This is a genomic window from Enterovibrio baiacu, from assembly GCF_004120195.1.
Classification (GTDB): domain Bacteria; phylum Pseudomonadota; class Gammaproteobacteria; order Enterobacterales; family Vibrionaceae; genus Enterovibrio; species Enterovibrio baiacui.
On record NZ_SCHN01000005.1, the window covers coordinates 57,672 to 173,014 of the forward strand.

Annotated in this window: 115 protein-coding genes (2 of these 115 cut by a window edge); 54 read left to right on the forward strand and 61 right to left on the reverse strand. The window is 47.3% G+C overall.

Annotation, left to right across the window (positions count from 1 at the left end):
• The 5 genes in view from EQP46_RS00520 to EQP46_RS00540 are tightly spaced (at most 12 nt apart) and all read right to left on the reverse strand, a layout consistent with a single transcriptional unit that may run on beyond the window.
• Window positions 1-244 carry the beginning of a FecCD family ABC transporter permease gene (locus EQP46_RS00520; protein ID WP_129491783.1) on the reverse strand. It extends 800 nt beyond the left edge of the window, so only the first 244 of its 1,044 coding nucleotides appear in the window; the start codon lies at window positions 242-244; its stop codon lies off the left edge, out of view.
• A gap of 12 nt (window positions 245-256) precedes the next feature.
• Window positions 257-1,141 carry a heme/hemin ABC transporter substrate-binding protein gene (locus EQP46_RS00525; RefSeq protein ID WP_129491784.1) on the reverse strand — a complete coding sequence of 295 codons (885 nt, stop codon included), beginning with the start codon at window positions 1,139-1,141 and terminating at the stop codon, window positions 257-259.
• A complete protein-coding gene (locus EQP46_RS00530; protein WP_129491785.1) occupies window positions 1,138-1,554 on the reverse strand; it encodes an ExbD/TolR family protein in 417 nt (138 codons plus the stop codon). The genes EQP46_RS00525 and EQP46_RS00530 overlap by 4 nt, the downstream gene beginning before the upstream one ends.
• The gene (locus EQP46_RS00535) at window positions 1,551-2,288 is read right to left on the reverse strand and encodes a MotA/TolQ/ExbB proton channel family protein (protein ID WP_129491786.1); all 738 of its coding nucleotides are present in this window, start codon (window positions 2,286-2,288) and stop codon (window positions 1,551-1,553) included. The genes EQP46_RS00530 and EQP46_RS00535 overlap by 4 nt, the downstream gene beginning before the upstream one ends.
• Window positions 2,289-2,290: 2 nt before the next feature.
• Window positions 2,291-3,061 carry an energy transducer TonB gene (locus EQP46_RS00540; RefSeq protein WP_129491787.1) on the reverse strand — a complete coding sequence of 257 codons (771 nt, stop codon included), beginning with the start codon at window positions 3,059-3,061 and terminating at the stop codon, window positions 2,291-2,293.
• Window positions 3,062-3,227: 166 nt separating this feature from the next.
• Here EQP46_RS00540 and hutW point away from each other — a divergent pair, with 166 nt between their 5' ends.
• From hutW to EQP46_RS24515, 6 genes are all read left to right on the forward strand, one after another.
• Complete coding sequence (gene hutW, locus EQP46_RS00545) at window positions 3,228-4,742, forward strand: heme anaerobic degradation radical SAM methyltransferase ChuW/HutW (RefSeq protein WP_129491788.1); 1,515 nt, start codon at window positions 3,228-3,230, stop codon at window positions 4,740-4,742.
• A 13-nt stretch (window positions 4,743-4,755) separates the two neighbouring features.
• Window positions 4,756-5,280 carry a heme utilization cystosolic carrier protein HutX gene (hutX, locus tag EQP46_RS00550; RefSeq protein WP_017008945.1) on the forward strand — a complete coding sequence of 175 codons (525 nt, stop codon included), beginning with the start codon at window positions 4,756-4,758 and terminating at the stop codon, window positions 5,278-5,280.
• Window positions 5,277-5,807 carry a heme utilization protein HutZ gene (hutZ, locus tag EQP46_RS00555; protein ID WP_017008944.1) on the forward strand — a complete coding sequence of 177 codons (531 nt, stop codon included), beginning with the start codon at window positions 5,277-5,279 and terminating at the stop codon, window positions 5,805-5,807. Before hutX ends, hutZ begins: the two co-directional genes overlap by 4 nt.
• 114 nt (window positions 5,808-5,921) lie before the next feature.
• Complete coding sequence (locus EQP46_RS00560; RefSeq protein WP_129491789.1) at window positions 5,922-8,093, forward strand: TonB-dependent hemoglobin/transferrin/lactoferrin family receptor; 2,172 nt, start codon at window positions 5,922-5,924, stop codon at window positions 8,091-8,093.
• Window positions 8,094-8,299: 206 nt separating this feature from the next.
• Complete coding sequence (locus EQP46_RS00565) at window positions 8,300-10,102, forward strand: ABC transporter ATP-binding protein (RefSeq protein ID WP_129491790.1); 1,803 nt, start codon at window positions 8,300-8,302, stop codon at window positions 10,100-10,102.
• A gap of 293 nt (window positions 10,103-10,395) precedes the next feature.
• The gene (locus EQP46_RS24515; RefSeq protein WP_129491791.1) at window positions 10,396-10,614 is read left to right on the forward strand and encodes a GDCCVxC domain-containing (seleno)protein; all 219 of its coding nucleotides are present in this window, start codon (window positions 10,396-10,398) and stop codon (window positions 10,612-10,614) included.
• 57 nt (window positions 10,615-10,671) lie between these two features.
• On the opposite strand, the gene EQP46_RS00575 is transcribed toward EQP46_RS24515, so the two are convergent.
• Window positions 10,672-11,004 carry a cupin domain-containing protein gene (locus EQP46_RS00575; protein ID WP_129491792.1) on the reverse strand — a complete coding sequence of 111 codons (333 nt, stop codon included), beginning with the start codon at window positions 11,002-11,004 and terminating at the stop codon, window positions 10,672-10,674.
• Window positions 11,005-11,238: 234 nt separating this feature from the next.
• On the opposite strand from EQP46_RS00575, the gene EQP46_RS00580 reads away from it, so the two are divergent.
• The gene (locus EQP46_RS00580) at window positions 11,239-11,457 is read left to right on the forward strand and encodes a hypothetical protein (protein ID WP_129491793.1); all 219 of its coding nucleotides are present in this window, start codon (window positions 11,239-11,241) and stop codon (window positions 11,455-11,457) included.
• A 473-nt stretch (window positions 11,458-11,930) separates the two neighbouring features.
• On the opposite strand, the gene EQP46_RS00585 is transcribed toward EQP46_RS00580, so the two are convergent.
• A complete protein-coding gene (locus EQP46_RS00585; protein ID WP_129491794.1) occupies window positions 11,931-12,815 on the reverse strand; it encodes a ribonuclease T2 family protein in 885 nt (294 codons plus the stop codon).
• 325 nt (window positions 12,816-13,140) lie between these two features.
• Between EQP46_RS00585 and EQP46_RS00590 the strand changes: the two genes are divergently transcribed.
• Window positions 13,141-13,767: a YiaD family glycine zipper/OmpA-like lipoprotein gene (locus EQP46_RS00590; RefSeq protein ID WP_129491795.1), complete on the forward strand. Its 627-nt coding sequence runs from the start codon at window positions 13,141-13,143 to the stop codon at window positions 13,765-13,767.
• A 210-nt stretch (window positions 13,768-13,977) separates the two neighbouring features.
• On the forward strand, window positions 13,978-14,184 hold the full coding sequence (locus tag EQP46_RS00595; RefSeq protein WP_017008937.1) for a hypothetical protein: 207 nt from the start codon (window positions 13,978-13,980) through the stop codon (window positions 14,182-14,184).
• A 139-nt stretch (window positions 14,185-14,323) separates the two neighbouring features.
• On the opposite strand, the gene EQP46_RS00600 is transcribed toward EQP46_RS00595, so the two are convergent.
• On the reverse strand, window positions 14,324-14,599 hold the full coding sequence (locus EQP46_RS00600; protein WP_129491796.1) for a hypothetical protein: 276 nt from the start codon (window positions 14,597-14,599) through the stop codon (window positions 14,324-14,326).
• Window positions 14,600-14,912: 313 nt separating this feature from the next.
• Here EQP46_RS00600 and EQP46_RS00605 point away from each other — a divergent pair, with 313 nt between their 5' ends.
• Together EQP46_RS00605 and EQP46_RS00610 are read left to right on the forward strand one after the other, a co-directional pair.
• A complete protein-coding gene (locus EQP46_RS00605) occupies window positions 14,913-15,389 on the forward strand; it encodes a hypothetical protein (protein WP_129491797.1) in 477 nt (158 codons plus the stop codon).
• A 232-nt stretch (window positions 15,390-15,621) separates the two neighbouring features.
• Complete coding sequence (locus EQP46_RS00610) at window positions 15,622-15,933, forward strand: hypothetical protein (RefSeq protein ID WP_102389965.1); 312 nt, start codon at window positions 15,622-15,624, stop codon at window positions 15,931-15,933.
• Between the two features lie 65 nt (window positions 15,934-15,998).
• Here the strand turns inward: EQP46_RS00610 and EQP46_RS00615 are convergent, their stop codons facing one another.
• From EQP46_RS00615 to EQP46_RS00630, 4 genes are all read right to left on the reverse strand, one after another.
• On the reverse strand, window positions 15,999-16,373 hold the full coding sequence (locus EQP46_RS00615) for a ribbon-helix-helix domain-containing protein (protein WP_129491798.1): 375 nt from the start codon (window positions 16,371-16,373) through the stop codon (window positions 15,999-16,001).
• Between the two features lie 16 nt (window positions 16,374-16,389).
• Entirely contained in the window at window positions 16,390-16,947 is a 558-nt protein-coding gene (locus EQP46_RS00620) for a DJ-1/PfpI family protein (RefSeq protein ID WP_129491799.1), read from the reverse strand.
• A gap of 215 nt (window positions 16,948-17,162) precedes the next feature.
• A complete protein-coding gene (locus EQP46_RS00625; RefSeq protein WP_129491800.1) occupies window positions 17,163-17,654 on the reverse strand; it encodes a P-loop nucleotide/nucleoside kinase family protein in 492 nt (163 codons plus the stop codon).
• Between the two features lie 39 nt (window positions 17,655-17,693).
• Window positions 17,694-18,092, reverse strand: coding sequence for an ACT domain-containing protein (locus tag EQP46_RS00630; protein WP_129492164.1), 399 nt, complete (start codon window positions 18,090-18,092; stop codon window positions 17,694-17,696).
• A 243-nt stretch (window positions 18,093-18,335) separates the two neighbouring features.
• Between EQP46_RS00630 and EQP46_RS00635 the strand changes: the two genes are divergently transcribed.
• Complete coding sequence (locus EQP46_RS00635) at window positions 18,336-18,560, forward strand: DUF6500 family protein (RefSeq protein ID WP_129491801.1); 225 nt, start codon at window positions 18,336-18,338, stop codon at window positions 18,558-18,560.
• A gap of 52 nt (window positions 18,561-18,612) precedes the next feature.
• On the forward strand, window positions 18,613-19,008 hold the full coding sequence (locus EQP46_RS00640) for a VOC family protein (protein ID WP_129491802.1): 396 nt from the start codon (window positions 18,613-18,615) through the stop codon (window positions 19,006-19,008).
• A gap of 46 nt (window positions 19,009-19,054) precedes the next feature.
• Here the strand turns inward: EQP46_RS00640 and EQP46_RS00645 are convergent, their stop codons facing one another.
• The gene (locus EQP46_RS00645) at window positions 19,055-19,567 is read right to left on the reverse strand and encodes a hypothetical protein (protein ID WP_129491803.1); all 513 of its coding nucleotides are present in this window, start codon (window positions 19,565-19,567) and stop codon (window positions 19,055-19,057) included.
• A gap of 339 nt (window positions 19,568-19,906) precedes the next feature.
• Window positions 19,907-20,764, reverse strand: coding sequence for a delta-class carbonic anhydrase (locus tag EQP46_RS00650; protein ID WP_129491804.1), 858 nt, complete (start codon window positions 20,762-20,764; stop codon window positions 19,907-19,909).
• Between the two features lie 388 nt (window positions 20,765-21,152).
• Here EQP46_RS00650 and EQP46_RS00655 point away from each other — a divergent pair, with 388 nt between their 5' ends.
• The 11 genes from EQP46_RS00655 to EQP46_RS00705 all read left to right on the forward strand — a co-directional run bounded on the left by EQP46_RS00655 (window position 21,153) and on the right by EQP46_RS00705 (window position 34,447).
• The gene (locus EQP46_RS00655) at window positions 21,153-22,391 is read left to right on the forward strand and encodes a hypothetical protein (RefSeq protein WP_129491805.1); all 1,239 of its coding nucleotides are present in this window, start codon (window positions 21,153-21,155) and stop codon (window positions 22,389-22,391) included.
• Between the two features lie 15 nt (window positions 22,392-22,406).
• A complete protein-coding gene (locus EQP46_RS00660; RefSeq protein WP_129491806.1) occupies window positions 22,407-23,525 on the forward strand; it encodes a hypothetical protein in 1,119 nt (372 codons plus the stop codon).
• A 647-nt stretch (window positions 23,526-24,172) separates the two neighbouring features.
• Complete coding sequence (locus EQP46_RS00665; protein WP_129491807.1) at window positions 24,173-24,511, forward strand: hypothetical protein; 339 nt, start codon at window positions 24,173-24,175, stop codon at window positions 24,509-24,511.
• Between the two features lie 136 nt (window positions 24,512-24,647).
• A complete protein-coding gene (locus EQP46_RS00670) occupies window positions 24,648-25,538 on the forward strand; it encodes a DUF6414 family protein (RefSeq protein WP_129491808.1) in 891 nt (296 codons plus the stop codon).
• 783 nt (window positions 25,539-26,321) lie between these two features.
• Complete coding sequence (locus EQP46_RS00675; RefSeq protein WP_129491809.1) at window positions 26,322-26,666, forward strand: YajD family HNH nuclease; 345 nt, start codon at window positions 26,322-26,324, stop codon at window positions 26,664-26,666.
• A 258-nt stretch (window positions 26,667-26,924) separates the two neighbouring features.
• Window positions 26,925-27,677, forward strand: a complete 753-nt coding sequence (locus tag EQP46_RS00680; protein WP_240671574.1) for a winged helix-turn-helix domain-containing protein — start codon at window positions 26,925-26,927, stop codon at window positions 27,675-27,677.
• Window positions 27,674-30,256 carry a PAS-domain containing protein gene (locus EQP46_RS00685; RefSeq protein WP_129491810.1) on the forward strand — a complete coding sequence of 861 codons (2,583 nt, stop codon included), beginning with the start codon at window positions 27,674-27,676 and terminating at the stop codon, window positions 30,254-30,256. Before EQP46_RS00680 ends, EQP46_RS00685 begins: the two co-directional genes overlap by 4 nt.
• A gap of 183 nt (window positions 30,257-30,439) precedes the next feature.
• Window positions 30,440-31,462 (forward strand): sugar ABC transporter substrate-binding protein, encoded by a 1,023-nt coding sequence (locus EQP46_RS00690; RefSeq protein ID WP_129491811.1) that lies wholly within the window; start codon window positions 30,440-30,442, stop codon window positions 31,460-31,462.
• 89 nt (window positions 31,463-31,551) lie between these two features.
• Window positions 31,552-32,610 (forward strand): ABC transporter permease, encoded by a 1,059-nt coding sequence (locus EQP46_RS00695; RefSeq protein ID WP_129491812.1) that lies wholly within the window; start codon window positions 31,552-31,554, stop codon window positions 32,608-32,610.
• Window positions 32,607-33,401 (forward strand): ATP-binding cassette domain-containing protein, encoded by a 795-nt coding sequence (locus tag EQP46_RS00700; RefSeq protein ID WP_129491813.1) that lies wholly within the window; start codon window positions 32,607-32,609, stop codon window positions 33,399-33,401. The genes EQP46_RS00695 and EQP46_RS00700 overlap by 4 nt, the downstream gene beginning before the upstream one ends.
• 86 nt (window positions 33,402-33,487) lie before the next feature.
• Entirely contained in the window at window positions 33,488-34,447 is a 960-nt protein-coding gene (locus EQP46_RS00705; RefSeq protein WP_129491814.1) for a substrate-binding domain-containing protein, read from the forward strand.
• 83 nt (window positions 34,448-34,530) lie between these two features.
• Here the strand turns inward: EQP46_RS00705 and EQP46_RS00710 are convergent, their stop codons facing one another.
• From EQP46_RS00710 to EQP46_RS00720, 3 genes are all read right to left on the reverse strand, one after another.
• Entirely contained in the window at window positions 34,531-34,992 is a 462-nt protein-coding gene (locus tag EQP46_RS00710) for an RES family NAD+ phosphorylase (RefSeq protein ID WP_129491815.1), read from the reverse strand.
• Entirely contained in the window at window positions 34,992-35,414 is a 423-nt protein-coding gene (gene parS / locus EQP46_RS00715) for a type II RES/Xre toxin-antitoxin system antitoxin (RefSeq protein ID WP_129491816.1), read from the reverse strand. The genes EQP46_RS00710 and parS overlap by 1 nt, the downstream gene beginning before the upstream one ends.
• 252 nt (window positions 35,415-35,666) lie before the next feature.
• Window positions 35,667-36,209, reverse strand: a complete 543-nt coding sequence (locus EQP46_RS00720) for a hypothetical protein (RefSeq protein WP_240671576.1) — start codon at window positions 36,207-36,209, stop codon at window positions 35,667-35,669.
• A 659-nt stretch (window positions 36,210-36,868) separates the two neighbouring features.
• Here EQP46_RS00720 and EQP46_RS00725 point away from each other — a divergent pair.
• On the forward strand, window positions 36,869-38,377 hold the full coding sequence (locus tag EQP46_RS00725) for an alanine/glycine:cation symporter family protein (RefSeq protein WP_129491818.1): 1,509 nt from the start codon (window positions 36,869-36,871) through the stop codon (window positions 38,375-38,377).
• 126 nt (window positions 38,378-38,503) lie between these two features.
• Here the strand turns inward: EQP46_RS00725 and yciH are convergent, their stop codons facing one another.
• From yciH to EQP46_RS00740, 3 genes are all read right to left on the reverse strand, one after another.
• Entirely contained in the window at window positions 38,504-38,830 is a 327-nt protein-coding gene (yciH, locus tag EQP46_RS00730; protein ID WP_129492166.1) for a stress response translation initiation inhibitor YciH, read from the reverse strand.
• A 140-nt stretch (window positions 38,831-38,970) separates the two neighbouring features.
• Entirely contained in the window at window positions 38,971-39,309 is a 339-nt protein-coding gene (locus EQP46_RS00735) for a DUF3319 domain-containing protein (protein ID WP_129491819.1), read from the reverse strand.
• Between the two features lie 139 nt (window positions 39,310-39,448).
• Window positions 39,449-39,802 (reverse strand): DUF3319 domain-containing protein, encoded by a 354-nt coding sequence (locus EQP46_RS00740; protein ID WP_129491820.1) that lies wholly within the window; start codon window positions 39,800-39,802, stop codon window positions 39,449-39,451.
• Window positions 39,803-40,020: 218 nt separating this feature from the next.
• On the opposite strand from EQP46_RS00740, the gene EQP46_RS00745 reads away from it, so the two are divergent.
• On the forward strand, window positions 40,021-40,983 hold the full coding sequence (locus EQP46_RS00745; protein ID WP_129491821.1) for a tyrosine-type recombinase/integrase: 963 nt from the start codon (window positions 40,021-40,023) through the stop codon (window positions 40,981-40,983).
• On the opposite strand, the gene EQP46_RS00750 is transcribed toward EQP46_RS00745, so the two are convergent.
• Both EQP46_RS00750 and EQP46_RS24375 read right to left on the reverse strand, forming a co-directional pair.
• On the reverse strand, window positions 40,980-41,981 hold the full coding sequence (locus tag EQP46_RS00750) for a D-alanine--D-alanine ligase (RefSeq protein WP_129491822.1): 1,002 nt from the start codon (window positions 41,979-41,981) through the stop codon (window positions 40,980-40,982). The genes EQP46_RS00745 and EQP46_RS00750 overlap by 4 nt on opposite strands.
• 289 nt (window positions 41,982-42,270) lie before the next feature.
• On the reverse strand, window positions 42,271-42,870 hold the full coding sequence (locus tag EQP46_RS24375) for an SPOR domain-containing protein (RefSeq protein WP_240671580.1): 600 nt from the start codon (window positions 42,868-42,870) through the stop codon (window positions 42,271-42,273).
• A gap of 257 nt (window positions 42,871-43,127) precedes the next feature.
• Between EQP46_RS24375 and EQP46_RS00765 the strand changes: the two genes are divergently transcribed.
• Window positions 43,128-45,812, forward strand: a complete 2,685-nt coding sequence (locus EQP46_RS00765; protein WP_129491824.1) for a bifunctional acetate--CoA ligase family protein/GNAT family N-acetyltransferase — start codon at window positions 43,128-43,130, stop codon at window positions 45,810-45,812.
• Between the two features lie 103 nt (window positions 45,813-45,915).
• On the opposite strand, the gene EQP46_RS00770 is transcribed toward EQP46_RS00765, so the two are convergent.
• Both EQP46_RS00770 and EQP46_RS00775 read right to left on the reverse strand, forming a co-directional pair.
• Window positions 45,916-46,212, reverse strand: coding sequence for a Dabb family protein (locus EQP46_RS00770; RefSeq protein WP_017011081.1), 297 nt, complete (start codon window positions 46,210-46,212; stop codon window positions 45,916-45,918).
• Window positions 46,213-46,300: 88 nt separating this feature from the next.
• Window positions 46,301-47,197 carry a LysR family transcriptional regulator gene (locus EQP46_RS00775; RefSeq protein ID WP_129491825.1) on the reverse strand — a complete coding sequence of 299 codons (897 nt, stop codon included), beginning with the start codon at window positions 47,195-47,197 and terminating at the stop codon, window positions 46,301-46,303.
• Between the two features lie 312 nt (window positions 47,198-47,509).
• Here EQP46_RS00775 and EQP46_RS00780 point away from each other — a divergent pair, with 312 nt between their 5' ends.
• Window positions 47,510-49,138, forward strand: a complete 1,629-nt coding sequence (locus tag EQP46_RS00780; protein WP_129491826.1) for a DUF2813 domain-containing protein — start codon at window positions 47,510-47,512, stop codon at window positions 49,136-49,138.
• Between the two features lie 137 nt (window positions 49,139-49,275).
• On the opposite strand, the gene EQP46_RS00785 is transcribed toward EQP46_RS00780, so the two are convergent.
• The 13 genes from EQP46_RS00785 to EQP46_RS00845 form a co-directional block, all read right to left on the reverse strand.
• Window positions 49,276-49,797, reverse strand: coding sequence for a DUF3833 domain-containing protein (locus tag EQP46_RS00785; protein ID WP_129491827.1), 522 nt, complete (start codon window positions 49,795-49,797; stop codon window positions 49,276-49,278).
• 2 nt (window positions 49,798-49,799) lie between these two features.
• A complete protein-coding gene (locus tag EQP46_RS00790; protein WP_129491828.1) occupies window positions 49,800-50,462 on the reverse strand; it encodes a chalcone isomerase family protein in 663 nt (220 codons plus the stop codon).
• Window positions 50,463-50,491: 29 nt separating this feature from the next.
• Window positions 50,492-51,013 (reverse strand): DUF2878 domain-containing protein, encoded by a 522-nt coding sequence (locus tag EQP46_RS00795; protein WP_129491829.1) that lies wholly within the window; start codon window positions 51,011-51,013, stop codon window positions 50,492-50,494.
• Between the two features lie 69 nt (window positions 51,014-51,082).
• Complete coding sequence (locus tag EQP46_RS00800) at window positions 51,083-52,321, reverse strand: SAM-dependent methyltransferase (protein ID WP_129491830.1); 1,239 nt, start codon at window positions 52,319-52,321, stop codon at window positions 51,083-51,085.
• A 2-nt stretch (window positions 52,322-52,323) separates the two neighbouring features.
• Window positions 52,324-53,061 carry a DUF1365 domain-containing protein gene (locus tag EQP46_RS00805; protein WP_129491831.1) on the reverse strand — a complete coding sequence of 246 codons (738 nt, stop codon included), beginning with the start codon at window positions 53,059-53,061 and terminating at the stop codon, window positions 52,324-52,326.
• Window positions 53,058-54,344 carry an NAD(P)/FAD-dependent oxidoreductase gene (locus tag EQP46_RS00810; RefSeq protein WP_129491832.1) on the reverse strand — a complete coding sequence of 429 codons (1,287 nt, stop codon included), beginning with the start codon at window positions 54,342-54,344 and terminating at the stop codon, window positions 53,058-53,060. The genes EQP46_RS00805 and EQP46_RS00810 overlap by 4 nt, the downstream gene beginning before the upstream one ends.
• Complete coding sequence (locus EQP46_RS00815; RefSeq protein WP_129491833.1) at window positions 54,341-55,072, reverse strand: SDR family NAD(P)-dependent oxidoreductase; 732 nt, start codon at window positions 55,070-55,072, stop codon at window positions 54,341-54,343. Before EQP46_RS00815 ends, EQP46_RS00810 begins: the two co-directional genes overlap by 4 nt.
• Complete coding sequence (locus EQP46_RS00820; RefSeq protein WP_129491834.1) at window positions 55,069-55,536, reverse strand: nuclear transport factor 2 family protein; 468 nt, start codon at window positions 55,534-55,536, stop codon at window positions 55,069-55,071. Before EQP46_RS00820 ends, EQP46_RS00815 begins: the two co-directional genes overlap by 4 nt.
• Entirely contained in the window at window positions 55,533-56,984 is a 1,452-nt protein-coding gene (gene phrB / locus EQP46_RS00825) for a deoxyribodipyrimidine photo-lyase (protein ID WP_129491835.1), read from the reverse strand. The genes EQP46_RS00820 and phrB overlap by 4 nt, the downstream gene beginning before the upstream one ends.
• Window positions 56,981-57,901 carry a MerR family transcriptional regulator gene (locus EQP46_RS00830; RefSeq protein ID WP_129491836.1) on the reverse strand — a complete coding sequence of 307 codons (921 nt, stop codon included), beginning with the start codon at window positions 57,899-57,901 and terminating at the stop codon, window positions 56,981-56,983. Before EQP46_RS00830 ends, phrB begins: the two co-directional genes overlap by 4 nt.
• 11 nt (window positions 57,902-57,912) lie before the next feature.
• Window positions 57,913-58,869, reverse strand: coding sequence for a YbgA family protein (locus tag EQP46_RS00835; RefSeq protein WP_129491837.1), 957 nt, complete (start codon window positions 58,867-58,869; stop codon window positions 57,913-57,915).
• Between the two features lie 164 nt (window positions 58,870-59,033).
• Window positions 59,034-60,038 carry a peptide antibiotic transporter SbmA gene (gene sbmA / locus EQP46_RS00840; RefSeq protein WP_129491838.1) on the reverse strand — a complete coding sequence of 335 codons (1,005 nt, stop codon included), beginning with the start codon at window positions 60,036-60,038 and terminating at the stop codon, window positions 59,034-59,036.
• A 285-nt stretch (window positions 60,039-60,323) separates the two neighbouring features.
• Window positions 60,324-61,844: an EAL domain-containing protein gene (locus EQP46_RS00845; RefSeq protein WP_129491839.1), complete on the reverse strand. Its 1,521-nt coding sequence runs from the start codon at window positions 61,842-61,844 to the stop codon at window positions 60,324-60,326.
• Between the two features lie 592 nt (window positions 61,845-62,436).
• On the opposite strand from EQP46_RS00845, the gene EQP46_RS00850 reads away from it, so the two are divergent.
• Window positions 62,437-64,617: an EAL domain-containing protein gene (locus EQP46_RS00850; protein ID WP_129492168.1), complete on the forward strand. Its 2,181-nt coding sequence runs from the start codon at window positions 62,437-62,439 to the stop codon at window positions 64,615-64,617.
• A gap of 48 nt (window positions 64,618-64,665) precedes the next feature.
• Here the strand turns inward: EQP46_RS00850 and EQP46_RS00855 are convergent, their stop codons facing one another.
• The 3 genes from EQP46_RS00855 to EQP46_RS00865 form a co-directional block, all read right to left on the reverse strand.
• On the reverse strand, window positions 64,666-65,217 hold the full coding sequence (locus EQP46_RS00855) for a YaeQ family protein (RefSeq protein WP_129491840.1): 552 nt from the start codon (window positions 65,215-65,217) through the stop codon (window positions 64,666-64,668).
• 12 nt (window positions 65,218-65,229) lie between these two features.
• On the reverse strand, window positions 65,230-65,562 hold the full coding sequence (locus EQP46_RS00860; protein ID WP_129491841.1) for a GIY-YIG nuclease family protein: 333 nt from the start codon (window positions 65,560-65,562) through the stop codon (window positions 65,230-65,232).
• 73 nt (window positions 65,563-65,635) lie between these two features.
• Window positions 65,636-66,277, reverse strand: coding sequence for a YceH family protein (locus EQP46_RS00865; RefSeq protein ID WP_129491842.1), 642 nt, complete (start codon window positions 66,275-66,277; stop codon window positions 65,636-65,638).
• A gap of 303 nt (window positions 66,278-66,580) precedes the next feature.
• Here EQP46_RS00865 and EQP46_RS00870 point away from each other — a divergent pair, with 303 nt between their 5' ends.
• Window positions 66,581-67,003 carry a bactofilin family protein gene (locus EQP46_RS00870; protein WP_129491843.1) on the forward strand — a complete coding sequence of 141 codons (423 nt, stop codon included), beginning with the start codon at window positions 66,581-66,583 and terminating at the stop codon, window positions 67,001-67,003.
• Window positions 67,004-67,134: 131 nt separating this feature from the next.
• On the forward strand, window positions 67,135-67,569 hold the full coding sequence (locus EQP46_RS00875; RefSeq protein WP_129491844.1) for a DUF3069 domain-containing protein: 435 nt from the start codon (window positions 67,135-67,137) through the stop codon (window positions 67,567-67,569).
• An 83-nt stretch (window positions 67,570-67,652) separates the two neighbouring features.
• On the opposite strand, the gene ppiC is transcribed toward EQP46_RS00875, so the two are convergent.
• The 3 genes from ppiC to nhaD all read right to left on the reverse strand — a co-directional run bounded on the left by ppiC (window position 67,653) and on the right by nhaD (window position 70,045).
• The gene (ppiC, locus tag EQP46_RS00880; RefSeq protein ID WP_129491845.1) at window positions 67,653-67,934 is read right to left on the reverse strand and encodes a peptidylprolyl isomerase PpiC; all 282 of its coding nucleotides are present in this window, start codon (window positions 67,932-67,934) and stop codon (window positions 67,653-67,655) included.
• A gap of 83 nt (window positions 67,935-68,017) precedes the next feature.
• The gene (locus EQP46_RS00885) at window positions 68,018-68,470 is read right to left on the reverse strand and encodes a dCMP deaminase family protein (RefSeq protein WP_017011106.1); all 453 of its coding nucleotides are present in this window, start codon (window positions 68,468-68,470) and stop codon (window positions 68,018-68,020) included.
• Between the two features lie 147 nt (window positions 68,471-68,617).
• Window positions 68,618-70,045, reverse strand: a complete 1,428-nt coding sequence (gene nhaD / locus EQP46_RS00890) for a sodium:proton antiporter NhaD (protein WP_129491846.1) — start codon at window positions 70,043-70,045, stop codon at window positions 68,618-68,620.
• Window positions 70,046-70,873: 828 nt separating this feature from the next.
• On the opposite strand from nhaD, the gene EQP46_RS00895 reads away from it, so the two are divergent.
• From EQP46_RS00895 to EQP46_RS00905, 3 genes are read left to right on the forward strand one after another with little or no spacing between them, the layout of a single operon-like run.
• Window positions 70,874-71,842 carry an ABC transporter substrate binding protein gene (locus tag EQP46_RS00895; protein WP_129491847.1) on the forward strand — a complete coding sequence of 323 codons (969 nt, stop codon included), beginning with the start codon at window positions 70,874-70,876 and terminating at the stop codon, window positions 71,840-71,842.
• Window positions 71,843-71,856: 14 nt separating this feature from the next.
• Window positions 71,857-72,768, forward strand: coding sequence for an ABC transporter permease (locus EQP46_RS00900; protein WP_129491848.1), 912 nt, complete (start codon window positions 71,857-71,859; stop codon window positions 72,766-72,768).
• A complete protein-coding gene (locus tag EQP46_RS00905; protein WP_129491849.1) occupies window positions 72,765-73,559 on the forward strand; it encodes an ABC transporter ATP-binding protein in 795 nt (264 codons plus the stop codon). Before EQP46_RS00900 ends, EQP46_RS00905 begins: the two co-directional genes overlap by 4 nt.
• Window positions 73,560-73,672: 113 nt before the next feature.
• Here the strand turns inward: EQP46_RS00905 and viaA are convergent, their stop codons facing one another.
• The 3 genes from viaA to EQP46_RS00920 all read right to left on the reverse strand — a co-directional run bounded on the left by viaA (window position 73,673) and on the right by EQP46_RS00920 (window position 77,978).
• Window positions 73,673-75,121, reverse strand: coding sequence for an ATPase RavA stimulator ViaA (gene viaA, locus EQP46_RS00910; RefSeq protein WP_129491850.1), 1,449 nt, complete (start codon window positions 75,119-75,121; stop codon window positions 73,673-73,675).
• Window positions 75,122-75,129: 8 nt separating this feature from the next.
• Window positions 75,130-76,764 carry an AAA family ATPase gene (locus EQP46_RS00915; protein WP_129492169.1) on the reverse strand — a complete coding sequence of 545 codons (1,635 nt, stop codon included), beginning with the start codon at window positions 76,762-76,764 and terminating at the stop codon, window positions 75,130-75,132.
• Window positions 76,765-77,126: 362 nt separating this feature from the next.
• A complete protein-coding gene (locus tag EQP46_RS00920; protein WP_129491851.1) occupies window positions 77,127-77,978 on the reverse strand; it encodes a sulfurtransferase in 852 nt (283 codons plus the stop codon).
• 120 nt (window positions 77,979-78,098) lie between these two features.
• Here EQP46_RS00920 and EQP46_RS00925 point away from each other — a divergent pair, with 120 nt between their 5' ends.
• A complete protein-coding gene (locus EQP46_RS00925) occupies window positions 78,099-79,001 on the forward strand; it encodes a lipid A deacylase LpxR family protein (RefSeq protein ID WP_129491852.1) in 903 nt (300 codons plus the stop codon).
• Window positions 79,002-79,102: 101 nt separating this feature from the next.
• Here EQP46_RS00925 and EQP46_RS00930 read toward each other — a convergent pair whose 3' ends face one another.
• Window positions 79,103-79,639, reverse strand: a complete 537-nt coding sequence (locus tag EQP46_RS00930) for an NUDIX domain-containing protein (RefSeq protein WP_129491853.1) — start codon at window positions 79,637-79,639, stop codon at window positions 79,103-79,105.
• Between the two features lie 506 nt (window positions 79,640-80,145).
• Here EQP46_RS00930 and EQP46_RS00935 point away from each other — a divergent pair.
• The 4 genes from EQP46_RS00935 to EQP46_RS00950 all read left to right on the forward strand — a co-directional run bounded on the left by EQP46_RS00935 (window position 80,146) and on the right by EQP46_RS00950 (window position 84,061).
• Window positions 80,146-81,300 carry a cyclic di-GMP phosphodiesterase gene (locus EQP46_RS00935; protein ID WP_129491854.1) on the forward strand — a complete coding sequence of 385 codons (1,155 nt, stop codon included), beginning with the start codon at window positions 80,146-80,148 and terminating at the stop codon, window positions 81,298-81,300.
• 128 nt (window positions 81,301-81,428) lie between these two features.
• Window positions 81,429-81,851 carry a DUF3010 family protein gene (locus tag EQP46_RS00940; RefSeq protein ID WP_129491855.1) on the forward strand — a complete coding sequence of 141 codons (423 nt, stop codon included), beginning with the start codon at window positions 81,429-81,431 and terminating at the stop codon, window positions 81,849-81,851.
• A 186-nt stretch (window positions 81,852-82,037) separates the two neighbouring features.
• Entirely contained in the window at window positions 82,038-83,477 is a 1,440-nt protein-coding gene (locus EQP46_RS00945; protein WP_129491856.1) for an Ada metal-binding domain-containing protein, read from the forward strand.
• 56 nt (window positions 83,478-83,533) lie between these two features.
• On the forward strand, window positions 83,534-84,061 hold the full coding sequence (locus tag EQP46_RS00950; RefSeq protein WP_129491857.1) for a methylated-DNA--[protein]-cysteine S-methyltransferase: 528 nt from the start codon (window positions 83,534-83,536) through the stop codon (window positions 84,059-84,061).
• Here the strand turns inward: EQP46_RS00950 and EQP46_RS00955 are convergent.
• Together EQP46_RS00955 and pdsO are read right to left on the reverse strand one after the other, a co-directional pair.
• The gene (locus EQP46_RS00955) at window positions 84,021-84,470 is read right to left on the reverse strand and encodes a GNAT family N-acetyltransferase (protein WP_129491858.1); all 450 of its coding nucleotides are present in this window, start codon (window positions 84,468-84,470) and stop codon (window positions 84,021-84,023) included. The genes EQP46_RS00950 and EQP46_RS00955 overlap by 41 nt on opposite strands.
• A gap of 16 nt (window positions 84,471-84,486) precedes the next feature.
• Window positions 84,487-85,212, reverse strand: a complete 726-nt coding sequence (pdsO, locus tag EQP46_RS00960; RefSeq protein WP_129491859.1) for a sortase-associated OmpA-like protein PdsO — start codon at window positions 85,210-85,212, stop codon at window positions 84,487-84,489.
• Between the two features lie 252 nt (window positions 85,213-85,464).
• Here pdsO and pdsR point away from each other — a divergent pair, with 252 nt between their 5' ends.
• From pdsR to EQP46_RS00975, 3 genes are read left to right on the forward strand one after another with little or no spacing between them, the layout of a single operon-like run.
• Entirely contained in the window at window positions 85,465-86,160 is a 696-nt protein-coding gene (gene pdsR / locus EQP46_RS00965) for a proteobacterial dedicated sortase system response regulator (protein ID WP_129491860.1), read from the forward strand.
• Entirely contained in the window at window positions 86,157-88,355 is a 2,199-nt protein-coding gene (gene pdsS, locus EQP46_RS00970; protein ID WP_129491861.1) for a proteobacterial dedicated sortase system histidine kinase, read from the forward strand. The genes pdsR and pdsS overlap by 4 nt, the downstream gene beginning before the upstream one ends.
• A gap of 56 nt (window positions 88,356-88,411) precedes the next feature.
• On the forward strand, window positions 88,412-89,026 hold the full coding sequence (locus tag EQP46_RS00975; RefSeq protein WP_129491862.1) for a glutathione S-transferase family protein: 615 nt from the start codon (window positions 88,412-88,414) through the stop codon (window positions 89,024-89,026).
• Between the two features lie 63 nt (window positions 89,027-89,089).
• On the opposite strand, the gene EQP46_RS00980 is transcribed toward EQP46_RS00975, so the two are convergent.
• Window positions 89,090-89,440 carry a helix-turn-helix domain-containing protein gene (locus EQP46_RS00980; RefSeq protein ID WP_129491863.1) on the reverse strand — a complete coding sequence of 117 codons (351 nt, stop codon included), beginning with the start codon at window positions 89,438-89,440 and terminating at the stop codon, window positions 89,090-89,092.
• A 163-nt stretch (window positions 89,441-89,603) separates the two neighbouring features.
• Here EQP46_RS00980 and EQP46_RS00985 point away from each other — a divergent pair, with 163 nt between their 5' ends.
• A complete protein-coding gene (locus EQP46_RS00985) occupies window positions 89,604-89,810 on the forward strand; it encodes a DUF3283 family protein (RefSeq protein WP_129491864.1) in 207 nt (68 codons plus the stop codon).
• Between the two features lie 96 nt (window positions 89,811-89,906).
• On the opposite strand, the gene EQP46_RS00990 is transcribed toward EQP46_RS00985, so the two are convergent.
• The 5 genes from EQP46_RS00990 to EQP46_RS01010 all read right to left on the reverse strand — a co-directional run bounded on the left by EQP46_RS00990 (window position 89,907) and on the right by EQP46_RS01010 (window position 97,283).
• The gene (locus tag EQP46_RS00990) at window positions 89,907-90,575 is read right to left on the reverse strand and encodes a methyltransferase domain-containing protein (RefSeq protein WP_017011129.1); all 669 of its coding nucleotides are present in this window, start codon (window positions 90,573-90,575) and stop codon (window positions 89,907-89,909) included.
• Between the two features lie 122 nt (window positions 90,576-90,697).
• Window positions 90,698-92,353, reverse strand: coding sequence for a sensor domain-containing diguanylate cyclase (locus EQP46_RS00995; RefSeq protein WP_240671583.1), 1,656 nt, complete (start codon window positions 92,351-92,353; stop codon window positions 90,698-90,700).
• Window positions 92,354-92,501: 148 nt separating this feature from the next.
• A complete protein-coding gene (locus tag EQP46_RS01000) occupies window positions 92,502-93,164 on the reverse strand; it encodes a cupin domain-containing protein (protein ID WP_129491865.1) in 663 nt (220 codons plus the stop codon).
• 320 nt (window positions 93,165-93,484) lie between these two features.
• On the reverse strand, window positions 93,485-95,386 hold the full coding sequence (locus EQP46_RS01005) for a DEAD/DEAH box helicase (RefSeq protein ID WP_129491866.1): 1,902 nt from the start codon (window positions 95,384-95,386) through the stop codon (window positions 93,485-93,487).
• A gap of 304 nt (window positions 95,387-95,690) precedes the next feature.
• A complete protein-coding gene (locus EQP46_RS01010) occupies window positions 95,691-97,283 on the reverse strand; it encodes a GGDEF domain-containing protein (protein ID WP_240671585.1) in 1,593 nt (530 codons plus the stop codon).
• Window positions 97,284-97,556: 273 nt separating this feature from the next.
• On the opposite strand from EQP46_RS01010, the gene EQP46_RS01015 reads away from it, so the two are divergent.
• On the forward strand, window positions 97,557-99,557 hold the full coding sequence (locus EQP46_RS01015) for an exoribonuclease II (RefSeq protein ID WP_129491868.1): 2,001 nt from the start codon (window positions 97,557-97,559) through the stop codon (window positions 99,555-99,557).
• 958 nt (window positions 99,558-100,515) lie between these two features.
• Here EQP46_RS01015 and EQP46_RS01020 read toward each other — a convergent pair.
• A complete protein-coding gene (locus tag EQP46_RS01020) occupies window positions 100,516-100,761 on the reverse strand; it encodes a hypothetical protein (RefSeq protein WP_129491869.1) in 246 nt (81 codons plus the stop codon).
• Between the two features lie 114 nt (window positions 100,762-100,875).
• Between EQP46_RS01020 and EQP46_RS01025 the strand changes: the two genes are divergently transcribed.
• Entirely contained in the window at window positions 100,876-101,742 is an 867-nt protein-coding gene (locus tag EQP46_RS01025) for a LysR substrate-binding domain-containing protein (protein ID WP_129491870.1), read from the forward strand.
• Window positions 101,743-101,916: 174 nt separating this feature from the next.
• On the forward strand, window positions 101,917-102,426 hold the full coding sequence (locus tag EQP46_RS01030) for a C40 family peptidase (RefSeq protein ID WP_420841362.1): 510 nt from the start codon (window positions 101,917-101,919) through the stop codon (window positions 102,424-102,426).
• A gap of 67 nt (window positions 102,427-102,493) precedes the next feature.
• On the opposite strand, the gene EQP46_RS01035 is transcribed toward EQP46_RS01030, so the two are convergent.
• On the reverse strand, window positions 102,494-103,198 hold the full coding sequence (locus tag EQP46_RS01035; protein WP_129491872.1) for an SDR family NAD(P)-dependent oxidoreductase: 705 nt from the start codon (window positions 103,196-103,198) through the stop codon (window positions 102,494-102,496).
• Window positions 103,199-103,327: 129 nt separating this feature from the next.
• On the opposite strand from EQP46_RS01035, the gene folM reads away from it, so the two are divergent.
• From folM to EQP46_RS01060, 5 genes are all read left to right on the forward strand, one after another.
• A complete protein-coding gene (gene folM, locus EQP46_RS01040) occupies window positions 103,328-104,053 on the forward strand; it encodes a dihydromonapterin reductase (protein ID WP_129491873.1) in 726 nt (241 codons plus the stop codon).
• Window positions 104,054-104,075: 22 nt separating this feature from the next.
• Window positions 104,076-104,441, forward strand: coding sequence for a dihydroneopterin triphosphate 2'-epimerase (gene folX / locus EQP46_RS01045; RefSeq protein WP_198928635.1), 366 nt, complete (start codon window positions 104,076-104,078; stop codon window positions 104,439-104,441).
• A 145-nt stretch (window positions 104,442-104,586) separates the two neighbouring features.
• Window positions 104,587-105,126: a cytochrome b gene (locus tag EQP46_RS01050; RefSeq protein ID WP_129491874.1), complete on the forward strand. Its 540-nt coding sequence runs from the start codon at window positions 104,587-104,589 to the stop codon at window positions 105,124-105,126.
• Complete coding sequence (locus EQP46_RS01055) at window positions 105,123-105,692, forward strand: YceI family protein (protein WP_129491875.1); 570 nt, start codon at window positions 105,123-105,125, stop codon at window positions 105,690-105,692. The genes EQP46_RS01050 and EQP46_RS01055 overlap by 4 nt, the downstream gene beginning before the upstream one ends.
• 246 nt (window positions 105,693-105,938) lie before the next feature.
• On the forward strand, window positions 105,939-107,060 hold the full coding sequence (locus tag EQP46_RS01060; protein WP_129491876.1) for an amidohydrolase: 1,122 nt from the start codon (window positions 105,939-105,941) through the stop codon (window positions 107,058-107,060).
• A gap of 146 nt (window positions 107,061-107,206) precedes the next feature.
• Here EQP46_RS01060 and EQP46_RS01065 read toward each other — a convergent pair whose 3' ends face one another.
• From EQP46_RS01065 to EQP46_RS01075, 3 genes are all read right to left on the reverse strand, one after another.
• Window positions 107,207-108,655, reverse strand: coding sequence for an MFS transporter (locus EQP46_RS01065; protein ID WP_129491877.1), 1,449 nt, complete (start codon window positions 108,653-108,655; stop codon window positions 107,207-107,209).
• A gap of 522 nt (window positions 108,656-109,177) precedes the next feature.
• On the reverse strand, window positions 109,178-110,233 hold the full coding sequence (aroG, locus tag EQP46_RS01070; RefSeq protein ID WP_129492171.1) for a 3-deoxy-7-phosphoheptulonate synthase AroG: 1,056 nt from the start codon (window positions 110,231-110,233) through the stop codon (window positions 109,178-109,180).
• A 242-nt stretch (window positions 110,234-110,475) separates the two neighbouring features.
• On the reverse strand, window positions 110,476-111,972 hold the full coding sequence (locus EQP46_RS01075) for a cobyric acid synthase (RefSeq protein ID WP_129491878.1): 1,497 nt from the start codon (window positions 111,970-111,972) through the stop codon (window positions 110,476-110,478).
• Between the two features lie 268 nt (window positions 111,973-112,240).
• Between EQP46_RS01075 and EQP46_RS01080 the strand changes: the two genes are divergently transcribed.
• Window positions 112,241-112,792, forward strand: a complete 552-nt coding sequence (locus EQP46_RS01080) for a hypothetical protein (protein WP_129491879.1) — start codon at window positions 112,241-112,243, stop codon at window positions 112,790-112,792.
• A 78-nt stretch (window positions 112,793-112,870) separates the two neighbouring features.
• Here the strand turns inward: EQP46_RS01080 and EQP46_RS01085 are convergent, their stop codons facing one another.
• Window positions 112,871-113,758, reverse strand: a complete 888-nt coding sequence (locus EQP46_RS01085) for an AraC family transcriptional regulator (protein ID WP_129491880.1) — start codon at window positions 113,756-113,758, stop codon at window positions 112,871-112,873.
• A 359-nt stretch (window positions 113,759-114,117) separates the two neighbouring features.
• Here EQP46_RS01085 and EQP46_RS01090 point away from each other — a divergent pair, with 359 nt between their 5' ends.
• Both EQP46_RS01090 and EQP46_RS01095 read left to right on the forward strand, forming a co-directional pair.
• On the forward strand, window positions 114,118-114,576 hold the full coding sequence (locus tag EQP46_RS01090; protein WP_129491881.1) for a (2Fe-2S)-binding protein: 459 nt from the start codon (window positions 114,118-114,120) through the stop codon (window positions 114,574-114,576).
• Between the two features lie 10 nt (window positions 114,577-114,586).
• On the forward strand, window positions 114,587-115,343 hold the start of the coding sequence (locus EQP46_RS01095) for a xanthine dehydrogenase family protein molybdopterin-binding subunit (protein WP_129491882.1). The gene runs 1,454 nt beyond the window's last position; only the first 757 of its 2,211 coding nucleotides appear in the window; the start codon lies at window positions 114,587-114,589; its stop codon lies off the right edge, out of view.

A 115,343-nucleotide genomic window follows, 5' to 3' on the forward strand; every position in this document is an offset into this window, starting at 1 on the left:
ACATGGCAAGAATGCCACCAATTGCAATCGCCAACAGGGTGCGCGGTAAACGCACCTGTTGGATGATCACGGTCGCGTAAGCAGGAAGGTCAGCTTCAATAGGAAGAAGCGCTTTTAAACTGTCGCTGAAACCAATGTTCATTGGCCCCAAAGTGATGGAGCTAACAACGGCGATATACAGCAAGATCGTCGCCATCATCATCAGCATTTTTGCTGGTAAGCGACGAATCATCATATCGTTCATGGGATATCCAAATTACTCAGCAGCGACGAAACGGCCATTCAATGATGTAGCCAGCTCAAGGCTCGCCAAACCGAAACCACCCAAAATCGAATAACCATTGATGGCAATGATTCGGTTGTTTTGCGCGGCAGGCGTTGCAGCAAGCAGCGGTTGTTGCTTCAACACGCCTTCAATACCACCCACTTGATCAAGCGTACGCTGAGAAATCAAAATGAATTCAGGCTGCATTTGCACAATGGCTTCGCTTGAAAGCTGTTTATAGCTGGTGGTTGATGCAGCGGCAGGGTTTACACCTCCTGCCAGCTCAATCACGGTATTGACCGTGGTTTCATCGCCCGCAACGGTCAAAGGGCGACCATCTGACAGCATCATGAACATCACACTCGGCTTTTTCGCAGGTGCGTTCTTCTTCAGTTGCAGAATGTGGGTTGCGACATCGGTTTTAATTTCTTCGCCTTTTTCTTCGGTGTGGGTAAGTGAAGAAAGGGCATCAACGCGCGTATTGAAATCTTGCAGCGTGTTGCCCGTTGGCAGCGCTTCAACTTTTACGTCTGCCGCTTGAAGCAGAGACAAGGTCGAATCTGGGCCCATTTCAGCAGAACCGATCAAGTGAGAAGGCCTCAATGCAAGGAGGCTCTCAGGTGCAAGTTGACGGTGATACCCCATTACTGGGATGTCACGCCCATCGAGGTAATGACGGCTGGTGAGATCAACGGCGACCACGTTGTTGTCTGCACCCAATGCGAACAGCAATTCAGTCACTGTTGAACCGGCACTGACGATACGCACATCTTTCGTAGCAGAAGCCTTGTTATCGTTTGCCATAGAAAAAGGAGAAACCAAGGCGGCAAGGAGAAGAGAGGCCGCTTTCATTGACGTTTTGTGAGATTTTTTCATTGTTCTTCCATAACGATATTGGTGGCGTTGATGTTGTTGTTCTGCATAAAGGCGAGAACTTTCAACATGCTTTCGACGCTCGCTTGTTTGTCGGCTGCAATCACAACCGGCTTATTCGGGTTGGCTTTGATCAGTTCAAGCAGTGCATGGGTGAACAGTTGCCATTCAGGGATCGCTTCACCTTGTAATGCCCAAGATGGCGAGCCGTTGAGAACAGTAATCGCAATCACATCCTGGTTCGGCGACTCAAGCACCGCCGAATCCGAAGTTTGCGGGATCGCCACTTCCATGGTTTTGATTTGAATGTTCGCGGTCAGCAGCAGGAAAACCATCACGATGAAAATGATGTCCAACAGCGGCGTCAAATCCGGTGTAAACGAACTGGCTTCTTGTTGAGGTTGAGAACGGATCATGCGTTCGCTTCCGACATTTTCACGCCGTTAGAGGCAGCGTCTTGCTGATTGTCACAATTCGATGGGCACACCTTGGTGCAACAAATACCTTTCTCATCCACTGACACACCCGCAAGGTGCAAGTTGAAGTGGTTCAATACGTATTCGATTTTCGCCAAGGTGCGATCTGCCCACAGGCTAAACAGCTGAGAGGCCGCAATAGCAGGAAGGGCAATCAACAGGCCGGCAGCCGTGGTAGACATGGCTAAGCCCAAACCGTCAGCAAGTTCTGATGGAGAAATCGCGCCTTGTGTGACCGACAGCCCTTTAAACATTTCGATCAGGCCAATCACAGTACCCAGCAAACCAATGAGCGGGCTCAGTACGCCGATGACATTCAATAGCTTTAGGCCAGAGGTAAATTGGCGACGTTTCTTTTGTAGCCAAATGCTCACCGCTTCTTCACGCAATGATTTGGTGAATTGACGGTGGCTAATCAACATACAAAGGCCTTGAGACAAGGTGGCTTTGTCTTGGTGATGTGCTTTAACGTATTGCTCTAGCTGCTTGTCGTCAGTCAGTGAAAGGGTATAGATCTCTTGCTGAAGGCTCTTACTGCGCGTTTTTGTGTTCAGCGCAGCAAAGATGGAACGTTCGAAAATGAGCATAAGCATCAGTGCTGACAACAGTGTCAGAGGCCAAGTCATGATGCCAAGTTGTGCGTGAATGGAGGAGAAAAATTGTAGATCCAACATGATTAATCCAGATTAAAACGAACAGGAATTCTTACTCGGTGTGCTAAGGCTACACCGTCATTTTTGTAACCGTTAAAGTGCCATTTCTTCACCGCCTTCAACGCGGCGTCGTCTAATTCATTGAAGCCAGAACTTTGCAAAATATTCTGTTTGGTTTGGTTACCTTCTTCATCAAGCCAGACTTCAATCAACACATTGCCTTCCATCCCTTTGCGCTTTGCAATGCGCGGGTATTTCGGTTGGCTAGGACGAACCTTGAAAGTAGGGCGCTGAACCAATACTGGGGCACTGTTCTTTGCCTGGTTTACCTGCGCATCAGCCTTGTTGACGGTAGTTTTATTTTCTACCTGTTTTTCCTCTTTCGGTTTCTTTTCAACAGGCTTCTTCTCGACAGGCTTAGGTTTCGGCGCGATCTTTTTATCAATCGGCTTTTTCACCTCGGGCGCTTTCTTAACCACTGGCTGTTTAACCACGGGCTTCTTAACGTCTGTTTTCTTCACAACGGGTTTCTTGATCGTCGGTTTCTTCTCGACAACAGGCTCTTTCACCACAGGCTGTTCAACAGGTGGTTTTTCAATGAGTTTGGGTTTGATTTTTTCAGGTGAGGGTTCAGGCTCCGGCTGGGGTGCAGCAACAAGTTGTATTGCGACACGTGTGCCCGTGTCGGCATCATTCATCGAAAATTGGGGTGGTGGCGGTGTTTGAGCGGAAAGCGCCAAACTGTGTAGTGCAACTGAAACGACACCACAAACAACGTACCGTCGAGCGTTCACACTTTTCTCCTGCTTCGTGAAAACGACTGAAACTATGTGCATTATGCATGAAATGCAAATGATATCAATTATCAGTTGCATTATAATTCGTTATGCATAAGATAGAACACGAATTGAAGACAGCCCGAAGTGTGGCGCTGTTATCTGTATAAGGTCGTTTTCGGCGATGAAGTTTGATTTAAGCAACGTTGAACTGGTTGGCCAACGCACACCAGATCCACTCCGTTTTGCCTTCCAACGCAAAAAAAGCCCGCATGCTGGTGGCATGATGCACGCAGTAAAAGGGGATGATATTCAGTCTTCTCTTGCAGCTGCACATTCACTGGTACCAGCGAATCGCTTCGCACCGCGCTGTCTGTATATCCATATTCCTTTTTGTCGCGTGCGTTGTACTTACTGTAATTTCTTCCAATATGCGTCGAGCAAAAACCTGATCGACAGCTACGTGGATGCGCTTCGTAAAGAGATCGAATGGAAAGCGGCCCAAGCGTGGACGCAAGGCGCGCCTTTTCAAGCGGTTTACATTGGCGGTGGCACACCGACTGACATTTCAGCGGCACAGATCCACACCATTGTTTCGGACATTCGTCGACTATTCCCGCTAACGCCAGATTGCGAAATCACCCTTGAAGGGCGCATTAACCGCTTTGGTACGGATAAGTTTGAAGCGGCACTGGAAGCGGGTGTAAACCGTTTCTCATTCGGTGTACAGAGCTTCAACACCCAAGTACGCCGCAGTGCGAAACGCCTTGATGATCGCGAAGTTGTCATCGAAAAAATCCAACAATTGGTGTCATACAATGCCGCACCGATTGTTCTCGATCTTCTTTACGGACTGCCTTACCAAACGCTAGATGTGTGGCAGCAAGATCTTGAAGATTACTTAGAGACTGGCGCACACGGCGTTGACTTATACCAATTGATTGAGATGCAAGGTTTGCCAATGGCCAAAATGGTCGAACAGGGCAAGCTACCGCATCCTGCTGATACCCAAATGAAAGCGACCATGTTTGAAATGGGCGTGAACTTCATGGCGAAACACCACCAAAAACGTTTGAGTGTGAACCATTGGGCATCAGATAACCGCGAACGCAGTATCTACAACTCGCTTGCTAAAACCACCGCAGAAATCATGCCGTTAGGCGCGGGTGCGGGTGGCAACGTGAACGGGTGCCAGATGATGCAAACCCGTGACATGGATACCTATATCGCGGCGATCAACGAGAACCGTTACCCTGTCACTATGATGACCATGGCACCCACCAATAAAGAGGTGGCTGCTGAAGTGAAATCTGCCTTCGATGCAGGCGTCGTGGCGGAACACAAGCTTGATAAGGTGGCTGGTAAAGGCACTTTTAACGCACTGATCCCACTGTTTGAAGCGTGGGAAGAAAATGGCTTGGTCTACCTTGAAAGAAGCGATGCCGAGTTCACCAATCGTGGCTACTTGAAGCTCACGCTGGCAGGGCAATTCTGGGCTGTTACGCTTGCACAGAACCTGATTGAAGTGATTCAAGGCAGTGCACCAAAAGCCTCCGGCGCGACGGCACCTAGGATCATGGGTGGAATGGCAATGCCAAAAATGGGCATGCCGGGCGCCTTGATGCCTAGCGACGAAAAGAAAACAACATCAGAAGACCAAAAAGAATTAGAAAGTAAAGCGGCTCACGTCGCTGCATAGGAGTAGTAACACAATGCAACAAGCGATTATCGTCACCTCAGAAACCAAACAGCGCGTTGCTGAATACCTTGAGCAAGATATTCATACCCCTGTTTCGAACATGGTAGACAGTCTGAAATTGACGGAAGGCGAAATCACGCTGGCACTGCCAGAAGAAATGATCGCGCGCGCAGATGGCGCATTGGCACAAAGCATTCTTGAAGTGATGCCAACGTGGGGCAAAGTGACCACCATCGTGCATTCTGGTGGTTCAGTTTTCGAATTTAAAGCGGCATTCCCTAAAGGCAAACTTGCTCACGGTTACTACAACCTGATGGGCCGCGAAGGCCAACTGCACGGCCATCTTCGTCTTGAGCTTGTGTCTGACATCGTGTTCGTCAGCAAACCATTCCGTGGTACAGAAAGTCACTACATTGGTTTCTTCGACAGCACAGGTCATTGTGTATTCAAGATCTACCTGGGTCGCGACAAAAAGCGTCAACTATTCCCAGAGCAAATTGAACTGTTTAATGCCATGAAACAGGAGTTGGCAAAATGATCGATAAGGCAGAACGTCTACAAAACCGTCTAGGTCCAGAAATCCAAGAATTCCGCGATGCGCGCAAAACGCTGCAATTGGGTACTGTTGATAAAGATGGCAAACCGCATACCAGTTATGCACCGTTCGCATTTTCAGAGCAGGGTTACTACATCCTAGTGAGTGACCTTGCTACTCACGGTCAAAACCTAAAGCACAGCAAAGCCGTATCGATCATGATGATCGAAGACGAAAACGAAGCACGCTCTATCTTTGCGCGCCGCCGTTTGTCATTCGACACCAATGCAGAGCTTATTGAGCGTGAATCAGCGCTTTGGCAGCAGGGCATCGACGTGATGCAAACGCGCCTTGGCGAGATGATCGACAACCTTAGCCAGCTAGGTGACTTCCGCCTATACCGCTTAAACCCAGTGATTGGTCGTTACGTGAAGGGCTTCGGTCAAGCCTTCGACGTAACAGGTGAAGATCTGCTTTCTATCGTGCACCTGAATGAAGGTCACGTTCAGAAAATGAAAGAAGGCATGTAACGCTTTCTACTGAGGCTCTGAGTCCTTTAGAGCCTTTCATTATAAAAATAACAATTTTTTCGTGCTGAATTCAGCGTGAGCGGCCTTTTATTGCCTAAAGAAAGAGTGAAGGTTATGACAATTAAGAAAAACAAACTGGCACTACTCGTCAGTCTTTTCTGCGCGGGAAGTGCTGCCGCACAGGAAGTGTACACGTTTGATGAAGTGGTTGTTTCAGCCACCCGCAGTGAACAAAACATCAGTGATGTTGCGGTGTCCGTCGATGTTGTTGATAGCAAAAATATCGAAGAAGACCTAGCGCAAGATCTAGAACAAGCCATTGCCAATGAGCCGGGCGTTTCTATGCCAGGTACTGGCCGCTTTGGTAATTCAGGCTTCAACATTCGTGGCTTGAGCGAGAACTATGTAAAAACCATGGTTGATGGCGTCGAACAGCCTGCTTCTTTCGACCCAGGCGCAGATGTCATGCGCAAATATAACAACAACGTAGAAACCGACACACTTCAGCGCATTGAAATCAATAAAGGCCCATCATCGAGCCTTTACGGGAGTGATGCTTTAGCGGGTGCCGTGATTATTCGCACCAAAAACCCTGAAGATCTGCTGGCTGACGAAGGTGACGATACCTACGCCGCAGTGAAAACTGGCTACTACAGCGTTGATGAAAGCTACAAAGCAACCGCAACGATTGCTAACCGCACGGGTGACTTGGAAACTTTGCTGATTTTCACGCACCGTGATGGACACGAAACGGCGACGCACGGAAGTGGCGCAGACATTGAGAACCGCGATCGCGGGCAAGCTGACCCATTCGACATCAACTCTGATAACTTGCTTGCGAAGGCGTTCTACCAACTGAATGACGACCACCGCATCGGCATTACCGGTGAAATTTTTAATCGCGAAGCAGACGGTTTGATTCTGTCGAATGAAGGCTATGAAATCATGCCGGGCTTCGTGTATACCCGCAACAGTGCAAGCGACGAAGATCGCCGTAAACGTTTAACGTTTGAACATGATTGGCAAGCAAACCTGATTGCGTTTGATCGCTTAAAATGGCACCTAACTGGGCTAGAAAGCGAAAGCCTGCACAACACCTACGACGAAACACCTGCTCACGGCTACCGTAACCGCATGCGTAACGGTGAAGACAAGAGCGTTCAGCTTGATGCGCAATTTGATAAAGCGTTTGAGCTAGACACGAGTTATCACGAAATCAGCTACGGGTTTAACTACATTACCAATGAGTTCAACCTTGATTACCGTGACATGTACTTGGAAGGACACAAAGCGGGCACGTTTGAAAACAAAGACGGCGATGTGCCAAATGCTGAGTCCGTAAAGTGGGGCATCTTCATTCAAGATCAGGCTTTCTTCCTAGAAGAGCGTTTGGTGCTTAATGCCGGCCTTCGTTACGACAATTTCTCTGCAGAACCGAAAGGTACTTCAGATTACGCCAAGTCAGACAGTGACGCTGTAACGGCGAAATTGGGTGCGGTATACCATTGGAATCAGAGCCTTAGCTCTTATGCCAACGTCAGCCAAGGCTTTAAAGCCCCAACGCTGCAAGACTTGTACTACTTCTATGAAACAGACGCGGCTTACGGCGCTGTTTACGAAGCTAACCCAGATTTGAAGCCTGAAGAGAGCCTAGGCTACGAAACCGGTCTGCGTATTACACAAGATTACGGTCGCTTCGATTTCGCCGTGTACTACAACGATTACAAAAACTTTATCGAAGGCACTAAGCTGGCTGACGACAATGGTGAAGGTAAAGAGTTGTGGTCTAAGCAGAATATCAGCAAAGCAGAAATCTACGGTGCTGAGTTTAAAGCACAACTGGCGTTGGATGTTCTGATGGATGCGCCGACAGGCCTATATTCAGATTTCAGCGTGGCGTACACCCAAGGTAAAGACAAAGAGAATGGCGAGGCGCTAGATACCGTTTCTCCACTTTCTGCCTACTTTGCGCTGGGTTACACCGATGTAGAAGGCGAGTTTGGTGGCAAGGTTGCGCTGAAAGCCGTCGCGGGTAAATCTGATTCTGACTGGAGCAATGCGAACGGCAACGATAACGTCACTGCACCAGGTTACGCTGTCACAGATGTAACTGCGTTCTACCGTCCAATGACAGATTTAACCCTTCGTGCTGGTCTATTTAATGCCTTCGATAAAAAATACTGGGAATACACCAACCTGATTGGTGCAGAAGCGACTGACCAAGGACTTGATCGTCGCACGCAGCCAGGACGTAATTGGGGTATAGAAGCCGAATACGTCTTCTAACGCGATAAACAGAAACCTCTGTAACGTGTTAGTGATAAGCACCCCGGTTCAGCTGGGGTGTTTTTGGTTTCAGCGAAACGTGTTTTAAGTGGCAGAAAGCCTGCCGTGTTTATTCAACCCGCAACCAGGAGCGTTACACTGTTTGAGTAGGTTTTATTCTTCAGCGACAATGCCCCTCTATAACGATAAGAAAAATTGGAGACTCAGTGAGTAAAGGTGTTCTAACCGAGCTATCAACAGGATGGCTTATTCAACAGGCGAAAAAGCAAAAGAAACGCCTGATCATCGCAAACATCATTGCCGTATTCGCCACATTAATCAGTGTGCCAATCCCTTTGCTTATGCCCCTGATGGTTGATGAAGTGCTTTTGAATCAACCAGACAAAGGCATCGCATTCTTTAACCATCTTTTGCCAGCGTCTCTCCAGCAGCCAGCCAGCTACATTGTCTTGGTGCTATTGATGGTGATCGTCATGCGCGTGGCGAGTCAGGCGCTAAACATTTGGCAAAGCCGACAGTTCACACTGGTATCTAAAAACATCACCTGTTTCATCCGTCAACAGCTTCTCGACAAGCTTGGGCGTGTGAGCATGAAAGAGTTCGAGCAGCGCGGCAGCGGCGGTGTGAGCTCGCACCTTGTGACAGACATTGAAACCCTCGACAACTTCATTGGTAACAGCCTGAGTCGTTTCGTGGTGGGTGTGCTGACCGTCTTCGGTACCGCGATAATTCTTCTGTGGCTTGATTGGATGCTCGGTTTGTTCATCTTGCTGGTAAACCCGCTGGTGATTTTCCTTTCACGCAAAATGGGTCAGCGCGTTAAGCACCTTAAGAAAGCCGAGAACCAATCTTTTGAGCGCTTTCAACAGCGTTTGGTCGAAACCCTTGATGGTATCTATCAGCTTCGGGCAGCAAACCGTGAGAAAGCCTACCTCGACGTGTTGAAGCAAGATGCCGATGCTATCCGTCATGATGCCGCCAAATACGCGTGGCAATCGGAAGCGGCAGGGCGCATTTCCTTCCTGATGTTCCTCATTGGTTTTGAACTTTTCCGTGCCGCAGCCATGTTGATGGTGCTGTTCAGTGATTTGAGTATCGGTCAGATCTTCGCCGTGTTCGGTTACCTGTGGTTCATGTTGAGCCCAATTCAAGAATTGCTTGGCATTCAATATGCGTGGTTCAGTGCATCTGCGGCCATGAAACGCTTGAATGGTTTGCTTGCGCTAGAAGAAGAGCAAGTTATCGACACCAAAGGTGAAGACCCTCTAGCGAAGCGCGATACCTTTGGCGTTGAAGTGAAAGATGTCACGTTCGCGTATGATGATGAGAAAACCGTGCTTAACGGTTTGTCGTTGTCGTTGCCTGCAGGTAAGCGCGTCGCATTGGTGGGTGCATCGGGCGGCGGTAAATCAACGCTTATTCAGCTTCTGCTTGGCCTTTACCGCAAATCAGATGGCGACATTCTGATTGATGGCGAATCGCTGGATACGCTGGGTTACGACACCCTTCGTCAGCATACCGCCGTGGTATTGCAGCAGCCGGTGATTTTCAACGACACGCTTCGTGCAAACCTCACGCTAGGCCGTACTGATTTCACTGACGAGCAATTGTGGCAATCACTTGAAATTGCGCAATTGGGCGAAGTGGTTGAGAAGCTTGATAGCGGACTGGAGTCACAGCTTGGTCGTCAAGGCTTGAAGCTGTCTGGCGGTCAACGTCAACGCCTTGCGATTGCACGTATGATCCTCACCAATCCAAAGTTGGTGATCTTGGACGAAGCAACGTCAGCGCTAGATACCGCAACAGAAGCCGCACTGCATGAAGCGCTGAACAACTTCTTGCAAGGGCGCACCACTCTCATCGTGGCGCACCGTTTATCTGCCGTAAAACAAGCGGATCTGATTTACGTATTAGAAGATGGCAAAGTGGCGCAATGTGGCAGCCACCAAGACTTGGTGAATGCAGATGGCCTTTACCAAACCCTGTACGGCAACCTTCAAGCGGGTTAACGCCTCGCCTGACATGCACATGAAAGCCTCGCGAAAGCGGGGCTTTTTTTCATCTTGATTGAATCTCCATATGCGCAATCAGTTCCATGTACGGAAGTGAGAACGAAGAATAGAAACTCAGTAAAACGGAAGGGGAAATTGTCAGGTCGTGATGTAAAGCCGAGGTTCTTGAATCCAAATTGGCAAGTGCGTGAAGTGTGTTCCACCATTAGTAGGAATTCTTTATTTTTGCCGCCACCAACTGCAGCAAAATCATTACCAATAAACGCCTTTTCTACATGCAGTGAGAGCCAATGAAAGTCATTTTGAAGTCAGACGTAACGTGCCCCAATTGTGGACACACAAAAACAGAACTCATGCCCATTGGGGAATCGCAGCAGCATTACGAGTGCGAGAACTGCCATGAGGTATTGTTGGTTACTGAAGGCGGTTGCTGCATCTTTTGTTCTTATGGCGATGTGTCCTGTCCACCGGTTCAAGTCAACGGGACATGCACGAAAAAGCTCCACTAATGCACCTTTCTTTTTCTCTCAATGTTCACACTGCCAAGCACCGCAACTTGGCGCTTCTCACTCATCATCACGATAAAACACAGCTAACCAGACCGTATCTTGGTCGGGATCTGTCCAGCTAACACGGTGTTTTGTATGGGCAGGTAGCGTTACCTGATCGCCTTTACACATTTCTAAACGTCTACCGTCCTCGAAGAGTAATTCCGCATTGCCTTCCAGCACCATGACCCATTCATGTTCGTCTTGGTCATACCAATCTGTTTCAGGCGTCGTTTGTCCACGCGACACTATTCTCTCTATTCGGACAAACGGGTGTTTGATTATTTCATCAAAAACCTCAGCATTTCGGGCATTTGGAAGGTTTTCTAGTAGGTTGTTTTGTTTAAACATGTTTTCACACTCAGTGTTATGCAAATCATTGATAAAAAATAATAAACTCTTTCATCCAGTATCATTGAACGTGGAAAAGAAGAGGGGGTATTAGGGAAATTTATGCTTAGAACCCCCGACAAAATTACAAAAACATAACAATTTCACCGTTGTCTCACAAATGCGTCGTATTTCGAAAGTGATATGAAATTACACTCAGCGCGTTAGAGGTCAATTTATACCAAGGAGATAACGATGAGTGTACATATGTGGTATTGCGATAGCTGCAAAGCCGAAACTGGTCATGACGTACGTGAGCAAGGCCACCACGATCAAGCCGTTCGCGCGAAAACAACCCCGCCAGCAGGCACACATTCAGATTCAACAGAATGTACGTGTACGGTATGCGGCAATATTCAGTGGGTCGATCCTGTCGATATCTTCCATCTTGATGTGCACGATTTTGGCGACTAACACAACAAGCGGTATCAACCACGAATAGAAGCTCACACGAGTGCGCCAACGTGGTACGTAAACCGTGCTGTAAGCATGAGAGAGGGCAGAATGTTTCTGCTCTTTTTTGTTTCTACCTTTCGTCAAACATCTGCTTTCTTTTCTACGTTCTCACCATTCTTATTCCATGCGAGTTCTCCTTCCATGTTAACGACGTAATTAAGTAGGTTTTAAGTGGGTTATAACGCACTATAACTTATATTTTATGACCACCTAATCTATACACAATAATGGGTTTAAATACCGGTATTAGTCGTAATGCACTGAAATGTAATGGATAGTTTAAAGCGTGGCTTACTACGTGATTAGGAGGAAGGCCGATAGTGAAAACAGGATACAAACACATGCAGAAGGTCATGTGTTTACTCAATACAAAACGCCCTCAATCACTGAGGGCGTTTGTTTTTCTCTTCTTGTCACTGAAGCCAGAGTCGTTAAAGTGCTCTGACTTTTACGTTCTTACCGCATGAACGTTCCATCTCGGTACAGGCTTCGGCGATACCTTCTTTAGAGAAACAGATTCGGATTTCATCCAGCGTGTTTTTCGGACCAGAGCCTTCATCACAGGCCAATTCGATCATGTTTGCTTTCAGGCGTGGATTCTTGTCGATAACCGCTTGTCGGATCTCGTCTTGAGAAAACTTTCCTGACGACAGATCGGGCAAAGAGAGGGAATCCCACAGTTGGCCAGTGAAGTCATAATACTCCGAACGCGAAAGGCCAGAGCAGGTGCCGTGCTTTTTCCATTCGTGGCTAATCAGGTAATCCGATGGCATAAACGCGAAGATTTCCTTCTTGTTAATGCTGTCCACCATGTTTGCTGGCACGTCGCAGTTGCCAGGGTAACCTTTGTTGTATTGCGGCCATAAGCCGTGAACGATCCATTCACGTGAACATTGAGGCTGGTTCTTGCCTTTCACAAGACAGAATTCCGGCGAATAGCTTAGCGCTAACTTGTAGTAATCAAATTGTCCTGCCACATGCTTGTTATCGCTACGCGAGTACTTCTTTGATTTCGGCGGTTTAGCGCCGTCACCACGGGTTTTGATGGTGTCTTTGTCCTTCACTGTGCCGCAGTCTGTTTTTGTCCATTTGTCGCCGACACCATCAATACGAATACGCACAAAATCTTTGGCTGCGTTGTTGTACGTCAGAGTTTGATAGGTCGTGCCGACATCGAGAGTCGATAAGTTAGAGTTTGATAGTTGTTTAATGCGCTGTGCGTACGGACATTCTTGCGTCGCAGTGAAGGTGTCGGCGAGAGAATGCGAAGAGAAAAGCATCGCCGCGAAGATAATAGGGACGTTAAGGCGTTTCATGTCTGAACCTGAAAATGGAAAGGAACGATAAGCATACTGATAACCGCAGCGTATCTTGTCTAATTAGCGATACTTATGCCGCTGTTGGCTTGGCATTTCAAGTGTCTGCTGGTGGATTTATCAATAATTTACACGAAAAAAGCAAAAAAGAGATTGTCTCTAACCGCAACCATGTGCTTGAATAAAACACTGTTCAATATATTATCGCGCATTGACTTTCATCTGACATTTCAAGCTTTTCGTGTGCGTAATATCAAATCGAAACAAGCAATACGCAAACATGCTCGGGACAGGGCATGCACAATAACAGTGGAGATCAATCACTATGCGTAAATCGATCCCAGTCATCACTTTGGTGGCAGCGTCAATTATTTTAAGTGGATGTGCAACAAACACGGGCAGCGGAGCGGCAATTGGTGCGGCGACAGGTGCCATTCTTGGTAAAGCGACGGGCAACCACAAAGATAAACGTATTTTCATTGGCGCGGCAATCGGTGCAGTTGCAGGCGCGGCGGTTGGCCAATACATGGATCAACAAGAAGCGGCGTTCCGTGAAGAACTTTCAGGTTCCGGTATAGAAGTAGTGCGTGAAGGGGACAACATTCGTCTCGTTATGCCGTCAAACATTACGTTCTCGACTAACCAAAGCAACATTTCCCCCGGCTTTGATGAATCGCTCGATGCCGTTGCGAAAGTCATGAACAAATACGACAAAACCTTCTTGAGCATTGAAGGGCACACAGACAGCACTGGCGATGCCGCTTACAACATGACACTGTCAGAAAAGCGCGCGGAAAGCGTAAAACGCTACCTGCAAATGCAGGCCGTGAACGCAGATCGTTTGTATGTGACGGGGTATGGTGAAACACAGCCACTGGTATCGAATGATTCAGCAGCAAACCGTTCAAAAAACCGTCGCGTAGAAGTGCAAATCGTGCCTAACACGGCGTGATGATACGAAATAACATATTGTAAAGATTAGAAAAGGGGCTTAGCGGCTCCTTTTTCTTACGTGAGAGTCAGACAGGAGTATGAAAACGGTATGAAATTACCGCGAGTATCTCACTTGGGGCAGAAAAATCCGCAATTAGGCTAGAGCGCTTCGCAAGTAAGTAATACCATACGTGCAAATGAAAAACTTACTCGTGAAAGGAATTTATTGATGGCATTAGTCGCTTGCCCAACCTGTGAAAAACAAGTCTCTAAACGTGCGCTTGCATGTCCTGGTTGCGGAGAACCTGATCCTGCGCGCTATCACTCTCGCAATACTTGGCTTGGCCGTCTTTTTTGGCTAGCCGTTTGGGCTGCAATTGGTGCGCTAGTTTGGATTAAAGTGGTACCGCTTGTGATGGATGTATTCAAACAGTAATTCATCCCAACACAAGCCGCGGAGGAGAGGAATCGCAGCAAGCACGCGCTTTCACTTCTCCGTTCTATCTCTCTTTTCTCTCATTCGTTAATCAGTACGTTTTCTTTGCAGTAATCGCGCCATTTCACGCCATTACGAATCACTGAACGTTATCGTACCTTCTGGCTTCCATGTACACATCGCAGTCTTGCCAATCGGTAATGCTGAGGTGAGTCAATAAGACACCTGGCGAGCAATCTCCGACTGCAATTTTATAGAAAATCAGCGCCGTTTCTTCATCTCCGCCGAAGCACTTCTGAATAGAACTGATCGCATTTTCTTTTTCCGTCCCTTCGCTCACTAACTGGCGAACCCAGTCATACTCCAAAGCGCCTTCGTTAATGATGGTTTTCCTTCCCAGCGTGAATGCGGCCATCTTTCAGCTTCCTTATGAATATTAAAGAGTTGTGACAGATGTATTACTACGTTTATTAAAACGTAAAAGCCCACGCTTTAATTCGATGCTCGTCGCAAAAATATGCATGCATTAGCACATGATATGCGCTAAAAATTCATGAAAACACAGGGAAATGCAGAGAAAATCTCATCGTTTTGAACAAGCGCTTCGAATTGTTCCCATTTTTATAACCCATCACACAATTTCATCAGTCCATTTGAGGATCAAAATTAAATCGGTGTTAGCCTGACTCGGTTCATTGGCCACATACTTAAACACCATGAAATGGATTTTGTCGAACTGGCTTCGAAAGAAGAAATACGAAAAGTTCTTTAGTCGTGTGGAAGAGGATTTCTTCAAGAACGACAAATACAGGCCTTACATCGAAGAGAAGATCCTCGAATCGCTACGAGATAGCCAAAACACCAAGCCCAAAAGGGCGGTGAAAATTGTTCTCGCTTGTATTCGTCAGTCTTTACTTGATAAGTATTTGACTGAAAACCGCTATATCCGTTTCTTAGAAGACAACAAGCAAGAGTTCTTTGCTACCAGTGAAGAGGGCACAGACGTTGCCCAAGGCTACGAAAAACTCATCCAGAACTTCATCCACAACAAACAGAGTGAATCCTCCGATTACATCGCGTCACACCTTCCTAAATTCTACAGAAAGCTCGCCAAAGACTTAGACGTCGATATCGAATACCCGACGTGTGAGAAAGGCGAACAAGACATGCTTGATGACATCATCATGATCCTTAACAACAAGTAGTCGTTCCGCTGGGTACGCCCCTAATGCCCAGTTTTACAGTCTTATTCACGAATTCATACGCCAATATGTTGTATAACGCTTTGTTGTTTAACAATAAAGCGAGATTTTCTCGTGACCTAGCAAGACAACGATGAGTCTTAGGGTGACTGTTATAGCAAGGGTTTCAACTCTCCCTTGCCGTATTTTTAATTTGGATTAATATATACTGTATGTATAAACAGTAGTAACGTATATGCCAGCAATTAGATACCAGCACAACTACCGATCTGTCGTGCTTTCCGATGAAAACCTGCACCTCAAGCATCCGTTAATACCGGCTTTCCTCAAAGACGGCAGCCTCGTTTACTATCCATTTGGTGGGTTTGTACGACGTGAAGTGCTGACGTATGAGCAGTACGTCAAACTGACGTTCATTAGCGCTTTTTCCCCCGAAGGAGAAGACAGTGCCTGGGAAGACATCACCAGCCACAAAGTACTTGGTGTGTTTATCAAAGGGGAATACTTTGTCGTGCTTTCCGAAGGAAAGCCGATCATGGTGCAGTGAGCAAGCGTATTTTAGTGTTCATGGAACAGACACCGTCACGAAGCCTATTCGTTAATCGTTGCGCGTTACTCATTGCGATAGCGCGCTAACCTTTCTTGTCTGCGGTGGCTTTCTGCTTCTAAGATTGTGGTCGCGTCTAACGCTTGGAGTGACTCATCATTTCTGAGTAATGCGCCGTCCGCAATCAAAGACAAATAACGGCTGCAGCACACCCTCAGAAACGACGTGAAGTTGCTGATATCATGATTTGATTCCAGCGATTCAAAATACAGACTCGTGATCATCTTATTGAGAGGCAGTGCATCCCTGTGCGCGATTTCAGCTAGGGTGTTCCAATAAAACAATTCGAGCCGAACGGAGGTAACCACGCCATCAATTCTTATTGAGCGCGTTTGGCTTTCCCACAACGATTCATCCGCACCGATAAACAACTGACACATACTTACCTCCTTGTTTCTACAGCAAACGCGTAAATTGCGAAAGCATGGCAGGATGAGCAGGCCAAGCGGGTGCTGTGACCAATTGCCCATCTGTGATTGCTTGATCAAGCGGTATCTCCACGTACGTCCCGCCAGCCATTTCCACTTCAGGCTTACACGCTGGGTAAGCCGTGAGTTTTCGCCCCTCAACAACATGAGAAGCCGTCAGAAGTTGAATACCGTGACAAATTGACGCAACTGGCTTGTTAGCCGCAAAAAACGCACGGATAAGCGCTGTAACACGTTGATCTAATCGCAAATACTCAGGAGAGCGTCCCCCTGGAAGGTATAGGCCGTCAAACTGATCTGCTTTAACTGTGTTGAAGTCAGCGTTTAACTGAAAGTTATGCCCACGCTTTTCTGTGTAGGTTTGATCTCCTTCAAAGTCATGAATCGACGTTGCGATGAAATCACCAGCGCGTTTCTCAGGGCAAACCGCATGCACTTCATGGCCCATCGCAATAAGCGCCTGATAGGGAACCATGTTCTCGTAATCTTCAACAAAGTCACCAGTAATCATTAGAATTTTAGCCATTGTTAAGACCTTCTCCGTTTAATAAATGTCGTCACGTTGAGAAGCCATTAAACGGCCTTGCGTTAACAAAGTGGTAACATGTGGTTATTACATCTGGCACAGTGGGATCATAAAGGCGAAATTGGCGGGAGATGTACGGAGGAAGTGTTACATCTACGAACAGGATAGGATTGAGCCACATGTTTTGGAAGGCGCTGAGAGGGCGTTTGTGTGTTTTAGTCACGCACGACGCGAATGTTTAACATTTCCGTGTCAGAAGGCACGTCAAAATACGCAGAGACATGGTAAAACATCGCTTCTGTATCAAAGGCTTGCCGTTCTGGTTGTGCCTGCCTACGTTGCGCAATTTGTTGTAGGCATCGCGCATCATTCCTATCCAAAAAGATAAGTTCATGAGAGGCAGAGATAGCATTCGCCAATTCTAAGAACCCTTTTCGTTGACCTTTCGTGTTCGCAGGAAAATCCATGACCACACTTGTCCCCGTTTTCAGGATGCGCTGAACATGGTCATGAACGAGGGGTTTCATGCGGCGAGAGAGGATCAAATAGTCATCAAAACTGTTAATCTGATTCGGGTACAGCGCTGACAGCCAATCGTCTTCAGAGAGTAAAACGGCATTCTTTTCTTGGGCTAACGTTAGGGAGTACGTCGATTTCCCTGCGCCCATTTTGCCGCAGAAAAAGTACAGCGTGCCAATCGCTTGCATGTGTTGCTCCAACGCCAATGAACGAGATAAGTTGCGCTGTTAGCTTTGCACAAATTCCAGCAACGCCGCCAATGCAGGTTCTGCTTTTTCGGCCTGAACGAAAATATGATCGTGATAATACGCAGCAATGACATTGGCACTGATGCCATTATCCGCCAGCTTGTTGGCCACCGCCGCCGTCAAGCCAACCGCATCAAGGCTCGAATGCACGGTCAGCGTGATTTGCTTATATACGCCTTCATAGTTAAGCCCAGCTTGATCTGCCGCGGATTTGCTCACGAGCAAGGTCATGCCTTCTTCCTCTTGGAACGTCGCCCGAGGGTTGAGCGCAATATACTCACTCAAGGCGCCCGATACCGTACAAAACACCCAGTCGCCCTCAATGAGTGCAGGGTGCATTGATGCTAACAACTGATCGAGTTCTTTAATGCCTGCCATGATGATGTCCTTATGTTGAATGCTGATGTGTACCGACGACATTGATTCCGCTTTCCATGTTTCGCCATCATCTTCGATTCAGCATGGGCAACACAATGCCAAACGCCATGAAAACACCCTGATCGAAGAATAAATGCCAACACCGTCAAACTCCCGAAAGTGCCACTTTTACGTGGGACTGTTTAAATATACAGTGGTGATGATATTTGCATCATAAAACCACGAAATAAGGAGCAAAGCGCAATGCATCCCATGCTTCGCGAGAAAATGTTGAAGGTGTGCCAACAGAAAATAGAGAAAAAAGGCGAGGGCGTGAATGTGTCCTTCTATGCTTTTTTTGCCAACAAGAACGACAACCCTGAACGCCTCATGGAAGCCGCGACATGGTGGATCCAAACGCACAAGCTCGACCACTTTGAAAAAGCCACCAAGATTTTGTCCTTGGTGCACGAAGACGTTGAGATGTGAAGTACATCGCCAACAAGCACACGAATAACCCAAAGCATTCTAGGAGTATGTCATGACCATTTTTAGCCACGTCACGTTAGGCACCAATGATTACGATAAAGCGGCGCAATTCTATGATGCCGTGCTTGCGCCGCTGGGTATTCATCGCGTACCAAAGCCCGCCGGTAAACCGCTCAAGTACGCAAAAGGGGACGAATTCACCGTGCTCTACATTTATCTTCCGTTTGACGGAAACCCAGCCTCATGGGGAAACGGCACACACGTCGCGTTCTTAGCGGAAAGCCGAGATGCTGTTGATGCGTTTCATGCGCAAGCCATCGCAAAGGGCGGTATTGATGAAGGCAAACCAGGGCTGAGAGAAAACTACAGTGCCAATTACTACGCCGCGTATGTACGGGATTTAGACGGGAATAAGCTACAAGCGGTCTGTTATGCAGAGCAAGCGTGATAGGTGCTAATGAAGCACGTCGCCCAGCAACGTGCTTCAGTAATCATTATTGAACCGGCATCATGGGATATTGCGGATCGACCACTTTCACAAAGCCGACCTTTTCCGCCACGTGGCAAGCATTACACACCGCTTTTGTGGTTTCGAATGTTTCCCAAATCTTCGCATCGTCTTTTGAATCAATGGCAGTCTGCATCACCTTCCACTGAGAATCGATAAACATGGCATCGGCATTCGCTTTGCGCGCAGGGCGACGTTCAGTGCCATTCACAATGGTTTTCTTTATCTTCTTCCATTGATAGGTTGCCATGTCATAGTTCTGGTTTTTAAGCGCAAAGTAAAACGTGTTAAAGCGAGCGCCAGTCTCGAACATGGTCATGTCAAAGCCCCGCATTTGTTTCTGCAGCACTTTAAAGCGTTCATCATTGGTTTCTTTATTCATCACCCAGTCATTTTGACCTTTGAATTGCGTCACGGTCGCAATGGCCGAAGCAGATGAAAGCAGAGCAGGGGCTAGCACTAAACTGACGCACAGGGCGCGTTTTAATATTGGCGACATTGTTCACCGTCCTTTTTTATTGTGGTTTATTGAGCGTTGACAGGCTAACGCAACCAAGAAGGCGAGGGATACAGTGAAAACAGGGGATTAGAACGGGAAAGCACGAATAGAACATCATTCAATGTATCAATACCTACTGCGTCATAATGAGAAAGCGACATGACAGCGACAAATTATTGATACATAAGCCTTTAATTTTCACAACTTTTGACAAGTGCGCATTAAATAAAGGGTGTTATGGTAAATAGGAGGGGCGTAAAAAGCAGTAGTGGGTACCACAAAGAAAAGGGCGCACTGACACGGCTTAAAACACGTGCTGTGCACCCAAATCGTTAAAGATTACTTCTCGATTTCAGAAAGCAGATCTTTGTTTACCACAAGGTTTCTTACGCCGTGAGCGTGGTCTTCATCAAAATCATTGCCTTCACACCACTCGCCAACGGTCGCGATGTTAACTTTGGCAATTTTAGGACGAACACTCCATGTTACCTGGAACGGCGAGCCTTCTTCGTTGTAACCCGGGCCCGTTGTTGAACCTGCATACTGAATAGGCTTACCCGTGTTGTTTGGAATGTTGATCGCCTGATGCACGCCGTCTTTTTTCTCATGCTCATTCAGCTCTTCAAAATCCAGCGCCGTCGTGTCATTCACCACGACATAAACTTGGGTTTCTACGCGCAATTGCGGGTTTTTATTGGCATCGTTAAAACATGCGCCCAGCGTTTCACCCGGTTCAACTTGCGCGGTGGAGTGTACGTAGTGCACTTCAATGGTGTCGCCCGGTTGCACATCGCCGTGTTTGCTTGGGCAGATTTCGCCTTTCACCGGTGCCAGTTCAGCCGCCGTCAGTTGGCCAGAATACTTGAAGCCGCTTTGGTAACCATGACCATCGCCATTGCCCGCATACTTGGTGAATTCACCGCCTTTGTGCTCAGCATTCTTGTGAAAATGGATATTACACAAGTTCATCTCAGTATATTTTGGCGCAGCATTAAACGTCAGCGTGTTATTACCCGCCGCCGAATCAATGTCACGTGGAGATTGAGGACCAAAGCCTTCGCCTTCAGTGTTTTCTGCCAGCTCTTGACGCTGCTCCGCGATAACTTTATCAGAAACAGTCTCGTGGGCACTTTTTGCCATCGCACCAAAAGACGCGGACACAGCTAATGCGAGGATACACAATTTGGTAGTTTTCACTGGTTCATTCCCTTTTTATTGAAATTTAACGGAACAGCGCTTCAGTACGAACAAATCAAAGCGAAGACCGTTATCAGAGAGTATCTAATCTTTAGTGCATTTTTTAGCGCCATAGTATGCAAGTGCCGAGTCTTTAAGGCAGCGTCTCTAAATTGCATCACAATAAATCACACACACCCTATGCAATTGTGATTCGGTTTAAAGTTAACGTGGTGTAGAAGCAAGCCGATGAAGAAAGGGGAAGAGGGTATTTATTGATTGTTCCGCTCAACAGAACAGTGACTTCTAGAAACAGTGAGTATTCCTAACATATCGCTAACTTTATAGTTTACGTGCTCGACAACCGTCTTGAAGGACAAGACGGGTTATCTCAAAGGAGAGTTATCGAATGTTTTGTTTAAAAAAAACAGTACTGAGTTCACTGATTCTGGCGTCTACGTTTACTGCTAGCGCAATGGCTGAAAACACGCAGCTAGACCTCAAATTTGCTGGCGCACTCGAATTTTCAGATACCGGCACCATGTTTGTCGGGGACAACTACAACGGTGCGATTTATGCCTTTGATTTAACCGAATCAAAGGCCCCAAAAAGCGTTGAACCCGTTTTCCTGACGGACATTGATGCAAGAATTGCGAGCATCCTTGGTGTAGGAAAAAGCGCGATTGCCATCAATGATATGGCTGTTCATCCTGTCACATCGGATATCTACATTTCCGTGTCACGCCTTGGTAATTTTGATTCATCACCGGCCATCATGAAGGTGACACAGAATGCACAGGTCGAGTTACTTGACCTCGATACGATTCCACATCAAAAACAAGCGTTAAGCCACTATCCTGATCAGAAAACCACCTTTAGACCACGCGGATTTGGACCAACGCATCCACTCGATCGTGATTTGGCAAAAGGCAAGGTCACACTAAGTTCTCTCGCCATTTTGGACATGGAATATTACAAAGGGGAGCTTTTTGTATCTGGCGTCGCGTTCGATAACTTCCTATCAACGCTCCGTCGAATGCCTTACCCGTTCACAGGCGAACAGACGGCGGCCAATGTAGAGATGTATCACATTGCCCATGACCAGTTCGAAACCAGAGCACCGATTCGCACCATGTCTGTTCAAGAGATAGACGGCAAACCTCAGCTTGTTGCCGCCTATACATGCAGCCCGATTGTGCTGATAGGCTTAGATGAGATAGTCGATGGCGCGAAAATCTCTGCTCGCACCGTCATGGACTACGGCAATGGTCAACCCATCGACATGCTCTCGTACACACTTAACGGCGAAAAATCGCTATTTTTAACCAGCAACAGTCGTTCGCCACATGTGATTCCTGTCAACAGCTTAAATGGTGCGAAAAGCTACACGAAAGGCGATCTTCCCGAAGGTGGAAAGACGGACACGCATCCACTGATGCCTGTTGGTGACACGGGTAAAACGGTCATGTTCGAAGGTATGTCAATGCACATCGACAAGTTAGGCGGTGGCAGGTTCGTCTCTTTAACGCGAGATATGTACACGGGAAGTTTAAACCTCGATTCAAACTTCGATTGGTTCCCTAACCGCATTCATAACTTGCAAGCCGAGTACGACTTCCCCCAATACTGGGCTGAGAAAAAACAGTAAACTCAGGCGAAATATATGACGAGAACCATGCTCACATTGAGTGTGTTCATTGGCGTATTGCTTCATGGTCAGGCTGCTTTTGCACAAGAAAGCAGCCTGACCATACCCAAGCAGCCCAGTGACAACATCGAACTTACCGTGCACAGCAATCAAGCTGTATCAAATCCATCGGAACTGTTAGCCGTGTTTGTTGGCGCACCTGAACATTGCTGCGACAGCAGATTTCCCATTGCTGGCAAATACCGTGTTGATGGCAATACAGTGCTGTTTGACCCTGCGTTTGACTTCGTCAAAGGGCAACAATATACGATTTCCACACGTGGGCAGGGCGCTGATAAACCCGCCTTGGAAGGCTTCGTCATCAAGCCAGACCAAGCATTCTCTTCACCCCAAGTCACCCAGATTTATCCGAGCGGCGATGACATCCCTGAAAACACGCTCCGCTTCTACATTCAATTTTCCTCGCCAATGCAGCCACATATGGCGACGCGGTTTATCAAACTGGTCAACGAAAACGGAATAACCGACGACGCAGCTTTCATGCATTTCAAACAAGAGTTATGGAGTGAAGATCGCACGCGATTAACGCTGTTAATGGACCCTGGTCGCATCAAACGCGGCGTGGCACAGAACCTAACCTTGGGGCCGGCACTGCTCGAAGGAAGCCGCTACTCAATCATCATAAAAGAAGGTTGGCCAACGGCAAATAATGGACTGAGTACCCAGCGTTACGAAAAGACGTTTACGGTGTCAAAAGCATTACGACATCTACCCAGCACAAATTCGTGGCAAATCGACGCGCCAGAAACACAAACTAAGGGGCCGTTAACCCTTCGTTTTGATCGTCCGTTCGATCAGCAGCTTCTGAAGAAAGCCATTCGTGTATTGGATAGCTCGGGACAAATCATCGCAGGAAACATGACGGTTGATGACAACGAAACGCGTTGGCAATTTACACCTGATTCGGTTTGGCAAACAGACAGTATCCAGATTGAAATCGATGCGCGACTTGAAGATGTGGCAGGCAATAATTTCCGCGAATTGATGGATCACACCGTCACAGCAAAAGCACGAGACGTTGACCAACACACGATCGTCGTAAAACTTGCAGCGCCAAACAGTGATGATGTTTAGATACGTCAGCGTTTAAATTCTGCATCAAACCAAAATGAGCCTGCATAAAGCGGGCTCATTTCTATTCTATTTACCGCGCTCGGCATGGTGAAGTTCAACGAAGACGATGGAAGCCATCCACAAAAGAACAAAAGGGCGCTGATATAGAATTGCTCCCGAATTGAATCGATCGCAAGCCTCTGTTCCAGCGCTAAATTCTGCTCAAACCTCCGCTCTGATCCTCCAACTTTCCAAGGGGGAGTTAGTGGGGGTTGTTTGCTCGAAGAGCAAATGCTTTTAACTACGGAAGAATGACCGCAAGTTTGCTGCCACCATGCGCAAGAAATTGAGCGCCGCAGGTAAGAAGGGCGCCAAGGCCAAGAAACAAGGAAAGCTGTTTTGATAAAGCACGCCAGAAAGACCGCACGCAAGGTTGATTGAGAGTTTGAGAAGAAGCGCAAACAGGAAGAACAAGAAAACCGCACATAGCGGCTTTTTAATTTTTAGCGACCCCAAAGTTGATACAAAAAAATTGACAACAAGAATTAATAATTCAAAATCGAACCATTATATTAAGTGTAAAATTAAATGGCATGCTAAAAACTAACTGGCTAGTAAATACAGTTTTCATTGGGATGATACCAATCTTCTTTAGGTATGTTGTGTACATGTTAACAGGCGGTGAAAGTATCGAGAGTGTTGCCGTGTCGGATTACATAATTCTGGGGTTAGTCATACATTTATCAATGATAAACGAATCAAAAAGAATAATAGACGTGCATCCGGGTTGGGGGACAACTAAAACCACATTATCATGCTTTTTTGTTGGGCTTTATAGCTTGCTATTTACATTATCGCTCGGAGGAGAGTCTTGGAATGTAGATATGGTTATGTTAACCAAAGGTTCCCAATATATATGCATAGTTTCATTTATTATAGGTCTGGCTGTTTTTTATGTGATTTCAAACGCTGAAAAGAACAAAGAAGGAAGTATTGTATATGATTAATACGATTCTTTTAGTTGTTCTTGTTCTAGGTGGCATAGCTGGGTTGGCTTTCTCTATTTGGTCATTTCATATAACAAGAAATAAATACCATAGCGAATATTTAAGCAGAAAAAAATAAAAAACAAGAGTTTAAAAGATGATTAAGAATTTTATATATGTTGATGAATATAAGCTGCAGTCATTGAGTGCCCAAGTCTTTTCTGGTGTTACTGACTATCTTATTAAAGATTACAAAGGTATAAATTCCAAGCTGGAATCTCAAAGGGGGCCAATTGGTAGTGGCAGAGATTATGAAGACACCGATGTGGTTGAAAGTTCCGTCTCTGAGAGGAAGAGCCTACATGACTTTGCATTTGTTCAATTTGAAAAGCACTTGATTGAAAATAACAAGGTCATTGAAGTTAATTCAGGAAATATCTCAAGTAAAATAGAAAGGATAAACGAATCATCTTTTATTAAAGTGACAGGTTCGGTCGCTTTTAATGACATGGATTCACTAAAATTGATGATGAAGAACTTCAACAATTTTGGCGAGGCTCTTACATTTTTAAACTTTACCAATGAACATGGTTTATCTTTAAAAAGCAATGCTGACAAATCAAAGCTTCACAATTTCAAGAAAGACATAAAGAGAGTTGCTCAAGAATGCAACCTTAGACAGGATGAAGACTTTATTAAGTATATGACCTATCTAATCGAATTTGGTTATGACGGGCAGTTTGAGTTCAACTTAGATTGTAATGGAGTTAAATTTATATCTCCGCTAGATAGAAACAATTTACGAGAAAGTGAAAAAACAATAATTAATAAATATTCTCGTCATACAATGAAAGAATTTACTCTTTTTGGTATCATAACTCAATCTGGACCAACTAAAAATGTTGATCTCAGGGGTAATAACTTCTCTAACCTTAAAAATGGAATAAGAAACTTAATCAACCATTTAGCTAACATAGAAAACACGTATTCAGGTAGAGACAGTTCTGAATTCGTAGTTGAGCCGCTAGCAATATATACCGAACTATAAATACACATTGTGAAAAAAGCCCGCAGTAGCGGGCTTTTTATCACTTCAATTTACCCCGAATCGGTATCCAAGGCGCAGGCTGTTGGCGCTTGCCGCCACAGTCGTTATACAACCACGGGTTTGATGAGAAGCAGCCTCAGCATCGCTTGAAGTCCTTAAAGCTCAACGTGTTGATAAGCATAAGAGGACATTACTAATGGGCTCAGATATGACACTACTAAAGAGCTCTAACATTGCCAGTGCGCATTATCTATCTTATGTTAAATAAGAAGTGCAGGAGAATGAAATCTATCGCCCTCATGTTTGTAATCGCCTTCCTTTGCTCCACTTTTCTCTTGTCCTTCAATCTATTGAACGTAATTGGCTATTTACCATAAAGTAGATAATTACCAGTCTACTAAGACGCCTTCCATGAAACGTGGTTTCCTATGGCTTCTTCTTATTCTGGGAATTATTTAAGAGCGCGGATTTTCAATCCTTGTGGCGATGTTGAATGATGCGCGGCTTTTTTGCCGATGCTGTGTGGAAACCTTCTCGGTGAAATGTGCGACTCTGCTTTTGTTTGTTCCACGTTCGCAGCATCCACTCAGTGCATTGTCGTTCATGGGTATCATCACATTGCCGCGTTTGTTCGTTCTATCGTGTCACCGCATTCAGGTTTATGGATTGGCTGTGTTGACGGAAAATCGTCGCTAACCTGCATAACGTTGATTTCGTATCTGGTAACTCTCGGTTCGTTTGATATATTGAGCGCATACTAATAACGGAAAGCAAGATACCAGCATGTCATCAGATTACTACGGCACCAGTGCCAGTTACGCGCGTAAAGAAAGCGGATACCGTGAAAAAGCGTTGAAGCTTTACCCTTGGGTTTGTGGACGCTGTGCGCGTGAATTTGTGTATTCGAACTTGCGTGAATTGACGGTTCACCATATCGACCATGACCATACCAACAACCCGCCAGACGGCAGCAACTGGGAATTGTTGTGCCTTTTCTGTCACGATCATGAGCATTCAAAGTACACGGATCACGACCAGTATGGCACTGAAATCAAAGCTGGGGACGATGATCACGTCGCGGCGACGCACAATCCTTTCGCCAACTTGAAAGATTTAATGAAGAAATAACCTCGCTTTTCCGGCATTACACGTCGATGTTTGATGCCAGAATCTCGAAACATTGAGCCAGAATGTGGGTGTTTATCACACGCTGTTCTGGCTTTTTTGCCTCTGTTATCTCAACAAATACACCCGATTCTCAATCCTCGACCAACATGCGCACCTTGATTAGCCTTATGGTTAATAAGCAGTTGTTAGAAATCAGTGGGTCGGCAAATGCAAAGACATGACGTCTGTTCCGTCGATTCACGCTATGCAGGAGTTGTAGTGTTGAAACCGGCAAGGATTGTCATCGTTGACGACGAAGCGTCTATTCGAGACGTGTTATCAGATGTGCTGTCTCAACAAGGACATGATGTAGTGTGTGCCGCTAACGGCCAAGAAATGCAGGCGCTGGGCGCGGTTGATTTGGCGGTGATCGATCTCAGGCTCGACAATGAAGATGGCCTGCAACTCGCGCGAGAAGTCAGAGAAACCAGCAATATTCCCATCATGATGCTCACGGGAAAAGGCGATGAAACCGATAAAATCGTCGGACTTGAAGTCGCGGCAGATGACTATATGTTGAAGCCATTCAACCTGCGAGAGTTCACGGCACGCATTACCGCCCTACTTCGTCGAAGCCTTGGGCCGCAAGCCTCAGAGGCGGGTGCAAAGCCGGTGACAACCGAAGAAACCATTTACCGCTTTTCATCCTGGAAGCTGAATGCAACGCGCAGGCAATTGACGCATGAAGACGGGCATCAACCCGTGTTAACCCACGGCGAGTTTACTTTGCTTGAAGCCTTAGTCTGTGCGCCTCATCGTGTGTTATCCCGCGAACAACTGATCGTGCAAACCCACGGGTATAACTGCGATTCGTTAGACCGGACCATCGACGTGCTCATACTGCGTTTACGACGGAAAATCGAACCCAATCCGCGCGTGCCTTCATTGATCAAAACTGAACGTGGCATTGGGTATGTGTTTGCGCATGATGTACTTCGCTCTTCGAGCGTGAATCAAGACGCGAGTGCGTGATGAAAACGACCAGCATCCGCTTTCAATTGATGTTGGCGCTGTTTATTTTGCTCGCGCTCACCACCGGTATGGCGGCGGTTTCCATGTCGACGCTGTGGAAAAACCAAACCATTCTGGACACCGTTTCCAGCACCACACTCACAGACACCAACACCGCGCTCAATTTGTCTGAGGGCGTGGCACAAATCGCCGCTATTGCGCCGTATGCCGCCAATTCTGTTCGGCCCATCTTGGTGCAAATAGAACGCACACACCTTGAAACGCGAATTGGCGAACTCAAGCGCCAAGCCTTGAGCCTGCATCAGAAAGAGTTTTCGGATGAGCTGTTGTCGCGGGTTTCTCAAGTCGAAACCTTGATTTATCAATTGCTCACGAACATCGAGAACGAGCTGTTTATTCGCGAAGATTTGCTGGCGAGCCAGTTTTCACTCGATCCCTATTTGTCTTCCCAAACCGAATTGAGCTTCATTGACGCCTTGTCTCAAGATCCGTCGTCCATCCCTGATGGGTGGATAGCGTTCATTGAAGACGAACTCACTCAAACCTACAGCGCGGATTCTGTTGTGCTGCAACAACTGCTGCCTGTGCTTTCATCACTGCGTCGTAGCAAGGTGCAAATCCAAGCCATTAAAGCAGAGAACGCCTTTTTACTGTCGTCCATTCGTGCCCAATCCGATCGCATGGCCGCGTACGTGCTCAACTTGGTGAAAACACATCAAGCTGACGTAAAGCAGCGGCAAAAAGAGAGTCGAGAAGCCATTAACAGTGCATCAGGCATGATGGCGTTCATCTTGGTGATCTTCCTGGGCGGCGTGTATTACCTCTACCGTTTCAACAGCAAAATGACCAAAGATTTGTCTGCCGTCACCGAGGAAATGTTGAGCCTTGCAATGGGTGAAACCAACATGACCGCCGCGCATATTCCTCGGCAAGATGAGATTGGGCAGCTAGCGAAAGCCTTTCGCGCGTTTCACCGCAATGCCTTGGATAAACAGCGCGTCACGGCGGATCTCAACCGACAAAACATCATGCTCGAAACCATTTTCAACCAGATGCAAGATGGCCTGAGCGCGTTTGATGGGAACAATCGCTTGTTGGTGTGGAATCAACGATACCCGATATTAATGAAGCTCAACCCCACCTTATTAACCCCAGGCATGCACCTTGATGAGATCAAAGCATTAATAGCCAACACGGAACATGAAAACCGTCTGCCTGATCGCTCGGTGGCGGAATACGATGACATGGCCGCAAACCGACACATCAAGCCTGTGGTGTTTGAACGCCATTTTGAAGACGGCACCATCATTGAATTCAGCAGTCGCCCCATTCCATCCGGCGGTTTTGTCACGCTTTATCGAGACTTAACCGAACGCCGCAAGATCGAACAGCAACTCGTCCAATCGCAGAAAATGGAAACCTTGGGACAACTGACGGGCGGCATTGCTCACGATTTCAATAATCTGCTCGCCGCGCAAAAAGGCAATTTAGAGCTCATGGACATGACGGCCAGCCTTGATGATACCAATCGGCGTTACTTGAATCGCGCACTGACGGTGACGGAAAAAGGCATTCAAATGGTGGAACGCTTGCTGGCCTTTAGCAGCAAACAAGCTTTAAACCCAAGCGCGGTGGTGATTGATGAATTGATTGAAGAAATCCTCGATCTGTTGGATTACACCGTGTCGTCAGGTGAAGAGCTTCGTATCGAGCTTTCTACTGCGCCGTCTGCGGTCTACATAGACATAGGCGGCCTTGAGAATGCCTTGTTGAATCTCGCACTTAACGCCAATGCGGCCATGGAAGGAAAAGGTACGTTAACCTTGAGTACAGGGCATTGCTGCTTGATTTCGTCAAGGCAAATGGCCGTCGCCATCGAGGTGAGAGACACAGGTAAAGGCATGGATGGTGAGGTGTTGAATCGCGCCATCGAGCCTTTTTTTACGACCAAAGAAAAAGGCCAAGGCAGTGGCTTAGGTTTGAGTATGGTGTTTGGGTTTGTGCAGCAGTCTGGGGGCGAGTTGTGCCTGTCATCCAGCCCTGAACGGGGATCTTCTGTCGCCATTCTTCTGCCGCTGTATGAGCCGGATTGCCTCCCAAACGCTGAAGAACACATAGGCGGTAAAGACAATAATCAGGCAGTGGGTGAAAGCGCCACATTCATGGCTGACCATCTAGATGCGTTAGTCGGAAAACGGATTGTACTGGTGGAAGATGATTCCGATGTGGCCTCGCCTCTCATTGAGATCCTGACGCATTATGGGTTGGATGTGTGCCCCGTTCACAGCGCGGAAGAAGCGCTGAATGTGCTTCATCGCTCGGCGAGTCACGACGGCATTGATCTGGTTTTGAGCGACATCAACCTCGGCAGTGCCCGCACAGGCGTGTGGCTTTATGAAGAGATGTCGACACAGTTTCCAGACTTGCCTGTGGTGCTCATGTCAGGCTTGCCGGCACATGAACTCGAAATGCACTATATGCTAAAACCGCATTGGCCACTGCTCGCAAAGCCTGTATCCCGCGAACAATTACTTCACGCCCTCGGCATGCAAATATTAAAGCACACCGCTTCAAATTGATGCGTAGCCACTAGGGTTAAAAACCCATTTTATCAGTTAATTATCCGATTTATTTCAATTGTTAACGACAATTCTTCAGCACTGAAACCGTTCATTCGTATTGCTTCTTCATGCTCTTTACCACGGCATGGAGGATGCGACTTTCCTTCGAATTTAGCGTGTTACCGTAATTGGAGAATAGACATGAAGTCTTTGTTTAAAACTACCCTTCTCGCAGCCATGATGGCGTCTGTACCTTTCGCAAGTGCACAAGCAGAAGACGTGCTTATCGGTCTTATCACGAAAACCAACACCAATCCCTTCTTCGTCAAAATGAAAGAAGGTGCGAATGCCAAAGCTGAAGCACTGGGGGCGAAAGTCAGTTCCTTTGCAGGACGCTACGACGGCGACACGGATTCACAAGTTCAAGCGATTGAAAACCTGATTGCAGCGGGCGCAAGCGGCATTCTGATCACGCCTAGCGACCCTGATGCTCTTGCACCCGCGGTTAAACGTGCGCGAGATGCAGGCGTGCTGGTGATTGCGTTAGACACCCCTTTTACGCCAGAAAGCATGGCGGATGCGACCTTTGCGACGGATAACTTCCTCGCCGGCAAGCTGATCGGTGAATGGGCGAAAGCCACCATGGGCGACAAAGCGGCAGACGCGAAAATTGCGCTCTTGGATTTGAGCACGTCAAACATTTCTGTGGATGTGGCGCGAAATCAAGGGTTTTTGACGGGGTTCGGCATTGATGTGAAAAAGCCGAACATCATGCGTGATGAGAATGACCCACGCATTGTCGGTAACGACGTGACGCAAGGCTCGGAAGAAGGTGGACGCCGCGCCATGGAAAACCTGCTTCAGAAAGATCCAAGTATCAACCTTGTTTACACCATCAATGAACCCGCTGCGGCTGGCGCGTATGAAGCATTGAAAGCGGTTGGCAAAGAGAAAGAGGTGCTGATTGTGTCTGTGGATGGCGGTTGTCCGGGTGTTGCCAATGTGGGTGACGGCGTGATTGGTGCGACGTCTATGCAGTTCCCGCTTCAAATGGCGGCATTGGGCGTGGAAGCGGTGGTCGAGTTTTCGAAATCCGGCGTGAAACCTGGCGCGACACCCGGTAAAGCCTTCTTCGATACTGGTGTAGAACTCATTACTGATCAACCTGCTGATGGTGTTCCTTCCTCAACCTCAAGCGAAGGGAAAGCAAAGTGTTGGGGCTAAGTTAACCCGCGTGCCCCCAAGTCTTATTCGCTTGGGGGCACGCTTCGTTTTTACACCTTTGTTGTTGGCATCTCTCTACAGGATTATTCATGGGAACTTCACAAGGAAATGAAGGCCAAGGTCAGCACCGTACCGCCGGTGAATCGCTAGGCGATCAATCTTTGCCGCTCGGGCTTCGTATTCAACGTTATCTGCACAACCACCCTACTGCCGCCCCCATTTTGGTGCTATTGCTCGCCGTGACCGTATTTTCTGCGTTGATTGGCGATCGTTTTTTCCACCCGTTTAACCTCTCGCTGGTCGTGCAGCAAGTCACCATCATTGGCATTATTGGTATCGCCCAAACCTTGATCATTCTGACCGCAGGCATCGACTTGTCCGTCGGCGCCATCATGGTGCTCTCGTCCGTGGTCATGGGGCGCATGGCCATTGATTTTGGCCTACCACCGTCAGTATCGTTATTGATCGGTATTGCCGTTGGCGCGGCGGTGGGTGCAGTGAACGGCTTTTTGGTGTCTCGGATAAAGTTGCCGCCTTTCATTGCCACACTGGGTACGTGGAATATCTTCTTTGCCCTCAACCTGTGGTATTCGAACAGCCAAACCATTCGCTCTCAAATCATCGCCAGCCAAGCACCGCTATTGCAGTGGCTCGGCACGACCATCGATGTGTTTGGTGCGCGGGTGACGTACAGCTCCCTCTTAATGTTGGCGCTTTTTGGCTTCGTTTGGTATTTGCTCAACTGGACGGCATGGGGTCGCCATGTGTATGCCGTGGGTGATGATGCCGATGCTGCCCGTTTAGCGGGAATACGCGTGCGTCGCATCCAGCTTTCAGTTTACGTGCTCGCTGGCGTGATTTGCGCGATTGCCGCTTGGGCACTTATCGGGCGTATCGGTTCAATTAGCCCGCAATCCGGTTATACCGCCAATCTTGATTCCATTACGGCGGTGGTGATTGGAGGCACCAGTTTATTTGGCGGCCGAGGCTCGGTACTGGGTACTTTGATCGGTGCGCTAGTGGTTGGTGTGTTCAGAAATGGCTTGGCGCTATTGAGCGTTGACGTGCTGTGGCAAGAGTTCACGGTCGGGTTGTTGATCATCATCGCGGTCAGTATTGACCAGTGGCTAAGGAAGGTGTCGTCATGAGCGCAAATAATGAGGTAAACGTACGCCCTGTATTGCAGGCTCGAGGGCTAGTTAAGCGCTATGGCAGAGTGACTGCACTCAATGGTTCAGACTTTGACCTAATGCCGGGCGAAATCTTAGCCGTGATTGGTGATAACGGCGCAGGGAAATCCAGCTTGATCAAAGCGTTATCCGGGGCAATTACCCCAGATGAAGGCGAAATCATGCTCGAAGGAAAAGCGTTACGTTTCAGCAATCCGATGGAAGCGCGCGAAATTGGCATTGAAACCGTTTATCAAAACCTCGCGGTAGCACCGTCGCTGAACATTGCAGATAACCTGTTTTTGGGCCGTGAACTCCGTTGCCCTGGCTTTCGTGGAAAATGGCTGCGCATGCTTGATAAGAAAGCGATGCGGGAAAAAGCCAAGAAGCAACTCACCGATCTTGGGCTTCTGACGATTCAAGATATCACGCAGGCCGTGGAATCTTTATCGGGTGGTCAGAGGCAAGGTGTTGCTGTGGCACGCTCGGCGTTGTTTGGCAGCAAGGTGGTGATCATGGATGAGCCCACTGCCGCCCTCGGTGTGAATGAATCTCGACGGGTGCTGAATCTTATCCAAGAAGTTCGCACGAGAGGTTTGCCGGTGATCCTTATCAGTCATAACATGCCCCATGTGTTTGAGGTCGCAGATAGGATCCACGTTCACCGTTTGGGTAAGCGCATCGACATTATTTCACCGCAAACGCATACTATGTCTGATGCCGTTGCCATCATGACAGGCGCAATGGCACCCAGTGGCGTGACAGCGTAACTAAATGAGCGAATGGATTTCGCTCTTGTTACTCGCCGAAAAAGGCACGACTAGCGCATAAATATCAAAGAGATAAGGAAGCCAACATGAAGCACTGTTTAAACCGATTTGGCGTTTTCATTGCTTTGCTGTTGGCTTTCATGCCCCCTGCCCAAGCAACATCGGAATCCATCACCACAGGCTTTGCTTTCAAAGAAAAAGTGACTGTCGGTATCAGCGTGTTTGACCTGAGCAACCCTTTTTTCGTGACCATGGTGCGAAGTATTCGCGATGAATTAACGGTGATTTATGGTGAGCCACCGCATTTGTTGGTGCGTTCAAGCGGCCATATGTTTGAGCGCCAAGAACGCCAATTGGCGGAGTTCATTGCAGAAGGTGCTGACATGATTTTCTTGGTGGCATCCGATGAGCACCGACTGAAACCGACCATACAACGCGCGATCAGCCAGAACATTCCCGTGATCGCCGTTGATGCACATGCCATGGGTTCGTCAGCCAGCATCACAACAGACAATGTACAAGCGGGTGAAATTGCTTGCCAACGCTTAGCGGAACACCTTGATAATCAGGGCGACATCGTCATATTGAATGGCCCTGCGGTTTCTTCCGTGATTGAACGTGTTGAAGGCTGCAAACGCGCGCTGTCAGGCACGGAAGTAAGCATTCTTTCAGACGAATTAAACGCGACAGGCAGTTACGAAGGTGGGCTTGAAACCATGGCTTATGCACTTCAAGCCTTTGAACGCATCGACGGTGTGTTCGCGATCAATGACCCTTCAGCACTGGGCGCGGAGCAAGCCTTAAAACAAGCAGGCGCAGATGCCGTATTGGTGTCCGTTGATGGCAGCCCAAAGGTGCGCGAAGCCTTGCAACAAAAACGTCAATGGTGGCTAGCAACGGCCACGCAGTTTCCAGATCGAATGAGCCGTGAAGCCGTCAGAATTGGGCATCAAATTCGTCAGAACGGTGTGTTATCCAACACACATAAACTGATCCCCACCGAACTCATCGACAGCGAAAACGTTCACCAGTTTGTAAGGTGGTAATTGGGGCTGCGATTGATGGGCTTTTGGAAAGGCGCTTGAGATAGCGCGTTTGGGAATGTTTGAGTGTAAAGCCTTTGCTTGCCTTATCGCATCATGCGCTTTAGGCGGCTATCGTAATAAAAATCACGTTCATCAATGATTTTAATGGCACGGCTTTCTGGGTGCATAGGGTTAATCAGGAAGTTGTATTCGCTGGCAATAATGGCGGAAGGAAGCTGGATCACGGGCGTGCTCATGCTTTGTAGCCACTCTGTACCATAACGTCGTGACACATCCGCATCTGGCACGGCATCCCACCCTTCTGGCAGTTCTTTTTCGCTCACGCGAATCATGGCAATGTCATCAGGAATATAGATGGTCATCATCACCAATTGCGGCATTTGCACTGGGCTTTCATGCACGAAACGTTCGAGTGCTGACAATGAACGTGAGCCTGCGGTATACAGAATCGGCTGACCTTTCTGGTGCCAACGCCCTGAACCAAACATGCCGCCAGTTCCCGTTAAATCGGCATAGCGTTTTACGGAAAGGCGGAATACTTCCATTATGCGGTCATGCCATGCATGAGGCGGTTCAGGATGGTTTCGACATATTGAATGCCTGTGTTGGTATCTAAGTAATCAACGGCGGCTTTCCCACCGAACGCCACTTGCGGCGTTTTCAACCAATCCAACGCAACAGGCCGACTCCCGTAGTAATCGACGGCTAAATCAACCACACGGCGGATTGCCAAGGTTTTCTCAGATTGCGATGGCGTGAGTAAGTCAGAGTCACTTTTGCGCTGCAAACTGCGCGGGCTTAAACCGATCAAGCCAACCCACTCGCCGCTGCTCATGGCCATGTCTTTCATCACTTTGCGTGCATGCTTCACTGACAAGCCGTGTCGAATAATGTCCAACTCTGTGTCTTGGTTGATCACTTGCCCTTTCTTTACAAGGCCAAGCGATACTAGCTGTTCTGCATACATACACACCTCCAAATACCAATGGTTAAATTATGAGCGCCATTTGTCGCATTGTAAAGCGTCATTTGTCGCGTAGGCATATTCATGCGTACGCCACGCTTCGAAACCAACGCGAGGCAATATTGCAGATAGGCGCCGTCGTATAGAGATAAGAGGAGAAAAATGCAGACAGAGAAGAAAGTAGAAAAATAGATAAAGAAGGCAACAAGAGAATCTGAGAGGCGAAGACGTTACAAGGCGTAGCGCTAACAAACCCTACGGTGCATCAAACACTGGCAATGACGATGCGCTCGCGCGAGTATGTTGATCATGCATGTCGACATAACACAGCGTGACTTGGTACTGGTTCGTCATATCAGAATGATATCGCAGCGTCGTGTGCATCTGCTCGATCTGTTCTCTTAACTGGTGGTGAGGCTCGCAGTCATTATCGCCAAAACGGTAGAGTTCGCTATGTGGCTGATGGTTAACGTTTTCTCTCACTATCTCAATCTTCATGGCTAACTGTTCACGGTCGAACAAATACGATTGCTTCTTCAAGTCCCTCGCTAAGCTTTCTTCCAAGCTTAAAAACTGAGTTGGAGTTAAAATCTGCGAACCACTATCGATGAGAGAACTTTGTACTTTTACCATCTCCAATGCGATGGGGGCGAGCACATAAAGGTAATCGATAAGGATTCTTTCTTCCGAGCATTGGCGTTTTTTAAGCAAGACAAAAGCGACGGAGAGAGTCAGGACAAGGCAAGAGACAACAAATAGATATCGTCCGGTTAACCCTTTTAGTGGAGTTTTTTTCATTCTCGCCATCACCAAACATTAGATTGTGAATATCTATTCCAATGTCTCGAATTTAAATTCATTACATTGCGAAATGTATACAAATGCCATTATATAAACAAAAGATATATCTTATACCCGCTAGTTTAAATATGGACCATGTTGCATGACTCATTTGTGAGAATGTCGTTATATATATATCACTAATACTTTTCTAGTTATGGTGCTATTTTCTTATTAAATTACATTTGCTTTATATTTAAGACAGGAATCACTAAAGAGAAAGTGTCATTAAACCCTTAAGCAATAGGGTTTTTATTGGTGCAACTAAGTACAATTTTACATTTTCACAACATCCCTTGCAGGCCTCGTATATAAAGGCTTTTAAGCACTCAAAGTAAATTCAAACACTCGACTGCACTATTTACTGTGCAAGGCATGCACACATATAAAGCCATTCCCAATGTTTACTGATATATATATTTACAGATTGATATTCGAGAAAAGTGTGAGCCTTATATCTACTTATAAAAAATGAAGAATCTGCACATCGAAAAATATTGCAAATATGTTTATAAATGGAATAATCCGCAACGTAACAAATGTTAACATTCCTGTTACATGGTTACGGTTCGGTAGGAAATACATATAAAGCAAAAAAACTGAAAAGGACTCGGTAAATGAAGCGTTTAATGACGATGCTTGGCCTTTCGTTATTTGCGAGCTCTGCAACTGCAGGGATCGATGAGCAAATTAATGAAATTGTTGCCCCAATAGTAAACCCATTCGTGGGTATGATTTTCTCAACCATTCCCCTTCCCTTCACAGATACGCAAGCGCCATGGATTGTGCTTTGGCTCGTAGTCGCAGCTGTCATCTTCACTCTCTACCTCGGTTTCATCAACGTTCGTGGTTTCACTCACGCTATCCGCCTTGTTAAAGGTGACTACACAGACCCTAAAGAGCCAGGTGAAGTATCACACTTCCAAGCACTTGCTACGGCACTGTCTGGTACTGTTGGTCTTGGTAACATCGCAGGTGTTGCAGTCGCAATCTCCATCGGTGGTGCAGGTGCAACCTTCTGGATGATCCTTGCAGGTCTTCTAGGTATGTCTACGAAGTTCGTAGAGTGTGCTCTAGGTGTTAAATACCGTAACACGAACCCAGACGGTTCAGTGTCAGGTGGTCCAATGTACTACCTGAGCAAAGGTCTGGCTAACCGTGGTAACCCAGCACTCGGCCGTACTCTAGCCGTTTTGTTCTCAGTTTGTGCAGTAGGCGGTGCACTGGGTGGCGGTAACATGTTCCAGGCTAACCAAGCGTTTAAGCAAGTGGTTGGTGTAACTGGCGGCGACATGTCTTTCTTCGCAGATAAAGGCTGGTTGTTCGGTCTTATCATGGCTGTCATCGTAGGTGTAGTAATCATCGGCGGTATCAAGTCGATCGCGAAAGTAACCGAGAAAGTTGTACCACTAATGGCTGTTGTCTACGTGGGTGCTGCTATGATCATCATCCTTCTGAACCTAGGTTCTGTTGGTGATGCGTTTGCAGCTATCTTCAATGGTGCGTTTACTGGCGAAGGTGTTGCCGGTGGTATCATTGGTGCGATGATTCAAGGTTTCAAACGTGCAGCGTTCTCGAACGAAGCGGGTGTTGGTTCGGCGGCAATTGCTCACGCAGCAGTAAAAACCAAAGAACACATGTCAGAAGGTTTCGTATCTCTGCTTGAACCGTTCATCGATACCGTTGTTATCTGTACGATGACTGCCTTGGTTATCATCATCACCGGTCAATTGCACGATGGTCAAACACTGACAGGTGTTGAACTGACTTCTGCAGCATTCGGAAGCGCAATTTCTTGGTTCCCACTGATTCTTGCAATCGCTGTTGTTCTGTTTGCTTTCTCTACCATGATTTCTTGGTCTTACTACGGCCTGAAAGCATGGACTTACCTATTCGGTGAGAGCAAGCGCGCTGAGATGATTTTCAAAATCATGTTCTGCTGCTTCGTAGTGATCGGTGCATCTATGAACCTTGGTCCAGTTATCGACTTCTCTGATGCAATGATCTTTGCAATGGCATTGGTGAACATCATCGGTCTATACCGTCTTGTTCCAGAAATCAAAGTCGACATGCAAGACTACCTTGCACGTTTGGACAGCGGTGCAATCGCACGCTTTAAAGGTTAATTGCACCCCCTCTTGCAATGCATAACCTAAAACGAAAAAGAGATGCCAAATGGCATCTCTTTTTTTATGTCTGATTGTATTCGTTCAACCAAGCAAGCCGCCAAACGAAACCAACACGCTGTGCGCTTAACCGCCAGCTAGCTTAACGGTATGGCCTTTCTTCTCAAGGTACGCTTTGATTTGATCGCGCTTGTCACCTTGAATTTCAATCACGCCATCTTTCACTGCGCCGCCACAGCCGCACACTTTCTTCAATTCAGCCGCCACCAACTTCAGCTGCGTGTCGTCTAAGTCGAGGCCTGTTACTAAACACACACCTTTGCCCTTGCGGCCTTTGGTTTGGCGTTGAATGCGAACAATCCCGTCGCCTTTCTCACGCTGAGGTGCTTGCTTCTCTTCTTTAATTCGCCCAGTTTCCGTAGAAAAAACCAAGCGGCTGTTATCGTCGTTCATCATTCACTCTATGACGTGTCAATTTGGCATTATGGTATCAAATGTTTCCTGTCTGTATATACAGAAAACAAAAGGCATTCACTTTCGGGAATGCCTTTAAATCCAATCGCTTTGTTTACAAGTGCTGTAACGGCACTTGTTTAGCGAGAAAGCGAGTTTTGATCGATAAACTGCTTTAGCTTTGGCAGAGGCCCTTTTAACAGTTGACCACGGACGAGCATGTACCAAAGCCCAGGCTGCTTTTCATCACTCATGATTTGAAAGCCTTTGTAGCTTTCAGAAGAGCGCGATGCCGCCGTTTTAAAACCTTGGCGTTCAAACTCAGCAGGACGACGGAAAATACGCGTGTCGCACCACCAATCGATGCATTGTTTAACGCCTAGCAGACTGCCAGATACACTTTTTCCACCCACATTTGATGAGTAAATCTCATCACGGCTTTCGATGGTATGCCCACGATGCGTGAACCGCTTCTTCATGCTGACCTTTGTTAGATGTGTAATATTTTACTTATGGCAGGATTTTAATAAATTGCGGGTGTATTGACGATATCTATTGGAGTTTACCAATCAAATATTTGTCTAATTGGTTCACAATTAGACAAATATTTGCGAGCAGTTACGGCTTTGTAACGACATTTTTATCAATAAATTGCTTGAGTGCAGGCAACGAGCCTTTGAGGAGGTTGCCTTTGATGATCATGTACCATGCTTTGTCATCTTCTTCGGCATCATTCATGATTTGAATGCCTTTGTACTCTTCTTGTTTCTTGTTCTTCGCGTCCTCGAAATCTTGTTTATCAAAATCATTCGGCTCACGAAGGATATTGGTATCACACCACCAGTCTATTGACTGTTTAACACCAAGCAGTGAACCCAAAATGCGCTTCCCGCCCACACGAGCACTGTATTCTTCTGTTTTGTCATCAGCAAGTTCTACGTTGTAACCGCGATGGTAGAGACGCTTTTTCAAAAGACTCACCCTAAATCGTTAATTATGTGAAACATACGACACATTTATTGTTATTAGTCACAAATTAGACCAGTTTTTATTGCAATGCCAAATTTCCTGGTTGATGACGATTCTGTGGTGTTTTATCCATATGCGTTCGAATTAACAGGAATACGCTTTAAATCCCCCCTATCTGTGCTAATGTTGTTAGTAATACATAAGTTATAGTGCGTTATGACATGAAGAAGATACAAGCGCTTACCGAGCCCGATGACATCAAAGCAAGCATGACGACATTTCGTAAAAGCGATGTGTCGCTCGACACGTGGAAAGCGATCGCGAATGGTGCATACAGCCACAATTCCTTGTTGAGCTTTCAGAATGATTGGGAAACGTTTCTCGGCTTTTGTCGCGAGCACAACGTCTCACCCCTTCCCGCGGCTGTTACTGCCGTCAGGCGCTTCATCGAACGAGCGGCTAAGACGCGTAAAGCGGCGAGCATTAAGCGCTACATCATCACTATTTCAATGATTCACCGTGTTCATGCCTGCCCTGATCCCACCAAACACCGCGAAGTGAGATTTACCCTCAATAAGCTCTATCGCGAGAAAGCGGATGATGCAGGTCAAGCGACGGCATTCCATCTCGAACATCTCAATGCCCTGCACGAAAAACTCAGCGACAGCGATCGCTTAAAAGACATTCGTGACCTGTTGATTTGGACGCTGTGTTTCGAAGGCATGCTTAAACGCAGTGAGCTTTCCGCTTTGTCCTATGATGCGCCACAAAAGACGGACAGCGGCTTTGTGCTGAATGTCGGCGAGCATGTCATTGCGCTGAGTGAACAAGCAGGCGATTTGATAGAGCGCTGGTTATTGACCTCAGGCATCGTCGATGGCCCACTCTTACGCGGCATCAATAAGCACGAACAGCTTGGTGAAACGCCCATGGACCACTCTTCCATCTATCGTGTGTTTCGACGGGCGGCCAGTGAATTGGGAGAAGAGAATACGTTCACGTTTTCGGGCCAGTCGCCGCGCGTTGGGGCAAGCCAAGATTTGTCGCAAGCAGGATTGTCGATTAAGGAAATTCAGCAACAGGGAAGATGGAAAAGCCCCGCTATGCCAGCTCAATACGTGGGTAATAAGCAGGCAAGAGACGAGGCTATGGACAAGCTGAAACGAAAGATCGAACTGGATTAGTTCGCAGCAATTCCGCTTTTAATGCAGCTTTCTAAATAGTCGGCAAAAACATGGCCATTATGTTCTACCAGTTTAGGGAACATAGAGATTGGCGTCATACCAGGGAAGGTATTGATTTCATTCAATAGCACGTCACCTTCGTCCGTCAGGAAGAAATCGATACGCGACAAATCTTTCAGCTTCAAATGCACAAAGGCCCTTTCCGCATACTCACGCATCTTCGCAATGTTTTCTTCCGTTAAGTTATCCGGCGTTACCGTCGTCAAACTGTGGCTTGATGTGCTGTACTTTTCTTCATACGTGTAGAACGTATCTTCAGGTGCACAGATCTCGCCTGGGTTAGTCACGACCACGTCGCCATTAAAGTGATACGCCGCAATTTCAAGCTCACGCGGGCGCACAGATTTTTCAATGAGCACTTTGTGAGAGAAGGTGAACGCATCTTCAACAGCCTGTTTCACTGCCGCTTTGTCCGTGACTTTGTAACAACCGACAGATGACCCCTGACACGCAGCTTTCACAAAGATAGCGCCCCAAAGATCAAAGGCTTCTTCTGCTTTCGCCACACTTTCTTCGTTGTTGTCCGTTAAGAAAATGTACGGCGTGTTTGGAATACCAATCGCGTCAAACCACAGCTTTGATGTGATTTTATTGAAACAGACAATGCTTGCTGACGCATCACAGCCCATGAACGGTAATCCCGATAAGGTTAACAGCGATTGAATGTCGCCCGTTTCGCCTGGGAAGCCGTGAATGCAGGGAACAACATAATCAATCGCGACCGTTGTACCACCTACATTGACGGTTTTATCGAGGTTTAGACGGCAAGGTTGTCCATTTGCATCCTTCCATCCTTCGTCTTTCGTGATTTCGACGCGAATGACAGAGACGGAAGCAATTTTCGAGAGCTCTGATTCGAGATAATTCGCGGAAACCATGGAGACTTCATGCTCTGCGCTGCCACCGCCGCACAGTAGTAATACTTGAGTTGGGTTCATGACCTTACATACTCCGCCCTAAAACAGTTTAGGGATAACAAAAATTCTGCTGCACAATCCGGTGCATAACATGGAAGGTGAGCCGCCTATAGTAGACAAACCCCTGCCACCTTTCATCCAATCGAGATCAATTATCTTGTAAAATCTGTCCAATCGCTCAAAAACGCGCCGCATTGCATCATCAAAATCATTACACCGCTGAATAAATACAAAAAAGAGAGCATATGCTCTCTTTTTCTAGGTTCCTTCCGCCCCTAAACTCGCCGATACATCAGCCAGTTCGGTCTCTTTAATTCAGTCGCGTCATATCAGGCGTTGACGAATTTTTGATGGAAGAGATCGAACGAATAAAAGGCCCGTACTCTTTGATGTTTTTCGGCAGCGCATTCAAAGCAGATTTTGCCGCTTCTTTTGATGGGAACTCACCATAAAGCAGCGTATACCACGGCAAACCTTCAACCATTTTCTTGTTTGACCACACAGGTTTGTCAGACGGCAACTTATCCATGTACTCAGTGAAACCTTTGTTATGGCTTAGCGCGATAACCTGAATGGTGTATTTTTTCGATGACGTTGATGCTGGCTTTTCCATCATCGGTTTTTCAGCCTTCGCACTTTTTACCATAGGTTTTTCTTTCACGGGTGCAGCCATTGGCTTAGGTGTAGCAGTCGCGGCAACCTTAGGCGCAGGTTTTGGCATAGGCTCAACCTTTGCGGGCATCTTAGGTGCCGGTTTTACGGCTTCAGGTGCCACATTCGACGGCTCAGTAGAAGACAAAGGCATAACCTCTGCCCCTGAGCTTTGCGTCAGCAGCAACTGTGTTGTATTCGATCCACCAGCACAGCCGGCAAGCGCTAAGGTCAGCGCGACAGAAAAGATTTTCTTCATGAATATTCTACTTTTAGGACTCACTGTCTTTTATTCTGACCCTAGCATTGGATTCATTCAACCTTAACGACAGCAACACTCCCAAGTATCTGCCACGTATCACACATCCCTACAAATCGCGTGCGACCAATGATCCACTTTCTTGGTCAAATATCCCTTATTTCGCTGTGGATCACAGGCAGGTTATTGGAGACATGCAGCATTGAATAAACACGGTAATATACCTAAATAACTTGAAGATTCTTCAGGAGAGGGAAATGACCAACCTCGATGCGCTATTCAAACCCAAATCGATTGCTGTTATCGGCGCGTCTAACACTCTAGGCCGCGCAGGCAATATCATCATTAGAAATCTGCAATCCGGTGGCTTTCAAGGCCCTATCATGCCCGTTACACCCAAGTATCAGGCAGTGGCTGGCATCCTTGCGTATCCTACGATTGAAAAACTCCCACTTGTGCCCGATATGGCTGTGCTTTGTACCCACGCGAGCAGAAACAGTGAGCTGATCCGCCAGCTTGGCGAAAAAGGCGTCAAAGTCGCCATCATCCTTGCGGCTGGCATGAAGAAAACACTAAACGAAGACGGACAAACTGAATTTGATGTGATGCGCGATATCGCCTCACAATACGCCATGCGCGTGATTGGCCCCAACAGTTTGGGGATGATCCAACCTTGGATTAACCTCAATGCGTCGTTTTCCCCTATTCCAGCGAACCGCGGCAACATTGCGTTTGTTTCCCAATCCGCCGCGGTGTGTACCACGATCCTCGACTGGGCGAAAAACCGTCGTGTTGGGTTTTCTACTTTCATCTCGCTAGGTGAAGCCAGTGACATTGATTTCCCTGAATTACTTGATTACCTCAGCAGAGAAAGCAAAACCGATGCGATTTTGCTCTATATCGACAACATTCAAGATGCGAGACGATTTATTTCCGCCGCCCGAGCCGCATCGAGAAACCGTCGAGTTCTGGTGCTGAAAAGTGGGCGAACCCCCGAAGGTGCTGGCGCACTTCCTCATTTGTCTGAGTTCTCTCATGGCCTTGATGGCGCGTATGACGCCGCTATTCGCCGTTCAGGGATGCTCCGCGTAAGAACAACTCACGAGCTGTTCGCTGCAGTAGAAACCCTCTCACACTCTGTGCCGCTTCGAGGTGAACGTCTGGCCATCATTTCAAATGGCGGCGGCCCAGCCGTTATGGCAGTGGATACCTTGGTGGAAATGGGCGGAAAGCTCGCTGTGCTCAGTGACGAAACCATTGAGAAACTCAATCAGGTGCTCCCCGTGAGCTGGTCGCACGGCAACCCCATTGACATCGTGGGTGATGCTGACACCACACGTTACCAAAAGGCGACCGAGATACTGCTGGAAAGCGATGAAGCGGATGCGCTGCTGATCTTGCATTCTCCCTCCGTGACCGCACCAGGGTTAAGCACGGCGAAAGCCTTGATCGAAACCTTAAAGAACAACCCAAGGGCGAAACGCTTTAACATCTTGACCAACTGGCAAGGAGAAAGTGATGACGCCACCGTGGCAAGGCTTGCCTTTGCACATGGCGGATTCCCTGCCTATCGCACACCAGAAAGTGCGGTAACGGCTTTCATGCACTTGGTCGAATACCGCCGAAACCAAAAACAACTGATGGAAACACCCACATCCATCGGCCAAATTGATTACGACGTTGAAGGTGGCAATGCGCTGATTCAACAAGCACTGGAAAACCACCAGACCACATTAACCACTCATGAAGCGCGTCCTTTCTTAGAGAAATACGGCATCAATGTCATGGCGACATGGCTCGCAGCCGATCCCTCAGAAGCGGCGCAAATTACCGAACAAGTCGGTTATCCCGTTGCGGTGAAATTGCGCTCTCCCGACATTCCACATAAATCTGACGTGAATGGCGTCATGCTGGACCTGAACAACGCGACGGAAGTTGCCAATGCCGCTCAACTCATGTTGAACCGCGTTTCCTTGGCTTACCCAACCGCACGCATTCAAGGCTTACAGATCCAAAGCATGGCAAGTCGCGCCGGTGCGCAAGAGTTACGCGTTTGTGTTCGTCACGACCCTGTTTTTGGGCCTGTGATTTTGGTGGGTGAAGGGGGATCAGAATGGGATGTAAACCGCGATGCAGCCGTCGCTATCCCGCCGTTGAACATGGCGCTGGCCCGTTATTTGGTAATAGGCGCGGTTAAATCTGGGAAATTACGGCAGCGCAGTCACCCTTACAGCCTTGATGTGAATGCACTTTGTCATTTTCTAGTGACGTTGTCACAGATAATCATCGATTACCCTCAAATTGCAGGGCTGGATATTCACCCTCTGCTCGCGTCTGGAGATGAACTGCGCGTATTGGACGCGTCTATCAAGTTATCTCCCTACGAGGACGACATACATTCTCGCCTCGCGATTCGCCCTTACCCGAAAGAACTCGAACAACGCGTTACGCTGAGAGATGGCAGACCCGTGTTACTGCGCCCTATTCTTCCTGAAGATGAGCCTAACCATAAGACCTTCGTCGAGCATGTCTCCGTTGAGGATTTGTACAAACGCTTTTTCTCGGATGTGGGCGAGTTAAACCATGAAGCGTTAGCAAACCTCACACAGATTGATTATGACCGTGAAATGGCCTTTGTCGCCGTTTACAGAAACGAAGAGACGCAAGAAGACGACATTCTTGGCGTGGTGCGCGCGCTGTCGAATCCAGAGCACACAGATGCTGAATTTGCCGTGTTGGTACGCTCTGATCTTAAAGGTGTTGGCTTAGGGCGTATTCTGATGGAGAAAGTCATCGACTATGGCCGTGTCAGCGGATTAAAGCGGTTCAACGGTATGACAATGCCATCGAATGCTGGCATGATCGCCCTTGCTCAGAAAGTCGGTTTTAGTATCGATGTGCAGTTGCAAGATGGCATTGTGGAAATGGACATGATGTTGTAGCGCGGCGCATTTCATTCAATCAAAAAAGGCTGCTTAGCAGCCTTTTTTAATCAGGTATTCACTCGACTCAAGTTACAGTGTAACAACGTGTAGTTAGTTGATATTAAAGCGTATAATCAACCACGATCAAGTCTTCAATATGAGGGCCGAATACCACTTTAAGCGCATCATGTTCAGGGTCAACAAGGTAGCGCTGACGAGCATCTTCATCATTAAACGTCATGAAAATAATATGGGTATACCCTTTGTTTTTACCTTCAGGGCTGTCGTTTTCACCCCACTCTACGGACACAACCCCTTCCACACGCTCTGTCATTGATTCAAACTCTTCACGAATTTCTCCAAGATCAGCTTCATTCGTAGTTGGTTTGAAGGTTACCAGTAATATGTGTCGGATCATCTTGTTGCTCCATAAAGGTTTTAGCGAAACAACCGAACACAATGCTTAGCACGTGTTCGGCTGATTTATGATGGTGTTTCCAGCCTACTCATTCTTTTGGTAGAGGTTGAATCACTTTTAGTACTTTCGGCAATTCACGGATCATCCAGCTTTTCGCGTTCCCCATGCGGTTACGCTTCCATGCCATCACCCACTCCAAGCGATAGACCTCGCTCCCTTTGATGATTTTCAATTCACCGTTATCGAGCTCTTTTTGTATCCACCAATCTGGCATGGTGCCAATCCCCAACCCCTTTTGAATGGCATGATACTTTTCCGCCATCGAAGACACGGTTAATCGCGGCTGCTCATCCAAAATATTGAAGGTATAGGTTTTAGCATTGCGCGCGGTATCTGCGACCGAAATACTACGGTACTTACGTCGCGTGTCCGCATCATAAGGATTGGCTTCGTTATGAATGGGATGATCTGCGTGTGCCACCCAATGGCCTTCAGTGAACCCTAATGGGTGCACCTTCAAACTTTGAGGGTAGCTCGGTGCCGTTGGGCAAATCAGTATATCAGCACGATCTTCTTCTAATGCTTCCCAAGATCCTGCAAGAATTTCTTCCTGTAACCTTACACGCGTCGTCGCTTCTTGGCTTAGCTTATCGATAATTGGAAAAAATTGACGCGCAGAGAGCAAGCCATCGTAAGCGATGGTGATGTCTAACTCCCATCCATGCGCTAACGATTTCGCATCGGCGACAAGCTCATCAGCGGCATTGCTCAGCACGCGCCCCCGTTCTAGCAGAAGCCTACCCGCATCAGTAAATGAAGCCTTATGACCTGAACGGTCAAAAATCACCAAATCTAAATCTTGCTCGAGCTTTTGCACCTGATAACTCAGGGATGAAGGCGCACGGTTTAAGGAATCTGCGGCAGCGGCAAAACTTCCCTTTCGATCTATCGCGTCCAATACTTGCAGCGCTTCGAAAGATATCATTGTTGTTTCTCCCTCTTCTGGAACTCGCTTTTACTCAAACCTTCTTGATCCAATCTGGCTTCTTAGTGAGCCTCTCCGCATTGCTCGAGGTTCTATCAAAACGGTGCTAATTTTTTATCATTTGCTCCATAGCGAGTTGACCTGTCTTTTATCTATTTCTATTCACAGCAGTGCATAACGGCGTTAAACACTTATTTTAATCTGTCACAATTCACTGAAAAAAAACAACTTTCCAACAACAAATCATAAATTTCGTGATGTACACATCGCCATAAGCCTTCTATCTGTCTTACTCTTACAGGAGAGGTGCCTATGAAGTTAGATCGCATTGAAATAGCAGGGTTTCGCGGCATTCGTCGACTATCGCTAAGTCTTGATGAGCTTACCGTACTCATTGGAGAAAATGCTTGGGGCAAAAGTTCACTTTTAGATGCACTGACACTCTGCCTACCTTCCACAGGGGAAACCTATCCCTTCCAACGTTCCGATTTTCATATCGACCATACCTTAGGCAATGCCCAAACCAACCAAATTCTCATTGTCTTTCGATGGCTTGAAAGTTATTCGGGTGAACACAGGGCAAGGCGATACAGGAAGTTCTCTCAGGTATGGAATGGGAATACCGAGGGGCTGCGCCGCATTGATTTTCGTATCAATGCGGAATTTGATGATGGGAAGATCACCGTCAATCGTGATTTCCTGACGGAACGAGGCGATGTCGTTGATATCGACAACAACGAAGAACTCGCCCACCAGCTTGTGGTGCTTCACCCTATTATACGGATGCAAGATGCGCGGCGGTTACGCGATGCTGAGCTACTGCAAAATGGCAACAAAACACGCTTAGAGAAGCGGCTAGAGAATACCGTGCGCCGCTTGCAGCAAAAACCCGGTCACGTGAACAAAGGGGAAGTGCGAAGCGGGCTTAAAGCCATGCGCACTTTGCTCGACCATTATTTTGCATTTGACTCTCACAATCGCTCCCCCTGTGATGTTGAGCCGTCTCGCCACCTCAACATGCGAACCAACTACATTCACCCGTTAGAACATGTGGCAAAAAATACCTCGAACCAAAGTCGGCTGTTGCTAATGGGTTTACTTAGCGCGTTTGTACGCGCACGTGGACCTAAGCAACTTAAAGCGAATGCGCGCCCGATTGTTATATTCGAAGACCCCGAAAGCCGTTTGCACCCAACATTGCTCAACCAAGCATGGCGTTTGATTCGATTGATGCCGATGCAAAAGATATTAACCACCAACAGTGGCGATCTCCTCTCTGCAGCCCCATTGGCAAGCATTCGACGGTTAGAACGCGGGTCTACGCACACAGTGTCGCATCAGGTGTCACCGGATGCGCTGTCGAAAGATCAAGAGAGGCGAGTGTCATTCCACGTTCGTATTCATCGCCCGAGCGCACTCTTTGCGCGATGTTGGCTACTGGTGGAAGGCGAAACGGAAATCTGGTTGTTCAACGAATTAGCGCGGTTACAAGGCTACGACTTGGCTGCTGAAGGTGTTCAGCTGATTGAGTTTGCGCAAAGTGGCTTAAAACCGCTGATTAAGCTGGCAATCGAGCTTGGTATTGAATGGCACCTTATTGCGGATGGCGACATGGCAGGGCAAAAATACGCGTACTCCGCACGCAATATGCTCAATGGCGATCAGGAGAATCATCGATTAACGGTGTTACCAGACAGAGATATAGAGCATTACCTCTATCACAATGGCTACGAGCCGCTATTCAGGAAAATGGCGCATTTGGAAGGGCAAACAAAGCTTTCTCCCAAAAAGATCATTGATAAAGCGTTGAAGAAGTATGCGAAGCCAGACGCAGCGTTGGCCATCATTGAATACACAGAGCAACATCACGATGAAAACATACCGCTATTACTGCGCTGGACGCTTCAACGCGTTATTGGCATGGCAAGAGGTGCTGGGTAAACGTGGGTAAACGCGTGATATGAATGAGTGAGTGAAAGATAAGTGAGGAAGAAAAAGGGGTCTTCACCCCTTAGCATCGGTTACGGTGCCATATGTTGCCCATTTGGGAAATCAGATGTCTAGGGCAACAAGGTTAGTCACTGCTTTTCAAAGAAAATGGTAATGCGCCCTACTTCAATGCCAAATTTCTTCATTGAGGTGAGGTTGAACACGCGCTTGTCGTCTTGTCGGTATAACCAATCATCAAGCGTTAGTACATAGTTGCTTTCGCCAACGTCAACGCTCAAATCATACGCCCAATTCAGTGCGTTTCCTTCTTCACGTCCAGTGGCAATACCGACAACATCACCCGCTGTGCCTTGGTATGAACCGTCTTCATTTTGCGTGATCGTCCAAACGCGCTTTTGCTTTTCACCGTCAGCGAAATCAAAGTCTTCATCTAACGTGAGTTGATTGCCTTCCACCGTGCCTCGAATGATCACTTCAAAGCGACGGGTTTCCATGCCTGAGTAGTCTTGAACCATTCCCCAAGCTTTTACTTCGCCGTCAAAATACTCAAACAGATTGAACGCTGGTGACGTGGTTTTGTAGTCATCGATGGAACTGGAGCATCCCACCAACCCGAAAAAGATGGCGCTTAAAAGTGTTATTATTCTCATGTTTATTTCCTGTTTGACGCGTCGCCGCCAATCAGCGCGAGCCTGAGTGTTGGGTAGGCGGTATCCGGGGAAAGCCATATGTTGGCGAATGCCTCGGCGAGGACTGCTTCACGCAATGAGCCTGTCGGTTTCGCCGCTTCATTCAATGCTTGATAAAAGAACTGGCCCGTTTGATTCGAAAGCACATAAATCAAACGATCCCCTTCTTTCACGTTCGGCCACACGCCCTTCATGCTGGGCAGCCAGCTATCAATCTGTTTTTTGCTGTATCCGAGGTGTTCCCACTGCTCGACCGTCGCATCAAGCAAGTCTTCAGCATCAATATCACGGCTATAAGTGATCACCAACGCCAGTGGCTCGCTGCTCTCTGATACGTATTTGCCGTTAGGGGTACGCAGTTCGCTGTCGTAGATCTTCCAAAAGCCCCACGTTAGCGTGGCATTGCCCACAGGCTTCCACCACACCCACGAATCGCTTTTCGAGCTTGTTGTTGAAGATTGTTCCTCAGTCGCTTTTGGCACCGCGTCTGTTGGCTTCACGTCTGCAAAAGACGCCGATGAGGCTGTTAGCGCCGCCATGAACAAGCACAGCGCAGAGAAAGCCTTTGGGCGTGACCAAGGCTTACTCAACCTTTGTTTGTTCATCATCGCAGTGGTTAACGTCATCAGTGTGCAATCCTTATTCTTCGCAGGCACTATTTCTTCAGCGACATCGCTGCATCGTTATCAATAGCCGGCTTAGTTTTTCTCGTTAGCACCCTGAGCATAGAGAGGAATAACAGCGTGTACATCAGCCACATCCCAAACAGAATCAGCGCCGTCTTCTCGATAGGATCCCCGAACGTGACTGCACCTAAGCGCTCGCCGCCGAGGTAACTGAGCATTCCCCCTACGCTGCCTGCAACGAGTAATATCCACGTCTTTTGCGACAACAACCAATCGCGAAGTAACCAGAGGTAGGAAGCAAAACCAGCCCACATTAGGCAAAGCCAAAGCGGCAAATGCGGATGCGGGAATTGCAGAATGCCCAAATGCGAAAGCACGCTATCTCCGACAATCCCAATTACCGCAAACAGTGGCATTGCCCAGTATAAGGCGCGATCCAACAGCAGCGCCCCGATAAGCAACAGCACCAACACTGGGATCCAATCACTACGTCCAACGACAGCGGCAAACCAAAACACATTGAACGCTAACGAAAGTAAAATGACGCGCATACGTTCCCCTTTCTCGGCCATGCCGTTGTTTCAGAACGCATCATTCACACTAGGGTGAATGACACACAATTACTCTCTCCAGCCCGGACGGCTCATGACCAGTTGCACCGTACTGATCGTGCGCTCGCGGAAGCCACCTTCGCAGTAGCAGAAGTAGTAGCGCCACAAGCGAATAAAGCGCTCGTCATAGCCCAGAGCCATCAATTCTGATTGGCTTTCGTTAAAGCGTTGATGCCAGTCTTCAAGGGTTTTTGCGTAATCTAACCCGATGTCTTTCAAGTCGCGCACCACCAAGTCACTGTGGCGTGTGAAGTGAGAGAGCAGCACGTTGACGGACGGCAGGAAGCCCCCTGGGAAGATGTGTTTCTGAATGAAGTCCACGTTATTGCTGTAGTAGTCATAACGTTGGTCGGCGATGGTGATGGCTTGGATTGCCATCAAGCCGTCATGCTTGAGCAGCGATTGGCATTTCTGGATATAGGTTGTCAGGTACTGTTTACCGACCGCCTCGATCATTTCGATGGATACCAACTTGTCGTATTCACCCGTAAGATCACGGTAATCTTCTTTGAGCAAGGTGATCTTGTCTTCCAAGCCTTCTTGTTCAACGCGGCTTTTCGCCCATTCAAACTGCTCATTGGAAATCGTTGTGGTGGTCACACGGCATCCGTAGTGTTTCGCCGCATGAATCGCCATCGCGCCCCAACCTGTACCAATTTCGATCAAGTGGTCAGTGGGTTTCAATTCAAGCTGGCGGCACAAACGATCCATCTTTTGAAATTGCGCTTGCTCTAACGAATCGGATTCCGCTTCGTAAATACCACTCGAATACAACATTTCTTGGTCTAGGAATTGCTCATAAAGCGCATTGCCCAGGTCATAATGTGCGGAAATGTTGTTTCGTGAATTCTCTTTGGTATTGCGGTTCTTCCAATGCGCAATCTTGGTCACGATGTCAGCGAGCCACCCGACCTTGCTTTCCAAGCGATCAAGCGCAGGCATGTTTCGACAACACACACGAATCACATTGGTAAGATCTGGGGAATCCCACCAGCCATCGACATAGGCTTCTGCTGCACCAATGCTGCCGCCGGTGAGAAGTCTTTGATAAAAGCCTGGGTGCTTAATGATGATTTCTGCATGCAACTCGGCAGAGGGATCACCCAATTGGTGTGTTTGTCCATCATGATCAACAAGCGTGAGACCCGCGTCTTCGATGTATCCGAACGTTTTCAACAGCACATTTCTTGCGAAAGTGTCTTTCTTGGTCACCGCGCAGGATGTGGTTTCGATTTGGCTTGAATACATAGTTACTCCTTAACCTGAGCCGGATGAGAATAAAACGGTGCGCCTTTAATCCAGAGCTTCAATGCTTGCCAATAAATGGAAGCCACCACTTTTACTGTCATCACCGGTGTCTTAACGATGAGTTTGCTGAGTTCTTTTGATGTGAAAGGCTTCTTTGTTAGCGCAAGCGTTGCATCAAATTCCTTCTCGCCGCGGTGTGTTTCTAAGTGCACAAACGCGGTTTTGTCCAAAGGACGAAGCTTCCACACGTATTTTTGATCGACGGGATTAAACGGGGAGACATGAAACGCTTTATTGTTCTCCCAACGTTTGCCCGCAGGAATCGCGTAATAATGACGCTGATTCCAAGGTGTATTGCTGACCTCGGCAAGAATGTATTGCCATTGGTCATTTTCGTCATACAGGTAGTAAAAATTCACAGGGCTAAAATAGAGCCCGAAATACCGCAGGTGACAGAGCGCGAAAACTTTTCCCTCGACGCGCTTGCCGGTTAACGCATGAACCTTGTCTTGTACCGCTTGTTTGGTGTCTACGCGCCCTTCCATGTAGTCAGGACGGTGAAACGTTGCCACGCCCCACTTTCTTAACGAAAAGCCACGCACGTTTTGTACCAATGCATCTAGCTCATCAAGATCAATCATGGGCATGAACATGGGATAGGTGAATCCGTGCTCAACCGGCGTAAAACGACGGTGACGAACGCTGCCTACAAACAGACCGCTGTTGGCGTCTGTGTTCATGACGCGCTCCTTAGTGGAACGGGTAGATCGTTAATCGCGCTAACAACGTCTAGTCCGCTTCTTACGCCGTCTTCATGGAATCCGTTGTACCAATACGCACCGCAGAACCATGTGCGATCAATTCCGTTTACCAAATGACGTTCTTTTTGTGCATCGATGCACTTTTGGTCGAAAACCGGGTGCGCATACACAAACTCACGGAGCACTTTTTCTGGCGCAATATGGTCTGTTTGATTGAGGGTGACACAGAAGGTCTCTGGCGCATCAATCCCTTGCAAGATGTTCATGTCATAGGTCAGGGCCGCAGGTCGATCTTCCCGTCCATCACTGGCACCTAGGTGGTAATTCCAGCTTGCCCATGCGGCTTTGCGACGTGGCAATAAGGATTCATCAGTGTGCAGCACCACGTCGTTATCTTGGTAATCGATCGCGCCGAGAATGGCTGACTCATCTTTGCTCGGGTCAATGAGCATTTTTAGCGCTTGATCGCTGTGACACGCAAAAATCACATGATCAAATCTCTCAATGCCTGTATATGTTTCAATGACTACATCGTGTGATGTGCGTTCAACGCGAAGTACTGGCGTGCTCAAGCGGATTGAGGATTCAAACGCCGGCACCATTTTTCTTACGTATTCACGAGAACCACCTGGGATCACATACCACTGTGGGCGATTGGTGACATCCAGCAAGCCGTGGTTTTGGAAGAAACGCAGGAAGAACTTGAGAGGAAACGCGCGCATATCTGACAAGGTGGAAGACCAAATCGCCGCGCCCATCGGAAGAATGTAGTTCTGGCAGAAGTAGTCGCTGAATTTGCGGCTTTCGAGAAAATCGCCCAGCGTTTGCTCAATCAATGGATCGCCGTGGGTTGCGATGGAATGCGCTTCTCTGGCTTCTTTATTAAAACGCAAGATTTCTCGGATAAACAAGTAGAACTTTGGATTGAACAGATTACGCTTTTGCGCAAACAAAGAGGCCACGCTGTGGCCATTGTATTCAAGGCCGTTGTCTTCGTTGCGAACACTGAAGCTCATTTCAGAATCTTGACCCGTGATACCAATGTCGGCCATGAGTTTCTGGAAGTTTGGGTACGTGCGATCGTTGAAAACAATAAAGCCTGTATCAATGGCGTATTTGCCGCTTTCAACTTCAACGTCGACGGTCGCTGTGTGCCCGCCTATATAATCGTTGGCTTCGAACAGCGTGATGTCGTGGTTTTTGTGTAGGTAATGCGCACAGGTAAGACCTGAAATACCTGAGCCGATGATTGCAATTTTCATTGTGCATTCCTTGTTATTTTTTTAACGAGCGCAAACTGACATGCCATTGGCAAAGTGGCTAAGAACTTGAGTATGTAACTGAATTTTTTCGGGAAATGCACCTCGGCTTTTCTTTTTTCTAAGCCTTGGCGTATTGCGAGCGATGCTTCCTCAGATGAGACCATCATAGGCATAGCGAAATCGTTTTTGTCCGTGAGCGGTGTTTTTACAAACCCCGGCGAGACAAGTGACACCGTCACTCCTTTTGGTTCTAAATCCACGGAAAGTGAGCGAGAAAGATAAGATACCGCCGCTTTTGACGCGCCGTAGGCTTCGGCTCGCGGCAAACCGAGGTAAGCGGCTGTAGAGCCCATTAGCGCAAGGTGTGTGCCGTCAGTAAAGCGTGCTTGTAGCGCTTCAATGCAATTCAAGATGCCAAACACATTGATGTCGAAAACACGTCGGAACAAGGTTACGTCAATACGACCTTCTTCGATGTATTCGCACGTGCCTGCATTTAGGATGATTAAGTCGAAGCGCTCAGTTTGAGATGACAGAGCACGTTTGGTGTCATCCAAATCGGTGGCGTCAAAGCGCAATGAAGTGACATTGTCACGCTCTAAGGCAAGTGCATCAATGTGCTGTGTGTTGCGGCCGCAGCCCACGACATGCCAGCCATTTTCAGCATAGTCTTTCGCGAGCTGTAGGCCTATGCCCGATGAAGCGCCGGTGATTAATACGCGTTTCATTGGCCTAACCTCTTTTTGATCATTTTGACCGCAGACCCCAACACTGGCAGCGCTTCATACAGCATTTCACCTAAGTCAAAAAAGTCGCGGTGCATCACCACGCGCCCTTCTTTCAATCCCAACTTGGTACACCCTTTAACGGCACGCTCTGCACCGCCTTCAAGCTTGGGATGCGACAACGTCATGGTCCAACTGATAAAGGCAATGTCGCCATTTACAGCGTGATCATGAATTTCGAAACGGCAGTCCGTCACGTTGGTGTACATGGTGTCGAAATAGCGCGCGAGGTTGTCGTACCCCTCTATGCGGTGTGCAGGGTCTTCGAAGACAACATCGTGACTGTAAATCGCGTCCAGCGTATCGAGGTTGTCTTTACGCAAGGCCTGATAAACATGAATAAACCGTTCAAGCGTTGCCGCTTCTGAGGAATAAATGTGGTCTGACGTTGCAGTGCTTTGCATCATGATTCAACCCTTTGTTTGGACGGTCCCGACTTCGCCGTTTCGAACATTTCAATCGCTTTTTGACGTGCAAGTTTATGGTCAACAATGGGTTTCACGTATGACAGCTCAATGCCATTTTTTTCCGCCCATTTATGCGGTTCATGTATCGACTTGTCTGGAACAGTTTCTAATTCTTTCAACCATCTACGGATGAATCTCGCATTGGGATCAAACTTCTTGCCCTGCGTGGTTGGGTTAAACACTCTGAAATAAGGTTGGGCATCCGTGCCTACAGACGCAGACCACTGCCATCCACCATTATTGGCAGCGAAATCGCCATCAATAAGCTTCCAGTTAAAGTAACGCTCACCCCATCGCCAATCGATGTGTAAGTCCTTAACAAGGAAACTGGCAACAATCATTCGCAGGCGATTGTGCATCCACCCCGTTTCATTCAACTGGCGCATGGCGGCATCAACGATGGGATACCCGGTTTTCCCCTGCTTCCAACGCTCAAACAACAGCTCGTCTCGGTTCCACGCGATGTTGTCTGTCCATTCGAGGAAGGCTTTTCCGCGGCTGATCGCAGGATAGGTAGCCGCAATGTGTTGGTAGAATTCTCGCCAAACGATTTCAGACAACCAAACGTTCGCCCCGCCGGTGCCTTTCTCTAAGCAATCTTTCGACTCCAGCATTAATCGTGCAATACATTGTCGCGGTGAAATAGCCCCTATCGCGAGGTAAGGTGATAACTGGCTGGTGGCCGGAATGGCGGGAAAATCGCGCAAATTTTCATATTGTTCGACGCGATAGCGACAGAAATCACGCATGCGTTGAATGATGGCGCTGTCATCTACAGGCCAGCTGACCGAATCATCTTGGTGATAGTGCAGTTCTATCTCACCTTGCCCTCTCAGCATGCTTGAAGTGATAGAACACGCTGGCACAGGCTCGGGCGACGCCAGAGGTGCAACACCATGTAAGGCGAGTTTTGCTATCCATGTTTTCTTAAAAGGCGTGAAAACGCGATACATGGTTCCTGAGCCATTCGTCACCGTGCCAGGCGCGAAAACGCACTTATAGTCATACGCATGGAAGCTTGTCCCTGTGAGACTCAATAAACCCGCAATGGCGTTATCACGGTTAATCTCATCAATTTCATGGTCCCGCGTGCAATAGACATCCGAGATTTGATATTGCTGACAGAGCTGCGCAATCAGGGGATTGATGTCGCTGTAGTAATTCGCACAATGCACCATCAACGGAATGTTCAGCGCTTCGAGCTCAGTACGTAATACGTGCAGACGACGACGAATCAAATCAGCCTGAATGGGAGCGTTGCAGTACCTTTTCCACTGTAAAGGCGTTTCATAGTACACTGCGATAACCGACTCGCCAGACTTACACGCTTCCGTCAGTGCAAGGTTGTCCTTTACGCGCAGATCTCGCCTAAACCAAACCAATTTCATTGAAATTGCTCCCTTTCACTTTTTTCACTTACCGATGAACTCGACGCCTTCTCGGCATGTTGAGTTTTTGAGGTGGTGAACAAATCTGAATGAATAACGCGGCACTTCCCCAGCAAAGACACAGACACAAGTTCTTCGTCGGCGATGGTGACGACATCGCGTTTCATGGATGCTGACAGTGCAACCTCAGAAAAAATAACTAACTCCTTGGTATCGCTGTTTTTAATCGTTTTCACCAAAGAAATAAGATTAGAATCAAGCCCTTCTATAGTTGTGACGGCGTAACCTTTTGATTGATAGTTGAGCGCTTGTCCATAGAAAAGGTGCAAATCATTCATAGACGTCGACACCAACACACAGTGTTTTTTGCTCGGTGCTTTCTGGCCCAATTGAAAACAGCGCAACAACTCATGGCGCAACGCCGTTAACCAAGTATTTAAACAAAGGCCTATCACGTCAGATTTCTGCTCAGAGAAGAATGCTGTCAGCGGAATAAACAGGTTTCGTTCTAACACTGTAATGGGATAGTGCTTGGTGAGTTCAGACAGCAGACGCTTCAATCGCGGCACGTCAAAATCCATCACTGCTTTTTTGAGCTCATCGGCTTCCCTCGCCATTTCAGTATCAGACGAGGTGTTGGGTGTGAATGTCTCATCGTTAAGTAGCGCTTTTACTTGTCCCACAGGTACACCACGATCGAGCCATTTAAGAATGTTATTGATGAGCGCCACATCCTTGCTTGTGTACATGCGATGACCTTTGGGCGTTCGCTGCGGCTTTAACAAGCCGTAGCGACGTTGCCAAGCTCTCAGCGTGACGGTGTTAACCCCCGTCACCTCTGAGACTTCTCCAATAGAGAGCAACGGCTTTTCATCCGAAAGGTTGTTCTCTATGACGTGGTCGTTTATCGCTTTCATACCCAGCTTCCTCACAGCCCGTAACGGAGTCTTAGGCTGTCTGGATAAGGATGGAGGTAGCTTTGTCGCGACAAGTATTCATCCGGATGCTGTTGCAAGTGGTGATTGATCAGCGTCAATGGCGCGAGTAATGGCATTTCACCCTTACGGTATGCATGGATGAGGTTTGAAAGCTCTGCTTTTGAAGATTTATCTAAATCACGTTTGAAGTACCCCTGCAGGTGCATAAGCACATTGGTGTTGTTCTTTTTGCTCGCACAGTGAGCAATGGCTTTCATGAAACGATTGCGGTATTCGATGTAGAATTCATCGATGTCATGATCGGCAATGTTGGCAACGAACTTACCGAGGGATTTGTATTCTGTTGGGCAATGCGCCATCAGCACCAATTTATAGCGGGAGTGAAACTCAACCACGGCACGGCGCGTAATGCCCTCGGCCATTGAGTCATGTAGATCTTTTAACGCAAACACACGAAACACAAAATTCTCGCGTAATACTGGATCGTTCAAACGGCCGTCTTCTTCAACGGGCAACCAAGGCATGCGTTCCATCAGTTGTTTGGTATACAGACCAACACCGCTTTTCTCAGACGCGGCATAACCGCTTTCTTTGTACACCTTTACACGTTCCATGCCACACGTTGGCGACTTCGCGCATACGACATAGCCACACAGATCCATGCTCGCTAATTGTTCCGTCTTCTTACGGCTGAAGGCTTCCATCTTTTCAGTGTGGTCAGCAGCGCTGTCTTTGGTTTCTACCAAACGGATGCCAATTTCGTCTCTGTCCAACAAACGAATGGTTGGGCGAGGAACTGACATGCCAATAGCGACTTCAGGGCAGACAGGCACAAACTCTACATACGGCAACAATTCTTTCGCCACAAAGTGGCTGCGCTTATGACCGCTATCAAATCGGACCTTCTCTCCGATGACACAGGCGCTTACACCTAATTTAATGCTCATCACACATCTCCCTGTTGTACATGCTTTTCTATTTGTACAACTTAGATAAGAAAAAAGATCACTCTTGTACAAAATTTTTTATGTGTACAGTTTAGTAATAGCAAAACGCCCCGACATTTACATGGCGGGGCGTAACAGTTTTCTTACTAATTTTTAATGTGTTATTAGTCAGTAGCGGCTGATTTTTCCGCTTTTATCGCGAGATCAATTTCTTGTTCAAAGGCCTTCAGACGCTTGTGAATCGACATCAACTCAACAATGGTCTTCCAAGAATTCACCAAAAACTGGAACGATTCTTCCACCTTGCCAAAGGCACGAACGATTTGTTGGAGCACGCCCAGCGTGATCACACCAGAAATAATGGTAGGACCCAGTGCGATGTAAGGCACAATCACAGTGCCCTGCAGATAGGACCATTTTGCGATATCGAAATATAAATAGTGCTTATACAGGTTGAAGTAGTTTTTACGGACATTGGCAAACAGCTCACTCAGCGTTTCTGGCTCCGCGCGATTTTCATAATCTTCACCGTAAACCAGCTCTTTACGGTATGCCGCTTCAACTTTCTGATTCTTAAACTCAAGCCCTGGCAGTTTAATCCCCACCACAGCCAGCAACACGGTACCGAACAACGCCGAAATGATGGCGATGTAGACAAGAGAGTGCTCTACAGGCCCAATCCAAGGCAATTCAGTCACATTCTTACTGAGTTCCCAAAGTATTGGTAAGAAGGCCACCAGCGTCATCAATGAGCGCATAAATGCCACACCCAAGGTCTCAACAATGCCAGCAAAACGCATAGTGTCTTCTTGCACACGTTGGGATGCACCTTCTATATGGCTGATCTTGCTCCAATGCGAGGTATAGTAATCATTCATCGCGGTACGCCAGCGGAACACATAGTGACGAATGAAAAAGTCGAGTACGACCGCAACGGTGATGTAAATTGTCGCGATTTTCAGGAAGGTTAAACACGACGAGAGGTATTCTTCAAACGTGACTGAGTTGGGCGTAGCAAGCGCCTGTTGAATCAAGTTATAGAAAGAACCAAACCATTCATTGATTTCTACATCCAGTTCCACTTTGTACCAAGTCACATACAAGATAAGCGCACTACCGAGGATGGACCAAAGAAACCATCGCTTATCCAGAAAGAAAGACTTAAACATCCACACATCCTTAATTTTTTGTGTCATTCGCTCTTTGAGTCGTAAAACCACAAAGAGTTTATTCGCGCATTCCTAGTTGAACGATTTTCGACCGAACATATTTCAATTCTAGACGGAATATTCGGGAATAACATCCAGTTAACAATTTGATCTTATTGATAAATGTATCAAATTAGAGGGTCGTTGACGACTGTGTTTTCGAGGAAGAGTACGGCATACGCGGAATTCAGGAGATAAATATACCCAAACGACAACAACAGCGTTTGGGTATAGATCGAGTATTTGCTAAATGGCTAACCCACTGTTCTCAGAAATATCTTGGCTCAACACGAATTGTTTAAACGCGTCGAACGGAATCGGATCAGCAAAGTAGGAGCCTTGAAGCATTTCTACACCGTTATTAATCAGGTGCACCGCCTGCGCTTTTGTCTCTATCCCTTCCGCAACGACATGCAGGTTAGACTCTCTCGCAAACGCTAGGATTGACCCTAGAATGTTATTTTTAAACTCAGTAAGACCGATGCCCGTCACGAACATGCGATCGATCTTAATCGTATCAATGTTTAACGTATGAAGGTAAGAGAACGCGCCGTAGCCCGTCCCGCAGTCATCCAATTTGATGGAAATGCCCTTCGCCGTTAAAGCTTCAATACAGATGGCCGCCTTTTTCAAATCACTGAATTTGGTGCGTTCTGTGATTTCTAAAGACAACACATGCGGATCGAGCCCCGCGCATTCAATTTTATTGAGCAGTTTTTCAGCGGTGTCCCACTTCTCTAAGTAGCTCGGAGACACATTGATACTGACAAAGAAATCCTTTGGTAACGAGACCGTGGTGATATCTGCCAAAACATTGTCGATGAGCTGATCGGTAATTTTATCTATCGCCCCGTTTTGCTCAGCGATAGGAATAAAAGAGTCTGGCGGAATAAATTCGCCACTGTCGGCTAACCAGCGCACCAGCACTTCGGCGCCCACGACTTTATACTTGTTGCCTTCGGGCATCACAATCGGCTGATAGAAAGGCACAAGCGCGTTCGACTCAATCGCTTCATTGAGCAAACCGCTCAAGCCTTTACGATCGGATGTGTTTAATTCCACACCAACGGCGAGAAGCACACCAAACAACACCACCAAAATGGAGAAGAGATCGACCAAATCGCCCACCAAGAACTCAACACCGCGCTGGTTGATATAGAGCTTCACACCCATGCCATTATCGAGCGTGCCATTAAATGCTTCTTTGTAAGGTTCTTCCGTGCGCTCATAGAGCTGAACATCTCGCCCACTGACATCCACCGTCATGAACAGACAACTGTTACAGTTCGTGAGGAAGTTTCTAGGCTGCTGAAACGCAAATCGCAGCATGCCATCTTGGCTGCTGAATCGCATTTCTTCGAATTGATTGCCACTCAGAATGAGCGAGACATTGCCAAATTTGAGTTGATCGTGATCTGGAAACACCATTAACGGTCTGCCAGCATGGTCATTGTTATAAATTGAGCATGACTTTCCATTTTTAAGGTGCAAATCGACATATTCAACGAATATATTGCGCGCTTTCGCCTGACTCATAAGCTCAATGTCGCCATCATCACAGACGAACGACAATTGCTCTGACAGGCCTCTCATTTGTTCAAACCCTTGTCGATATAAGCCAGTGTATAATTGAGAAAGAACAGCAACGTCTTCTCTAATTTTTTTCTTCACCAACCAATCAGACACAGGTACTTGAGAAAAATAAGCAACTAGAACAGCAACAACAAGAATAATTAGTGCTTTAAGGTGTTTCTTGAGCCAATCCACTTAGGCTCCCACAGTTTTCCCAACAGATAGCTATAAGAATAGGACAAGTGCAAGCCTAAGCTTTGAAAAAAAACGAGACTCAAGTGAATTTTTTTTCAAACTTATGATTAGCAACCTATCTATATATCAGTAACATGCCTCGTAGGTGATACAATCACCTATTCGGTATGCCAATTTCCATGCATTCATCAGCGTTTCCTTAAAATCTCACCACGCATTTTACCATACCAAATGATGAGTTTTGGCGCTATGCAACTGATCTTAAACGCAGACACTCAAGACAGACTACGCATTATTGATGTATAGATATTCACTTTTATCACATTGCGACCATTTCTCTGCCAAAAGAGACTAAAGACAAAAATCCAACGTTTACACACCCATTTTGACCCGCAGATCCGCCTTGCGTTCGGCCCCCAAACGTCCCATTTTTAAGACTTTTTTGGCTGAACCTCACATTGCGCTTTACCATATTTGTCATAGACTTGTTACAGATACAGGTGACTCATTATTAAGGCTATCACTCTTGTTAAGCACATCAAAAGAAGACACACCCGACTTTCAAAATCCCAATGGTCCTCGATTCACTTCGATCATTGCGATTTCTATCATTTGTATGCTTATCCTGATCTCAACCTTCACGCTTTATAAAAGCGCACAATCTCGTCAGGTAGATTTACAGGGGAAAATGCTTAACGTAGAAGTGAACCGCGTTCAGCGCGCAATTGAAGTCAATCTGCAAAAGGAAGCGTATTTTCTTGTTTGGCTTGCCAACAGTTTCGAAACCGACGGTACGATAGACGGGAATTCTTGGCGCGTTGCCACTCAAGACGTCACCCGCACCTTCCCTTTTTTCTCAGGTCTTTACTGGCTTAATCTCGAACACAAGCTGCAATGGACCACGCCAACCACCTTCAACCCTAATCATTTAAAAGCAGATTGGCAGATCGCTCCGCCAGTCGGTTTAAACAAAATGCCTGTGCTGTCAAAGCTATCGACATCTGACGTCATCAGACACAGTAGCGGCGACTTATCAATTGAAATGCTTCACCCTGTAATCATTGAAGGAAATGTGGTGGGGTATCTAGGGGCAAGCTACAACATCAAAAAAATGGTAGAAGCCATCGCCACGCAATTCCTTACTGACAATCAAACCTTGGTGCTGAGTGCAGGCAGCGTGCCCTTCTTTGGTGAGTTACCTGAGAGTTTTGTCCCACTCTCGACCATGGTGGATGTCTTTGCATTAGGCGATGTGTGGCAAATGACGGTATGGCAACAATCGACCTTCGATATCGCCTATTTCTCATTACCGATGCTGATCTTCATCTCTGGCATTGTAGTGACCGTGCTAGTGGGTATTTCTTTATACCTTCTTGAAGTCAATATCATTGGTCGACGGGCAGAATCAGACACCGTTTCCATGCTGAAAGAAGAAATTTTGCAGCGTCGCGAAATGGAATCACAATTGCAGTTCACAGCAAACCATGACCCGCAAACCCATTTGCCCAATCGCTTTGCGATGGAAACCTACCTCGAGCGATCTATCCGTTCAGACCAAGACATTGTTCTGCTTTGTGTCGCGCTCGATAAGCTGCAAGAAATCAATGATATGTATGGCCATATCGTGGCTGACCAACTGCTACTACAGGCCGCCAAGCGCTTTAAAACCGTCCTGCCCCCCCACGCGATCCTAGCGCGTGTTAGTAACGATCAATTCATGGTGGCGTGTGCAGGTATGTCTCAGCTCGAAGCCGAGATGCAGGCCAATAACCTCAAAATTTGTCTCGAAGAAGAATTCTACATTGAAGACAATGACATTCTAACAACCTGCGCCATCGGCATTGCCTTTCGCTACAACAATGACTTACAGGCCGAAGAATTGCTGCGACACGCAGACACGGCGGCGCATAAAGCCAAAACCCTTAGCAGCCGAAAGGTCGTTGCCTACAACCAAACCATGCAAGAACAGCTAACGCGCAAAAAAGAACTCGAACGCGCCATTCGAAACGCGATCAATAACGACGAACTTAAACTGCACTTTCAACCCCAAGTTGACTTGCGAACCCACCAAATAGTTGGCGTGGAAGCCTTGGTGCGCTGGGAATCTGACAATGGTACGGTGATCAGCCCCGACATCATTATCCAAACTGCCGAAGAAACAGGTTTGATGCAGCGCTTAGGACACTGGGTGGTAGATACCGCACTCAAGCAATTTTCCCACATGTTAGATGAACGCTGCGCGCCTAAATGCATTGCTATCAATGTATCTGGTCATGAATTCCAAGATGGCTACTTGGCAGACTATGTGATTCGTTCTGTGACCCGTTACGACATTCCCCCTTCGCGTGTTCAAATAGAACTGACAGAACAGGTGTTTATCGAGAACTTAGAACGCAACCAACACATACTGAATCGCCTCACAACATCGGGCATTAGCTTGGCGATTGACGATTTCGGCACAGGGTATTCATCCCTCGCGTATCTTAAGCACTTCCCTGTCAACACAGTGAAGATTGACCGAGGCTTCATTAAGGATCTCCCGCAATCAAAAGATGATTTGGTGATTTGTCAGGCCGTGGTCAGTATGGCGAACTTGCTGCAATTGAAAGTGGTTGCGGAAGGTGTGGAAACGCTAGATCAGCAAGAGCTGCTTAGGAATATCGGCTGTAACTTTGCGCAGGGGCATTATTACTACACGCCAATGCCTGCGGAAGAACTGATGGTACTGCTAAAAAAACAAAGAGCCGGGCGTTTATTCCCGGCATCTAGTTAATCTCGCGTCTTTTAACGAACAGCGAACTGCAATATGCAATGCGATTCGCTATTTCGCTTCTGCTGTTTTCCAGACATCAGGTTGGATAGAAATCACCACCTCCCCGACAGAGAACCACACTTGTCCATCTTCAATGGTTGCTTGAATGGTCATGTTGCGGCCAGAAGCTGCCGCTGCCGCGTCCAGCACTTCATCCATAACATTGATCACGGTTAGGTTCTTGTACGGATGAAGTTTGTTGAGCAGTGAGGCTTTCCATGCCGCTGCAGCATTGTCACCATAAGTGAACAGAACCACCTGTTTTGACTGAGTACATGCTTTCTTGATGCGCTTGTCATCTGGCAAACCCAGTTCAACCCAAAGTTCTATTTCATCACTGTAGTTTTTGATCCACAACTCTGGCTCAGACTCGTCACAAAGGCCCTTGGTAAACTGCAAACGTTCATCAGCATACAGGGTCCACGCGAGTAATCTCAGCATAAGACGTTGTTCTGTTTCAGATGGGTGCTGTGCAAGCGTCACCGTGTGATCCATATAAACCTGACGGGTCATATCGGCCACATTGATGGATGCTTTATACACCGTTGCTTTAAGTGCCATGGTATTTCCTAATTAAATGCTGTCGTTTATTAAGACCTGAATAAGGCCATTGTCAGTACAAAGACGTTCTTTCTCTCGCTTACTCAAGCGTTTAATTTTCCACTCAAGTGACATTGCAAGCCGCTTATCCCCTACTTCGTAGGACCAAGCCAACGTCAATGGCTGTTTTCCTCGTAAATACTTTGCAGTTTTTATGCCGTTTTTCTGGTGCTCATCAAAACGCCGCGCAACATCGGTTGTTACGCCGCAGTACAGAGCGTTGTCTTTGGTTCTGATGAGATACACATGCCAAAGAGGCGCAGAAAGCGCCTCTTTACGTTCGTCGGATTGGGGCTGAGTTGTCATTGTTTGCCTGTCGTCGGCGTATTATGGTCGGCTTCAGGCTTACACGGTCAGCCTATATGAATTGTGCTATCTGTTACGAAAGGAGCGAGTTAACGAGCTCTTTCAATTCTTCCACTTCACGTTCTAATTGCTCTACACGCGCGGTCAAATCTGACGTTGGTGCTGAAGCAGGTGCGCTTTCAGCAAACACGCCAGGGCTTTGCGTTTCAGGTGTTTCCGTTCCGAATAAGTGCGTATAACGGCTTTCACGTTTACCCGGCTCGCGCGGTAATGCGGCAACATACGCTTTTTCTTGCATCACAGCCAGCACACTTTCCACTTCTTTCACGTCTGTGAATTCACACAAGCGGTTTGTGCGCGTTCTTAGCTCTCCAAGTGTTTGTGGGCCGCGCAGCAACAGCACGCAAACCATGCCGCGTTGTTGATCGGTAAACTGGAGAGAACCAAACTCAGTGTTGCAAAAACGGTGCTGATATTTCGTCACACGACTACCGAACCCTTCGAGATCGCTAATCAATCGTTTTGCTTTGAGCTGCTCAACGGCGTCGAGCACTTCTGCTTCTGTCAGAGAGTAAACCGGATCGCGGTTACTTTTCTGGTTTACGGCAGTGGTTAGGCCATTCAGGGTCAAAGGATATTGTTCAGGGGTCGTTACTTCTTTTTCAAGCAGACAACCAATAACACGTGCTTCGTACGGAGTAAGTTCAATCGCCATGATATCGCCCTATTCAGGAGTTTCCTTATAACTCGCGGTTATAGCAATCAAAACCCATCACAGCAATATGAAGCCTCGCATATTCGTAAAAAGTAAGACACGACTGACGGTATTATCACCATGTTTTGAGGAATTTAAGACATTAAGCACCATAAGTGTCGCACTGTTGTGAATTCACTTGGATGCATAAAAAATAAAGTCACGCCTCTTTTATAATTTCAGATAAAATGCCCCGTATTCTGATTTTTGTATGAAATAACCATCTCCAATCACAGGTTTGTTGTTGGAAGAAAGGAGAGAGAAATGGGACTGTTTGGTAAAAACACTGCGTCAAAACCATCAATGTCACTGATTGCAAAACAATGCCGTGTTGTCGGTGAGTTCGACTTAGACGGTGATATTCAGTTTGATGGGAAAGGCGAAGGTGCAATTCTCAATGCCCGCAATGTTGTTATCTCTTCAACCGGCCACTTCAAAGGCGATATTCACGCTGAACACGTTACCATCAACGGTCTGGTTGAAGGCAGCATCATTGCGCGTGAAGTGAATATCCTGAGCGAAGGCAAAATGAAAGGCCAAATCCAAAGTGAACAGCTCACCATCGCGAAAGGTGGTTGTCTATTGGGTGAAAACACACAGAAAGACGAACCTTCGCTGTCTGTGGTGAACGAAGAAGCATCGAAAACAAAAGCGCCTTCGTCAGATTCTAAGCAGGCGTCTGCGTAAACCATTGCTACACTATTTACCCACAACCGCTTTAAATATCATCAGTTAATCAAGATGAAACGGCTCAATGCTTGACTTCATCCAAGTGCGATATACGATGCCTGCTGATGAGCGTTATCAGGAATAAAGAGATGTCAGAACAAGCAAACGAAGCCGTAGAGACAGTGAAACTGGAAAACCTTTCAGCTGAACTGCAACAAGTGATCAAATACGAACAAGTACCCGCAGAGCTATACACTATGCTGGCGTCAGTGCATGAAGCGGCTGAAGACGTTGTTCGTGAAGCATGGGATGCACTTCCAGCAAGCGCACAGAACATTCTGGACAACTTTGAACAATTCCACGCGCTAGTTAGCCTAAGCCAAAGCTACGCGGGCATTGATTTCCTGCAAGAGTGTCAAGATCTTAAGTTTGACGACATGACGCAAGAACAAACCGAAGACTACAAAGCGACCCTGCTTGATAAGCTTCTGTTCAACTGCGTAAAAGACCTTGCTAAGCAATTGAAGCAAGCGCGCATGAAGCCAGCAATGAAGCGTGAATTCCGCGAAATCTTCCAAAAGTAAGCCTTCGTGAAAAAGAATAAAAAAAGAGGTGACAACGTCACCTCTTTTTTTATATCTGAAACAAATTAGTTGGTTACTCGTAACTAGGTACGATAAAGAACCTTGATAACATGGTAACCGAATTTAGTCTTAACGGGACCGATTGGCTCTAGCACTTTACCGCTAAATACCGCTTTATCGAACTGCGGCACCATCTGGCCTTTACGAAACTCACCCAAATCCCCGCCCTTTTTGCCTGATGGGCATGTAGAGTGTTTGCGAGCAAGATCTGCGAACTTCGCACCTTTGTTAAGTTGCTTGATGATGTCTTGCGCTTGCTCTTGATGCTTCACCAAAATGTGAAGCGCATGTGCTGTACTCGCCATGCTATATACCTTTTACTGACCGTTTTGGTTGGTGCGCGATTATAAGGAATCGCTCTAAAAAAGCGATACCGTTATACACCGCATTAGTCTTTTGTTGGCAATTCCGACAACGGTAGCCAAGTGACGTTCACGCCTGATTGCTCAAACATGTCCGCACTGATCTTAATTTTCTCGCCCCAGCGCGATAAGAAATCTTCGCTTTGCTCTGGGCAGTAAACGTGGGTAATGCCCGTTTGAATGATTTTTGCAGCACAGTTAGGGCAAGGGAAATGCGTTACCCAAATGTCGCAATCGCTTAGGTCACGCTTAGCGAACAAGATGGCGTTTTCTTCGGCGTGTAGAGTTTTAAGCAGCTTCATTTCGCGATCATCCGTCGCTGCGCTATCAGAAATACCATGCGGGTAGCCGTTGAAGCCAACGGAAACGATGCGGTTTCCCTTGGTGATCACCGCCCCCACTTGCGTTGAAGGGTCTTTACTCCAAGAGCCTACTAGCTCTGCCATTTGAAAGAATCGGACAGCCCACTTAGAGATCATTGCGTTTCCAATACGTTAACTGAATCAAGAATGCGGCTATTGTGCAAAACTGTGGCCAATTGCTCAACGAAATTTAAACAGAATACGAAAATGGCACCTCGCAAGGTGCCATTCATCAGGTACGAACTGTGTTATCTGGTTGGTGGTTTAAAACGCGCCGCCGTTTAACCACAAATGGCACAGGATGGATGCAGCGTAACCTAGCAAGATAACCGGCGCCCATTTTAAGTGTCCGAAGAAGGTGTACATCCCACGCGCTTGCCCCATCAAGGCAACACCCGCCGCAGAACCCAGTGAAAGCAGGCTACCACCTACCCCTGCGGTGAGCGTAACGAGCAACCAGTTACCGAGTGACATGTCTGGACTCATGGTAAGCACCGCAAACATCACAGGAATGTTATCAACCACAGCCGACAGCAAGCCGACAATGACATTCGCCCAAATTGGGTTCCATTCAAGGTACATGACGTTAGAGATCATGGAGAGATACCCGATCAGGCTTAAACCACCCACACACATCACGACGCCGTAGAAAAACAGGAGTGTGTCCCACTCGGCATGGGAAACGCGGCGGAACACATCAAATGGCACGACCGAACCTAGGCGTTTCAACGCAGCTTCGTCTTTTTCTGCCATAGCAATAGCACGTTTACGCGCTAACGAATTAGGCAGCGTTTTACGCAGGAAGAAGCCAAAGAATTGAAGGTAGGCCAAGCCCATCATCATGCCGATAACGGGCGGGAAATGAACTAAACCGTGGAAACCCACAGCAGTGAGGATCGTCAGCAAGAACAGCACCACGATGCGTCTTGCCCCGCGTTTCATCTCAACAAACTCTTGCACGACGTCCGGCTGCTCTTTAGGAATAAACAGAGACATGATGAACGCAGGAATGAGGTAGTTAACCACAGAAGGGATAAACAATGCGCCAAACTGGCCAAATTCGACAATGCCTGCCTGCCATACCATCAAGGTCGTGATATCACCGAACGGACTGAATGCCCCACCCGCATTAGCAGCCACAACGATGTTTACACAGGCGATATTAATGAATCTGGCATTGTCACCGCCAATTTTCATGACAACCGTGCACATCAGCAAGGCGGTGGTTAAATTATCAGCGACAGGTGAAATAAAGAAAGACAGTATGCCGGTGATCCAGAAAAGCTGACGAAGATCGTAGCCTTTACTGACGATCCAGGCTTTTAGCGCATCAAAAAGCCTGCGCTCTTCCATGGCAGCGATATACGTCATTGCCACCAGCAAGAACAACATGAGTTCCGCATACTCGAGCAAATTGTGCTCAATAGCAGACTTGGCGACATCTATTTGCCCTGCCCCTGAATAGGCAAAGCCCAACAGCAACCAAATGAGGCCTGCCGCTAAAAGTACCGGTTTTGATTTACGAAGATGCAATTGCTCTTCGAGCATGACGAGGGTGTAGGCCAAAACGAATATTAAAAGGGAGATATAGCCGACAGCAGAACTGGTTAAATCAAGATGGGTTGTGGCATCACCGCCAGACGCACCAGCACTGCAAGAAAATAGCAGTATTAGCGCAATAAAAAGCTTCATCCTTGTGCCTCCAAAGCAAACAATTTTGGGAAAATTAGTGACGAGGATGCCATGCGCACTCAAGAAGAGTTTGGTGGTGAGTATTCCCAAAAAAGCGCAATCAGCATCACTTCATTCCTTATTAGTGTTTGAATTATATCGCGAGTCTTTGACAGCAACGGAGCTCGCGTAAAGGAATGAGTATCTGTAACGGCGTTATAATAGATGCATGGAGAGATGATTGCAGAGTGATTAATGTCACTTTTCAGCCCCGAGCCACAAACATCATCATCCGTCGCAATTTATTCATAAACATCTCTGTAAATGAGAGAAAGATCGTCCAAATCATTATCGAAAAATGGTACGAAGCCAGAAATGTTCGGCGGCTACCCAACATCTACATGCACAGCCAAAGGTTTTCAGTGCATAGCCAGAGGATATTCGTTCTACACCCTTCTCTATTTACAGTGTAAAAATTGGCCATGCAATTACACACACTTCAAACTTTCTCATAAAAAGAATGGTTATCTCACAGCTTCAACATTAACAATATATCAACCTAATTATGTGCATTATATTAGAGACATATACTTGCATGTAAGAAAGCGCCAGAGGTTACGTTGGATCTGCATGCATATCCACCAGAAAAGCAGATACCGATATAAACCTTTAAATACAGTCAGTTACTTAACACTAAGCAAAATCAGGTTGGCTAAAACCCAGACAGTTAGTCTTAATCTGCAACATTACCTCCTGATTTTCCGTCAATTTTTGGATATAACAATGGATTAACACGTGACATCGCCAAGTGGCGAATTTGTTATATGTCACTCATCAGGGAGATATAAGATGAAACTATCAAAATTCTTGGTATCAGCATGCTGTGCCGCAACACTGTTCTCTACCCCTTTCACCGTTTCTGCAAAAACAGCCACGGTTGCTGTGTCCCAAATTGTTGAGCACCCGGCCCTTGACGCAACCCGCCAAGGTCTACTTGATGGACTGGCGGAGCTTGGATACGTTGATGGCAAAAACCTCGCATTCTCTTACCAAACTGCGCAGGGTAACCCTGCGATTGCCGTGCAAATCGCACGTCAATACGTCGGTGAGCAACCTGATGTACTGGTAGGTATTGCAACACCATCTGCACAAGCCTTGGTTGCTGCAACCAAATCTATCCCTGTTATTTTCACTGCTGTGACCGACCCTGTGGGTGCAAAACTGATTAAAGACATGGATAAGCCGAGCGCGAACGTGACTGGCCTTTCTGACCTGTCACCAGTGGCTCAGCATGTGGCACTCGCAAAAGAACTGATCCCTGGCATGACATCCATCGGTGTGGTTTACAACCCAGGTGAAGCCAATGCAGTCACGCTCGTTGAACTATTGCGTGAAGCGGCAGAAAAAGAAGGCTTGAAAGTGATTGAAGGTACCGCACTAAGAAGCGCTGATGTTCAATCTGCAGCGCAAATTGTGGCATCACAAGCCGATGCGATTTACGCACCAACGGATAATACAGTCGCAAGCGCCATTGACGGCCTCGTCGGGGCTGCAAACCAGGCTAAGAAGCCCGTTATCGGCGGTGCAACGTCTTACATCCCGAACGGCGCGGTTGCAGCACTGGGCTTTGATTACTACCAAATTGGTGTGCAAACGGCGGACTACGTTGCAGCCCTTATCGAAGGTAAAGCGGTTGCCGATCTTCCTGCGAAAGTCGCTGTCGGTTCAGACCTTGCGATTAACTTGAAAGCCGCACAAAAACTTGGTCTCGACGTTCCAGCTTCTCTGCTAGACCGTGCAACGACTGTAGAAAAGTAAGTCAGGAGCAGTAAATGACCTCAATTGCCTTCTTTGGCACTCTGGAAGTAGGTCTGGTTTATGGCCTAGTCGCACTGGGCGTATATCTGACTTTCCGGGTTCTCGATTTTCCGGATCTCACAGTAGACGGAAGCTTCCCAATGGGCGCTGCTGTCGCTGCCACACTCATTGTCATGGGCGTTGACCCTTGGATCTCTACCTTTGCTGCGATACTAGCGGGTGCCTGTACTGGCCTGATTACCGCATTTTTAACCGTGAAATGCGGCATATTAAACTTGCTTGCCAGTATCCTGACCATGATTGCGGCCTTCTCCATCAATATCCGCATCATGGGCCGACCTAACGTTGCGCTGCTGGGCGTAGACACCATTCTTACGCCTTTCGAGAACATGGGTATCGACCCGGTTTATGCTCGCCCATTGGTGGTGTTTGTTCTGGTTGTGCTCAGTGCGTGGTTCATCATCCGCCTTTTGAGCAGCGATTTTGGCCTTGGTCTTCGTGCAACAGGCGTCAATGGACGCATGGTACGCGCACAAGGCGCAAGCACGGCATTTTATACCTATGTGGGGCTCGCCCTTTCTAACGGCTTTGTTGGCTTCTCTGGTGCGCTGTTCGCACAAACAAACAGCTTCGCTGACGTCACTTCAGGCGTCGGCACCATCGTTGTGGGTCTTGCGGCAGTTATCCTAGGACAAACCTTGTTGCCAGGACGCAAAGTCTGGGTTGCGGTGGTTGCTGTTATTCTCGGTTCTGTGCTCTACCGATTGGCAGTCGCATTCGCACTGAGTTCAGGCATGTTTGGCTTGAAGGCGTCTGATCTCAACCTTGTCACGGCAGTGTTGGTTGCGCTCGCCTTGATTGCGCCTAAAGCCCGTAAGCACTATCAAAAAACCAAGAAGATGAAAGAAGCGGGGGTAGCAAAGTGATTGAATTAAAAGACATCCAAGTTACCTTCAACCCCGGCACTATCCTTGAGAACCGCGCATTACGCAGTGTGTCACTCACCGTGCCAAAGAACGAGTTTCTCACCATCATCGGCTCTAACGGCGCAGGGAAATCAACGCTCCTTGGCGCAGTCAGTGGCGAAACACCCATGGTGGGCGGAAGTGTCGTGATTGACGGCATCGACGTGACGCATCAACAAGTCCACCAGCGTGCCGCGCTTGCCGCACGGGTATTTCAAGATCCACTGGCAGGTACTTGTGCGTCTCTCACCATTGAAGAAAACATGGCGTTGGCATTTAGCCGTGGCTCTCGCCGAGGGTGGAGCTTGGCGCTCTCTAACAAACGCAGGGAGATCTTCAAGGAACGTATCTCTATTCTTGGCTTGGGCTTGGAAGATCGTCTGAGTGACAGCATTGGCTTGCTTTCGGGAGGTCAACGCCAAGCGGTAAGCTTAGTCATGGCCACACTGTCAGACAGTAAATTGCTGCTTCTAGATGAACACACTGCTGCGCTTGACCCGCGTATGGCAGCGTTTGTTATCGATCTCACTAAGAAAGTCATCACAGAGTTTGGCCTAACCGCATTGATGGTGACGCACTCGATGAAAGACGCCCTCGCCTGTGGTGACCGCACTGTGATGCTGCACCAAGGCAAGATCGTATTGGATGTGAAAGGTGAAGAACGCGCCGGCATGGGCGTACCTGATTTGCTCGAAATGTTCAGCCGAGTGCGTGGTGAAGAATTAGCAGACGACAGCTTGCTGCTTAACTAACGCTAAGTCTCAGACTGTTGAAACGAAAAAGACGGCATTAGCCGTCTTTTTTATCGCTTATTCATTGCTGATTCTTTGCTGGCTCATCGTCTAGTGAATGCCGAATCACTGCATTAGAAACGCTTCAACAGCCGTCCCATGAGTGACGGATGATAATCCCATACATGATCGAACATGCTCATTACCGCGGGGTTGCCGTACTTGGAAAGGTTAATGGCATGAAAGCGATTGTGCTGCGCTTTGAGTTCATCAACCTTCTGTTTTACCTCGTCCGGCTGTTCAGGAGCGATAAAATCTGAAATCACTACCAAATCCGCATTGCGGTACTTATCCGTGCCCATCAAATCCACTGAATGCGTTAACACGGGTTCGAGATCTGTGCCGCCGTGGAAACTGTATGACAGGAAGTTCAGCGCTTCTTTTAGGCCATCTTCGCCGGTGAGTTCATAACCGATATGGTCGGTTGAGAAAATCATCACACTGCAGTCTCGGTCTTCTTTCACCGCAATTTGCATCAACGCGTACGCCATGGCTTTTGCACATTGCTCAGGAAAGCCACTCATTGAGCCTGACGCATCAACACAAATCAGGAATGGCCCTTTCTCGATGTCAATTTGCTTGCTTTCGGGTTTGAAGGCTTTCACCTTTCTCAGTGAACGCTGCATACCCTGCATGCGATAGGTCAACAGGCGCTTATCGGCAAAATGTTTATAGAAAAGGATTTCAAGCGCAGGCTCAGCCAAGTAAATTGCTTCATTCGGCACCAATTTTTCAAGGTGATCGCTTTGATGAACACCCACAATGTCATCTGCGACATTGTCTGCGGGCTCTTCCACCATTTGTAGCTCTTCAGCAGGCGAACGTTGTAGCGATGGGTCATCCACGTCATTTGCCATTCGCCCAAGATTTTCAGCAATGTCTTGAAGGTCTTGATTATCCTTCAAGAAAGCCACAAAACGCTTTAGCAGAGCGACATCCGATTGCGTGACCTTGGAAGATGCTAAATCCCATAGCCGACCGGTTTTCTCCGAATCACCGTGCGCTTGAACATCTTCCAGCTCACGGTAGGTTTCCATGCGCTGATAAAGCTCTTTCAGCAGCTTTTCTTTGTGCGCCTCTAACTCTTTTTCCTGTGCAGCTTGGATAGCCGCCGCCAAGTGCTGGTACCATTTGTTGCAGAAATACGCTTGGAACATCGGCGTTTCTTGTGCGATGTTTTTCTCGATCATCCGGCGAGCTTTCAGGTAAAACGACGATTTACCTTCTAGGGATTTCATCAAGGATTTGGCGTTGTCAGTAAACGCTTGTTGGGACATAGCAACCGCTTCTTGATACGCCACTATCTCTTGTTTTAACTCATCGGTAATGCAATCGTTACTCAAGCGACGTTTCACCGAGTGACGCCATTTCCGCACATGACGCTTCACCGAGGCTTTCGCATTCGGGCTGGCTTCTGTCATCACGAGAAGCTGCGGCTTTGCCATGACTTCGGTGACCGCATGCTCCAACATGCCTGTTTCTGCCAGCATCATGCCTAGCTGTAAACTCTCCGGACTAATCATCCGTGCTCCTAAGCAAAGTATTCAGTTAACATGCGAATACGAAACGCATCTTTTTCAAACTTGGCGGTTTGTTTTTGCAACGCTTCTTCTGCATCGGTAATGCTGTTCGCCAATAGCTCCAAGAGATCCGAGTTTGCAAAGTTGTGCGGCAGTGCGGCATTTAGCTGCATTCTCGCCACACGGATCATGTGCTTCGCATCCTCTACCTTTTTAATCGCAGCGTCCGTTTTACCTTGCCATGCGTTAAAGGTTTCAGCGTCATCGTCATCAATGCCCGCAATCGCCACAGAAACAGGTCGGTTTGCGATGTCTTTAATCATCAATTCCAAATCGCCTGTCACATCAAACTTGAGCATGCAAAGGTTCGGATTTTTGTTCACGTAGCCGTAAACATCACACGCACCGTTTTTGATTTTTTTCTCGAATTCACTGGCATCGACATACACCCAGCGGCTGTCCCCTTTCTCTTTTTCAGAGACAGACGGATTCGAATCCAACATCACCAGCTTAATTAAATTATGGCTCGAATTGACGGAATAGCGGCGGGCTTTTGAAAGATCGACCAGATACTTCTCTTTGCGCATCGACACTTCAGTGCCAACATCGTAGCCAAGTGTATCGACAATGTCTTCGGCCAACTCTTTCACGTCGTCGTTCGCATCTGTCGCAACAGAGAGGGCTTCTTGTTGGTTGAAGCACACTTGCTTGGCGAATTGGCGCATCACAGCATTGACTACACTGCGTGATTCAGGGCTGTGCCAGAGACATTCTTGCAGCAACAGAAGATCAACGGGATTGACCTCATTTCGGCCATTAAAGAAGGCACTGGCTTTCAGCAATCGCACGGCCTTTTTCCAGCGACGATCAGAAATATACAGCTCTTCCGCGGGGAATGGGTGTCCGCCATCTTCGGCTTCACGCTCTAACAGAAGTTTCAGTGCGTAGATCTTTTCAAACACATCATCAGACAGCGACACGAGATCAATTTGACGCTGCCACAGCTGGTATTCCTGCGCTTTGATCGCAATGTCCGGGCCGATCTCTGCATCAGGGTCACCTTGCTCGCCAATGATCAGGCGTTTGAAATTGCCTTTCTCTTGAATACGGTTAACGAAAACGCGCACAAGCATGCGATCGTACAACGCATCGAGACCACTGTCCGCTTCGGGCAATTCGTTTGAGGCCGCAACGAGCAGGCGCATAGGAACGGGTAAGACTTCGCTGCCGTTTCTGAATACGCGTTCATTTACCACAGTAAGGAGGGTGTTAAGAATGGCTGGGCCGGCTTTCCAAATTTCATCAAGAAACACGACATCAGCCGTTGGCAGATAGCCTTCGGTTAACCTGACGTATTTCCCATTGTCTTTTAGTTCTTGAATAGACAGAGGTCCGAATACCTCTTCTGGGGTTGAAAACCGCGTCATCAAGTATTCAAAAAAACTGCTGTTATCAAAGGCCTTAATGAGGCGTTTTGCGATGTAGCTTTTTGCAATCCCTGGCGGACCGAGAAGAAAAACACTCTCGCCGCTTAATGCTGCGAGCAAGCAAAGACGAATAGTATTCTCTCGCTCATAGACTCCACTCGACAGCGCGTTTACCAGTTTCTGGATACGCTCAGGCAATAATGCATGATTTGTGGGCATAGCGATTTGATTCGTCACGGTGCTGCTCCGTTATTCCTTGATTTACCAAGAAGATGTAACCACATGTAACATATTGTTAATGCTTTGTAACCAAATAAATGGCTTACTTATTGGTATACCACTTGGGATTTGATCTCATCCACCCTTAAATCTTAGTTTTCATTTTTGCTGCATGAAAACCATTCAATACATACCTCGTATTTTCAGGACTTTTTCCAGAAAATTCGCCACAAGATCACACCACCACGCTGGGTGTACTTTTGACCTTGATACCCCCATCGAAAACACCCCTTTCGCACGATCTTTGAGTATAAAAAAGGCCTTCTATAAAGAAGGCCCAAGATCGCTGTTTCTACGAATCGCTATTGCAACACTTCAATGGGTAAACGATGATCGCCGCCCCACTCTGTCCATGAACCATCGTAGACAGCAATCACTTTTCCAATGGTGAATTCGCTTGCTAATGCCACCGTGCAGGCCGTCACGCCAGAGCCACAGGTAGTGACATTTGGTAAGTCGTTAGACACGACGGTGGCCAGTAACAAGGTCAGATCCTGAGAGGATTTGAAGAAGCCATCTTGCATAACTGACGGGAATGGCAAGTTAACGGCATTGGGCATGTGTCCACTGCGCACACCTTCTCTTGGTTCTGCCACACTGCCACTAAAGCGCTCGAAAGGACGCACATCGATCACATTGAGTGCATTCTCTGTAATACCCGCCAGCAACGCATCTCTGTCGATATAGCGTTCAGGTTGGAATGTCGCGGTGTATTCCGTTGCTTGAGGTTGAATTGGCGCAGTAGTGTCTAGATCACCCCCCGCGTTTTCCCACGCAGGCAAGCCGCCATCCAGCAAAGCGACATTTTGATGCCCCATCACTTTGAACATCCACCAGACACGCGGAGATGAGAAAATACCCGCACTGTCATACACGACAACGGTATCGGTATTGGCGATACCCAGTTTGCTCACGCTTTCCGCGAATAGCTCGGTCGATGGCAACATGTGTGGCAGAGACGATGCCTTATCTTTAATCTCGCCATCGAAATCAAAATATACCGCTCCCGGAATACGTTTCGTCTCCCACTCCTTCGCGCCGTTTCTTTCACTTCCCGGCATGAACCAGCTAGCATCGACGGTTTTGATATTTGGCGCAGAAACATTGGCTTTCAGCCAGTCCACGTTGACAATTACATCAATATTCTGGGACAAATCACTCTCCTTTGAAACGACGATCGTCAGGCGCATGGTTATGAGTTAGCATAGCGCCGACACTCAATTGAGTCGCATTAAAGACGCACATGGCGTCATATCCTAAACAATAGGGATTTTATGTTATCACGCAGATTACTTGGTGCTGCGATCATCGCCGCACCAATGTTCACTTTTCCTGTACATGCTGCCACGATTTCGCTGTCAATTGATAATGACGGCGTTATCGGTACAGACCGAGAATACACGAGTGGCCTTTTCCTACGTTGGTCTTCAGATCCAGGCGCTATCGGGTATAGCATTGAAATCGGTCAGCAAATGTGGACCCCCTCTGACATTGAACTCACTGAGCCTCAGCCGAATGAGCGCGCCTATGCGGGTTTCCTGTATACACAGGCTAGGTTGTACCAACAAACCGATACCTTCGCACTCAAAGGCGGTTTGTTGCTAGGCACCGTTGGCCCTAATTCGGGTGCAGAGACAGGTCAATCCATCGTTCACACGATCGTAGGTTCTCCCGATCCACAAGGATGGGACTATCAAATCTATGATGAGTTCATCTACCAATTAAGCGGCGAAGCACACCAACTCATCGCACACAGCCCAATGGGCGAATTCAGTGTGTTTGGTCGTGGTCAGGGCGGCAACTTCCAGAGTGAAGTCGCTGCGGGTGGTACTTACCGTCTTGGTATCGATCTCGGCAACACCTTCGGTTCAACGTCTGTGATAGCCGGAAACACCGTCGACACGGGCATGTTGAGCAACAGTGCTGCAGGTATGTTTTTCTTCACCACGATGGAAGCACGCTACCGTTTTGATGACGTGACGATTGAAGGCGATAAGCCTGCCGAAAACAGTGATTTGATCGTAGAGAATGTGCAAGCCGCAGCATCTGCGGGCTTTACGTGGTATTCGAATAACTGGGGTGCGACGGCATCTGCGACCATTCAAAGTAAGCAGTACGAAACAGCGAAGCGCAATCACCATACTTACGGCAACTTCACGCTGTTTTACCGTTACTAACGTTTGCGTGGTTTTTTCAGTGCAGATAAACACTGAGAGACACGCATAAAAATGGCGAGAGAATTCTCGCCATTTTTCTGTTCAAAGCAACATCCTGCCGCTTAGCTTACTTTCTGTTTTTCCATCAATTCTGATGCAATCAATTCAAGCAAGTACGTTTCACGCTCAATCGACAAACCTTGTTTTTCGTTCGTCGCCATGTTGTGTTTATTGTGACGAATAGCGTCATGGATATTCATCCAAACAGGCTGCATGCCGTTTTTGATTTCATAATCCTCTAACGACATTTCACCCAACTCTTCATCAATGTCGCACCAGAAACAGTAAGACATCATGTGCATCACATCAAAATCGGGCTTGTACCAAGGGCGATATTCTTCATACGCGCCAAATGAAACGATGTTTCGAATGTTTTGCGCGCCCGTTTCTTCCTGAAGTTCGCGGATCAAGCCTTCCACTTCATTTTCATTCGGATCAATGCCACCACCCGGCAACGAGTAATCTTGATAGCGCTCGGTATACAGCAAAAGAATGCTTTCGCCACGCACAACAATGGCGCGTGCCGCACGTCGATGAAAAGTGGTTTTATCTTCTAAAGGAAGCACATCGGGGTGGATGCTGGTTTTAATTACTCGCATTCGAATTCAGCCTGCGTATTTCAATCATCATCAAAGCAGCGCATTGCTGCTTAAAAATCCATCTACGTCACATGGGGACGAAGAAGTTCACGCAGTCTATAGATCCATCAGGAGGGTTCAAGTGCTTTCTATGACTCACATTCCGAACATCGTCCTGTTTACATTTCTAGGATTATATTTAAGATACAGCGCACTTTTATCGGGATCCTGCTGAAAATCACTAAACACATGTTAAAAACGCGGTTTTTTGGGGGCTCACAGCGATAATTTAAAATCAGGCGACATCGGCATTCAACGTTTTCTTATTCAACATGCCGCATTGCATACTGTTATTTTGACGTTTTGCTCTAGATTCGTCTTCAAAACACCCCGTTTTTTCGTACATTGTATATAGTTATAAACATTAGCTATTGTTTAAATACTCAAAAAGCGCGTCGATTCCGCAGTTCGACAGGGGTGGTTACGTACCTTTTACCATTTTACTTTTCTATACGGAGCGAACATCAATGCTGCAAAAAGTCGCCATTGATAGCGTTGAGATTGGCATGTATGTCGAGCAGATCGAATCTCAGCGAACCCGCACCCGAATGAAAAAACCCGGCTTTATTCGCCGACAAGAAACCATCGAAAACCTCAGAGGTAAAGGCGTCGAGTATGTGTACATCGACGCAGACCAAGTCACTTCCACCGAAGACATTCAATACCACGCTACCCCCGTTGGAAAATACTCATCTGTCAAAGGCAATGATGAATTTGCCGCCGCGAAAGATCTCGTAGACAAATCTAAGGAACAGCTGAGTAAGCTATTGAATGATGTTTACGCCAACAAACCGGTGGACATTGAACCCGTAAAAGAGGTCAGCGCCAATATCGTCGATAACATATTTGAGCGTCGTGAAGCGGTTTTGTGGATCAGCGGTATTCGTGAAAAGAGTGCCTACCTCCTCGAGCACTCGATGAATGTCGCCTTCCACTTGGTAAATTTCGGCCGATTCCTTGAACTCGACAGACAGACCCTTGAAGAATTGGCCATTGGCGGATTGGTTCATGACATCGGCAAGATCCTGATCCGCGATGAAGTGCTCAATAAACCAGGAAAACTCACCGACGATGAATTCGTACACATGAAAGAGCACCAAACGCTCTCTCAACCTGTACTCGATAACATGGCTGAGTTGCCTGCTACCAGCAAAGACGTGAGCGTAATGCATCACGAGAAGATTGATGGAAACGGATACCCGAACGGCTTAAAAGGCGAAGAACTCACTTTGATCGGTCGCATGTCAGGCATTGTGGATATTTATGATGCATTGACTGCCGAGCGCGTCTACAAACCCGCCCTTTCGCCCTCTGAAACGTTCAAGATAATGATTGGATTAACACCCTTCCATCTCGATCCCGATCTCCTGAAGAAATTCATTCGCTGCATCGGTTTCTACCCTATCGGCTCCGTGGTAGAGCTCAGTAACGGGCGCATTGGCTTGGTATGCAAAGAAAATCCCGATGATTTAATGACCCCGACCGTGAAGCTTTTTTATTCGGGCCGCACTGAGTCTTTTAGAGAAGTCGAGTACATCGATTTGAAAAAGCGCCCTGACTTGAAGATTGCGCGTGGCCTCACAGAAGCGAAACTCAAAACATCCTTCAAAGATTTCCGCTAAGAACCCGCTGATTTATCCGTTTTTTGTTGTTTTCAGCATCAAACGAGCCAGTACAGCCATCTTAATCCATGACCGCAGCACACTATTTGCCTATAATGATGCGCTCATTTACTCGTGGAATAAGAAAAATGCGAATTTGTGCCGTCGATTTGAAAAGCAACGAAGCGAACATCTGCCTCATTGAATTGGACCAAGGTCTGTTTGAAGTGCCGGATTGCCGCGCGCGTAAATTCACTATTACTAACGCATCTGACACTGAGCAAATGCGTCACTTCCAACAGTCTTTTGCAAAGCTAATGGAAGACTACAAAGTCGACAAAATTGTTATTCGTGAGCGCCCAATGAAGGGTAAGTTCGCTGGCAGCGCGATTGGCTTCAAAATGGAAGCCGCTTTACAGCTGATCGATAACATGGATTGTGTTGTTTTCACGTCTAGCGAAATGAAAGAGTCTCTGAAGCGTAACCCTGTGATGGTGTCGCTAAAAGACATCGGCTTGAAGCAGTTCCAAGAACAAGCATTCATGACCGGTTGCGCATACTTGAACAAGTAAGCCGCAACACAGTGAAAAACAGGCTGCCTTGTGCAGCCTGTTTGCTTTCTGCCTGCTTCATCTATCGTCATTAAACCGACCACTACATAAATGCGCTCACCGTCTTACCGTTGAGTTCCGTTTATGGCTACTTTTGCCGTTATCCAATGTTATTGTTACTGCATCTTCACTGATGGATGCAGGCACATGGACAACGTCAATACCCTCAGACAACAAGCAAGGCTCTCTCGCGACCCGCGCTTTGATGGCGTGTTTTATATCGGGGTACTTTCAACTGGCATCTATTGCCGCCCTATTTGCCCAGCGCCGACACCGAAAGAAGAAAACATCCGTTATTTTGATTCCGCCATCGAAGCCGCCGCCCAAGGGTTTCGGCCTTGCCTACGTTGTCGTCCAGACAGCGCACCAGGTTCTCCGGCTTGGATTGGCAAAGAGACAACACTGAAACGCGCATTAGGCTTGATTCAAGCTGGCTTTCTGCAAGATAACGCGATTCCAGCACTCGCAGAAAAACTCGGTGTGACTGATCGTTATCTGCGAAAACTGTTCACCCAAACTCTCGGGTGCTCACCAAAACAATACGCGCTGTACCAACAAATTTTGTTTTCAAAAAAGCTACTTCATGAAACCAATCTCTCAGTCACTGACATTGCGTTTGCTGCGGGCTTTAACAGTGTTCGCCGATTTAATGATTGCTTTCAATTACAAATGCAATTGTCGCCAACACAAGTGAGACGCAAGAAAACACACCACTCTGATGCCATCTGTTTGATGCTGCATTACCGCCCACCTTTCAATTGGCAGGCATTCCACGATTTTGTGAACACAAGACAGATAAATGGCGTGGAGTGGCTAAAGGGTAATAGCTACGGTAGATCCTTTATCTATTTGGATACAAAAGGCGAATTTACCGCCACGTTAAACCCTGAAAAGCATGCGATTTCGATTGAACTGAGGCTCGACAATCCAAAGTATCTGTATCTCATCATCAATCGCATTAAGCGCATTTTTGATGTCGATGCGAATCAGACCGTCATTGATTCAGTGCTCGCTGACGCGCTTTCAACAAACGACGATGTGTCACTCGGCGTGAGAATCCCTGGTGTATGGAATGTGTTCGAAGCGGGCGTGAGAGCCCTGTGCGGTGAGTCGCTTTATGACCAGCCCGACCATACCAGTGACACTGTTAGCGTACTTTCGCATCTTGTTAATGGCACTCAGACGTTTTTGAGCAATGCCGATGACACCCTAACGACCAAGTATTTCCCAACACCTGAGGCGTTGTTATCTGCGCTATCAGTGAAATTAGAAGACGCAAACGAGGCGGCGGCAAACAACCTTGACGAGGCACTGAGAGAAAAACTCATCGCATGGGCAACATTTTGTATCAAACACCCCGACCTTGATGCACAACGCGATCTGGGTGATTCGCCACTTTCGCCCGATCACAAAGATTACGCCTTATTACGAGGGTTTGGCCTGCCCGACCTTGCGCTGTCATTTAAAGGCAACAGAGAAACACTGAGTGATTTGGCGAAGAGCCAAATGGATAATGCCGTTCCTTGGCGAAGCTATCTCGCGCTGACACTGGTAAACAAAGACAACCAACACACTTGCACTCCTTAATGACACAATTACACCAGAGTTCGCTCTGAGCTACGGAAGAAAAGAAGGAATCGACCATGACAAATTATCGCTGCGAATACGACTCTCCACTTGGTGTGATCATTCTCACTGCATCCGATAAAGGTTTAACGTCGCTCACGTTACCGAACTACAAATATGACATTCCGACATCCGAGGATGATGTCATCACTCGCGAACCCTTTGAAACCGTGATAGCCCAACTCGACCGCTACTTTGCCGGTGAAGCAATTGAGTTTGATGTGTCGCTTGATTTATTGGGTACAGATTTCCAATGCACGGTGTGGGAAGCGCTGCAAACCATACCAGCAGGTGAAACCTTGAGTTATGGTGAACTGGCACAACGTATTGAGCGCCCAACCGCCTCTCGTGCAGTGGGGGCCGCCAACGGACAAAACCCCGTGTCCATCATCGTGCCTTGTCACCGTGTGATTGGTAAGAACGGAACATTAACAGGGTATGCGAGCGGCCTAGAAGCGAAGCAATGGTTGCTAAAACACGAGCAAAAAATGGCCGCCGATACCTTTAGCTTATCGCCACTAACGTCCGCTGAGCCAACAGCTTGATAAAACGCATGGGCGTGATGCGATACCCCAAGTGCAGATAGAAGCCATGCGCCTCTTCTCGGCTAATGTGGCTGGTAACTTCAACGCGCAGACATTCTCGCGCGTTGAAGTAGGTTTCCGCATAATCGAGTAACTGTCGACCCACAGAAAGCTCGCGGAAGTTCTCATCGACCACCAGCGCTGAAATTCGCCCCCACGGCATCGCATCATGCACCACATCGACAATGTGAACAGTGATAAAACCCACTACTACGCCACACAATTCGGCCACCAAGACATCGCCGTTTTCACTGTCCAGCACACGGGCTAAACGTTCTTCCGTTTGAGAGAGCGACGCTGGGTAGCCCAGCGTCTCGCAGAGCGCGCAAATGCGCTCTGCATCGTTACGGGTTGCTTGTCGAATATCCATCTCAAACTGCCCTGTTTTAGTTGTTGGCTGTTTTGGTTGATTGTGGAGAGGCTTTTAAACTCACGCGGCGGTCAAAGAAATAGCCTTCGCGGTCGCCTTCAGTTTCAATCGCCAACTGCGCGCCGTATGCCGTTTGAATCAATTGCTCTGGTGCAACGCCTTGAGAGATAAGGTACTGATACACTGACTCGACACGCTTTTGTGAAAGCTGCAAGTTGTAGTCTTGATTCCCGCGTACATCCGCATGTCCTTCAAGATCCCAGAACATGTCAGGCTGTTGACGCATCAAAAAGGCGATTTCATCAAGTTGGTACTGGAAGTGCGGTTCAATGTCGGCAGAGTTAGTACGGAACTGAATGTCCATCGCCAGTTCTAGCTCGATGTTTTTTTCATTCAACGCGGCTTTTAGGTTGGCGATCTCAACTTGGTTTTGCGCATACAGTTCGCTCACTTCTTCTAGCTCGAGGTTACGCTGGCTCATGTTAGCAATCACGTCATCTTGCTCTTGGCTGTAGTCTTCGAAGCTCACAAGCTGACCAATCAAACCACCAACGACAGCCCCAGCGACTGCACCCACAGGGCCGCCAACCACCGCGCCAAATGCTGCACCGCCACCGAAACCAATCGCGCCGATGTTTTCATCACGCTCAGCCGATGTTGTGTTACCAGAAGCAAACGCCGTTGATGTTGCCATTGGAATAGTAAGTGCCAGTGCGATTAAAGTTTTGTTCATCGTTTTCATGGTGAATTCCTCATCCGTTTAGGTGTTAACGTTTTTTGTTCGGGTTCGGTATGAACCGGTTACTGCGTTAATGTGTGTTTCGATGAGGCTATTAAACCAAGGCAAAATGGCAGGCTTTGGGAACAAATCGGGCAATGTGCCGATCAAATGTGGCAAAAAAATGGCTTTTCACTTCTGACGCATTTCCCCCCTTTTTCCTTGAATAATTTCGGGTATAGTCAAACCAACTACTGATTGATTACCTGAGAAAAAATGAAACGTATTGCTATCGTAGAAGATGAACCGGCTATTCGAGAAAACTATGCGGACGTGCTCCGTAAGCAAGGTTACGCGGTGTCTCCTTATGCCAACCGACAAGATGCAGAAGATGGCTTTAAGCAACGCCTGCCCGACTTAGCAATCATTGATATTGGCCTCGCCGATGAAATTGATGGTGGATTTCACCTTTGCCAATCTCTACGCGCAATGTCCGCCACCATTCCCATTATTTTCTTAACAGCACGCGACAGCGACATTGATACGGTGGTTGGCCTTCGCATGGGCGCAGACGATTACTTAACCAAAGACATCAGCCTGCCACACTTAATGGCGCGAATTGCAGCCCTCTTCCGTCGTAGTGAATTGCTGAGCCAAGCAGCAACAGACACAGAGTCTCTTCTCGAGCGCGACAAGCTCACCCTTGATCTCAACCGTATGCAGGTAAAGTGGGACGATCAGACCGTTGATCTGACGGTGACAGAGTTTTGGCTGGTGCATGCCTTGGCTAAACGACCAGGTCACGTAAGGAGCCGCCAAGATTTGATGCAAGAAGCACATGTGGTTGTCGACGACAGCACCATCACGTCGCACGTGAAACGCATTCGCAAAAAATTTATCGCGTTGGATAGCCACTTTGACCATATCGATACCGTGTATGGCATGGGTTATCGCTGGGATAGCAACAAATGACATCGCTGATTGAGCGCGTGCTTCGCTGGGTATCAGGCATTCGCACCAAAGTGGTGTTGCTTTCAGGTTTACTGCTGTTGTTGCCGTTTGTTGGTTACAACTATGTGTGGGAACTTGAGAATGTGCTTCGCCAAGGCCAAGAACAAACCGTGATGGGTTCAGCCCGCGCTTTCTCTATGGCGCTTAATCAGCAGCCACGCTTATTTGAACGTCAGCGTTTTACGAAACCGCGTTTAGACGACGGTAAAGACTTGTATGCCTTTGACCTCAAAACGCATATCGATCTTGATGGTAGCCCTCTTGATTGGGAGCGCTATCGCGAGCATTTTAAGTCTTATACATCCGAGCATGTGATCTTCAGTAAGAACACCTACAAACCCGACAACATTAAGTTCGATTTAGTCATGGGTAGCGACGGCGACGATGTATATGCCCTTCTTGATGTGACCGACACCGCGCCTGTCTTGAAGCGCAAAGGAATAAAACGCGTTGACCGAAATGACCACCTCATTGTGGCATTAACAACACCAGAAGGCGCACTAAAACGTTACGCTGTCACCGCAACACAAAGCGGGCGTGCGCACGTTGATTTAATTGAAGAATCTGTCGATTCAGAGGACGGCATTTTCCCGTCTAACGCGATAAAGGCATGGTGGCAGGAAACGTCAACAGGCCATGTGATTGAGATAGCAATCCCCAACTGGCTCGTCGGCGAAAAATTAGGGTTCGCATTTTATAACGTTAACGACCCGTTCAATCGAGAAATCGAAACCATCATCGCCACTTCCAACCCCAAAAATGCGGAAACGCTGGGGACTCTGCTCACGCCCTCACCTGAATTGGAGCGCGTACTCAATACCATTAACGATGACGGTTCTCGGGTGTGGGTTGTCGACCGCCATGCGCGCGTATTGGCCAAAAGTGGCGATCTGCAAACGGCTAATGGCGTGTGGGAAACCACCGTTGAATACCAAGAGCCACCGAGCGGCATCATGGGCTGGCTGCAAACCCATATCTTAAACCCGCTCTACTACCAATGGCTTGAGCGTCCACCCGAATCCATCGTCGACACCATGCAAAATGCAGCGGTGTTTCGAGGTATTGAAGTGCAACAAGCGCTATTGGGGCGACCTTACGCGAATTGGCGATTAACGCCCGACCAAGGGGCCATGATCTTATCCGCGGCTTACCCCATCAAGATCAACAATCAAGTGGTTGGCGCAGTGGTTGTTGAAGAGAACACCAAGGGCATCAAAACGCTGCGTAACAAAGCGCTGGAACAGTTGTTTAATGTGTTGCTGGCTGTCATTTGTATTGGCGTTGTCGTCTTACTGCTGTTCGGTTCGCACATTTCGCGCCGTGTGAGGAAGCTCAGGGATGATGCAGAGAGCGCCATTGACCCGCAAGGACGTGTTCGCCACCAGCTATCCCCTGCGCAAAGCAAGGACGAAATTGGCGACCTTTCACGTACCTTGTCTAACATGGTTAACCGACAATCTGAGTACAACAGCTACCTAGAGAAAATGTCATCCAGCCTTTCTCACGAACTCAGAACGCCTGTGGCTGTGGTGCGTTCTTCGCTAGAAAACCTCTCGTTTGTCACCACGGATGACGACCAGCAGCGCTACATCGACCGTGCGCAAGAAGGTGTCTCTCGATTGGCGACCATCCTATCCAGCATGACGGAAGCGACGCGTTTAGAGCAAAGCTTTAACCATGCAGATACCCAGGTATTTCCACTTGATGAAGTGATCAAAGGGTGCGTGCAAGGCTATGAATACGCATACCCAGAACAAGCCTTCAGCATGGATATTTCCGCGCAATCAAACGGCTATGTGATGCTTGGTGTGCCTGAGTATATCGCTCAGTTGCTTGATAAATTGGTGGCCAATGCCGTCGAGTTTCGCGCACCGGAAACCGCCATTACGGTTGAGCTCACCCGTGTTGATAGCCGAGCCTGTATCACAGTTTCGAATTTTGGGCCGACGCTGCCTAAAAATATGGGAAATCAATTACTCAATTCCATGGTCTCTGTGCGTGAGGAAAAACAAAAGTCAGATAAACCGCATTTGGGCTTAGGCCTTTATATCGCGCGCTTAGTGTCGGAATTTCATGGTGGAGAGCTTTCTATCCAGAATTTACAGACACAAAACGGCGTAAGCGTAACGGTGTGGCTTCCTCTTTCACCCAAGTAGCGCGGCGATCACCCAGTAGAAAAAACCGTCGCCCATGAAAACGGCAAGGAGAAACGATGAAGATCTATGAAAAAGGCCCCGCGCCCAGTGCACGACGCGTCAGTCTGTTTCTTGCAGAGAAGAACATTGAAATTCCACGCGTGAATGTCGACATCGGCGGTGGTGAAAACCTCTCCGACGAATTTGCTGCGCTAAGCCTCAATAAAAAGATCCCGGTATTAGTCTTGGACGATGGCACCAGCTTGTGTGAGTCCATGGCCATTTGCCGATACATTGACGCCGCATTCCCTACCGACAATCACCTATTTGGTGACACGCCGCTAGCGATGGGACACGTCGAAATGTGGAACCGTATTGTAGAGCTGGATGGTTTGTTTCCTGCGTTCCAAGCATTTCGAAACATCACAGGCATTTATAATGACAGAGAGCGTTGCGTCCCTTCTTGGGGTGAAGAGTCAAAGCAACGTGTGATTGAGTTCCTGCCGCGTTTAGAAGCACGATTGGAGCACTCCGCATATATCGCGGGTGACACATTTACGGTTGCGGATATCACCACGTTTGTCATGTGCGGTTTTATAAAAAACCTCGATATACACATTGATGATAACTTGCCAGCGCTTCAGAAGTGGCAACAACGTGTGGCTGAACGCCCTGCCTTTGCGAATGCCTAATCTGCGTGCGCCTACGCCCTGATGGGGCTAAAAATGCGAAAAGCCATCGAAAGATGGCTTTTTTTATGGCAGCGTTTCAAACTCGATGAAGACTTGGTTGCCTTGGTATTCCACTTTAGAAATCGTGCCGTCGACGGTGATTGATGTGCGCACCGTGACAGGACCATAAGAGGTAGAAACGCCTCGAAGGGCTTTTAAGCTTGGAAGCGATTGATCAGGCTCGATGCCGATTTCTTTACAAAAACGGTAAACAAAGCCTTGTTCCAGAGGCACGTCGCCTCTCAGTACACGCGAAAAATCCAATTGATTGATGCCTAAGCGCTTCGCCATCTCAATTTGAGTGATTCTCAACTTGGCTTTGTAAGACATCCAAGCATCGTAGAGAGTTTGTCTGTCTTGGTAAGTGAATTCCATATATCCGCCTTGTTACTGCCTAACGCGATGAAGCGTCAATAGTAATCAGGATCCATCAAAACTGTGTCAGATTATCGTAAGGGGACGGTAAGCGCTTGTCGTTAATGCGAGTCTCAGCTATGTTATGCACGTTTTTGCGGTTTAATTTCTACAGAGAGTCAGCATGGGTCAAAACTTAGCGCTATTGCCAGCAGATGAAAAACAGATGATCGAGCTTGATAAGCAAGCCTCATACGCCGTATGGCAGGTGAAAAATGGGGTGGCGGAACGCGGCATTCTTGCACAGCAAGCACAGGCACAAACCGAAGATGCCATGCGCGAGCATTTTGAACACTGTGTAGAAAAATATTCGAAAATGATGGGGCTATAAACACCCCCTCTTCAATTTATCACTGAATTATCTGACAGTTATGGTGGCTCACGTGCCACCACACTTTAAGTAACAAGAAGTGACAACGTCACTATATTAACGTTTTGTCAGCAGTGCTACGTACTTATTGCTGTCATCACAGTACACAATTCGACAGTTAAAGTTCTTACTTTCCGCAACACGCCTTAACGTTGACATGCCAATGTCAAACCACGGCATTTCCTCACTCACTCTTCCATCAAACTCAAACGTCAAATGGCGAGTACGATATCCTTCATAACGAAGATTTTCAGAGCTGAGGATCAACCGCCCACCCGGATACAAATTGCGATGCGCAAGATCCAGAAAGTGGAAGAAGTTGCGAATGTTACCAAGCTGCCCGACAACGCCACGTAAAGCGAGCCAAGTGAAGGTGCGGTCGAACATGGGGTGTTGATCAAAAAGATGACCGCAGATGACAGACGGAACGCCTCGCTGATGCATGATCGCACACGCAATGGGTGAACTGTCTATTGATGTGACTTTGATACCTTTCGCCACAAGGTACAGCGAGTGCTCCCCGCTGCTAGCGCCGATATTCAGAACACTTCGTCGACAGTACGACAACGCAATGCGGTCTGTCGCCACATCTTCTGGTCGTCGAAAGAAATCAGATGTTGGGATCACTGATGTTCCATTGTTTTCCCTAACAATGAGTTTCCCTGATTTATTGCCGTTGTAATAGCTGGCTAGCGCAGTACCGAAAACTTCCACAACACTCTGCATGGTAAATCCCTCTGTTATACAACTAAGAGAATACTCTGATGCAATACAAAGAACTGTCTCAATAAAAATACAACTGCACTATATCAGTAGAAAGTTCTAATACTCGCTGAGAGCAATAAGAGTTACTGCGTTTTTAGTTGTGATTTTCGAGCACGTTTTCGTGCCCTTTTATTGTGATACATGGTTTTATCAGCGTCGTTAAGCCATTGTTCTGCTGAGACAACATCTTCACTTAGGTCGTAAGCACCCAGGCTCAATGACACTTTCATGTCATCCGGTAAGCTCACGTCGTGTATCTCACTGCATAATCGCTCAAGAATTTGCGCCACATCTTTCTGAGAGGTATGACGAAGCAAAACGATAAATTCGTCGCCGCCAATACGCCCTGCCACATCCGTGTCGCGAATATGACTGGTTAAGTGATTTGCGATGGCACAGAGCACTTTGTCACCGACATCGTGCCCCAGTGTGTCATTGATGCCTTTGAAACCATCCGCATCAATGTACACAAGTACGGAAGGATCATCGGTTTGTTTAAAGTGCTGAAAACTCTCTTGAATGTCTGTCATGATGGCATGGCGAGACTTCAAGCCTGTCAGGGAATCATAATCCACTAACTCTTTTAACTTCTTCGCCATAACGACCATGTTGTCGCGTTGGCTAATTTCTGACGTGATGTCGGTTGAGGTCCCAACGCGATAAATCAACTCGCCGTTGCTATCAAAAACGCAATGCCCGCTGTCGCGCAAGTGCTTGATACGCCCATCATCAAACAACAAACGGTAATTAATACTCCAAGAATCACCGGATGTGTTGAAGCGAATAGACTCTGCAATTTCCCTGTCAGCAGGGTGTACTTTGTCGAGAAACGAACGCGCATCATTGTAAAGTTTGTCGACAGGCTCTTCCCACACGCTGCGATAGCATTTGTTCACATAAAGCACGCGTTGGGGATCAGCGCCCGACATCCACACCACGGAACTGATGTTTTCGGCAATCGCACGGAAACGGCGTTCGGACGTGGCAATCACATTTTGCAGTTGCTTCTCTTCATGGATATCTATTACCGCAATGACGTAACGCACATTGTCATTGTTTGGCGCAAATTCTGAATCAGTGGTGAGCGAGACAAAAACACGCACCCATATTTGGTTACCGTCTTTGTGTATATAGCGCTTATCAACGCTGTACTGCTTCTCAGCACGGTTTTTTAGGTTGTAGCGAAGCGGCGTTTCACTGTTGGCGTCCGACGCGAAGGTCACATCAAACTCCATGCGTTCCATCAGCGAGGCTTCGTCGTATCCCAATAACTCACAGAAGGCCTGGTTCGCGCCAACAAATTTCCCGTCTTCATCCAGCATTGCCATGCTCACAGGCAGTTGCTCAAGAAACACTCTTCCCTGTTCTAACGCTCGGCTTTGTCTTTCGGCAGCATGCTCAGCGAGCGGCGTGAGCACAACAACGAAACTCGGGGATGGAAAGGTAGTAGCAACGTTTGCTTTGAATCGATACCGCATCTTCGTTTGATGCAAGGTAATGTCAAAAGAGAAAGGTTCGTTCGGAATCGAACTAGGAAGCTCAGCAAAATACGCGTCCAGCGCAGACCAAACATCCTCTGCCACGTAGTCGTTAAACACGGGTCGTGATGGATGAATATTAAAAAGCAGGTCGCACTCGGCATTTCGATGAACAATTTCACCGAAATCGTTAAGAAGAAGCATCGGAACCGGTGCCATATCGAAATATGGCTGGTACGGCTGATTAGTTATCTGAAACATCCTCGTCCATCGCGTCCTAAAGTTTTGAGCCAAAAGAAACCGAGCCATTGTCAAGAAACGACCGAATTCTCAAGCTATTCACTCAACCACCATACTAGCGGCGAAACGTGAAGACATTTGTCTCTGTTTTGCGTCGAACGCATACTTTTCAAAGAGGCTTAGGATAAGGAAGATGCCCTACCTTCACCCACAGCACGGTATCTTCCTCGGCATAGGGGTTATATTCAAACATATGTGGGTTTCTAATCCAGGTGCCCGGCGGATAGTGACCAAACTCATCGCGATACTCCCCACTCAACACTAATACCTCTTCACCACAAAAGTGTGAGATAGAAAAAAAGTGCTGACCTGCAGGCCAACGAATCAATGCGACCTGCTCACCATTGAATTCATGGAGCGGCAACATTTTCAATTTACCCTGCCCGTCTACCCATTCAGCCTCACGTGTATTGATTTGAATTTGATGCGTATCGTTCGGAGAAAATTGATGAAGTTTCACCAGTAAGGTGCACCCTAACCGGCTATACGGCGCATGAGATGTGCCGGGCGGATTTCGGAGATACGTGCCTGCAGGATAATCACCGAATTCGTCAGAGAACACCCCATCAAGCACAAAGATTTCTTCACCCATGGGATGTTGATGAAGTGAGAATGCACTATTGGGTACATATTTGACAATGCTGGTGGCGTGCCCTCGCTCGGCATCTTCTCGAGCAAGCGGTTTTCTGTACACACCTTCGGCGGGTGATGGTTGCCAATCGAGCGATTGGGTATCGATAATTACGCGTTTATCAAACTGCATGTTCAGCATAAGACAGTCCTCAAACTGAAGGAAACATGAACGTTTATTTGACACATTCCCACTCGCGAACAGCGGATAGATGAAATATAGCAAGGAAGCTCAGGGGATCACGTAACAAAAGTGGGAGAAATGTATGGCCTCTGGATCAAGGTGAAAGAAGGATATGACTGCTCACAGGCGTAACTGATAGGTGAAAGGCCGTTTGATAGCGGCGATGAAAAGTGACAGCAGATAAGGAATTGAATGATAGGAAGAGAAGTGATCAAACAATAGACACATACAAAAAGAGCCAGCATAAGCTGGCTCTTTTTTATAACGAGAGTGCGTTATTATGCGTCAGCGTGACGACGCTCACCACGGTATGATGAACGGCTGTCGCTACCACGGTCGCGGTTAAAGCGACGTTGTTCGCCTTCACCACGTGGAGCACGGTCACCACGAGGAGCACGATCACCACGGTTGTTACCACCGCGTGGGCCATTGTTGTCAAAACGACGGCCGCCGTTGCCACCATTGCGATCACCACCGCTACGACGGCGTGGTGGATCCATGTTCACTGAACCTTCAACCAATTGTGCTTCAGTTGCTTTTTGGCGAATACGCAGTTGCTTAAGTTGACCCAACACTTCTTTTGGCATCTTCTTAGGAAGCTGAACGTAAGTGTGGCCAGTTGCTAGTTTGATTGAACCGATAGAGTTCTTCTCAAGACCTAGCTCGTTCGCGATTGCGCCAACGATGTCTTTAACTTGAACGCCTTGGTCACGACCCACTTGCAGTTGGTAGATATCCCAATCTTCAGCGTTGTAGCTACGACGCTCGCCACGGTCTGCACGAGGACCACGTTCGCCACGGTCATCACGACGTGATTCACGACGTTTGTTTTCACGCTCGATAGCAGCAATCATCGGATCTGGACCGGTGTAGAACAACGGACGCTTACCTTGTTGACGCTGAAGTAGCATTGCAGCAAGTGTTGCCGCATCAACTTCGATCTGCTCTTGAAGTTTTTCGATCAGACCAACGAATGCGTCGATGTTCTCTGATTCTTTTTGCTCTGCAAGATCAGCAGCCAGTGCCGCTAGACGACATGCCGCCACTTGATCACGAGCTGGAAGTTGAACTTCTTCCATGCGTGTTGAAGTCACACGCTCGATGGTGCGAAGCATACGGATTTGGTTGGTGCGAACCAACAGAATCGCTTTACCTGCGCGACCAGCACGGCCAGTACGACCGATACGGTGAATGTATGATTCAACATCGAATGGGATGTCGTAGTTGAATACGTGAGTAATACGTGGAACGTCAAGACCACGTGCAACAACGTCAGTTGCAACTAGGATATCGATAACACCACGTTTGATGTGATCAACAGTACGCTCACGCAGTGACTGTGGAATGTCACCGTGCAGTGCTGCAGCTTTAAAGCCACGCGCTTGCAACCAATCAGCCAGACGCTCGGTATCTTGACGAGTACGAACGAACACGATTGATGCGTCAGTTTCTTCAGTTTCAAGAAGACGTGCCATTGCTTCGTCTTTCTCTACGCCTTTAACAACCCAGAATTGTTGCTCAACTTTCTCAACAGTACGGTTGCTACCAGCAACGTCAATGCGTGCAGGTTCGCGAAGGAAACGATCAACGATTTCTTTAACCATTGGAGGCATAGTTGCAGAGAACAATACGCGTTGCGCAGTTTCTGGCGCTTGTTCCATGATCCAAGTTACGTCGTCAACGAAGCCCATTTTCAGCATTTCGTCAGCTTCATCTAGTACGAAAGTTTTCACTTCGTCTAGTTGTAGACGTTCACGGTTAATAAGGTCTTTAACACGGCCAGGAGTACCAACAACAATGTGAGCACCTGAACGTAGAGCACGCATTTGGTCAACGATAGAAGCACCACCGTAGATCTCTAGCACTTTCAAGCCAGCGATTTTTTGACCAAGAAGTTTCACTTCTGCTGCAACTTGGATCGCCAACTCACGGGTTGGAGCCATCACAATTGCCTGAGGCTTGTGTTGGTTAAGATCAAGCTTGTTCAGCAGTGGAAGAGAGAATGCAGCAGTTTTACCTGTACCGGTTTGTGCTTTACCAAGCGCATCAACGCCAGTAAGCAAAAGAGGAATCGAAGCCGCCTGGATAGGAGTCGGCGCAACAAAGCCGATTGAATCTAGCGCGGATAGGATGTTTTCAGCCAAATCAAGTTGGCGAAATTCAGTAACAGTATCTTGCATTGGGATCCCAATATATAGACTAAAGTAACGGGGCCCCTATTAGCGGTTTTGCACTGTTATCTCTTACTGATGCAGGGTCATTTTGAATACAATCTAATGACGTCCTACTCACTGCAACAGCAACCAACGCTACGGGCCTCGACAAATGAGGCGAGAATTCTGCGCCATTAAACCAAAAAAAGCCAGAAAAAATTGAACAACTTCACAATTCTTTCTACGACTGGTGGCTTTTTGACTGCAAACGTCTAATTCCGTAGCAATTTGCTGTTAAATCAGGCAATCAAACTGCGTTGCACGGTGTTTTCTAATCTACGCAATAACGGTTTTTCCCTAATTTCTCTGCCATCAAACACGCTTTTTCAGCTTTCTTTAACACTTTGCTTTGCAAACTGAATAAAGAAACACAATTAGTAGACAACCCAACACTCAGTGTCACGCGTTGATAAAAGGGTGACGCTTTGTTTTCAATATTTAGCGAATACCCTGTTTTCACAATTTTATCCGCAATCTCTTTCAGCAAGACCTCGTCATTGCAATGAACCAATAAAGAGAGGTTTCCGGGCTTGGTAGTGAAAATCATATTCAGCCCCACCGGTTTAATGATGGATTTCACTTCCCGTGCAACGGTTTGGAATACACGAATGGTCGCTTCTTCCCCGTAAGCTTTCTGAAAGCCTTTATAGAAGTCCACACTGATAGAGAAGCTCGCGATGTTCCGTCGCCTGTCTCGGGCACATGCAACAAAAGACGCGAAACTCAAATCGAAATACCGAGTTCCCAATAATCCCGTTGAAGCATCATGTATCCCTAACCATTGGTTTTGGGCATTCATCACGTCTACGCGAGATTGCAAATATTCGAGGTCTTGGGTCTGACGGCGGCAGTGTTCTTGCAGTTGATAGAAACGTTCATCCGCTTCTTCTGTTTCTCTTAGCTTTATGATCTTTTGGCACACGGACGCCGCGAGCAATTTGATGGCCTCTTTTTTAGGCTCATCCAATGGCGATTTATAGATAAGGTTATCCGCCGCTATCCAGCCGATGCATTCATCATTGTTCCACATCGCCATCATGATATTCCAACCGATGCCGACTTGTTCCTGACCGAAATATAAGGGGACGTTCTCTTTTACAATGAGCTCATTTTTTCGTGCGAAGGCTTCTTCCATAAATGGGTTGTTTGGCAGATCTTGGTTTACGTCAGATCTGTCTATGGTGTTGCCATATTTGTCTGTGCCCCATGTCCCCCACATCATGCAGGTCTCCATGTCACACAGGAATATCGCCATTCGATCAATTTGAAGACGGCTTTTTCCTAGTTCAACGGCAATTCGGCACAAAGAACTGATGGATGTAGCTTTAGTAAAGCGGAGCGATATTTCATGCAGGCTTTTTAAGTGAGAAAGCTGAGAGGCCAGTGTATGGTTATTGAGTGCCAGATCGAGTTCGTTTTTCTTGCTGGATAAATGGAACTGGCAAAGGTTGTGAGAAAGAATGCGGCATTTCAACTGACGTTCAGCGCGATCTTTAAGCCACTGCAAGCTCGATTCGGAGAATTTCTTCTCTTCATTAAACAATTCCACTTCCAGCAACATGTACCCGAGAATTTCTTCATTTTCATAAAGAGGAACAACCGCATGTTCCCACTGCATTGAACTTTGTCGCCAAGCAGCATTTATGGGCAACTCCGAAATATAGGAGCCGTCTTTATCCTTAACGCTTTCAGCCAGGTTTTCCCAATCTATGCGATAACCACTGTACTCTTCTGCAGGACGAAATTGCTGAAAGAAACAAAACTCCCGCTGCGTTTGGCTAGCAACCAGCTTTAGACCTTCTTCATGCCAAATAAACAACGCAATGTTTTGCGCTTCGTTACGGTGTCTGAGGCGATCAAACACCTCCTCACACCATCCTTCTAACGAGTCGGCTCTCTTAACAATTCGTGTAGGGCTGCTTAACTGCGCATTTTCCATCTATGCCTTCTCATAATTGGGACATTTTTCAAACCATTCTGTCATTTCAAAAAACTTTAGGCATATTGATTACATCCAGTTTGGGAGGCTCCACTAAGTTTTTACCTAATTCTTCGTCGGAAATTCTAACGTGGTACACCTTGGTTTTAGTGTCCCGAATCCGTATAGTGTGGCGGTTCACATTCTGAGACCAGGCTAATGTTTCAAGACAATCCGCTACTTGCACAACTAAAACAACAAATCAAAGAAAGCATTCCAAAGAAAGAAGGCACGATCAAAGCCACAGAAAAAGGCTTTGGCTTTTTGGAAGCTGACGATAAAAACAGCTACTTCATCCCACCTCCGTACATGAAAAAAGTCATGCATGGTGACAAGGTTGTGGCTCTAATTCGTACTGAAAAAGACAAAGAAGTCGCTGAACCCGATGAGTTGCTTGAGCAATCAGTGGAGCGTTTTATCGGTCGCGTTAAACTCATTCGCGACAAATTGAACGTTGTTCCAGATCATCCTCAATTAAAAGATGCTATTCGTGCGAAAACGCGCAAAGGCATTAGCCACAGTGAATTGGCAGAAGGCGATTGGGTTGTTGCCAATTTAACGCAGCACCCGCTGAAAGGCGGTAACGGTTTCTTCTGTGAAATCAGCGAAAAAATCACCGACGCCAATGACAAAATTGCACCTTGGTGGGTAACGTTGGCAAAACACAACTTGCCGAACCAAGAGCCTGCGCCACAAGCGCAATGGGACATGCTGGATGAATCGCTCGTTCGTGAAGACCTCACTCATGTTCCTTTTATTACGATTGACAGTGAATCAACCAAAGACATGGATGATGCACTTCACACCGTAGCCAACGAAGATGGCACGTTCACCCTGACCATCGCAATCGCCGATCCTACGGCGTACGTTGCTGAAAACACAGATTTAGATCGTCAAGCACGCGAACGTGGCTTTACCATCTACTTGCCTGGTCGCAATATCCCAATGCTTCCACGTGAACTAAGCGATGATTTGTGTTCACTGCGCGAAAATGAAGTACGTCCATCACTTTGCTGCCGTGTCACCGTCGATGTTGACGGCACCATTAAAGACGACGCACAGTTCTTCTCAGCGTGGGTTAAATCACAAGGCCGCTTGGCTTACGACAATGTGTCGGATTTCATCGAAACAGGTCACTGCGAGAAATGGCAGCCATCTGAAATCATTGCAGAGCAAGTCACCGCCCTTCATGCCCTTGCAAAAGCACGCATGAACTGGCGTGAAACGAATGCTGTGACCTTCCCTGATCGTCCAGATTACCGTTTCGAGCTCAGCGAAGATAATGATGTTGTTGCAATTCATGTGGATGCACGACGCATTGCCAACCGCATGGTTGAAGAATCTATGATCACAGCAAACATCTGTGCGGGTCGTGCGCTTCGCGAGCACTTTGGTTTCGGCGTGTTTAACACTCACGCGGGCTTCAACCCTGAAAAGATCGCAGAGGCGGTTGAACTGCTGAATAGCCATGGCGGCGAAACAGACGTAGAAACCCTAGCAACGCTAGAAGGCTTCAGTGCGCTACGCCGTTGGTTGAATGAACAAGACACGAGCTTCTTGGACAACCGCATTCGTAAGTTCCAGTCTTACAGTGAAGTTGGCAACACCCCTGCGCCACATTTCGCAATGGGCCTTGATGTCTACGCGACATGGACATCTCCAATTCGTAAATACGGTGACATGCTAAACCACCGCTTGTTGAAAGCCATTGTGCGCGGAGAAACTGCTGCACAAACGCCTGATGAGCTCATTGGTGATGAATTGGCATTGCATCGCAAACACCACCGCATGGCGGAACGTGACGTCGCCGATTGGTTGTACGTTCGCCTGCTGAAAGACAGCGTAGCTGCCAAGACCACCTTTACCGCTGAGATTTTCGACATCAACCGTGCTGGCATGCGTACGCGCCTGCTTGAAAATGGTGCTATGGCCTTCATTCCTGGTTCACTGATTGTTGATAACAAAAAGCGTGTTGAATGTAATGGCGACCAAGGCACCATCTCTGTAGATGGCAACAAAGAATTCCAACTGGGTGACCACATCGAAATCGTATTGGCTGATATCAAAGAAGCCACACGTTCAATCGTTGGTAAACCAACCCGTGAGTTTGCTGTTGTTGCTGAAAAGCTAGAAACAGAAGAAACCGCTAAAAGTGAATAAGTGCTAGCACGTTAACTTCGCGGTTCAATTAAAAAAGCCAGACGCCAGTCTGGCTTTTTTGTATCTGTCGTTTGAGGAGCGAGAAGCGAGAAGCGAGAAGCGAGAAGCGAGAAGCGAGAAGCGAGAAGCGAGAAGCGAGAAGCGAGAAGCGAGAAGCGAGAAGATGATAAGCCATCACGAGTACATGACAAATTTTGGGCAATAAAAAACCCGGTCCATGTGCCGGGTTGGTTACTCATTCAACTTTTCAGTGCCGAAGCAAAGTAAAGTCCAGCTATGCAGTAACGCCAAAGTTGGACCAATCATTAGGCAGTCGGCGGCCAAACCAAAACCTGATGACTGTAAGTGTCCAAAATGATCCGCGCAAGGCAGACCTTTTTGTTATTAACTTGTATTGAATCGAACAAACTATTTGGGCAGTGATAACAGAGCGAGAAGATTCGCGTTCTAATCTTTATAACTGACCGAATTCTCTTTTTCTAAAACTCTTTGCTGTGTTAAATCAGCTTTGATGCGACCAGCATCTCATATCTGAGTCAGCATTGCAAAAGCAATGTGGTCTGTCGCACATCAACACTGAGCTAAACAATTTCTTTAAACTCAGCGTCTTATTAAAAGAATAGTCAGGATCTTTTTCTTTCGCAAAACACAATATAAGAAATTTTTACACATTGATGTGTCAGCGCTATTTCTAAGGCGCTAAATAATCACGCCAGAAATTAATGATAACTATGTTAACTAAACGAAGGTTCTTGATCTGTCTCATTGCCTAGAATTTAGTGCGATAAATGATTCACGCTCCTATACGTGACCTGTCCAAAATCCGCGGTCGGCGTATGCAGCCAGCATTGCCCTGCTTTCTTTTGAATAAAAGAAAACCGCAAATGAACGATCATTGCGGTTAGATGTGCAGAAATTACCTGCAAATGGACTCGAACTCGGTAGTCATGAACGCAGATTAATAAGGTTTCTCTCCTCTCAGCTTTACGATTTCTCGCTCAACCTCTTTTTTTGTTAAACCAACGTCTTCCAAAAAACGTGCATCGTCTTTTCTGCGTTCAAGAGAAGAAATTAACTCGTGCTTTCGCCATAACAACCACACGGCATGAACCATCTTGGCGAAGGTATTACGCTTAAATTGCTCAAACGGTGTTTTGCTCTCAGAGCCTGTTACATGTGAATTCTTTGCGCTGTTGATTTTCATGCTTCACCCCGCTTTTCGCTTTTAGACCTCTTGCTTGACAGATGCATTTTTAACCAATTAAATAATTAAGAAAAGCCAATACTTTTTGCCTAATACTTCAAAGGAGTTGAAGTAATGACAAACTTCGATCTAGACCAACTCAGAACACTCGTCGCCATCGTTGATTGCGGTAACTTTGCTGCGGCTGCCAATAGTGTCCACCGAACACAGTCGGCGGTGAGTATGCAGATGAAAAAATTGGAAGAAGTTTCTGGTGTAGCGCTCTTCCAAAAGAAAGGAAGACGCCATGAACTCACCACACACGGATTAACGCTCGTGAGCTATGCCAGACAAATGCTTCAACTCAATGATGAAGCGCTCGCCCACTTTCACTGCCCTGATATGAATGGCGTGGTGAAATTAGGTGTCTGTGACGATTACGTAAACCTTGTATTTCGCCGTATTCTTAATGGATTTACCGAGAGATACCCAAATCTGCAGCTTTCTGTTCAAAGCAACAGTAGCCAACGCTTACTCAGACAAGTTGTTGATGGCAGATTGGACTTAGCGTTAATCAATATCCACGACAATACCTATCCGGCGACCCCTTTGTTTACAGAAAAGCTGGTTTGGGCAAAAAGTAAGCATGTCACCTTTTGTAAAGATCGCCCTATTCCTATCGCGATTGAAAGTGATTGTCGCTGGGGAAGGCTGGCATTGGAGTTACTTGATCGTGCAGGTGTACCCTATCAAGTTGTGCTGTCAGCCGCAGATTTCCATGGCCTTAATGCAGCCATAGAGTCTGGCATGGCCGTTTCTCTTATTGCCGCATGCTCTGTGACAGACAAGATGGATCTGCTCGACTGGCTAAATAACGATAACCTTGAAACATCTATTGCAAGCGGATTATGCCTCAAACCTGGCGCGAGTGAGCCCGCCGTTTTAGCACTTTCAGACTATATTACTGAGTGGTATTTGCGTAGAAATCAGACCGCGGCATAGAAAGTTGCAAAAATACGCATCAAAGATGAGACATTATGCCTACCGCTGAATAGAGGCTCTTGCGCATCGTCATTTGCACTTTTAGACTTTTCACATTATTTGGACTAGCTAGTCGATATTTCTATGCGTTTCTCACCGAATTATCAACGCCGACTGTTCACTGCCATTTTCGCAATGGCAGGTGTGGCGATTTCTGGCTGTGAATCCACATCATCGACTGAGCAAGGCCTCAATTCCCATCACTACACGACGCCACGCCCCGACACCCTTGCGGCATTTGGCAGCATGGAATCCCCCACCAATGTCGCACTCAGTGCTTACTATGAAGAATGGCAAGGCACGCCTTACCAATGGGGCGGTGTAAACAAAAAAGGCATCGATTGTTCAGCCTTTACGCAGATCGCGTATCGAACCGTTTTTCAACACGCTTTGCCAAGAACAACGCGCCAGCAAGTCAAATTGGGCGACAAAATAACGCTAAATGCAGCGAAGCATGGCGATTTGGTGTTTTTCAAAACAGGGCCACAACGCTTTCACGTCGGGATATACGTAGGTGAGAAGCAATTCATGCACGCATCGTCGTCAAAAGGTGTCATTATCTCACGTCTCGACAATCCGTATTGGGCGTCCAAATTCTGGCAAGTGAGACGATATTCAACGCCCTCACTGCTCGTTAAAAACTAACCGCTAAATCTAAATTCCCTAACGACAAAGTCACCTTAGATTCCGCCAGTTTAAATGGCGTATCCTCTTACCAAGGGATCACAGAATGATCATGGTGATACAGCTGTCCACTGTCACTGGCGGTCATGGAGGTAAACAGACTCACAATACGTGATGCTGTCGTCTCGGGGGAATAGAGCTTTTCTTGGGGCCAATTTTTCGTAAACGGTTCAGACAAATCACTGGGTGTTGTTCCGGGGTGCATGGCAATCACGCTACTTTCTGGCGATTTCCGCCCCCATTCAATGGCAAGATTTTTAATGAACATATTCAACGCGGCTTTTGACATACGGTAGCTATACCAACCACCTAAACCATTGTCTTCAATACTGCCCACTTTTGCGCTTAGTGATATCCAACGCACCGAAGATTTTCGGTTCAACAAAGGCGATACTGCCTGAGCAAGTACAACAGAAGGAAGCACATTAATGCGCATCGATTCTTGCAGCCAAACCGAATCCAATTGCATCACGTTTTTCTCTGGTTGATGCATGTCGCTGTGCAGCACGCCAGCGCATTGAATAACGCCAACTAAGGTCGTGAAATGCGGTGTGAGAAACTGGGTAATGGTTTCCACGTTTGCTTGGTTCGTCATATCAGTACAAAGATGAACGTTCGTAGAATGACCGTGACGACTGATGCTGATGACGTGATAACCCTGACACTGAAGTGTATCAATAATTGCACGACCAATCGTTCCATGTGAGCCAGCCACCAATACTGTTTTCTGCATCCTCACCCCTTAATTCGTTCTGCTAATATCATCTAAACGTATGATTTTCATTCAAACACAGCAAGAAAATGATCTTTCTTCACGCCCACGCGTACTTTGTCTTGCTGTTTATCGTCGGAATTCTTTTATATGGCTCAAGAGACCATTTTGATCACAGGTGCAGGCCAGCGCGTTGGATTGGCCCTTGCTCGGCATTTTTCAGATCATCATTATCACGTCGTGGTGTCCTACCGCACTGAACACAAAGCGATTTCTGAATTGAGGGAACGTGGCGTTGAATGCATTCACGCGGACTTTTCCACCAATGAGGGTATAACCGCTTTCGCAAGCCATATCGCAGGGTTAGGCGTTCAAATCCGCGCATTAATCCACAACGCCTCAGACTGGAATGCGGAAAGCCAAACTGATGACTACCCCGCGCTGCTTGACCAGATGATGCAAATTCACGTGAAAACGCCTTACTTACTGAACTTGGCATTACACCCCTTTTTACAAGGCTCAAGCACAGGCGGCCAGACGGGAAGCGCCGATATCATTCACTTCACGGACTACGTGGTGCGGAAAGGAAGCGCTAAGCACATTGCCTATGCTGCGAGTAAAGCGGCATTGGAAAACCTTACCTTATCGTTTGCACAAAAACTGGCGCCTCGCGTGAAAGTGAACAGCATCGCTCCCGCTCTTATTATGTTTAATGCGGACGATTCTGAAGACTATAAAAAGAAGGCCCTTTCGAAGTCTTTAATGGGCATAGCGCCTGGCGAACGCGAAGTAGTAAACGCCGTAGATTTCATCCTACAAAGCGCATACATGACGGGTCAAAGTGTTAACTTAGACGGCGGTCGCGCGCTCAAGTAATTCACCTTTAGAACGGATATCGATTATGCAAAACGCCATCATTACGATCACCAACCTACGTCTTCGCACCTATATTGGGTTCAATGATGAAGAACAACAGAAGAAGCAGGACGTCGTACTCAACATAGAAATTCACTACCCTGGCGAAAAAGCCTGTATGAATGACAACGTTGAAGACGCGCTAAATTACAAGGTGATCACCAAGACCATTATCGATCACGTTGAAAACGGGCGTTTCCTGTTGCTCGAAAAATTAGTTTCTAGTGTTCTAGACATCACAACCGAGCATCATTGGGTGACATATTCACGTGTCACCATCGACAAGCCCCATGCACTAAGGTTTGCGGACTCAGTGTCACTCAGTTTAAGTTGGCAAAAACCGCAATAAAATGGCGAGTTGTTCAGCATAATTGGACAGCTAGCCCGGAGTTCCTTCTATTTTTTCGAACAAGTTGTTCAATCGTGGCTGGTTATACTCTCGCCACGATTAATTATAATTCTCATTAACAACAATACATCGGAAACAAAAAGGAATGGATAGTCCTTCACATTACAATTTAACGTTACGTGTTATTCACTGGTTAACAGCACTTGTCGTTGTCGGACTTTTTGCTGTGGGTTGGTGGATGGTAGATCTGACGTATTACAGTAGCTGGTATAAAACAGCCCCTTTCTGGCATAAATCCATTGGTATTTGCCTTGCTGCATTGACTGTATTCAGACTGATCTGGCGCGTTGTTAAAGGCACACCAGAAATCGAAGGGAAACCGCTGGAAAGAAAAGCAGCACATGCTGCCCACCACGTGATTTATCTCCTTCTGTTTGTGATTTTTGTTTCAGGTTACCTCATCTCTACCTCTGATGGTCGCGCGATCGAAGTCTTTAATGTCTTCTCAGTACCATCAATGGGTGAGCTATTTCCAAATCAATCTGACATCGCGGGTGCAGTTCACTACTACGCTGCATTCACGCTCATTGGCTTAGCCATTTTACATGCTGCCGCTGCCATAAAGCACCATGTCATCAATAAAGACAATACATTACGGAAAATGATCGGAGACAAGACATCATGAAGAAAACACTATTAGCTCTAGGACTTGCAGCTGCCACTTTGTCACCAACTTTTGCGATGGCTGATGACTATGTTATCGACACAAAAGGTGCGCATGCGTCAGTAAACTTCAAAGTTCCTCACTTGGGTTACAGCTTTATCAAAGGCCGTTTTAACGATTTCAGCGGCGAATTTTCCTACGACCCAGCCAATGTAACGGCATCAGAAATTCAAGTGACAATTGATACAACCAGTCTTGACTCAAACCATGCTGAGCGTGACAAGCACTTACGCAGCGATGACTTCATCAATGCATCGAAGTTTTCTTCAGCGACGTTTAAAAGCACCTCTGTAGCCGAAAACGCAGACGGAACACTCACAATCAATGGTGATTTGACGCTGCATGGCAAAACCAAACCTATTGCCATTGCTGCTAACTTCATCGGCGCTGGTGAAGACCCATGGGGCGGTTACCGTGCGGGCTTTGAAGGTACGACACGCCTAGAGTTGGCTGACTTCGACATCCCTGTCGTAGGGGCATCAAGCTTTGTTGACCTAGAGCTTCACGTTGAAGGTGTGCGTAAGTAACTCGCAACGTAATCTACTCACTTTATTAGATTTTTTCAGGCGGATAGTTTATCCGCCTTTTTTATTTTGATTTTTCAACCACCCATTTCCTTTAAAATCAGTGCTAAATACGCCCTCTCATCGCCACAACTGTTACAGTTTTTAAACCTCCTGCGCTTTCACCTTTTAGATAAGATCTATGTCACAAAACCACCTTATCTGCGCGCGTATGGTAGTGGGCTAATTTTTATAATCGCGAGGGTCGCTATGTTTAATCCGATTCTATTCCGCCACCAACTTCATCGATCACCTGAGCTTTCAGGGGCTGAAAAAAGAACGCATGAACTTCTCGTGAAAACCCTACGAACATTTGGTTATTCACCTATTGAAGAGGTCGGCGGGCACGGTGTGGTGGTTAAAATAGACAGTGGATTACCGGGCCCTCACCTGCTTTTTCGCGCCGACACGGATGCGCTTCCCATCAACGAAATCGCCGTCCATCAGCATAGTTCTGAACATGACGGCATCATGCATGCGTGCGGGCATGACGGGCACTCTGCGAGCTTGATGGCGTTAGCGTATAGGTTGTCATTGTTCACGTTGCAGCGCGGCACTGTGACGCTGATTTTCCAACCCTCAGAAGAGAATGGACAAGGGGCGCTCGCGATGTTGGAAGATGATAAGTGGGAGAAAGGACAGATAGACTATGCCTTTGGTTACCATAATGTGCCGGGATATCCATTGGGGCAAATACTGTGTCGAGAAAACACATTTGCCTGTGCCTCAACAGGATTGTCCATCACCTTTAAAGGTAAAACAGCGCATGCCGCCTACCCCGAAAGTGCGATAAACCCTACTTTTGCAATCAGGGCACTGATGCAAGACATCGAAGTACTCCCCAGTGCCTTAGGTGGCCTAACACTGGCAACCCTAGTCCATGTAGATCTCGGGCAACCTGCATTTGGCACAACGCCTGAATCAGGGCAACTCATGGTGACATTGCGCAGTGACAGTAATAAATGCTTTCAGCAGTTGTGTGACAGCCTTGAGGAAAAAGCAAAAGCGTATGCTGAACGCGACGGGTTAACACTTGATATCGCATGGGACGATAACTTCAACGCAACCATCAATCACAGTGAAGCCAATATGCTGCTAAAGCAGGCCTGCAAGGACATTGGCTTTCATTTTGCTGACTTAAAAGAGCCTATGCGTTGGTCAGAAGACTTTTCGGCATATACTGCGCGATGGCCTTCGGCTTTCTTTGGTCTTGGCAGTGGCACTGAACATCCGCCTTTGCATGATCCACATTATGATTTCCCAGATACCCTCATTGATATCTCGAGCAAAATATTCGAACAGATCATTAGAGACATGAACGGCCTGAGATAGCCTCTATTTTTCATGTGCGTTTATACCAATTGTTTTTTATGACCGCCTTTGTGCCTAATACCCTTAGATGAACAATAAAAAAACGGCTCACCGAGGTGAGCCGTTTTTAGGTTTAGTACCGAATTCGAGCTAATTGCTCTCTGTGCTTACAACTCACCACGAAGTGAAACCAGCTTAGCTTTGATCGCACGCGCTTTCTCTTCTGTCAGGTCATAATTCCACATGACAAGGATGGCGAGTGCAGCTGTTGATGCTGGAATCAGAATGTCCGCTAGGCGCAAGTTGATCATGGTTTCAGCAGATTGACTTGCTGCGCCAGGATCGAAGCCCACCATTTTGATAACAAGGCCACCGAGGATAAGCGCAAGAGCCTGACCCAGCTTAACCATCAACCAGTAGATTGCACCAAATGTACCTTCGCGACGTGGCATACCGTTATCCAGTTCGTCCATGTCACACACATCCGCTGTCATACTCATCATCAGCGTAAACAGACCACCGATACCGAATGACATCAATGGAATTGGCATGAAGATCATCCAAGGGTTTGACGGATCGAAGCCCCACCATTTCAGCGCATAACCCACAATAGAGATCAGGGTTGAAATGACGAAAGCATTACGCTTGCCCCACTTGTTCGCCATCCAAGTGATAATTGGAATGACCAAGAACGCCGTCGTGATCGCACTGATGGTTGAGAACCATGCAGGCCAGCTACCCGTTGCACCGTAGTCACCATCAAACATGTGGAACACGATAATGAAGAAGCTAAACGAAGCAACAAGCTGGAAGCCGTTAAAGACGAGGAACGTTGCGCCACACAATCTAACGAATGGGCCGTTTTTAAACACTTTCTTGATGCCAGAGAAAACCGCCGCTAGGTTTGTCCAAATGGTTGCGAACGAAATTTCCGCACGGTTTTCCATTTTGTTCGAATCGATGCCTTTGCAGAACAAACCTGGAAGAATACCTAACACGATACACGCGCCAGCGACGTATAGAGATAGCTGACGAACACCTTCCGCTTGGCTTTCGAACAAATCGGGATCAGCAATCAAAACCCAGAACCAAGGCACAATCATCCAAGCGATTTGGCCCATAGTCTGAGCAAACGCCATCAAACGTGTACGTTCGTTGTAGTCAGATGTCATTTCGTAACCCAGTGCAACAAAAGGCGTTGCAAACATGGTGTTACCAATGGTGAAGATCAGCGAGAAAATGAGGAAATACCAAAAGTTATACGCTTGAGATGCTTCAGGGTCGAGTTGCCAAAGTAACGCGAAGAAAACGCCACTTAAGATAGCGCCAACAACAATGTAAGGTCTTCTGCGACCCCATCGTGATTTGGTGTTATCTGTGATAAAGCCCATGATTGGATCAGTCAGGGCGTCGAAAAGTCGAGGAAGACCACCCAGCAGACCGGCTAGAAACGGGTCGATGCCAAAAGCGGTGATCAAAAAGAAGGAAAACACACCTAGTGCGCCGGGCAGCAAGTTAAGGGTTAAAGTACCTGCTCCGTACGCCCCTTTCTGTTTTACGGGAACTTGAGCGCGACCTTCCGTGTCATGATTTGCAGTTGCTTCAATTTGTGACATAACTCAATTGTTAACCATATGTGAATACGTGTACTGATAGTAACGGTCTAGTGCGAGTGACTTCAAACTGACACCAAACAACAGATACCTCTGCAAACACAAAAAGAAAGCGCTTTCTTTGGCGTCTTTATTTGAGAGCAAACATATATTCTAATTTGGCCATCACAATAGCCCAAGTTACACACAATCCACCGAATATTGAGATTTTTACGGCATCTTTCATTTCAGTGACACAGATTACACTTATTTTTACGGGTTATTGGCGCTGCCGTCATTTTATTGTCACTAGCATGAAAAAGCCGTGTGATTGACTCGTGATTTCACACTCCACAATCCACCGTACCGCATACCCTAACAAGTACTAGAAACCAAGCTCCCCTCCCTGCAAGATTGACTAACACGTACTTTTGTCGACTTCGTTATGTTTGACATAAAGAAAGTGCTTTCATTGATTTTCAGACATAAAAAAAGCCTGCAGCAATGCGCTGCAGGCTTCGAATTCGTTCTATTGTCGGTTACACGTTATTTTGCTGCTCGACGCTCTTCTACTGCATCTGCTAGACGCTGAAGAACCTGTTCTGTTGTTTCCCAGCCAATACACGCATCGGTAATACTCTGTCCGTATACAGGCGCTTTACCATCAACCAAATCTTGACGGCCTTCCACAAGGTGACTTTCAATCATCACACCGAAGATAGCGTCATTACCACCAGCAACTTGGTTTGCTACATCATCAGCAACAACCGCTTGGCGCTTGTAGTCTTTACTGCTGTTCGCATGGCTGAAATCAATCATGAGCTTCTTACGCAATTTCGCAGAATCAAGCTGCTCCATAATTGCAGAAACATGTTCAGCTGAATAGTTAGGCTCTTTACCACCACGAAGAATGATATGGCAATCTTCATTGCCCGCAGTTTCTACAATCGCTGAATGACCGTATTTGGTCACAGACAAGAAGTGGTGCGGTGACTCTGCTGAGCGAATCGCATCTGTTGCGATCTTGATGTTGCCATCAGTACCGTTTTTGAAGCCAACAGGACAAGAAAGACCTGATGCCAGTTCACGGTGAACCTGAGACTCAGTAGTACGCGCGCCGATTGCACCCCAGCTGATCAAATCACCCATGTATTGCGGGGTGATCATATCGAGGAACTCTCCTGCAGTTGGAAGACCCATGTCAGTGATGTCCAACAACAGTTTACGACCAATACGAAGACCATCGTTCAATTTGAAGCTGTTATCCATGTACGGGTCGTTGATAAGACCTTTCCAACCCACAGTGGTACGCGGTTTTTCAAAGTAAACACGCATAACAATTTCAAGCTGGCCTTTCAGTTTTTCGCGCAAAGGTTTCAGTTTCTTTGCGTACTCAACAGCCGCTTCAGGATCATGGATTGAACATGGACCGATAACAATCAGCAAACGATCATCTTGGTCGTTAAGAATGTTATGGATGGATTGGCGAGCATTAAACACGGTTTCTGACGCGTTATCTGTTGCCGGGAATTTTTCTAGGATCGCTACTGGCGGCAAAAGTTCTTTGATTTTGCTAATGCGAACGTCGTCTGTTTGATAAATGCTCATATTTCACCCTTTTTCATTTCTTGCCGTCATTTTGTCTGTTCAAAACAACGTATGCTTCCTTCATATGCCGTTAACTTATCGCCAATCTAACGTGAGTGCAAACCTATTTTTACAGGAATTTATAAATATTTATTGGCATAGTGTATTGACTGGCGATATTTATGTGCTAGCAACAAGTGTAAAACATGAGCGTTTAAACCATTATCTATTTATTATCAGAACCTTAATGACATCCATTATGTACTCGACGGAAACGGTTTAAATCCAGGAAAGAGCAATTCAAGATCTAAACTCGCCTCTAGCGCATCAGCTAATGCATCAATACTCTTCTCTCGAAGTGCCTCTAAGTTTGATTGTTTGGCGTTCTCCAAGCCCGCCCAATGAAGGAGTAATGCGCATGCATCTGGAGAGTCAAACACACCGTGCCAATAGGTGCCTAGCACCACATTATCCTCGCTAACCAATCCATCGAAAGACAAGTCGCCATTGTTCTCATCTTTGTATGAGATAGGCGATTGACCGCTGGTCACCGACACACCCATGTGGATCTCATATCCTTTTACCGCAGCCTCTTGCCCCAACAAGGTTAATGTTCCGGTTTTCTGCGTAAGCACCTTTTCTTTCTCTATCGTGGTTTCACACTGCAAGTAACCCAAGCCATCCACTGCGGCTGGCTCACCTTCAATGCCATAAGGATCTGCAATGCATTGTCCCAGCATCTGATAACCACCACAGATACCCGCAATCTTGCCACCATAGCGAAGGTGCTTAGCTATTTGCTTATCCCAACCGTACTCGCGTAACGACGCCAGATCACTGATCACACTCTTGCTTCCCGGCAGAACAATCAGATCTGCAGATGGTAGTGGGTCTCCCGGACGAACAAATTGAAGGTTGACCTGCGGGTGCATTCTTAACGCATCGAAATCTGTGTGGTTGCTGACGCGCGGATACACGGGAACCACGATATTGAACAACTCTGATTCTTTATCGTCTGACTGTTTTATATCAATGGCATCTTCTGCATCCAGCATCAAACCTTGTAGGTATGGGATCACGCCAATCACCGGCTTACCCGTTTTCTTCTCGAGCCAATCTAAACCAGGCTCGAGCAGTTTAATGTCGCCGCGGAATCGATTGATGACAAAACCAATCACACGATCTTGCTCTGATTGAGACAAACAATCTAGCGTGCCGGTTAGGTGTGCGAACACCCCGCCTCGGTCGATGTCGGCAACAATGATCACAGGTACATCTGCCGCTTCAGCAAACCCCATGTTTGCGATGTCATTGGCACGTAAATTCACTTCGGCGGGGCTACCCGCACCTTCTATCAATATTGTGTCGAATTGGCCTTGTAAGATGTTGAAAGACTCCATCACTGGTGTCATCGCGAAGGCTTTATAAGACTGAAAGCCAATCGCATCCATGGATTCTGTTGCTTTACCCTGTACGATGATTTGCGCAGCACAATCGGAGTTTGGTTTCAGCAAAATGGGGTTCATGTGAACGGTCGGTTCAACGCCACATGCAAACGCTTGAAAGGCCTGCGCCCGGCCTATTTCCCCACCGTCTTTTGTCACAGCGCTGTTTAACGCCATATTTTGCGATTTAAATGGGGCAACAGAAATGCCACGACGAGCGAGCACACGCCCTAAGCCTGCAACCAAAACACTTTTTCCAGCGTCGGACGTTGTGCCTTGCACCATGAGGGCTTTGTCAGTAGAAAGCATCTAATAAACCTGAATATTCTGAGGGGTGTAAGTGTCTTTGAGGTTCGATAATCGTAAACCCCTTGTCTTCAAAGCGAAATCCCGCTTCATGACCTAGTGGCTAGATGCAAAGATACCACATCGTTTGCATAAAAATGTTACCTAAATCCTCGCTCAAAAAAATGTTTGTAATCTTCATCAAACTTATGCGCTCCACACCTGCAACTTTCGTCCAGCTACTCATACACTCAAGCGGATGTAATTCTTTATAGATAAGGCATGGAAAGCTGTGAATACGAGAAAAAGAACGCGCGCTATTCGAACTATTGCACTCTCACTTGGCCTGTTTTCTGCTGCTGCTTCGGCAACCAATTTTAATTACACCAACCTCGAAGTTGGTTTTACCTCTAATCCGTCAGGGTTAGCAGCGAAAGCAAGATTAGCCTTTATGGACGGGGCACACTTCATTGTGAATGGCAGTAGTCAGTTTGAAGGAGATTGGATTGCGTCTGGTGGCGCGGGTTTCCACGCGCCGATCAATGGTTTTGTCGATGTACACGGAGATGCTCAAGTTTACTCCGTTAAATTCCCTCAAGATGATAAGCATGACTGGGGCGAACTTGCCTACGGCGTCAATGTCGGCGTCCGCGCTTGGGTGCTACCGCAAATGGAAGCAAACCTTTTGGTTGGCCAGGTGGCGTTTGATTCAGATGACACACGAAGTGTGGTTGAAATTGGTGGGCGCTTTCACTCCACTGACGCACTCTCTCTTGGCGGCGTCTATCGCTTCAATGGCTTGTACAAAGAGCAGTTCTATCTCAATGTGAGATTCGAACTCTAAAATCAATGACAAGGTTCGAGACCAAGACTCGAACCTTGTTTTCTTTCTTATCCCTTCCCTTTTTTATTCCTTTCACTTCTAGCCAATCGCTATCACCGCAGATCTTGCTTCACTCGGCGTAATCCCAAAATACCGTTTAAATTCACGACTGAATTGGGACGGACTGCTATAACCCACGGCATAACACACCTCCGCGACTTGAGAACCCAAAGACAACATTGAACGCGCTTTATGCAATCGCAACGATTTCACATATTGCATCGGCGATACCGAGGTCACTTGTTTAAAGTGTTCGTGCAATGTTGACGCGCTCATCCCTGCCACATCGGATATTTCATCAATCCCCAGATTTCGCTCAAAATGCTGCTCGATATAATGCACAACAGGCGTAATTCGGTTTGCACCCGCATGGTTGTTCACACTGTTACGCAATAGCCCACCTGATGGCCCTTTCAATACCTGATAGTAAAGTTCGCGGCACAAGGATGCAGACAATACCTGCCTGTCCATTGGATCATCCGCAGTGCGAATCAGCCGCGCGAGATTTCCCATTATCTCTGGCGTGATTGCTGTGGATTGCGTGAGTTCCATCTGCTGCTCAAGCGCATCGTCACTTTGCCATTGACTCATTTCCATCATCAACTGGCCGACCATCTGCCGATCTATACGTAGACTCGCACCTACATAAGGCCTATCGGGATCAACATGAGACACGCTGGCATCCACAGGTCGTGTGACAGAGTTGATCAAGTAGGTGGATGGATCATATTGATAAACACTTTTCCCCGAGCTCAATTGCTTGCTGCCTTGCAGCACAAAACAAATAGAAGGCTGCAGAACAATCGGCATCACCGGAATATTTTGTGTCGAGGAAAACAGTGTCAGCCCTTCAATGTCAGTGGGATGAACACAATTGCTGCCCACGCGTTCGAAGACATGTTCAGCCAATGCAGAATTGAATTCCATGCAAACTCTCTTTCAAATCAGGTCGTAGGATTATGACACCAAACGCGCACTCAAGCCTGTTAATGACATTAACTTCGGAGTAATAGGCAAGAATACAGGAACATCTCGATAACATGTCACCAAAATTCTAGCCATAGTTATTAGGAGAATACCCCGTAGACCACTATTGCCTGAAATCAGCACCCAACACCTTGCAGTGTTTCCTATCAACTACGCTAAAAGGGAATGCGTGGCTTGTAGCAAATGCGGTTAAGGATTGAATGCGTTGTGCATTCTCAAGGGGTGATATCGCCACCCTGCTGAATACCGAGCAACCTCGTCATTCGGGAATAATAAAAGCCCTATGGAAGGAGAAAAACATGACCGTTTCTATCAATATTAACGGGCAAGATCATGAGCTGGATGTCCCACCTGAAACGCCGCTTTTGTGGGCGCTTCGAGACAATGTCAAACTCACGGGCACCAAATTCGGGTGCGGCCTCGCACAATGTGGCGCGTGTACCGTCCATATGGCAGGTCAACCGATTCGATCCTGTGTCACCCCTGTTTCTGCCGTCGTTGGGCAACGCATCACCACCATTGAAGGCATTGAAACAAAAGCCGCGAAAGCAATTCAAGCCGCGTGGGAAGAACTTGCGGTACCGCAATGCGGGTATTGTCAGTCAGGCCAAATCATGGCGGCGAGCGCACTCCTTGCTAACAATCCTTCGCCCACAGACGACGATATCGACGCTGCAATGAACGGCAATATTTGCCGCTGTGCAACGTACGTTCGAATCCGCGAGGCCATCAAACAGGCCGCGAAAGAATCAGTTTAGGGGTAATCACATGCAACCGTTTATTCAGGCTTTTCAAGCCAAGCGAAATGCCGATCTCGCGGCGCAATCCCTCGGCACATCACGCCGAGGCTTCATTAAACTCATGACCACGGCGGGCGCCGGTTTAACGCTAGGCGTTCACCTTCCCGCCTTTGCTGCATCAGCCGCAGATGGCAAAGAAACACCATTTGAACCGAACGCATTTATTCGCATTGGCAATGACAACACCGTCACCATTTTGATTAAGCACCTCGAAATGGGGCAAGGCGTCACAACAGGGCTCGCGACCATTGCTGCGGACGAGCTAGATGCGGATTGGGCTTTGGTATCCACCGAAGCAGCACCTGCAAATGCAAACCTCTACAACAATCTCTTGTTTGGCCCCGTGCAAGGCACAGGCGGCAGTACCGCCATCGCCAACTCCTTCATGCAACTTCGTGTAGCAGGCGCAAAAGCCCGCGCCATGCTGGTGAGCGCAGCTGCCAAATTGTGGAAAGTGCCAGCAAGTGACATTTCCGTTAGCAAGAACATGGTTTCTCATCAAGCATCAGGCAACTCGGCTTCTTTTGGCGAACTGGCTGAACTAGCTGCAATGGAAGCCGTACCTGCTGATGATGCTGTCACGTTGAAACAGCCTGACCAATTCTCGCTGATTGGTAAAACGGGCACCACGCGCAAAGATCATGGAAAAAGCAACGGCACAGCAACCTTCACACAAGATGTCCAAGTCGAGGGCATGTTGACGGCCGTTGTGGCTCACCCACCTT

Excerpts from the sequence above, each read along its gene's own strand:
- EQP46_RS00770 (WP_017011081.1), bottom strand. The coding sequence starts at position 46,212 with ATGATCCGACACATATTACTGGTAACCTTCAAACCAACTACGAATGAA.
- EQP46_RS00530 (WP_129491785.1), bottom strand. The coding sequence starts at position 1,554 with ATGATCCGTTCTCAACCTCAACAAGAAGCCAGTTCGTTTACACCGGAT.
- EQP46_RS00525 (WP_129491784.1), bottom strand. The coding sequence starts at position 1,141 with ATGAAAAAATCTCACAAAACGTCAATGAAAGCGGCCTCTCTTCTCCTT.
- EQP46_RS00635 (WP_129491801.1), top strand. The coding sequence starts at position 18,336 with ATGCATCCCATGCTTCGCGAGAAAATGTTGAAGGTGTGCCAACAGAAA.
- EQP46_RS00860 (WP_129491841.1), bottom strand. The coding sequence starts at position 65,562 with ATGACAACTCAGCCCCAATCCGACGAACGTAAAGAGGCGCTTTCTGCG.
- EQP46_RS00805 (WP_129491831.1), bottom strand. The coding sequence starts at position 53,061 with ATGAACACAGACGCCAACAGCGGTCTGTTTGTAGGCAGCGTTCGTCAC.
- EQP46_RS00600 (WP_129491796.1), bottom strand. The coding sequence starts at position 14,599 with ATGGCCGCATTCACGCTGGGAAGGAAAACCATCATTAACGAAGGCGCT.
- EQP46_RS00775 (WP_129491825.1), bottom strand. The coding sequence starts at position 47,197 with ATGATATCTTTCGAAGCGCTGCAAGTATTGGACGCGATAGATCGAAAG.
- EQP46_RS00615 (WP_129491798.1), bottom strand. The coding sequence starts at position 16,373 with ATGTGTCAGTTGTTTATCGGTGCGGATGAATCGTTGTGGGAAAGCCAA.
- EQP46_RS00875 (WP_129491844.1), top strand. The coding sequence starts at position 67,135 with ATGTCAGAACAAGCAAACGAAGCCGTAGAGACAGTGAAACTGGAAAAC.
- EQP46_RS00950 (WP_129491857.1), top strand. The coding sequence starts at position 83,534 with ATGACAAATTATCGCTGCGAATACGACTCTCCACTTGGTGTGATCATT.
- hutX (WP_017008945.1), top strand. The coding sequence starts at position 4,756 with ATGCAACAAGCGATTATCGTCACCTCAGAAACCAAACAGCGCGTTGCT.
- EQP46_RS00945 (WP_129491856.1), top strand. The coding sequence starts at position 82,038 with ATGGACAACGTCAATACCCTCAGACAACAAGCAAGGCTCTCTCGCGAC.
- EQP46_RS01025 (WP_129491870.1), top strand. The coding sequence starts at position 100,876 with ATGACAAACTTCGATCTAGACCAACTCAGAACACTCGTCGCCATCGTT.
- EQP46_RS00940 (WP_129491855.1), top strand. The coding sequence starts at position 81,429 with ATGCGAATTTGTGCCGTCGATTTGAAAAGCAACGAAGCGAACATCTGC.
- EQP46_RS00665 (WP_129491807.1), top strand. The coding sequence starts at position 24,173 with ATGTTAACAGGCGGTGAAAGTATCGAGAGTGTTGCCGTGTCGGATTAC.
- hutZ (WP_017008944.1), top strand. The coding sequence starts at position 5,277 with ATGATCGATAAGGCAGAACGTCTACAAAACCGTCTAGGTCCAGAAATC.
- EQP46_RS24515 (WP_129491791.1), top strand. The coding sequence starts at position 10,396 with ATGAAAGTCATTTTGAAGTCAGACGTAACGTGCCCCAATTGTGGACAC.
- EQP46_RS00630 (WP_129492164.1), bottom strand. The coding sequence starts at position 18,092 with ATGGCAGGCATTAAAGAACTCGATCAGTTGTTAGCATCAATGCACCCT.
- EQP46_RS00990 (WP_017011129.1), bottom strand. The coding sequence starts at position 90,575 with ATGCAGAGTGTTGTGGAAGTTTTCGGTACTGCGCTAGCCAGCTATTAC.
- EQP46_RS00870 (WP_129491843.1), top strand. The coding sequence starts at position 66,581 with ATGGGACTGTTTGGTAAAAACACTGCGTCAAAACCATCAATGTCACTG.
- EQP46_RS00660 (WP_129491806.1), top strand. The coding sequence starts at position 22,407 with ATGACGAGAACCATGCTCACATTGAGTGTGTTCATTGGCGTATTGCTT.
- EQP46_RS00815 (WP_129491833.1), bottom strand. The coding sequence starts at position 55,072 with ATGAAACGCGTATTAATCACCGGCGCTTCATCGGGCATAGGCCTACAG.
- EQP46_RS00995 (WP_240671583.1), bottom strand. The coding sequence starts at position 92,353 with ATGTTTCAGATAACTAATCAGCCGTACCAGCCATATTTCGATATGGCA.
- EQP46_RS00585 (WP_129491794.1), bottom strand. The coding sequence starts at position 12,815 with ATGAAACGCCTTAACGTCCCTATTATCTTCGCGGCGATGCTTTTCTCT.
- EQP46_RS01015 (WP_129491868.1), top strand. The coding sequence starts at position 97,557 with ATGTTTCAAGACAATCCGCTACTTGCACAACTAAAACAACAAATCAAA.
- EQP46_RS00735 (WP_129491819.1), bottom strand. The coding sequence starts at position 39,309 with ATGAAGAAGCGGTTCACGCATCGTGGGCATACCATCGAAAGCCGTGAT.
- EQP46_RS00670 (WP_129491808.1), top strand. The coding sequence starts at position 24,648 with ATGATTAAGAATTTTATATATGTTGATGAATATAAGCTGCAGTCATTG.
- EQP46_RS01050 (WP_129491874.1), top strand. The coding sequence starts at position 104,587 with ATGGATAGTCCTTCACATTACAATTTAACGTTACGTGTTATTCACTGG.
- EQP46_RS01005 (WP_129491866.1), bottom strand. The coding sequence starts at position 95,386 with ATGCAAGATACTGTTACTGAATTTCGCCAACTTGATTTGGCTGAAAAC.
- EQP46_RS00535 (WP_129491786.1), bottom strand. The coding sequence starts at position 2,288 with ATGTTGGATCTACAATTTTTCTCCTCCATTCACGCACAACTTGGCATC.
- EQP46_RS00655 (WP_129491805.1), top strand. The coding sequence starts at position 21,153 with ATGTTTTGTTTAAAAAAAACAGTACTGAGTTCACTGATTCTGGCGTCT.
- EQP46_RS00830 (WP_129491836.1), bottom strand. The coding sequence starts at position 57,901 with ATGAAAGCGATAAACGACCACGTCATAGAGAACAACCTTTCGGATGAA.
- folM (WP_129491873.1), top strand. The coding sequence starts at position 103,328 with ATGGCTCAAGAGACCATTTTGATCACAGGTGCAGGCCAGCGCGTTGGA.
- EQP46_RS00820 (WP_129491834.1), bottom strand. The coding sequence starts at position 55,536 with ATGATGCAAAGCACTGCAACGTCAGACCACATTTATTCCTCAGAAGCG.
- phrB (WP_129491835.1), bottom strand. The coding sequence starts at position 56,984 with ATGAAATTGGTTTGGTTTAGGCGAGATCTGCGCGTAAAGGACAACCTT.
- EQP46_RS00620 (WP_129491799.1), bottom strand. The coding sequence starts at position 16,947 with ATGGCTAAAATTCTAATGATTACTGGTGACTTTGTTGAAGATTACGAG.
- EQP46_RS00810 (WP_129491832.1), bottom strand. The coding sequence starts at position 54,344 with ATGAAAATTGCAATCATCGGCTCAGGTATTTCAGGTCTTACCTGTGCG.
- pdsO (WP_129491859.1), bottom strand. The coding sequence starts at position 85,212 with ATGAAAACGATGAACAAAACTTTAATCGCACTGGCACTTACTATTCCA.
- EQP46_RS01035 (WP_129491872.1), bottom strand. The coding sequence starts at position 103,198 with ATGCAGAAAACAGTATTGGTGGCTGGCTCACATGGAACGATTGGTCGT.
- EQP46_RS00690 (WP_129491811.1), top strand. The coding sequence starts at position 30,440 with ATGAAGTCTTTGTTTAAAACTACCCTTCTCGCAGCCATGATGGCGTCT.
- EQP46_RS00595 (WP_017008937.1), top strand. The coding sequence starts at position 13,978 with ATGGCATTAGTCGCTTGCCCAACCTGTGAAAAACAAGTCTCTAAACGT.
- ppiC (WP_129491845.1), bottom strand. The coding sequence starts at position 67,934 with ATGGCGAGTACAGCACATGCGCTTCACATTTTGGTGAAGCATCAAGAG.
- EQP46_RS00710 (WP_129491815.1), bottom strand. The coding sequence starts at position 34,992 with ATGGAAGTATTCCGCCTTTCCGTAAAACGCTATGCCGATTTAACGGGA.
- EQP46_RS00625 (WP_129491800.1), bottom strand. The coding sequence starts at position 17,654 with ATGCAAGCGATTGGCACGCTGTACTTTTTCTGCGGCAAAATGGGCGCA.
- EQP46_RS00930 (WP_129491853.1), bottom strand. The coding sequence starts at position 79,639 with ATGCGAGTAATTAAAACCAGCATCCACCCCGATGTGCTTCCTTTAGAA.
- EQP46_RS00705 (WP_129491814.1), top strand. The coding sequence starts at position 33,488 with ATGAAGCACTGTTTAAACCGATTTGGCGTTTTCATTGCTTTGCTGTTG.
- EQP46_RS00865 (WP_129491842.1), bottom strand. The coding sequence starts at position 66,277 with ATGGCGATTGAACTTACTCCGTACGAAGCACGTGTTATTGGTTGTCTG.
- EQP46_RS00610 (WP_102389965.1), top strand. The coding sequence starts at position 15,622 with ATGCCAGCAATTAGATACCAGCACAACTACCGATCTGTCGTGCTTTCC.
- EQP46_RS01075 (WP_129491878.1), bottom strand. The coding sequence starts at position 111,972 with ATGCTTTCTACTGACAAAGCCCTCATGGTGCAAGGCACAACGTCCGAC.
- EQP46_RS00725 (WP_129491818.1), top strand. The coding sequence starts at position 36,869 with ATGAAGCGTTTAATGACGATGCTTGGCCTTTCGTTATTTGCGAGCTCT.
- parS (WP_129491816.1), bottom strand. The coding sequence starts at position 35,414 with ATGTATGCAGAACAGCTAGTATCGCTTGGCCTTGTAAAGAAAGGGCAA.
- EQP46_RS00780 (WP_129491826.1), top strand. The coding sequence starts at position 47,510 with ATGAAGTTAGATCGCATTGAAATAGCAGGGTTTCGCGGCATTCGTCGA.
- EQP46_RS01090 (WP_129491881.1), top strand. The coding sequence starts at position 114,118 with ATGACCGTTTCTATCAATATTAACGGGCAAGATCATGAGCTGGATGTC.
- EQP46_RS00885 (WP_017011106.1), bottom strand. The coding sequence starts at position 68,470 with ATGATCTCTAAGTGGGCTGTCCGATTCTTTCAAATGGCAGAGCTAGTA.
- EQP46_RS00640 (WP_129491802.1), top strand. The coding sequence starts at position 18,613 with ATGACCATTTTTAGCCACGTCACGTTAGGCACCAATGATTACGATAAA.
- viaA (WP_129491850.1), bottom strand. The coding sequence starts at position 75,121 with ATGATTAGTCCGGAGAGTTTACAGCTAGGCATGATGCTGGCAGAAACA.
- EQP46_RS00720 (WP_240671576.1), bottom strand. The coding sequence starts at position 36,209 with ATGAAAAAAACTCCACTAAAAGGGTTAACCGGACGATATCTATTTGTT.
- EQP46_RS01020 (WP_129491869.1), bottom strand. The coding sequence starts at position 100,761 with ATGAAAATCAACAGCGCAAAGAATTCACATGTAACAGGCTCTGAGAGC.
- EQP46_RS00675 (WP_129491809.1), top strand. The coding sequence starts at position 26,322 with ATGTCATCAGATTACTACGGCACCAGTGCCAGTTACGCGCGTAAAGAA.
- EQP46_RS00590 (WP_129491795.1), top strand. The coding sequence starts at position 13,141 with ATGCGTAAATCGATCCCAGTCATCACTTTGGTGGCAGCGTCAATTATT.
- EQP46_RS01060 (WP_129491876.1), top strand. The coding sequence starts at position 105,939 with ATGTTTAATCCGATTCTATTCCGCCACCAACTTCATCGATCACCTGAG.
- sbmA (WP_129491838.1), bottom strand. The coding sequence starts at position 60,038 with ATGTTTAAGTCTTTCTTTCTGGATAAGCGATGGTTTCTTTGGTCCATC.
- EQP46_RS00750 (WP_129491822.1), bottom strand. The coding sequence starts at position 41,981 with ATGAACCCAACTCAAGTATTACTACTGTGCGGCGGTGGCAGCGCAGAG.
- EQP46_RS00900 (WP_129491848.1), top strand. The coding sequence starts at position 71,857 with ATGACCTCAATTGCCTTCTTTGGCACTCTGGAAGTAGGTCTGGTTTAT.
- EQP46_RS00700 (WP_129491813.1), top strand. The coding sequence starts at position 32,607 with ATGAGCGCAAATAATGAGGTAAACGTACGCCCTGTATTGCAGGCTCGA.
- EQP46_RS00790 (WP_129491828.1), bottom strand. The coding sequence starts at position 50,462 with ATGACGTTAACCACTGCGATGATGAACAAACAAAGGTTGAGTAAGCCT.
- EQP46_RS00895 (WP_129491847.1), top strand. The coding sequence starts at position 70,874 with ATGAAACTATCAAAATTCTTGGTATCAGCATGCTGTGCCGCAACACTG.
- hutW (WP_129491788.1), top strand. The coding sequence starts at position 3,228 with ATGAAGTTTGATTTAAGCAACGTTGAACTGGTTGGCCAACGCACACCA.
- EQP46_RS24375 (WP_240671580.1), bottom strand. The coding sequence starts at position 42,870 with ATGAAGAAAATCTTTTCTGTCGCGCTGACCTTAGCGCTTGCCGGCTGT.
- EQP46_RS00745 (WP_129491821.1), top strand. The coding sequence starts at position 40,021 with ATGAAGAAGATACAAGCGCTTACCGAGCCCGATGACATCAAAGCAAGC.
- EQP46_RS00785 (WP_129491827.1), bottom strand. The coding sequence starts at position 49,797 with ATGAGAATAATAACACTTTTAAGCGCCATCTTTTTCGGGTTGGTGGGA.
- pdsR (WP_129491860.1), top strand. The coding sequence starts at position 85,465 with ATGAAACGTATTGCTATCGTAGAAGATGAACCGGCTATTCGAGAAAAC.
- EQP46_RS00695 (WP_129491812.1), top strand. The coding sequence starts at position 31,552 with ATGGGAACTTCACAAGGAAATGAAGGCCAAGGTCAGCACCGTACCGCC.
- EQP46_RS01055 (WP_129491875.1), top strand. The coding sequence starts at position 105,123 with ATGAAGAAAACACTATTAGCTCTAGGACTTGCAGCTGCCACTTTGTCA.
- EQP46_RS00835 (WP_129491837.1), bottom strand. The coding sequence starts at position 58,869 with ATGAGCATTAAATTAGGTGTAAGCGCCTGTGTCATCGGAGAGAAGGTC.
- yciH (WP_129492166.1), bottom strand. The coding sequence starts at position 38,830 with ATGAACGACGATAACAGCCGCTTGGTTTTTTCTACGGAAACTGGGCGA.
- nhaD (WP_129491846.1), bottom strand. The coding sequence starts at position 70,045 with ATGAAGCTTTTTATTGCGCTAATACTGCTATTTTCTTGCAGTGCTGGT.
- EQP46_RS00975 (WP_129491862.1), top strand. The coding sequence starts at position 88,412 with ATGAAGATCTATGAAAAAGGCCCCGCGCCCAGTGCACGACGCGTCAGT.
- pdsS (WP_129491861.1), top strand. The coding sequence starts at position 86,157 with ATGACATCGCTGATTGAGCGCGTGCTTCGCTGGGTATCAGGCATTCGC.
- EQP46_RS00935 (WP_129491854.1), top strand. The coding sequence starts at position 80,146 with ATGCTGCAAAAAGTCGCCATTGATAGCGTTGAGATTGGCATGTATGTC.
- EQP46_RS00955 (WP_129491858.1), bottom strand. The coding sequence starts at position 84,470 with ATGGATATTCGACAAGCAACCCGTAACGATGCAGAGCGCATTTGCGCG.
- EQP46_RS00765 (WP_129491824.1), top strand. The coding sequence starts at position 43,128 with ATGACCAACCTCGATGCGCTATTCAAACCCAAATCGATTGCTGTTATC.
- EQP46_RS00855 (WP_129491840.1), bottom strand. The coding sequence starts at position 65,217 with ATGGCACTTAAAGCAACGGTGTATAAAGCATCCATCAATGTGGCCGAT.
- EQP46_RS00925 (WP_129491852.1), top strand. The coding sequence starts at position 78,099 with ATGTTATCACGCAGATTACTTGGTGCTGCGATCATCGCCGCACCAATG.
- EQP46_RS00580 (WP_129491793.1), top strand. The coding sequence starts at position 11,239 with ATGAGTGTACATATGTGGTATTGCGATAGCTGCAAAGCCGAAACTGGT.
- EQP46_RS00795 (WP_129491829.1), bottom strand. The coding sequence starts at position 51,013 with ATGCGCGTCATTTTACTTTCGTTAGCGTTCAATGTGTTTTGGTTTGCC.
- EQP46_RS01065 (WP_129491877.1), bottom strand. The coding sequence starts at position 108,655 with ATGTCACAAATTGAAGCAACTGCAAATCATGACACGGAAGGTCGCGCT.
- EQP46_RS00560 (WP_129491789.1), top strand. The coding sequence starts at position 5,922 with ATGACAATTAAGAAAAACAAACTGGCACTACTCGTCAGTCTTTTCTGC.
- EQP46_RS00985 (WP_129491864.1), top strand. The coding sequence starts at position 89,604 with ATGGGTCAAAACTTAGCGCTATTGCCAGCAGATGAAAAACAGATGATC.
- EQP46_RS00915 (WP_129492169.1), bottom strand. The coding sequence starts at position 76,764 with ATGCCCACAAATCATGCATTATTGCCTGAGCGTATCCAGAAACTGGTA.
- EQP46_RS00980 (WP_129491863.1), bottom strand. The coding sequence starts at position 89,440 with ATGGAATTCACTTACCAAGACAGACAAACTCTCTACGATGCTTGGATG.
- EQP46_RS00800 (WP_129491830.1), bottom strand. The coding sequence starts at position 52,321 with ATGTATTCAAGCCAAATCGAAACCACATCCTGCGCGGTGACCAAGAAA.
- EQP46_RS01085 (WP_129491880.1), bottom strand. The coding sequence starts at position 113,758 with ATGGAATTCAATTCTGCATTGGCTGAACATGTCTTCGAACGCGTGGGC.
- EQP46_RS00575 (WP_129491792.1), bottom strand. The coding sequence starts at position 11,004 with ATGTTTAAACAAAACAACCTACTAGAAAACCTTCCAAATGCCCGAAAT.
- EQP46_RS01030 (WP_420841362.1), top strand. The coding sequence starts at position 101,917 with ATGGCAGGTGTGGCGATTTCTGGCTGTGAATCCACATCATCGACTGAG.
- EQP46_RS01000 (WP_129491865.1), bottom strand. The coding sequence starts at position 93,164 with ATGCTGAACATGCAGTTTGATAAACGCGTAATTATCGATACCCAATCG.
- EQP46_RS00645 (WP_129491803.1), bottom strand. The coding sequence starts at position 19,567 with ATGTCGCCAATATTAAAACGCGCCCTGTGCGTCAGTTTAGTGCTAGCC.